This window comes from Acetobacter malorum (assembly GCF_002153605.1).
Classification (GTDB): domain Bacteria; phylum Pseudomonadota; class Alphaproteobacteria; order Acetobacterales; family Acetobacteraceae; genus Acetobacter; species Acetobacter malorum_A.
The window spans coordinates 1-115,343 of the sequence record NZ_JOPG01000005.1 but is presented as its reverse complement, the minus strand read 5'-3'; the positions used below and the strand labels follow the sequence as shown (position 1 = coordinate 115,343).

The following is a 115,343-nucleotide window of genomic DNA, read 5'->3' as shown; positions in this document are numbered from 1 at the left end:
ACGGCTCGCCAGATCCGGCAGAGACACACGCCAGCGCGCGGGGGAAGCCCGCCCCGCCATGAGCAACGCCATGCGCCGCTCCCGCACCAGATTGATCAGATGCAGAAGATCGGCTTCTTCCCGCACCTGATCGGCATTATCCAGCGCAAGCGCGCGGAACCCGCCTTCATGAAACAGATTGGCCACGTCCTGCTCATTCAGGCGGCGGCCTTCAATAACGGGCGCACCATGCCGCGCTGCCCAGACGGAGAGCAGATGCGTCTTGCCGGTGCCGCTTTCCCCCCACAGGGCCATACGGCCTTCGGGCCAGCGCCACATGGCTTCCGCATCCAGCACCCAGCCGCGTGCCGCCGCATTGGAGGGAGCCGCCACAAAGTCTGAGCGTCCGAATCGGGGGCGGTGAGCGAACGGCAGAGCAATCTGCCCGGTCACTCCCCCCTCCTTTCCGTCCGCCACAGGCTGCTGTGCGGCCTCTTTTGTTTCCGTAATCCGTTTCATGCCGCTTTGCGTGTTGCTTCACCTGCCGTAAAGACTGTCCTCAGGGATTCCTACCCTACCCGATCCGTTACATCGACCCCTTTCAGACCAAGAGCACCTGTCATGACGTCTTCTTCCAGTTCTCCCTCTTCCCGCCTCACCTACCGTGACTCTGGCGTGGACATTGAAGCCGGAGAAGCTTTGATTGACGCCATCAAACCCGCAGCCAAGGCAACAGACCGCCCAGGCACCATGGGGGGGCTGGGCGGATTCGGTGCTCTGTTCGACCTGAAAGCCGCCGGCTTTAAAGACCCGGTGCTGGTGTCCTGCACGGACGGGGTGGGCACCAAGCTCACGCTGGCCATTGAAACGGGTCTGCATGAAACCGTGGGGATTGATCTGGTCGCCATGTGCGTGAACGACCTGATTGTGCAGGGCGCGGAACCACTCTTCTTCCTTGATTATTTTGCAACGGGCCGCCTGTCTGTTGAAAGTGCCGCCAAGGTTGTGCGCGGCATTGCGCAGGGCTGTGAGCAGTCCGGCTGTGCGCTGGTAGGCGGTGAGACGGCAGAAATGCCCGGCATGTATGCCGATGGGCATTATGATCTGGCTGGCTTCTCCGTTGGGGCCGCAGAACGCTCCGCCCTGCTGCCAGCTGGTATTGCAGAGGGTGACGCACTGATCGCCCTGCCCTCCAGCGGCGTGCATTCCAACGGCTATTCTCTGGTGCGTCGCATTGTAGCCGATGCCCATCTGGCCTGGACGGACCCGGCAGCCTTCGCACCCGGCAAAAATCTGGGTGAGGCCCTGCTCACCCCCACCAAACTCTACGTCCGCACGGTGCTGGATCTGCACCGCGCTGGCCTGCTGCATGCCGCAGCACACATCACCGGCGGGGGGCTGCCGGGCAACCTGCCTCGCATTCTGCCCGACGGGCTGGACGCCGTGATTGACGCCGCATGGCCGGTGCCGCCCGTCTTCAACTGGCTGGCCCGCACTGGTGACGTGGCAAATGAAGAAATGCTGCGCGTGTTTAACTGTGGCGTAGGCATGGTGCTGATCACCCCGAAACCGGACGAAGTTCTCGCCCGACTGAAAGGACTGGGCGAGGAAGGCACGCTGATTGGCCATATCGCCAAAGCTGCTGACAGCGCCGCCAAGGCTGGCCTGAAGATGGTTGCATCCCCGGATTTTCACGCAGCATGAGTGAGACGCCTAAAACCCCGGTCGCCATTTTGCTCAGTGGCCGGGGCAGTAACGCCACGGCCCTGATTGAGGCCTGCAAACAGCCGGATTTTCCGGCCCGCATCTGCCTTGTGCTGAGCAACAAACCAGACGCGCCGGGGCTGGACATGGCCCGCGCCGCAGGGCTTGAGACCGTGGCGATCGACCACCGCCTGTATAAAAAAGACCGTGAGGCGCATGAACGCGCCGTAGATGCCGCCCTGCGGAAAGCCGGAGCGGAAGTGGTCTGTCTGGCGGGCTATATGCGCCTGCTGACCCCGTTCCTCACCACCCAGTGGGCGGGGAAAATGCTGAACATTCACCCCAGCCTGCTCCCTGTCTTCCCCGGCCTGCACACGCATGAGCGCGCGCTGGAAGCCGGCGTGCGCATCCACGGCTGCACCGTGCATCTTGTAACGGAAGGCATGGATGAAGGCCCTATTCTCGGGCAGGCAGCAGTCCCTGTTTTGCCGGGTGATACGGCTGACGCCCTTGCTGCACGGGTGCTGCGGCAGGAACACCAGCTCTACCCCGGCGTGCTGCGCCGGTATCTGGACAAGAGCCAAGCCCCCACATCAGCAGACGCCGCCCTGTTGGTGGCGTAATGCTCCGGCAGGTCTGGCCTGCCATTTTCCTCCGCCTTTATGGCCTGACCTGATTGCCTGAACAGATAGTGAGCTGATGACAGCAGAACCCCGCCGCCCCCGTAACCCCAGACGCAATGCAGCGCGCCGCAACAACGCCCCACAGCCTGCTGACCCCACGCGGGACGTTGCGTTTGATATCCTGTGCGGCGTGGTGGAACACCGGCGCATGCTGGAAACCACCCTGTCCCGCTCCGCCAACGAGCACGAGGCCCCGCCGCGTGACCGTGCAGCGGCTCACCGTCTGGCCGCCGCCACGCTGCGCCACATGGGCACGCTGCGCACGGTGCTGGAACCCTTCCTGCGCAAGGAACCGCCGGAGCCTGTGCGCGTGGCGCTGATGATGGGCTGCGCGCAGCTGCTGTTTCTGGAAACGCCGCCGCATGCTGCCGTCGGCACCACAGTTTCTCTGCTGCGCCGCCGTAAGCTGGCCCCGTTTGCAGGGCTGGCCAATGCTGTGCTGCGCAAGGTGGCCGATCAGGGACCGGCTCTGCTGGAGGGGCTCGATCAGGCGCGCCTGAATATTCCCTCATGGCTGTGGAGTTCCTGGAACACGCTGGGCAAAGGGGCCGCGCGCGCCATTGCTCAGGGGATTAGCCATGAAGCCCCGCTGGACATTACCCTCCGCCCCGGCGCAACCGCACCGGAAGGCGGCGAGGAACTACCCAACGGTTCCGTCCGCTTTCCCGCTGGCACCCGCGTAACGGAACTGCCGGGTTATGAGGAAGGCGCATTCTGGGTGCAGGATGCCGCCGCAACCCTCCCCGCGCGCCTGCTGGCGGCCAAACCGGGCGAACGGGTGGCCGATCTCTGCGCTGCTCCGGGCGGGAAAACCGCCCAGCTTGCCGCCACCGGCGCGGACGTGACGGCTGTGGAGCAGAACGCCACCCGTCTGCTGCGCTTGCAGGAGAACATGGCGCGGCTGGCCTACCCTGTGCAGATTGTGCAGGACGACGCCGCGACATGGAAACCCGATGCGCTGTTTGATGCCATTCTGCTGGATGCACCCTGCTCCGCCACAGGCACGGCGCGCCGCCACCCGGATGTGCTGTGGGTCAAACGTCCGCGTGATCTGAATGCGCTGACAGCCGGGCAGGACCGGCTTCTGGCTGCGGCCAAATCCATGCTCCGCCCCGGTGGGCGGCTGATTTACGCCGTGTGCTCCCTGCAGGATGAGGAAGGTCCGGCCCGTGCCCGTGCTGCTCAGGAGATGGGGCTGGTCCCCTCCCCCTTTACGCCGGAAGAACTTTCCTTTCTGCCGGAAGCCCTTACGCCGGAAGGCTGGCTGCGCACGCATCCGGGCCTATGGCTGGACAAAGGCAGCATGGACGGGTTTTTTGCAGCCCGCTTCATCATACCTGCGTAACAATCTTCCAAACGCGCTTTAACAGAGTTGCGTCGGGCGGCGGGATTGCGGATAACAAAAGTTATGCACTCCGTAACCCGCCCTCTTATTGCCCCCAGCATTCTTGCCGCCGACTTCGCCCGTCTGGGCGAGGAAGTGCAGGCCGTGGCCAATGCCGGGGCAGACTGGATTCATCTGGACGTGATGGACGGGCATTTTGTGCCCAACATCTCCTTCGGCCCGCAGGTCGTCAAAGCCCTGCGCCCGTACAGCACGCTGCCGTTTGACGTGCATCTGATGATCCAGCCTGCGGACCCGTATCTGGAAGCCTTCGCAAAAGCGGGTGCGGACCATATCCTCATCCACATTGAGGCCGGGCCGCATGCCCACCGCTCGCTCCAGCATATCCGCGCGCTTGGGGCCAAACCCGGCATTGTGCTGTGCCCGGCTACCCCGCCAGAAGCTGTGAGCGAAATTCTGGATCTGGTGGATGTTATTCTGGTGATGAGCGTCAACCCTGGGTTTGGCGGCCAGAAATTTCTGACCAGCCAGCTCCCCAAAATCCGCCGCCTGCGGGAGATGATCAAGGCCACAGGCCGGGACATCCGTCTGGCCGTAGATGGCGGAATTGACCCGAAAACCGCCCCGCTGGCGATAGAGGCCGGAGCGGATGTGCTGATTGCCGGAAGTGCCATTTACGCTCAGCCGGACTACGCCGCCGCCATAGACGCTTTGCGCTCTCACGTTACAGCATGATGCAGATCATTCCGCCCCTTTGCTCAGGGCTTTATCACGTCTGACAGACCCGCTGTCTTCCCTGCCCTCTCACTTCGGAGCACTCCCTGCCTGATGCCCCTGCGCCGCTGGACCCGTGATGCCCGTCTGACCTTTGCCATGCGGAACCCGCTGGGTGGTTTTAGTCGTGTGCCTGCCGCACCGGCCCTGACATTACGAGACCTCTGGCCGGGGGACCCTCTGGTGGGTGAGCGGCTGGTGCGGAACCAGAGCCTGTTTGAAGGCGTTGTGCGCAACCTCCAGCATTTGCAGTGGGACAACCCCAACTGGCCGGAAGCCTATCGCCGTTGGCTGCAAGGCTTTACCTGGCTGCGGGACCTGCGGGAACTGGGTGCGGAATCCGCCCGCATCAAGGCGCGCAGCATGGTCGCCACATGGATTGGCCAGCCTGCCTCTGAACGCCCGATTTCTGACCCGTCCGTAACCGGCGCGCGTCTGGCCGCATGGCTCTCCTATTACGAATTTTTCGCCGCCGCCGCGGATGATAATTTCCGGCAGAACCTGATGGCCGCGCTGATTATGGAAGCGCGCTCCATCATGGCGCTGATGCCGGAGGAAGCCCGTGGCTGGCGTGCACTGACAGCCCTGAAGGGCCTGCTGGCCGTTGCTGTTGCCATTCCTGACCATCCGGAATTTCTGTCCCGCTATCTCAAGCTGATCGATCAGGAAATTGATCAGCAGTTTCTTGCTGATGGCAGCCACATCACCCGCTGCCCGGAAGACCAGTTTCAGGCCGTGCGGGAACTGGCGGAAATGCTCAGCATTCTCCAGACCGCCCGCCTGCCTCTGCCGACCCGCCTGATGGAAGTAGCAGACCGTGCCGCGCCAGCCCTGCGCGCCATGCGGCATGGGGATGGCGGGCTGATGCTGTTTAACGGCAGCCGCGAGCGTGACCCGCAACTGATCGAGCAAGTGCTCAATCGCGCCTCCCGCGGGCGCGTCGTTGCCGCCAGCCAGCCGGAAAGCGGGTATATCCGCCTGACCAGTGGCCGCACCATGCTGTTTGCTGATGCCGCAGGCCCCGCCCCGGCGGGGTATGACAGCACGGCCCATGCTGGCATGCTCTCATTTGAATTCTCTTCTGGACGCCAGCGGATTATCGTCAATTGCGGGGCCAGCACACAGCGCGGCTGGGCTGAAGCATTGCGCGTCCCGGCAGCCCATTCCGTGCTGGAAATGGGCACGCTCTCCCCCATTACGCGCAACCAGAGCGGGGCTATTACCCGCAGACCAACCGTCACCCGGGCGCAGGCCTCGCAGGATGGGGCGCACTGGCTGCATATGACGCATGATGGCTATAAGCCACAGGGCGGCGGCGTGTACTCCCGCCAGCTTTATCTGGGCAAAGATGGCCAGACCCTGCGCGGAGCGGAAGCACTGGAAGGCACAGAGAGCCGGGATTTCTGTGTGCGGTTCCATCTGCACCCTGAAATTACCGTGGAAGAAATTGAACACGGCTTCCTGCTCTACACGCACGAGGAAAGCTGGCTGTTTCAGGCCAACGTCCCCGCCTATCTGGAAGACAGCGTTTATCTGGGCAGCGGTGAGCGCGTGGACTCCCTGCAAATTGTCCTCTGCCCGCCCGAAGCACCAGAACCTCCTGAAGAACGCGCTGCCGCAGAAGAAGAGGCTCTGGAAACCGAAGCGGACAACGCAGACCACGCCGAAGCGCCTACGCAGGACGAACCCCACCCGGAAGACGGTGGCGCATATCCTGGCGAGCATACCGGCACCTCGCCGGAGCAGGACGCTTTTTACGGGGAGACTCCCGCAGCACCAGAGCACGAGGCCTATCCGGCGGAAAACGAAGCCACGACCGGGCACGACACGGCACCTGACTATGCAGACCACGCTTACGGCCAGACAGACGAGCAAGGTTATACGCAAGACGGCCACCCCTACCCCGCCGCTCCACAGGATAGCGAAGAGGATGCCTTCAGCCCGCTCCTGCATGACGCCCCTCCCGCCGACAGCATGCCGTATCAGGCCGCCAGCACGAGCGGCCTGAGCCATACGGACACTTCCGAACCGGTCACGCAGGAAACACCGAGCATGGCCGAGACTCTGTTTGCCGAAAATGGTGCGGGTACTGACCCTGCACCACAGATGGAAAGTCTCACAGATCACGAGGCCTCTGCGCCCACATCCTCCAGCAAACCGGCTGACGCAGCCTCATCCACTCCGACCATGCGCCCGGTCCGCTGGGCACTCACGCTGATGACTGAGTAAGGCCGGGCGTGAAAATTCTTGAAATCACGAACGTCGATTTTTCCCTGAACCACTTTCTCCTCCCCCTCATGCAGGCTTTACGGGATGAGGGGCATGAGGTGGTGGGGGTTTGTGCGGATGGCCCGTTGGTGGCTCCGCCCCGGCAAGCCGGATTCCGGGTGGAAACGCTGCCCTTTGCCCGCTCTTTTTCTCCTCTGGCGCAGGCGCGGGCCTTCTGGGCGCTGGTGCGGCTGATCCGGCGAGAAAAGCCGGATATGGTGCATGCCCACATGCCCATCAGCGGTATTCTGGCCCGCGTGGCCGCCAAACTCTGTGGCGTGCCGCGCATTGCCTATACCTGCCACGGTTTTCTGTTCAATCAGCCGGGGTCTGTGCTGCGACGCGGACTGGCGCTGGTGCTGGAATTTTTCTGCGGGCGCATGACGGACGTCTATCTCACCGTCTCGCAGGAAGAAGCGGACGATGCCCGGCGGCTGCATATCGCCCGCAACCCCATCGCCATTGGTAACGGGCGGGACAGTGCGCGTTTTCGGCCAGACCCGGCAGCCCGCGCACACATCCGTCAGGAACTTGGTACGGCCGCCGAGACGCCGGTTATTGTCGTGGTCTCCCGTCTGGTGCGCCACAAGGGGTATCCGGAACTGCTGGAAGCCATGCGCAGCGTACCCGAAGCCGAACTCTGGGTGGTGGGCGAACGCCTGACGTCCGACCACGGTGCGGCACTGGACAGCTGTTTTGCCGAAGCACAGGCTGCCCTTGGTCCGCGCCTGAAATGTCTGGGATATCGGGCCGATACGGCTGCGGTTCTGGCCGCTGCGGATATTTTCACGCTGCCCAGTCATTTTGAAGGGCTGCCCATGTCCATTATCGAAGCGATGATGACGGGCCTGCCCGTAGTCAGCACCGATATCAGCGGCCCGCGTGAGCAGGTCGTCTCAGGGGAAACCGGCCTGCTGGTGCCCCCCGCTACAGTTGCGCCGCTCGCGGCGGCCCTGCGGAAGCTGGTGCAGGACGCCCCCCTGCGCACCCGCATGGGGCAGGCCGGACGCCAGCGCGCTCTGGCGCTGTTTGAAGAAAAGCAGATTATTCAGAAAACAGTGCAATTACTGACCAGCCGCTGAGCGACTGACAGAACGATGGGCGCAGGCGAGAGGCTTAAGGCCTCTTCATACCCCTGCGCCACATCTCATCCCAAAATTTATTTGGCAGCCGAATGGGCTTTTGCGCTACCGCTCTGCTCACCGGAGGACTGATCCGGCGTTTTCAGCATACGGATGGTCAGACGAGAAGGAGATGCCGCAATGCGTGCACCGCCGCGCGTGTAGTCCAGACGAATCCGCACGCCGTTGTCGTTTTCCATCAGCTGACCGCTGACGCCACGACCCACGGTCGCCTCACCGGAGAGGGCCCAGAATGTGCCGGCGAAATCTTCAATCCGCTGAAGATTATAGACCTTGCCTACACTATCACCGGACGAATAGCCGATTGCTGCGGCGGAAGCGCCCTTGACGGAGAACGGATAGGTCCGCCCGCCGTAAGTCAGAACCCCGTGGCCCCACGTATAACCCACGCCAAGATCGGCTGAGCTGGTGTGAAATGAGACTTCACCCGTTACAGGCCCAAGCGTCGTCTGGGCACAGGCGGTCAAAGACCATGTGCCACACAAGGCCAGGGCAGTCGCAATGTGAAGGGATGCAGAGCGCATCAACAGGCTCCTTGCTTCAGGATGGCGGCCGCCAAAGTCCGGGGGATCCAGATGCAGCGCCTTTTCGTATTGCCATGTTTTACGGAAAGAAGAAACACGGCAAGACCATAAAGACAGTAACCTTTTTAAAAAGATATCCTGCCTCTATTCAGCAGTCCACACAGGTTCCTTGAGTTCTTCCACAAAAGCGCGGTGCGCCGCCAGTTCTTCCGGTGTGGGCACAACCCGCACAACCCTGCGGTTCACCGGCCCTTCATACATCACGGCGGGACCGTGGCTGCCATCCGCCACCAGCCCCAGACCGTGCTGGCGGCCCCCCATCAGCTCCACATACACATCGGCCAGCAGTTTGCAGTCCAGCAGCGCGTTATGGGTGGTTCGGGCAGACAGATCGATGCCAAAGCGGCGGCACAGCGCATCCAGACTGTTGGGCATGCCGGGGAAGCGCTCACGCGCCATGTCCAGCGTATCCACCATCCGGCTCATATCCAGTGGCTTGCGTCCGGCCCGCTTTAGTTCCGCATTCAGAAAGCCAAAGTCAAAGCGGGCGTTGTGGGCAATCAGCTGGTCATCACCAATAAAACTGAGAAATTCGTCCACAACCTCGGCAAATTTCGGCTTCCCCTCAAGGTCCGCCGCCGTAAACCCATGCACGCGGGAGGCCTCTTCCGGCACGTCCCGCTCCGGGTCAATCAGCACGCGGAAGCTGCGGCCTGTGGGCAGGTCACTCACCAGTTCAAGGGCGGCAATTTCAATCACCCGGTCCCCGGTGGCCGGGTCCAGCCCTGTGGTTTCCGTATCGAACAGAATGGAGCGTTTCATGCCTTCAGTGCCTTAATCAGAGAGCGAACCTGCCGCTGCGTTGCGCCCAGAGAGACCCCGGTGTCTATCACCGTATCCGCCAGCCGTCTCTTTCTGGCATCTGGCATTTGGCGTGCCATTAGCCGCCGGGCCTCTGCTTTTGGTAAACCGCGCCGCCGTGCCACGCGCTCGGCCTGCAAACGTGGGGGCGCGGAAACCACCAGAACATGGTCACACACGCGCTGTCCGCCCGTTTCAAACAACAGCGGGATATCCAGCAGCACACAGCGCGCGCCCTGCCGTCGGTTGCGCGTAAGAAACGTCTGCCGGGCCGCCTGCACCATCGGGTGAATAATTTTCTCAAGCTGCCGTAACAGACCGGGCGTTTCCGCCACGGCGCGCCGGAGAACGGCTCTGTCCAGATGCCCCTCCACCACAGCCTGAGGCACAAGGGCCGCTATTGGCCCAAGGGCTGGCCCATGGTCAGCCTGAAGCTGGCGCACGGTGGCATCGGCATCAAACACCGGAACCCCTGCCTGCCGAAACATCGCGGCCACGGTGCTTTTGCCCATGCCCATCCCGCCTGTCAGCCCCACCACTTTCATGCCGCGTGTTTGCTCCTTGCGCCCAAGACCCTGCCCCTGCCGCCTGTTAAAAGCTGGCCATCACCGTCGCTTCTGTTTCCGCATCCACCACCGGGTCCTGCCCAAACCATTCACGGAAGCCGAGGCGCGCCTGATGCAGCAGCATGCCCAGTCCCCCCAGCGTTTTCAGACCGTGCCGTTCTGCCTCGGCCAGCAGCGGGGTCAGGCGCGGCACGTAAACAATGTCCGCCACAACCAGCTTATGAGACGCAGCTTTCAGAGACGGACGGAACATCGGGTCCGGTCCGCCTTCCATGCCCAGTGAAGTTGTGTTTACCAGCAGGTCAAACCCACCAAGATCCGCTTCCCACGTCTCCCACGGCACAACATCCAGCCCCGGCAAAACTGCGGCGAGGCTGTCAGCCCGTGCCTGCGTGCGGTTGGTGACAGACACATGCAGTCCCCGGTCCTGCAAAGCCGCCGCGACCGACCGCGCAGCGCCCCCGGCCCCCAGCAGCAACGCCCGGCCTGATGCCGGGAGGCTGATGCCACTGGCATCCATGCTGGCCACAAACCCTCCGCCATCGGTCGAAAGACCTCGAATCCGGCCATCCTCTTCAAACACCAGCGTATTGACCGCCCCGGCCCGCTGGGCGGACGGGTCCAGTTCATCCGCCAGCGCACACGCGGCTTCCTTATGCGGAATGGTAACATTCGCCCCCCGGAACCCGGCAGCCTGCAAACCCCGCACGGCAGCCTCAAACTGTTCCGGCTTTACGGGCAGCGGCACATACGCGCCATCAATCCCGTAGCGTCGCAGCCAGTAATTATGCAGCGCGGGAGAACGAGAGTGTGAAACCGGCCAGCCCAGCACCCCGGCCAGACGCGCCTTGCCTGTGATGATCTGAGGGTTAGCAGAAGCGGAATCGGGATTTTTAGTCATGCTGTTCTCGGGTGTTTCAGGCGGGAAAGACGGAGGCACTCCCCCTCCGCACACAGGGCGAAAGGACGCTCCTGTTTCAAGAGGTGGCTCAATCAAACACTAAGGGCAACAGGCGCGGAGGCAAAGGCCGCACGCCTCTCTGGCAGGTTATCGGCTGGCCTGACCTGCCTGCTTCACGGACGCCGGGGGCGCTTGCTGATTATCCTGCACGTTAAGTGTCTCTGCCGTCTGGCCAGGCCCATAGGTTTTGCAGAACTGCGCCCACGCTTCCGGCAGCAGGCGCGCCAGACGCTCGGCCCAGTCTTTCTGGCCAGCTTCATCGGCAATCAGATCCTGCCGGATTTCAATTTCCAGATGCGGCAGCTGCCGCTTTTCGCCATGCAGCGGAATGGTGTAGTCGGACGTATCGGTCAGCGCATAAGGCTCGTTGTCCCCCACCGTCAGCCCATCCTGCCGCAGCAGGTCAAGCATAATGTGAGCCAGACGCGAATCATGATTATGCAAAATCCCGGCATGCCAGGGGCGTTTGAAACCCCGCATTTCCGGCGTGAAGCTATGCAGCGCCACAACAGCCGTCGGGCGACCTGCTTTCAGGCGGGCATCGAGTTCCTGCGTAATACGAGAGTGGTAGGGATGCAGAATGGCCTCATGCCGGGCGGCAATCTGCTCTGGCGTCAGCCCCTCATTGGCAGGAACGGGCGTGCCGTCGCTCAGGGTGACAATGGAGGTCGGGTGGCCGGGTGCGCGGTTACAATCAATCACCAGCCGGGAATAAACCTGCTCAATCAGCACGGCAGGCAGCAAAGCGGCCAACTGACGGCCCACGCCATCAATCCCGATATCCCAGCCGATATGGCGCGCGCGTTCTTCCGCACTCACGCCCAGATCGCCGAGGGCGGGCGGCACGGCGCGACCGGCATGGTCGCTCACCAGCACAAACGGGCCGCCCTGATCGGTGCCATAGACGGCAAAACTTGAAGCTGTTTTTGCGTTACTGCCTGTCATCCTGCGTCCTTCCATCAAACAAAAAGGCCACCACGGGCTAAACCGGGCGGCCTCCTGCTCAGCTCTCCGGCGTTTTGCCAGAAGCCCTCATGCCTCAGCCTTTGGCGGAAGAGACAACCACGCCAGCTTCATCAGCCTGAGCGCGTACCAGACCGGCATCTTCACCCGTCAGGCCTTCATCATCCAGTTCCGCGTCCGTCAGGTCATAGACCAGATAGACCGGGTCGGACCCGTCCAGCGATTCTTCGCCGCCCAGATCATAGGAACGGGTTGCCACATACTCAGAGCCGCGCATTTTCTCTTCGATTTTCTTTACGGCTTCAATCGGGCTTGCAGACTTCGTGACTTCCAGCAGCACATTCGGGCCGGGATCAATCACAGCGTAGGTCGTAAGTTTGTTCGTTGCACTCATAGTCATGAACTCCTTGGAATCCTGTTCCTCTTGCCTGCGCAAGATAGGGATGATCCCGCGTTACGAAAACCCATGCCGCGTAGCAGGGCAGCCCCGCCCTCACAACAGGTGATAACGGCATCATGGCGTATCGTCATGGTTTGCGCCACGGCGCGCGCATCAGTAGGGTGCACGCTTTGCACGCTGCACCCACGGGGCACCACACCCGCCGGAGGCAGCACACAGACACTTTTAAGGATACGGGTTGGGGCATGACATGTCTCTGAGCAGCACGGACACCACCACGGCCTCCGGGGCCAAAGCAGACGCCAACATGCAGTGGGGCGGCCGGTTTGCCGGTGGCCCTTCCCAGATCATGCAGGCCATCAACGCCTCGATCGGGTTTGATAAAGCCATGTGGAAGCAGGATATTGCAGGGTCTCTGGCCCATGCGGCCATGCTGGCCCATACCGGCATTATCTCTGCCGAGGATGAAGCCGCCATCCGCGACGGCCTGACGGCCATCGGCAGGGATATTGAAGCCGGTCGCTTTGAATTTTCGGAAGCGCTGGAAGATATTCACATGAATATCGAAGCCCGCCTGTCCGAACGGATTGGCGAGCCGGGCAAACGCCTGCACACCGCCCGCTCCCGCAATGATCAGGTGGCGACAGACTTCCGCCTGTGGACGCGTGACGCGCTGGACGGACTGGACCAGCAGGTGGCCTCCCTGATGCGCGCCCTCGCCCGCCGTGCGGAAGAGCATGCGTCAGACCCCATGCCCGGTTTTACACACCTGCAAACCGCACAGCCCGTGACCTTCGGCCACCATCTGATGGCCTATGTGGAAATGCTGGCGCGGGACCGTGGCCGCCTGGCAGACACCCGTAAACGCCTGAACGAATGCCCGCTCGGCTCCGCAGCGCTGGCTGGCACGTCCTTCCCCATTGACCGGAAGATGACCGCCCGCACGCTGGGCTTTGACCGCCCGACCGCCAACTCGCTCGATTCCGTCTCGGACCGGGATTTTGCGCTGGAATATCTCTCGGCCCTGTCCATCATGGCCATGCATCTCTCCCGTCTGGCGGAAGAGATTGTCATCTGGTGTTCCTCACCGTTCTCCTTCATCCGGCTGTCCGATGCGTTCACCACCGGCTCCTCCATCATGCCGCAGAAACGCAACCCGGATGCTGCTGAGCTGGTCCGTGCGAAAACGGGCCGCATTACCGGCAGCCTTGTCAGCCTGCTGACAGTCATGAAAGGCCTGCCGCTGGCTTACGCCAAGGATATGCAGGAAGATAAAGAGCCGGTTTTTGCCGCAACGGATGCAGCCGCTCTCTCCCTCGCCGCCTGTGACGGCATGGTGCGGGACATGACGGCCAACACGGCCCAGATGCGGGCGCTGGCTGGCTCCGGCTTCTCTACTGCCACCGACATTGCCGACTGGCTGGTGCGGGTGCTGAAGGTGCCGTTCCGCACCGCGCATCATGTCACGGGGCGGCTGGTTGCCAAGGCTGAAGAAAAAGGCGTGGATCTGGCGGATCTGTCTCTGGCAGAAATGCAGGTGGAAGAACCCGGCATTACGGACGATATCTATTCCGTGCTGACGGTTGAGGCCTCCATCGCCTCCCGCACCAGTGAGGGCGGCACCGCAGGCAGCAATGTGCAGCGTGAAGCCCGCAAATGGCTGGCTGCGCTGGACGCTGAACCCGCAGCAGAGAACAAAGGGGCCTGAGCATGAAGATCCGTCTGATTGTCAGTTTTCTGGCGCTGGTCGTGCTGGCCCTGCCGCTGAGCGGCTGCGGCAAGAAAGGCTCCCCCCACGCGCCGGGGCCGCAGGATAAAATCACTTATCCGCAGAGCTATCCGCCGGCAGACTAAGCCTGCGCCACTGGCATGATGACTGGCAATCTGTCAGGCTGGCGGTATAACAGAACAAACACGCTCCGGGTCCGGCAGACGCCGCCCTGCCCCATGGGTGCCGGAGCATTTTATTTTCAAGGCTTACGCGCCCCATGGCCGATGATGTGACGTTTCATGACCCGGACCCAACCGTTGCGGAGCTGCTGGCCAGCCGTCCGTATCTGGACATGGACCCGCTCTGCGGCCTGATGCTGGATGGCGTGGCGCTTAACGCCATTGCGGATAAAGTCGGCACCCCCTGCTGGGTATTGAGCGGCGACACCCTGCGTGCGCGCATGCACCGTATGCGGCAGGCCATGCAGGATGCCGGGCTGAACGCCTCCATCCATTACGCCGTCAAAGCCAACGATCATCTGGCCGTCCTCTCCCTGCTGCGGGAAGAGGGCTTTGGCGCAGATATCGTCAGTGGTGGCGAACTGGCCCGTGCGCTCAAAGCCGGCATCCCGGCCAGCCACATCGTGTTTTCCGGGGTTGGTAAAAGTGATGCCGAACTGGAGCATGCCATCGGTCTGGGTATCGGGCAGATCAATGTGGAAAGTGCGGAAGAGCTGGACATTATTGCCGGCATTGCCAGCAAGCTGGGCAAAGACGCGACCATCACCCTGCGCGTGAACCCGGATGTGGATGCCAAAACCCACGCCAAAATCACCACAGGGCTAGCGGCCAATAAGTTCGGCATCCCGTATGATGACGCCGGAGCCCTTTACGCCCGCGCCGCCACCCTGCCGGGGATCCGTGCCGTCGGGTTTTCCACGCATATTGGCAGCCAGATCACCTCTGTCGCGCCCTATCGCGCTGCCTATGCCCGCATTGCCGAACTGGTGCAGACGGTGCGGGCGGCGGGCCAGACGGTTGAAGTCGTCGATTGCGGCGGCGGCCTTGGTATTTCCTATCGCAACGAGCCGGAAGGCCAGCCGGAAGCACTGGCCGGGGCTATCAAGGCGGAACTCGGCGGGCTGGGCGTGCGTCTGGCCATTGAGCCGGGCCGCTGGCCCGTTGGCCCCTCCGGCCTGCTGCTCAGCACCGTTATTCTGAACAAGGCGCGAGGTGATGAAGCCCCGTTTCTTGTGCTGGATGCTGCCATGAATGACCTGCTGCGCCCCAGCATGTATGATGCATGGCATGGCATTGTTCCCCTCAGCCCGCATGATGCTACCCTGCCCGCAGGGCCGGCCCATGTGGTCGGCCCGGTGTGTGAAAGTGGCGATACCTTCGCCCGGGACCGCGCCCTTCCCCCCATGCAGCGCGGCGCACGCGTGGCTATTCTGGACACCGGGGCCTACGGCGCTGTGATGAGCTCCACCTACAACAGCCGCCCTCTGGCGGCAGAAGTGCTGGTGGACAAAGGCTCGTGGCACGTCATTCGCCCCCGCCAGCCGCTTGAAGCCCTGTGGCAGGGTGAAAGCGTGCCCTCCCACCTTGCCGGAACCGCATGAAGACGGCGGATCTGAAACAGGATCTGGCCTCCTCCACTGCGGACGGAGGTTCTCTGGCGGCCCGGCTGGCGACCGTCCGCCAACACGCGGCCTTTGTGCTGCATACTGAACAACTCTGGCCCGCCCTCCAGCCCACACTGGCACTGCTTGGCGTTTATGGTGTGGCGGGGCTTTTACGCCTGCCACAACACCTGCCCGACGGACTGCGACTTGTGGCCGTTGCAGGATGGCTCAGCCTGTGCGGCTGGCGGCTGCATAATGACCTCTCTCGTCTGAAAGCCCCTACAGCGGACGCTATTGACCGCCAGATTGAACGCGCCTCCGGCCTGCGCCACCGCCCGCTCGCCACCCTGACAGATCAGCCCGCCGGTGCCCGCAAAGGCCTGCCGCAACCGTTGTGGCAGGCGCATCAGCAGCGCGTTCTGGCCTCTCTGGGCACCCTGCGCGCGGGGTGGCCGCGACTGCTGCCCGCCAGCCCGGCACGGCGCTGGATCGGGGCGGCTCTGCTGGCTGCTTTTGTTAGCACCGGGGTTATGGCCGGGTCGTCTGCGCCCGGTCGTCTTCTCGCGGCATTTATTCCCGGACGGGATGACCCGGACGTGCCGATGGCGCATGTCGAAGCGTGGATCACCCCTCCGGCTTACGCACCGGAAGCGCCGGTTTTCCTCAATCCCAACGCCCCGGCTCCCTCCGTGCCGGAAGGCGCGCGGCTGACCGTTATTGTCACAGGCCTCTCCTCCCACCCTGTTCTGCGCAGCGCAGGCGGGTTGGTCATGCAGGATGAAGCCCGCCAGACGCTGGACCGCCAGAGCTGGAAAATTGAGGTCACCCTGCGTCACAGTGGCCTTGTGCGTGTGGCCGGGCGAGGCCGCACGCTTGCCCGCTGGCCAGTCACTGTTCTGCCCGACGCAGCCCCCACCGCCGCATGGGGCCCCAACCCCGGCGCTGGCAAAACAGACTGGCGCACCCGCCTGCCGTATGAAGCTGCGCATGCCTACGGTCTGGCCTCGCTCTCTGTGCAACTGCATCTGGCCCATCCGGGACGCGGCCCATCCCGCACCCTCACAGTACCCCTGCCCCTCAGCGGTCATCCCAAATCCGCAAAGGGCGTCATCACGCCGGATCTTTCAGAAGATCCCTGGGCGGGCGAAGACGTGACTGGCAGCGTCGTCGCTACGGCCGTCAGCGGGCATGAAGGACAGAGCAAACCCGCCACCTTCAAACTCGGCGCGCGCGTCTTCCATTCCCCCGTGGCCCGTGCCGTGCTGGACCTGCGCAAACGCTTTGCTCTGGGGCGTGAAAGCCGGAGCGAAACCGCAACCGACCTCGCCGCCCTTGGCGAGACCCCCGGCCCGATTAATGACCACACGGGCATGTTCCTGACCCTGACCAGCCTTGTTGCCATGCTGGACGATAAGGAAGTTGATACGGAAACGGCCCGCACCAGCACCACAAACCTGCTGTGGGATCTGGCGCTGGATATTGAGGACCGCCGTAAAGGGGATGACGCCAGCGCTCAGGCCTCCATTGAGGTGCGCGCCGCTCAGGCTGCTGTGGCCCAGCAGTTGCAGCACATGCGGGAAGACGGGCAACAATCACCGCAGGCACGTGAGGAACTGGAAGCCCGTCTGAAAACCCTGAAAGACGCCATTGCCCGCAAGATGCAGGCTCTGGCCGCGCAGGCCATGCGGGAACATACGGCCATTCCTGATCTGCCCGGTTTCTCCAAAGCCGGAGACAAAGCGTTTTCCCGCCTGATGCAGCAGTTGCAGCGTGATGCCGCCAACGGCCATTCCGCCGATGCCCTGCAACGCCTGCAACAGATGGAAGACGCCACCGAGCGCATGCGCAACGCCACCCCGCAAGATATGGCGGCCATGGCGCAGCAGATGGTGGCGCAGCAGAAAGCACGTGAACAGGCAGCCGCCCTGCGTGACCTGACAGGCAAAGAGACCTCCCTGCTGGATCACGCTCAGTCCCGTCTGGATGAGACGCTCCGCGCCCAGTCCCGCCAGCAGAACGGCATGGATACGGACGAAGACGGGGATGAGGATTACGGCGCGATGTCCACCTCTGAACTCCTCCGCCGGCTGGGCCTCCCCGTGCCCCCGGGGACTGACCAGAATGCTCCCGCACCGCACGCAGCCCCTCAGCATCCGGACGCCTCTGCAGGCGATGCACCGCAACCTGCGCTGGACCCGGCCAAAGCTGAAGCGCAGGCTGCAGCCCGCCGCACGGAACGCGCCACCCAGCATGCGCTGGACCGTGCGCTGGATGAACTGAAAGACGAATCCAAGGAACTGACCGGCAAAACGCCACCCGCTTTCTCGGACGCACAGAAAAGCATGCACGACGCCCGCAAGGCTCTGGCTGACGGAGATGATGCTGCCGCCGCCACTGCGGAAGAAAAAGTGCTGGAAGCCCTGCGCAAAAGCCGCCAGCAGATGCAGGATAGCATGAAGGGCAACGGCCAGAACGCCACCCCCAGCTTCCTCCCTGCTTTTGGTGGCAATAGTGGTGGTCAGTCCGGCGGACAGGGGGACGGCGCGCAAGGTCAGGGTAGCGCGGACGAAGGCGATGGCGGTGCTTCGCCCTCTGATGACGCAGATGACAGCGACGGTCAGGAGAACGGCAAAGAGAAGCGCGATCCGCTGGGCCGCCGCATGGGTGAAGGCGGGGATCAGGCCCCGGATGACGGCACGCATATCCCCGATAACGTCGCCCGCCAGCGCGCGAGGGAGATTGAGCAGGAACTGCGCCGCCGGGATTCTGACCGCACCCGTCCCCAGCAGGAACTGGATTATCTGGACCGCCTGCTCAAACCGTTCTGAGGGCAGAAAACGCCTGCTCAGCCTTGCCTACGCCCCTCCAAAAGCCCTAGGGTCTCAGGCATCTTTTAATAGATATGAGTATCGATTTTTATGGCTCGTTTTCTGGTTACGGGTGGCGCTGGATATGTCGGCAGCCACGTTGTTCTGGCCCTTCTAGATGATGGGCATGACGTTGTGGTGTTCGACAGCCTGCGCACGGGCCATCGCTCTGCTGTGCCTGATGCGGCAACCTTCATCCATGGCGATCTGGCAGATCTGGACTGCCTGAACCGCGTTCTGGCCGATGGCCCGTGGGATGGTGTGCTGCATTTTGCCGCTCTCTCTCTGGTAGGTGAGAGTATGCAGGACCCCATGCTGTATATGTCCGCCAATGCAGGCATCGGCTTCGGGCTGATTGACGCCTGCGTGCGCCATGGCATCAAACGGTTTGTGTTCTCCTCCACCGCAGCGCTGTTCGGCTCTGCTGGCGATGAGCCGATCAGCGAAGACACACCTGTTGACCCTGGCTCCCCGTATGGTGAGAGCAAATATATGGTAGAACGCGCCCTGTACTGGGCCGACCGTATCCATGGGCTGAAAAGCGCCTGCCTGCGTTACTTCAATGCTGCGGGCGCTGACCCCGCTGGCCGGGCCGGGGAAGACCACCGCCCCGAAACGCATCTGATTCCGCTGGTGATTGATGCCGCCCTCAAGCGCCGCGGCGCTCTGACCCTGTTCGGGCAGGATTACCCCACGCCGGACGGCACCTGCATCCGTGACTATGTGCATGTGACGGATCTGGCCCGTGCACATCTGGCCGTTCTGCCCCTGCTGAACGAGAAGAGCGTGACGTTTAACGTCGGCACCGGTCGCGGCAATTCCAACCGCGAGATTATCGAAAGCGTTGCGCGCGTAACCGGGCTGGAAGTGCCATGGCAGGCCGGAGACCGTCGCCCCGGTGACCCGCCGTGTCTTGTCGCCAGCCCCAAGCGTCTGATGGCCGCCACCGGCTGGGCTCCGGAATTTACGGATATCGACCGTATTGTGGAAACAGCCTTTGCATGGCGCAAAGACCACCCGCAGGGTTATGTCGACTAAACCCCAAAATTTTATCTCTGCCCTGCGTGCTGTCTGCTTCCAGACGGCACGCACTTTAAAAGCAGAGCTTGGGGCATCCGTAACAGCCGGTGCCGCCCTAGCTCTGCTTTTACAAACTCTGCCTGCGCATGCAGAAGGGCCAGCCTACCGCACACATCTGGCCGGGGTCACACCCTTTGCGGACCCCAGACAGCGCGTGCCCACCACACAAGCGCCATGGTCTGCCATTGGCCGGGTGCAGACGGAACTTGGTTCCCGCTGCACCGGCTTTCTCATCAGCCCTGTGCTGGTAGAAACCGCAGCGCATTGCCTCTGGCTCACGCAGCCTCACCGTTTTGTTCAGCCCACCAGCGTGCATTTTCTGCGCGCCTATAGTGGGGACAAATTCACGGCCCATGCGCGTGTTGTCCGCTTTATTGTGCCTCCCGGTTACAAGCCCAATCAGGAAAGCGAGAGTGCCGGGTTTGACCACGCCACACTGGTGCTCGACCACCCAATTGCGCGCCCGGATGAAGTTTTTCATATCAGCACCACGCCCGACGACATCAAACCCGACATGCCCGTTGTTCTGGGGGGCTACGAGCAGAACATGCCAGACGTCATCACAGCGGATCTGCATTGCCATATGACGGGTCTGACGCGAGACAGAGGGGGCAATCTTCTGTTCTCGCATGACTGCGCGGGCACGCACGGCAGCAGTGGCGCGCCGCTGCTCTATCAAGACGCCTCAGGCTGGCATGTGCTTGGGGTGCAGGTTTTGGCAAGCAGCGCCCATGCTGGCGGTCAGGCTGTGCCACTCCTGAACAGTCGAAGTGGCACCTCAGAAGATCCGCAATAGTGTTTTTCTTCCCCGCGTGCGGCTGTCAGCCCTGCGCCGGTAGTCCCGCACTCTGCGCCGCAGCCTCCAGAATTGTTTTCAGCAAACCCGGAAAGCGTGCCTCCAGTTCAGCATCCCGCAAGCTGTTCATATGCGTCACTCCCACAACCAACGTCCGCACCACTCCGGCTTTTCGCAAAACGCTGAAATGGTGTGAGACGGAGGATTTCGGCCTGTCTCCCTGCAATGGGGCACAGGGTTGCGGCTGCAAAACCGAGAGTTTCTGCACAATGGACAGCCGATACGGGTCAGACAGCGCATGCAGAATGGCCGTTAACTGAAACGCCTCTGCGGGCGGATGCTCATACTGCTTCATACGTCTTTCCTGCCCCTGGCCCTTGCGCGCGCTGATAGTTCGATTATTGTCGAACTATGCACTCTCCCGCTTCCTTTTGAAAAAGGGCCTTCATCCATGCCAACTCTCTTTGACCCCTATACCTTAAAAGACGTCACCTTACGCAACCGTATTACCGTTGCCCCCATGTGCCAGTATATGGCGCAGGATGGTGTGCCGAATGACTGGCACCACGTGCATTACGCAGGCCTTGCGCGTGGCGGTTCTGGTCTGGTGGTAGTGGAAGCCACAGGCGTTTCCCCGGAAGGCCGCATTACCCCCGGCTGCCTCGGCTTGTGGAATGATGAACAGGCAGCGGCTTTTGCCCCGATTGTGGAGTCCATCCGCAAGGCTGGCGCTGTGCCGGGTATTCAGATTGCGCATGCGGGCCGCAAGGCAAGCGCCAACCTGCCGTGGGAAGGCGATGACCACATTCCTGAAGGTGACCCACGCGCCTGGCAGCCTATTGCCCCCTCTGCCATTCCGTTTGGGGCCAACCTGCCCCGCACACCCACCGAAATGACGCTGGACGATATTGCCCGCGTGAAAGCGGACTTTGTCAAAGCCTCAGAACGCGCACGGGATGCCGGCTTCCAGTGGCTGATGCTGCATTTTGCACACGGCTATCTGGCGCAAAGCTTCTTCTCCCCGGACGCCAACAAGCGCACCGACCAGTATGGTGGCTCTGCTGAAAACCGTGGGCGTTTTCTGGTGGAAACGCTGGAGGCCGTGCGGGAAGTCTGGCCGGAAAACCTGCCGCTTACCATTCGGTTTGGCGTGATTGAATTTGACGGCCACGACGACGAAAACCTTCGGGATTCCGTCGCACTCCTTAAAAAACTGAAAGAGTCCGGGCTGGATTTTCTGGATGTAAGCATCGGCTTTTCCACGCCGAACGGCCAGGTCCCATGGGGCGCGGCGTTCATGGCGCCGTATGCCCATCAGATCAAGCAGGAAACTGGCCTGCCCGTCTCCACCTCCTGGTATATCAGCGAAGGACGGCAGGCTGATGCGCTGATCCGCACCGCCGCACTGGACGCAGTAGCTCTGGGCCGCCCGCTTCTGGCAGACCCGCACTGGCCTTACGCTGCCGCCCGTGCCGTCCATAAAAAGGAGCCCGCTGGCGTTCTGCCGCAGCCCTATGGCTGGTGGCTGAACCGTTACCAGTAAAGCCTGCAAGCATTCTCTCTGCCCGTTCCCATCCCGACGGACAGAGAGGAGGTTTTGTAAACAGAATTGCTTTGTAAAAACCTGAGAGAGTGGAGGCAGACGCCCTACTCTCTCAGAGACATTCAGAGAACCAGAAGTTCTTTTAAAAGTCCTTCTACCCAGACTTAAAATACCTGAGCAATTCTCCTGTCTGAATTTTCAAAACAGCCGATGAAAGACACTCTTTAAAGTCTCTTAGTCCCGAACAGTTTTTCAGGAGTCCTTTTTCGGCATCCCGACGCACTGCTCCGGCCCCGGAAAGCTCCGGTTACGGACGGCTTCAGCATACTCTGCCACAGCTTTGTCCACCTGCTCGCCAATCGCAGCAAAGCGTTTGACAAAACGTGGGGTAAAATCAGAGAAAAGCCCAAGCATATCTTCGCCGACCAGAATCTGACCACCACAGGCCGGAGAAGCGCCAATCCCGATTGTCGGCACGGTGAGGGTTTCTGAAATCTCACGCGCCAGCGGCTCCATGGTGCTTTCAATCACAATGGAAAAAGCGCCGGCCGCTTCAATCGCTTTTGCGTCCTGCATCACCTGCTCAGCTTCACTCCCACGCCCCACGGTGCGGAACCCGCCATGCGTATGCACAGCCTGCGGCTTGAGACCAATATGGCCAATCACCGGAATACCCCGCTGGGTAAGGAAGTGGACGGTTTCAGCCATTTCCACGCCGCCCTCCAGCTTCACACAGCCAGCACCTGTTTTCGCCATGATCTCGGCCGAGACGGCAAAGGCCTGCTGCGGGCTTTGCTGATAGCTGCCAAACGGCAGATCAATCGCCACACAAGCGTACTGACTGCCGCGCACCACGGCCTGCCCGTGCGCAATCATCATTTCCGGCGTGACGGCCAGCGTGGAGTCCATGCCATAGACCACCATGCCCAGAGAATCCCCCACCAGCAGAAGATCACAATGCGGGTCCATCAGGCGGGCCATGGGGGTGGTATAGGCCGTCAGCGCGACAATGGGGGCGTCCAGCGCCGCGAGGGACCGCGGGGTGTGCCGTCTGGCTGTCACATGTTTGCTCAAGACTGTCTCTCCTGCTTAAAAAAGCTGCTGAGCGGCACCTTTCACGCCTGAGGGCACCCCTGTCCACCCATCGCCTGCAAAGTTTTTTCCTGAATACGGAAAGAGAATGAAAACAGAGTGTTGACAACAGGCCGCCTGACCTCTAATTCCTCCCTCAACAACCCCGGAGGAGTGCCCGAGTGGCTAAAGGGGGCGGACTGTAAATCCGCTGGCGTACGCCTACGTTGGTTCGAATCCAACCTCCTCCACCATTGTTGTTTCCGAAAAATTAAATGATGAACAATAAATTCTTAACCTAATTAAGATTTGTTGGCTTTGCGTGTTATCGCGTTCGTTTACGCTTTACCCGCTAGCGTAAAATCTGGCGTAACTCATCAACGGTAAGCCAGGGACGTTTAGCGTGGATCATGCGGTGACAGTTTGCACAAAGCAGAACTAGGTCACTTAAGCGCGTTTTTGTCTCTCCAGATAATTCAGCAAGCGGTTTAATATGGTGGCATTCTATAAAACCAGCTCCATGCTCTCCATATCGTTCTACAAAATCGAATCCACAAGCTTCACATATTAAACGGCCATTTTTTGCGAGTGTCTTGTCTTTCTTGTTCTTAGCTATTGTTGAAGAACGCTCTCGGCGGCGATGGATTAAGGTTAGCAATCGTCCTTCCGCCGCCTCAACCTCGTCTATATCGTCAATTTGTGGAGTTATAGTCTCTAAGGAAGATTCTCTACCGAGAGATGCAATTGAAGCGCGAATGGCTGTAGCTGTTTCAATTAAATAATCGGGACGTGCCCAGAAATCAGTCCAAACCTCTGCCTCCAACTTATTACCTGCTTTAAGCCCCGCCCCCTTCTCATACTTCGGGTCATGGGTTCGTAGGTTCATCAGCTTCATTTTGACGCCATTAGTGTTACGCAGTGTATCGCCTGCGTAACCTTGAACTTGCCAAAACTGATTTAGAGTTTGACTTAATTCACTGACTTTTTGGTCATTTTTTTTCGGCCAGCCGCCCTGCAACTGGCGATAGAGGTCCAGTGCGAGAATAATCTCGTCTCTACTCCATGCCGGATTTCTTTTGGATTTTTCTTCAGGTTTCACTGTCTCAGTAACGTTTTACCGTCCCATCTGCCCATCCAGATACTTCCGCAGCCCCTTGCGGCCTTTTTTGAGCAGGATTGGCAGGATCAGCCGCCAGACGCGGGGCATCATCAGCATAAGCTGAGCCAGAATACCGTCTGAGCTGGGGCAGAACACTTCCGCACGCGGGCGGCGCAGCAGGCCCATGACAATGGCGGCAATGCCATCTGCCGTAGCGGGCGCCGTGACGAAGTTCAGCGGTGAGCCACCGTTATCAATCTCGCGCTTAAGCATGGGCGTATCGACGGCGCCCGGAAAAACGGACGAGACATGGATGCCGCGTTTACGCACATCCTGCGCCAGAGAAAGCGCAAAGCCACGCAGCCCGAACTTGCTGGCCGTATAGATACTGCTGCCCTCCAGCGGCACGAGGGCGGCCATGGAGTTGATGAACACCACATGCCCGCCTGAGGGGATATGCGGCAGCATCTTCATGGTCAGCAGAATGGGGGCTTCAAGATTGACGGCCAGCTGGCAGGAGACAGAGGCCGTATCCCCGCCCCCCATGCGCTGCGGCACAATCACCCCGGCGCAATGCACCAGCACCTGCACGCGGCGGCCGAGTGCTGCAACCTGCGTGACAACCTGTTCAATCTGCTCAGGCTTTGTCAGGTCACACGGTATCGGCGTGACAAATGGCTGTTCCTCGCCCCCACTCCGGCTGAGCGCCAGAACATGGTAGCCCGCCGCCACCAGACGGCTGACAAGCGGCACACCAATGCCACCCGCGGCCCCGGTTACAAGGGCCAGCGGGCGGGTTGAAGAGCGAAGATGTTCAGAAGTCGTCACGAGAGCAAAGCCATCCATTCTTTTGGCTAGCATTCGCCCGTTTTGGTGAGACGTGCAAGAGAGGCTGCCTGGTTAGCAGCCTTACAGTACGCGCCCGGCTATGACTTTCAGCTTGCTGATAAGCGCAGGGTCCCGCGCTTCCGGGGCGGTAATCAGGGCATATTCCAGCGCTCTGTCACACCCGGCAGAACACAGGCCACGCGGCTGACCAAGGGCGGGAATCACCGCTTTCACCAGCGCCTTCGCTTTGGCGGAGTTGCCCTGCATGGTTTTCACCACACTTTCTACCGTCACGTTATCGTGGTCTTCGTGCCAGCAGTCATAATCCGTCACCATGGCGACGGTCGCGTAGCAAATCTCGGCTTCCCGCGCCAAAGTCGCTTCCGGCATGTTGGTCATGCCAATTACGGAGCAGCCCCATGAACGATACAGGTTGCTTTCCGCACGGGTGGAAAACTGCGGGCCTTCCATCACCAGATATGTGCCGCCACGGGTCGCTTCGATATTCAGCGCCTTGGTTTGGGCTTCCAGCACGTCGCCAATACGGGCGCAGAGCGGGTCTGCCATGGAGATATGGGCCACGCAGCCAGTGTCAAAAAAGCTTTTTTCCCGCCAGATGGTGCGGTCGATAAACTGATCGACAATCACAAAATGCCCCGGTGGAAGTTCTTCTTTCAAAGACCCGACGGCAGAGAGCGAGACAATATCGGTCACGCCGGACATCTTCATCGCGGCAATATTGGCGCGATAGTTCAGACGAGACGGCGGAATAGGATGCCCCCGGCCATGACGCGGCAGGAAGACGCAACGCACACCATCCAGTCTGCCAAACAGAAGCTGGTCAGACGGCAGACCCCACGGGGTTTCAACAGTGCGCCATTCCTTCTCTTCCAGCCCGTCAATATCATACAGGCCGGACCCGCCAATAAGACCGATGACGGGTTCCACAACTTCTTCATTTTGCGACATGTGACCAGATTCTCCGTTTCAGGATAACAAGCAAACAGGCGAGAAAACACAGATAGAGCCCAACCCCAACCCCCAGCCTGCGTTTGTCATCCGCATGCGGGTTGGAAATCCACGCGAGAAAGGTTGTGACATCCCGCGCTTCCTGCTGTGCAATGGGCTGGGTGCCATCGGCATACATCACGGCATGATCCCGCAAAGGCGGTGGCATGGCTGTGCGGTGGCCAATGGCGTAGGGGTTTGCAAAGCCTGCTTCGGGTTGAGCGGCTCCGGCTTCCGCCGTTGGTGGCTTTACCGGCGCATAGCCCGTCAGCAGCGCATACACACGGTCTGGGCCGCCGGGATAGACCTGCGTGATACGGGACAGATCAGGCGGCACCGCGCCACGGTTTGCAGCGCGTGCGGCATCCGGGTCGGCATAGGGCCGGGGCAGCGCATCATCCGGCGTGGCTTTGCGATGTTTAAGGTGTCCCTCTGCATCCCGACCTGCGGCAACCTGCCAGGAGGCGGCAAGGGCCGTTACCTGTTCCGGTGTCAGGCCCATATCGCCCAGGTCGGAAAAATGCACCTGCGTCAGGCTGTGGCAAGAGGCACAAACGCCGGCAAAAACAGCATAGCCACGCTGCACGGCCCCCAGATCAAAATGCCCTAATGGACCATTGAAAGACCAGTTCTGTGCGGGGGCATGCGCCGGGGCACCTGAGGGAGGCGCAGCCTGCGCAGAGGCCGTCAACGCTCCCTGCCCGGCCAGCACGAAGGAACACACCAGCACGCCCGCCACCACCTGCGGCAGCCAGCGCACGCTCCCCCTGCGGCCAGCAGCAAGAGACCGCACCGCGAAAGACATCCGCGCCTTCAAGACCGTGCCTCCTTGTGCGCCAGCCGACTGTAAAACGGCAAAAAACCGAGGAAATAGAGGTAATAGCCCAGCGTCGCCAATCGCCCGACCAGCAACCAGACGCCTTGCACATGATGCCGCCCCGCTAACCCGGCCAGCACGAAGGAACAGACCAGAACGGTCAGCGCCACACGCGGCAACCAGCACAAGCCTCCCCATCGGCCAGCCGCAAAAGTGGCGGAATTACCCCGGTCCAGCCAGGGGACAAACAGCAGGATGGCCACAGCACCACCGGACACCAGCAGCCCAAAAAATTTGGACGGCACAGCCTGCAACATGCCGTAAAATGGCAGGAAGTACCATTCCGGCTCAATGTCCGCAGGCGTGTGCAAAGGGTTGGCCGGGCGATAATTTTCCACCTCGGTCACCAGCCCCGGCCAGAAGCACATCACCAGCGTGAACAGAAGGGCCAGCAGCACCACACCCAGACCATCCTTGACGGTAAAATAGGGGTGGAACGGCAGCATCCGCGCCCGGTTCTGCCCGACGGCACCAGACGGGCTTGTGCTGCCTCTGGCATGCAAAACCGCCACATGCAGGATCACCATGCCGACAATGCTAAAGGCGAGCGTAAAGTGCAGCACGAACATCCGGTGCAGCGTGGCCGTCCCGGGCGCATCCCCCCCCAGAAAAACCCGCTCCAGCGCGTTCCCCACAAGCGGGATTGCGCCAACAGCCTTGCCTGCCACATCCGCGCCCCAGTAGGACATCTGGCCCCATGGCAGCACGTATCCCGCAAAGGCGGTGATCATCACCATCATCAGCAGAACCGTGCCCACGCCCCACAATCCCTGACGCGGCGCACGATAAGAGCCGTAACACAGCCCCCGAAACACATGCAGATACAGCGCCGCCATAAAGAACGTGGCCCCTGTCATATGCATGCTGCGCAAAAGCCAGCCAAAGGGCACGCGCCGTTCCAATGTTTCGACAGAGGTAAAAGCCAGTGAGGCATCGGGCGTGTAAGTCAGCGCCAGTGTGAGGCCGCTCAGCAGCATCAGGGCCAGAACGGCCACCAGCATGGCCCCGATGGTCCACAGCAGGTTGAGGTCTCGCGGCAGGAGGAACGCCATATAGTCCCGCACAAAAGCAGAGGCCGTATGCGTCCGGGTTGCACCACCGGCTGTAGAACCAGCCGACGCTTCCGGCGCAGTCTCCACCGAAACCGGCCCCGCTGGCGGCTGATAGGCCTGATCCTGACACGATGGTGTGCCTGCCATCCGTTCCCCCTCACCTCTGCCAGACACGGCATCCCGAACGCCGCACAGAACAGTGTTGTCGTGTTTAACGATGAACGGCATGATCTTGCAATGATCGTCAGGAAGGCGCACCTCTAGGGCCTTTAGCAGGCGCGGGTGAGCCTCCATCCGCGCGTGAGAGGAAAAAAGACCCGGCTATGACTCCCACCAAAGCGTATTCTGTGCCCGCCCATACAGCTCTGAAAGCGGAAGCTAAAGAGTGGTTTGAAACCCTGCGTGACAGGATCTGCGCTGCCTTTGAGCAGATAGAGCAGGACGCCGTGCAGCAGAACACGCCCATCCTGCCGGGCCATGAGACCGCAGGCCAGTTTGAACGCAAAAGCTGGAACCGCCAGAATCAGGACGGCACCCCGGGTGGCGGCGGTGTGATGAGCCTGATGCGGGGCCGCATTTTTGAAAAAGTGGGCGTGAATGTTTCCACCGTGGAAGGCACGTTCTCCCCGGAATTTGCCGCCACCATTCCCGGTGCATCGGAAGACCCGCGCTTCTTTGCAACCGGCATCAGCCTTGTGGCGCATATGTGCAGCCCGCTGGTGCCTGCTGCGCACTTCAACACCCGTATGATCATCACCACGCAAGGCTGGTTTGGCGGCGGCGGGGATATTACCCCCATGTTCCCCGAAAGTGCTGAGGCGATTGATGACGCCGCCCGCTTCCATGCCGGGTTTGAGCAGGCCTGCGCCCGTCATGACCCCGACTATTATCCGCGCTTCAAAGCCTGGTGTGACAAATATTTCTACCTGCCGCACCGCAACGAGCCGCGCGGTCTGGGCGGCATTTTCTATGACCGGCTGGATAGCGGAGACACTGCGCAGGACTTCGCCTTCACCAAAGATGTCGGCCTCGGATTTTTAGAAACCTATCCCGAAATTATCCGGGACCGGATGATGGAACCCTGGACGCCGGAACAACGCGACGCTCAGTTGATTCGCCGTGGTCGCTATGTGGAATTCAACCTGCTGCATGACCGGGGCACACTGTTTGGCCTGAAAACCGGCGGCCATACGGAAGCGATTCTGATGAGCATGCCGCCGGAAGTGAAATGGCCCTGAGAGACCGACCGTAATTTTGCCGCAGATCGCTGGTGCGGTCTGGCAGGGCTGGCAAGACTCCACTCCCTGAGTCTCTCGGCCCTGCCCCTTTAAGGGACGCTCAGACAGATACGACGACTGGGAGGTTTTTCACACGTGCCGCGCACTGATCAGCCAGATCATTCCTCTTCCACCAGACTGTTCTCTCGCCGCCTGTTACTGGGCGGCTTAGGGGGCGGCGCTGCCTTATGCCTGCTCCCCCACCGCTCTGCACGCTCTGCCACAGCGCTGAATACCCAGCCTTTACCCCCGCTGATTGTGGGCGGCACGTCCGAGAGTATCTGTGGCCAGTGGGCGGCCCTTCTGGCTCCGGTCCTTGCGGAAGAGATGCATTATGCTGACCCCTTCCCCCTCCGCCTGACCACCGGCTGGGATGGGGTAACCGGCGGCAATCTGTTTGATATCCAGCAGGAGCAACCCACGCCGCCCTCCGGTTTGGTTGTGCCCGGCTCCGGCCTGATTGCCGCTCTGACAGGCGACCCCCGGGTGCATTATGACGCCCAGCGCTGGCTCCCCGTTTTCATGAGCTGCCAGCCGACTGTGACGATCGGCAAGATCAGCCTGCACCGCACCTTTACCAGCTTCCTGCAAGGCCGCCCGCTGCGCGTGGCCATCTCGGCCCTCTCGGGGCCGGAACTGCCCACCCTTGTGGCTCTGGACCTTTTAGGCATGCACCCCTTGCCTGCTCCGGGGTATGGCACGCCAGACGCGGCCATTGCTGCGCTGAAGGCAGGCGCTGTGGACGTTATCCAGCTTCCGTTTGATGAAGAGTATGAAGAACGGATGGCCTCCCTGCAGGATGATGACCCGAACACGCAGCCGTTGTTCTCCAACGTCCTGCCTGCCTCAGCCTCCCCGCGCCTGCGTCTGCCGCCTGATTTCACGACCATTTTCCGGCAGGAAAGAAAACGCCTGCCCGCCGGCCGGCTCTATGATGTCTGGAAAACAGCGGCCACGGCCGCCAGCCTGAAAGCCGGGCTGATGCTGCCCAACCTTTCTCCGCCGGACCTTGTTGCCCGGTTCCGGCACGCAGCACAGGTTGCTGCGAGTGAACCCGCGCTGCGCACCCACGCCAGGGAGCAAAATCAGACACTTATTGCTGGCCTGCCCTGCTCTGCGCTCTATGCGGATATGATGCCGGATCTGGACCGCATTCTGGCCCTCCGGCGCTGGCTGTCCGTCAATATTCCGCGCTGGCGGGATGCCCCTGCGGGCAAACCCTTACCGGCGGCGACGACGCAGCAAAATACGGACTGACCCTTTATTCCCCGCATGGGGATAGGTCACGCCCAGAATCCGGTGGCGCATATCGGCCCGCGCCAGCCAGTGCGGCAGTTCGCGCCGCAGGATGCCGCCTTCCTGCCCGGTGCCAAGGCCTGTCACCACTTCCACGCAGCGCAGGCCGCACCGAAACGACACATCCATAAATTCCATCAGCCGACGGAACGCATCTTCCGCAACCATACCGTGCAGGTCGAGCCGCCGCTCCACCTTCATTTTGCCGTCGGTAAAAGTGCGCCAGCTATAATTATCAACACCCGGAGACCGCCGCCCAATCTCCTCGACTGGCTGCACCACCTGCTGCACCCGCACAGGCGGCACTGCGGCAGGCACGAACAGGGGGATATCAACCGTGGTCAAACGTCTTTTATGCCGGGGCTGCTTTTTCTGCGCGGCAAGAGCCAGACGTTTGCCTTTGGCTTCTTCTGCCGCAGTCGCCTGCTCCGCTTCAGTAGCATTTTCGGGGGATAGTCCCGAACGCGGCACATGCAAGGGCGCTACGTCCCGCACCACCATGGACCACAGCGCCTTTTCTTCTTCCCGGAGATGACGCCGCCTGACCACTGGTATTCCTTCCCACATAAAAACGGCCCCTCGGCAAGCTTATCACCTGCTGAGGGGCCGTCTTTCAAGGGACCAGCGCATTTATCTGGCTGATCCCTCGTTTTTTCTGCGCATTACTGGGCTGCGGCAGGCTGCCCCATGTCGGCCAGAGAGTGGCCTTCATACTTCCCGGTCAGGCTCTTGAGGAACGCCACAATGTCGCTCACGTCCTGATCAGAAATCGCAGCATCCGGCGTCTGATATTTCGCCATTTTCCGGACTGCCTCGTCCAGCGTCTTCACGCTGCCATCGTGGAAATACGGTGCAGACTGATCAATGTTCCGCAGGGTGGGAACCACAAAGCGGAAGTGGTCGGCGTCTTTGTGCGTCACATCATAGCGGCCTTCATCAGCAGCCGTCAGCTTGCCACCACGATCCTTAAAGTAATCGCCTTCCAGACCCATTGCTTCATAGGCACCGCCGCCAACACCGATGCCGCTATGGCAGCCAGAGCAGCCGATGCTCTTGAACTTTTCATAGCCGCGTTTGGCCTGTTCGCTCAGCGCACTGGTGTTGCCCTTCAGATAGTCATCAAAGGGGCTATCCGGCGTGATCAGCGTTTTTTCAAACTCGGCAATTGCGGAGGTGATGGTGTTCTGGTCCATCGCCGCATCCGTGCCAAAGGCGGACTGGAACATCGGCGCATATTCGGGGTTGGCTGCCAGCTTCTGCGCCACACCGGCCCAGTCATGCGAGCCCATTTCCACCGGGTTCATCACGGGGCCAGCAGCCTGTGCTGCCAGATCATCCGCACGACCGTTCCAGAACTGAGCAATTTTGAAGTATGCGTCATACACCGTCGGCACATTGATGGGGCCTTTCTGGCCGCCAATGCCCGTGGCCGTCACCAGATGGTCCACACCACCGTGGTTCAGGTCATGGCAGCTTGCGCAGTTCAGGGTGCCGTCACCAGACAGGTTTTTGTCAAAGAACAGCTTGCGACCAAGAGCCACCTTGGCGGCATCCACCGGCACGCTTTCCGGCACAGGGCGGATAGGCTCACCGGCAAACTGAGATGCAGCACCCGTGTTGGCGTAGTATTTGCGGCGGGTGTCTTCCACCCACTTCAGCACAGCCTGACGCTCACCGTCAGACAGGTGCGCATGCCAGTGCATGAGCAGATACATGCTGGGCGGCATGCGGTTCTGCGTAATGACTTCTTCAATACGGGACAGCTGCTCTTCCGTCGGCGGCTTGCCTTCCTTGAAGGCTTCCAGAACGGGCTCGATGCGGAAATGGCGCAGACCTTCATGCAGGTCTTTTTCCATCAGCTGGTTTGCAATCGGCAGCTTAAAATAAAACGGCAGATCACGGCCCGTTGCGTGGCAGTAGTCACATCGGGCTTCCCGCACAGCATTAAAGGCTGCAAGCGCCACTGGATCTTTTAACGTCGGGGAAGCAGCAGGTAATTCCGGGGCCGTCACATGGTCAAAATGAGTCAGGAAGGCAATTGTTCCGCCATAAGCCAGAACACCCACACCTACTAACGAGGCTATTAATCTGCGCAACACCACAACTCCTGAAATTTTAGAAACACTGCATAGCTTTTATTCGCTGTTGTCAGGGTTGTGTTTGATACATATCAAAATGTCAAAACGATTATTTTCATAAAAATCATTTAAACATTCGATTGTCAGTCTTCCGCAGCCTCCAGATCGTCTCTCAGACGCTGCCGCGCAATAGCGACATAATCAGGGTCAATTTCAATTCCCACCCCAAAACACCCAAGGCGTTGTGCGGCTAACAGCGTGGTCCCCGTGCCCATAAACGGGTCCAGCACCTGTGCTTCCTCCTGCCCGTGCAGCAGCAGGCATTGCTCAGGCAACGCCACGGGAAACGTGCCCGGATGGTCGAATTTCTGTTTGCGGTCCCGCACGGTTTCATACGGAATAAACCACGCATCGCCCCGGCAGCGCCGGTCCTGCTCGTGCCCGCGCCGGGCGATGTTGGATTTATCCTTATACGGCACCCCGGCACTCAGCCGGTCCAGCTTCACATCCCCGCTCAGGGTAAAATGGAACAGATGCTCGTGCCCGCGATGCAGGAAGCGCTGGCTGTTCATGGGTTTGAAATGGCCAAAACTGTCCTCACCAACAGAAATGGATTTCACCCACGAGATATGGTTTTGCAGCACGAACAGGTCGCGCAGCCGCACCGCCAGTTCAAACGGCAGCCAGGGCTGAGCGGAAGAGCCTGAAATATTCAGGAAAAACGAGCCATCAGCCCGCAGCACCCGGCGCAGGCCGTGTGCGACATCGAGCATCCAGTCCAGATACTCGTCCTCTTCCTTCCTGTCCGGATAGCTCCGGTAGGACAGGCCGATATTATAGGGAGGTGACGTGATGATCACGTCAACGGAGTCCGCCTCCATGCGCCGCAGCGCACGCAGGCAGTCTCCCCGGATAATCTGTTGCTGGCCAACCTTGTACCGCTGCGCTCGTGCAGGCGGTTTGGGTTTAGCCCCGGCCCGTGCTCTCACGCACTCCGCGCCGAAGCCAGACGCCAGCTGCTGCCGTTAACACCCAGAAGGCGTTCAAACGTCCACAGATCAGAAAATTCAGTCACGGCATCCGTCCCGGTAACGGGCTGACCCTGCGCATCCGTCACCAGACTGATCTGGTCGGACACAATCCGCACATCAATGGAGGCGCCGGTGCCCACGTCCAGCGTTACCAGACGCACATCCTCAATCGCCAGAGAGCGAATCGTTTTAATCTCACTGCGCTGTTTTTCACCAGCAGCTTCACGGGCATCCATGGCCGCCTCAAAAGACGCATAGACTGCCGGGGTCAGGCGGGTTTTCAGAGTTGCGCGATCTCCTTCCGCATAGGCTTTCACCACCTGCTGGAAAGAGGTCTGCACACCAGCAAGAAACTGCTGTGGCGTAAACGTGCTGTCCTGCCGCTGCACATCCATCAGGAGCTGGCCCACGCGTGTGCCCTGCCCGGGGATATCATAGGCCACAGCTTCAACCTGTTCCGCCTTGCCGTCTATCACCTTGCCTGCGGCATCCGGGCGCGGGGGCACAGGCATGGGGGCAGGCTGAATGCCCACGCGCTTGCCCAGCACACTACGCAGGCGCAGCGCCAGAAATGCCGCCACAAGAGCGAAAAGAATCAGATCGACCGGAAAATGGCCGAAAGAAAAATCCATCTGTCACACGTCCATGTTCGACCAGCCCGGGCTTCAGGCGCAGCCTTATTGTTCAGGAGACCTCGTCTTTTATACATAGACAAGCCCCCTGCCCGATACAATGCGTCCGCTTAAGTCTCTCTGCCCCTTGCGGAAGTCTGGTCGCTGTTCCTAAGTGCTGAAACCATGATTATTCTGCGGCACTGCGAAAGCGAATTCAACCGGCTGTACACTGCCACAGGGCGTGACCCCGGCCTGTCAGATCCTCCCTTGTCCGCTCAGGGCCGCGTGCATGCACAGCGCCTTGTGCAGGAACTGGCGGGGGAAGGCATTACGCGCATTCTCGTCTCCCCTTTCACCCGCGCACTGGAGACCGCTACTCCTCTGGCCCGCGCCCTGAACATCACGCCGGAAATCACCCCGCTGGTGCGTGAACGCGCCATGTATTCGTGCGATGAAGGCTCCTGCGCCTCCACCTTGTATGAAAACTGGCCGCATCTGAATTTTGATGCGCTGGAGGAAGTCTGGTGGACCGCCGCACCGGAAAGTGACGGCATGATGCAGAACCGCGTGCAGCGTTTCCGCACCTTTATGGCGCAGCAGCCCGATGCCGGAACCACGCTTGTGGTCTCCCACTGGTGGTTCCTGCTCGGCCTGTGTGGCGAGAGTCTGGAAAATGGGGACTGGCAGCATCTGCGTGCCTGACTCTGGCTTAGCGCCTGAAAATCCTTTTAATTTTTTCTGTCTCATTCTGACGGTTGGCGAAGCCAGACCAGCATGCTACCGCTAAAGACCTCAGTGTGACCTGATTAAGAAAGCGCATTTTTCCATGTCTGACTCTGAACAGTCTGCCCCGCCCGCCCTTCCGCTGGCCATTAACCTCCAGTACACGCGGGACCTGTCCTTTGAAGTGCCCGGTGGCGCAGAAATTTTTGCCACACTGCGCTCCCAGCCCAATATTGCCGTGAACATTGATGTTCAGGCCTCCAAACTTCAGGACGACCAGTCTGTTTATGAAGTAACGCTGGCCATCAAGACCGAAGCAAAAGAAGCCCCGGAAACGGAAGGCGGCGCTGCTGGCCGCACGGTATTTATTGCCGAGCTGGCTTATGCTGCTGTTGTCACGCTGACCAACCCGCCGCAGGAGCTGATTGAGCCGATGCTGCTGGTTGAAGTACCGCGTCTGATCTTCCCCTATGCCCGCAACATCATCAGCGATGTGACGCGTGACGGCGGCTTCCCGCCGATCGTGCTTCAGCCGATCGACTTTGTGGCACTGTGGCAGGCCAAGCGTGCGGAATTCCCGCAGACCGCTGGCAATGCCTGAGACTGACGGCCTGCGCCGGTAACACGCTGCGGGCCACGGTTTTAAACGGTTTCCTGAAAACCGGCTTTCGGACTTATCCGGAGGCCGGTTTTTTTGTGCCTCCGTTTTTATATCTGACGACTTTTAGGCCCGGTCCACTGTGCAGACACCCAATGCCGCCAGCATTGCCTGTGCATTGGGCTTGCGGGCGACAATAATATGCGTCCACCCTGCCTTTTCCAGCACGGCTGCTGCCGCCTGTGAGATAACAATTGCCGTTGTCCGGCACACAGCGCCCCGAGAAGCATCAGGGAGAGCGGCCATCCAGCTTGCGGCACTTTCTGATGAAAAAAACAGGGTGTGACTAATCTCGCCCACTTGCAGCGCACACAGCACGTCAGGGGCAATCTGACGGGCTGGCCGGGCTGTGTACGCCACACGCCGCACCACCCGAAAACCCGCCTGCCGCAACCGGCTTGCCAGTTCCATCCCCTGCCGCGCCCCGGAAAGCAGCAAAAGCGGCCCAGAGGCAGGTGTGCCTGTGCGGATAATCAGCGCAGCCAGAGCCTCAGCATCGCCTTGCGCACTTTGCACACCCACAAACCCGGCCAACTGCGCACGCTGCGCTGTGCGGTCTCCAACGGCATAAACTGGGCATGTGGAAGGAAGAGCCGCCTGTGCGGCCTGCACCGCCTGCCCGCTGGTCAGCACGCAAGCGGCAAATCGGGAGGGCAAAGCCCGCAGGCTATGCGGCGTAATGCACAATGCCGGAGAGGCATAAGGCACCCACCCGGCAGCAGAAACAGCCGCCAGCGTTTCAGACAACCCCGGCTCCGGCCGCGTGACCAGCACGCCGCGGCTGATGCCGGGGGGAGTCATAAGGCTGTCTTACTTGTCTTCAAAAATATCGGCGGGGCTATCGGCCCGCAGGCTTTCACCCAGTTCTTTACCCAGACGCGCCGCATCTTCCGGCGCACCGCTGATGGCGCGTTTGAGCAGGAAGGAACCGTCCTCCCGCGCCACGAGGCCAGTCAGGTGCAGTTTGGGGTCTTCCCCCGCCACAACGGGAATCAGCTGCGCATAACCGCCAATCGGTGTGCGGCAGGAGCCATCCAGTTCGGCCAGCAGGGCACGTTCTGCCGTGGCCACAGCGCGGGCTTCGTAGTCCTCAATGGCGGCCAGCAGTTCGCGCAGTTCAATATCGTCCTCACGCACCGTCACACCCACAATGCCCTGCCCTGCGGCAGGCACCATGACGGTGGGAGACAGCACCAGAGAGGCGCGCTCCGCCATACCCAGACGACGCAGGCCAGCCAGCGCCAGCAGCGTAGCGTCACACTGGCGGGCGGCCAGCTTATCGAGTCGGGTCTGCACGTTGCCGCGCAGCAGGCCGAATTTCAGGTCGGGCCGCACATGCAGCATCTGAGCCTGACGGCGCACAGAGGCACAGCCTACCAGCGCCCCTTCCGGCAGCGCGGAATACGGATCATCCGGGTCCGTCGGTGCAAGGTTGGGGCCAAGGATCAGCGCATCCCGCGCATCTTCACGCCGCAGCGTGCAGGCCAGCACAAGGCCGGGGGGGAGTGTGGTTTCAAGATCCTTGAGGCTGTGGACGGCAAAATCAATGCGTCCGTCAGACAGGGCCTCGTGAATTTCCTTGGCAAACAGCCCTTTACCGCCAATTTCGGCCAGTCGGCGGTTCTGCACCTGATCACCCGTGGTGTTAATCTGATGCTCCTGAAACGCGCCCATATCCCGCAGCACAGGGCAGAAGCGCGTGAGCATGGTCAGGAAGGCACGGGTCTGGACCAGCGCGAGGGGGGAGCCTCGCGTTCCGACACGGAGGGGCAGAAGACGACGGGACGCATGCCCGGAGGTCTTTTTCTGGCGAGCTGCCGCTTCCGCCGCAACTTTCTGCAGCGCGGGCGAAGGGGCGGGCGAGGAAGGGTAGGCTGAGTCCATAAGAGTGTCTATTACCGGGAATGGAGAGAGGACAAGAAGCCATGATACCCGAAAGGCCTGAAAAACTTGCGCCCCAGAGACGCACGGCACGCGCAGCAGACCGTTTCGCCCCCGGACAGCATACAGAATATCAGGGCTTGTTCCCCATCACATCACATGGAGCCACAAGGCGATGAGCCACCAGAACCTGCCGAAAAACAGCGCCCTTGCCGGACCTGTGCTGGCTATCGAATCGTCTTGTGATGAAACCGCCTGCGCCATCCTCTCGAGCGAGGGCGTATGCCTTGCACAACGGGTCGTCTCGCAGGACGGCCATGCAGATTTTGGGGGCGTGGTGCCGGAAATCGCAGCCCGCGCTCATCTGGCCCTGCTCCCCGGACTCGTGCAGGCCACGCTGAAAGACGCCGGCATGACTCCAGATGAGGTCGGTTTTATCGCCGCCAGCACCGGCCCGGGCCTGATTGGCGGGCTGATTGTGGGAGCCAGTTTTGCCAAAGGGCTGGCGCTCTCCCTCGGTAAGCCGTTTGTGGCCGTTAATCATGTGGAAGCTCATGCGCTGACCGCCCGCCTGCCCGGTCTGGTGCCGGGAGGGGCAGCCTTCCCCTACCTCCTGCTGCTGGTCTCTGGCGGCCACTGCCAGTGCATTGCTGTGGAAGGGGTTGGCCGTTACCGCAAGCTGGGCGGCACCATTGATGATGCGGCGGGCGAAGCGTTCGACAAGGTCGCCAAGATGCTCGGCCTTGGCTGGCCCGGCGGCCCCGCGCTGGAAAAGCTGGCGCAGTCCGGCAACCCGAAGGCCATCCCCCTGCCCCGCCCGCTGATGGGCCGTGAAGGATGTGACTTCTCCTTTTCCGGCCTGAAAACCGCGCTCTCGCAAAAGCTGGCCCCGTATGGGCTGGAACCCCTGCCCCACCAGTTTGCCGCAGACCTCGCGGCCTCCTTCCAGCAGGCTGTGGCGGATGTTGTGGCCGACCGGGTAACCAATGCCCTGAAAATGATGCCCGAAGCCGGGCTGCTGGTGGCCGCAGGCGGTGTGGCCGCTAACAGCGTGCTGCGCGCCCGGCTGGAAGAGGTGGCCGCCAGTGCGGGCCTGCGTTTTGCCGCCCCGCCGCTGCGCCTGTGCACGGATAACGCCGTGATGGTGGGCTGGGCGGCTCTTGAAACCTGTCAGGAAGCGGCCGATCTCGGCCTGCCCCAGCCGGATGACAGCACCGTCCGCCCCCGCCCGCGCTGGCCACTGGAAGACATGGCCGCCCGCTTCGCCCCCCAAGAGAGTGTTGTATGAACTACCGCCACATCTACCACGCCGGAAACTTTGCAGACTGCATGAAGCACGCGCTTCTGGTCTCGCTGCTCGGTCATTTTCTGCGCAAACCCAGCCCGTTCATGGTGCTGGATACCCATGCGGGCATTGGCCGATACGACCTGACCAGTGAAGAAGCCGAAAAGACGCAGGAATGGAAAGAGGGCATTGGCCTGCTGAGCGAGGAAGGGCCGGACAGTCCCCTCGCCCCCTGGCTGGAACTGGTGAAAAAAGCGGGCGGACCGCGCTATTACCCCGGCTCCCCGGTGCTGACATCCCTGATGCTGCGCCCGCAGGATGAGCTGATCTGCTGCGAGAAGCACCCGGATGATAAGCGCAAGCTCTACGGCCTGTTTACCCGCACCCCGAATGTGTTTGTGCATGAACGCGACGGGTACGAAGCCCTCCGCGCCCTGCTGCCACCCAAAATCGCCAAACGCGGTCTGGTGCTGATTGACCCGCCGTTTGAAGAACCCGGCGAGTTCGACCGGCTGCTTCAGGCAGTCCACACCATCCGGGCGCGCTTCCCGACGGGCATGATTGCCATCTGGTATCCTATCAAGCATCGCACACCCATTCGGACCTTTTATACGGCCTTGCAGGATGCCGGAGTGCCGGATGTTCTGGCCGCCGAACTGCTGATGCGCAAACCCGTGGACCCGGACCGGCTGAATGGCGCGGGGCTGATCGTCATCAAGCCGCCTTATGGCTTTGCGGAGCAGGCTACGGCCCAGCTTAACCGCCTGAAAACCCTGCTGCATGCGGAAGACGCCACCGTCACGCAGATTACGGCGGAATAAACGCCCCTCTTTAAAGGCACGTATCAAAAAAGGGCAGCGCAACACAGTGTGTCGCCTGCCCTCTCCAAACTTCCCGAGAAAGAACCTCAGCCAGCAGCTTTAATGTGCTGCCAGATATCCACCACAAAGCCCTGCACACCGGCGGCCAGAATCTGCACACCAATGCAGAGCAGCACGAGGGCGGCCATCCGGCTGACAATACGGGTGCCCGTCACACCCAGCATGGAAACCAGCTTTTCCGAACCGGAATAAGCCAGCCACACAATCAGCACGACGCAGACAGCCGCAATGGTAATGCCGCCTTCATACGCCAGAAAGGAAGACCCGGGCGGGCAGCCAGAACCCAGCGCAATGGCGACGGCAATCGTCCCCGGCCCCACCGTAAACGGCATGGCAAGCGGGAAGAACGCGGAATCAGACCAGTTGGGAGACATGACGGTCTTGCCGCCCTGCAGTGCCTGCTTTTCCTTCTGCGCTTCAATGCTTTCCGGGCTTTGCAGCAGGTCCCACGCGCGCACGGCCACCACAGTACCGCCTGCCACGCGCAGGGCGTTTACGGTCACGCCGAAAAACACCAGCACCTTACTGCCGCACCAGATGGACACCACCATCAGCACAAAGGAATAGAACGCCACCAGCCGGGCCAGCGCGAAGATTTCCTTCTGCGAGCGGCCAGCCGTCGCCTGCGCAAAAATCAGCGCAGCCCCGAGCGGGTTAACGATGGAAAACAGGGCGGGAAACGCCAGCAGGAAGGAGGTTGTCGCCACACGGGCGGCCCCTCCGCTAAACAACGAGGCAGTAAAATCAGCCGACATGCACGTATCCAGCAAAACCGGCCTCTTACGAAGCCCTGCATAAAATCTTATTGCCCGGCGGGTGCCGGAGAATCCTCTCTGCCGCCCTTATAGGTGGCAAAAAACTTGGATGCGAGAGCAATATCGCTCGCCGGATAGCAGAAATGCAGCCCCGTGCCATCGTCCATTGGCCAGACACTCAGGCCAATATCATCATAAATCCGCAAAAAAGGACTGCCGACCTGCCAGAACACGGGTTTCAATCCGTCCTGCAACGCCAGATCGCGCATGCGCCAGATGGCGGAAACGCAGTCTTCCTGCGCCCCGGCCGGGTCACCCAGCCCAACAAGAAAGGCCCCGCTCTGGCGGACCGGAATGATGGCCTCACCCCCCTCACCCGCCACAAAGCCTTCCGGCCTCAGGTCCTGTATGGTGGGCATGGCATGGTCGAGCGTGAGATAATGCGCGCAGGCGTCCTCATCCCATTCTTTAACCGTAATACGGCCGGGCCACATCAGGCGGCCAATCACCACCAGCGCCATCAGCACGGCCAGCGCAATAGTCCAGCGCGCCGCGCCCGAGGCCGGAAAGATGAAGACCATCTGCCACCAGCTTCCGGCTCCGTGCCGGTTGGCCAGCGCAATCACACACCCAAACAGCAGCAGCAGGCACAGCAGAGTAGAGGCGGACAGCGGCTCGCTCAGCAGTCGGGCGTGACGGTAATAGCAAGCCCGGAAGGGTGCCACCAGAAAGGCCGAAAGCCCCAGCATGACGGGCACCAGCACCGTATTGCCGCGCAGGAAGGTAAGGATTGCAGCCGTTACCAGCAGCACCAGCGTGCCGCGCCATGCGAGCGTCACGCGCTGCGAAAGGCCTATGCCCAGCCCAATCAGCGCCACCCCCATCAGAGAAAGCAGGTAGTTGCTGACAGACCCGGCTGCTGAGAAAAACAGCCCCTGCACCACCCCAAACTTAGGCACAGGGTCAAGCAGCACGAGGCAAATGAGCATCAGACCGCAGAGCGAGACCGTGCCCGTCGCCACCGCAACGGAGAAGTCCGCCTCACTTTCCCGTACCACCTGACTGGGGCGAATACGCACAGCCGCAGGGGTTTTCTGCTTCCGGCTTTTCTTCTTCGCCAGAGCATCGTCCCCACGCAGGAAGAGTTCATGCCCGGCGAACATGATACCGGCCATAAACAGCGGGATGATGTAGTAAAACAGCCGGAAAATCAGCACCACGCCGAGGATTTGCGGCGCGGGCATATACGGCCCAAGGGCCAGCAGCATGGCGCCATCAAACACGCCCAGGCCACCCGGCACGCTGGCGATCAGCCCGGCAGTGTAGGAAGCAATATAAATGGCCAGAAAAGACCCGTAATCCACACCAATGCCCGGCGGCAGCAGCACGTAGGCAATGGCTGCCGTGGCTGCCACATCTGCGGCGGCCACCACCGTCTGCATCACGGCCATGCGGGGAGACGGCAGATCCACCGTCCATTTACGGAAAGTAAAGGTGCGAACCTTGAAGGCCATGCCGATATAGGCCAGCACCCCGACCCACAGCAGAACACCCACCAGAGCCAGAACCCAGCTGGGGACATGGCTGCCCGCCATAGGGATAACCTGCGGCTCCCACACCAGCACGCCGCCAATCAGCACGGCGGCACCCAGCAGGTAGGTGGCGGAACAGAAGGCGATAATCTGGGCTATGGCAAAGGAGCTAACCCCCCAGTTGCGATACAGCCGATACCGCACAGCCGCTCCGGACACCGCCGAAAACCCGAGGTTGTGTGACAGGACATAGGAGCAGAAGGCCGCAAACGCCGTGCGGCGGAAGGATATCTGCTTGTAGCCGACCTGTATGACGGCCAGCCGGTCGTAAAACGACAGAATGAAGTAGGAAAAAAACGTACAGGCCACGCCCAGCCAGAGCTGACGGCCCGGAATAGCTATCATCGCCTGCTTGATGTCCGCAAGGCGCAGATGGCGCAGTTCATGCTGCACCACGCCAATCGCAGCCACCATCAGCAGCAGCCCGATCAGGTGGGGCAGATGCTTAAGCCACCGCTTCCACCCCGGCCCTTCCGGCTGGTGCTTGGGCATCTGTCCTTGTGGTGATGACGACATGTTCTTCACCATGGAGACAAGATCCCGCGCTTACGCCTGAGACTCTCGCAGCAGAGCGGCCTCAATCAGTGCGACGGTTTCCGCCACGCCGTACAGAGCCACAAAGCCACCAAAGCGCGGGCCTTCCTTCTGGCCCAGAAGCACCTCATACAAACAACCGAACCAGCTCCGCAGCGGTTCAAACGCATGGCGCTTGCCAATTTCGAACACCAGATTCTGTAAGGTGCCGGCGTCAGATGCCTCACCTTCATACCCGCGCAGAGATTCGGCCAGATCAACCAGAGCCGCACGTTCCTTGTCCGTCGGGGCGCGGAAGGTTTTGGCCGGACGCACAAAGTCCGCATAATAGGCAATGGCATGGCTGACGAGGTTGGCCAGCATCGGGTGGCTTTCCGGGGAAACGGACGGGTCATACCGGCGGATAAAGCCCCACAGCACTTCCGGCGTTTCCGCATTGGCCACACTGGCCAGATTCAGCAGCATGCCAAACGGCACCGGGCTGCCCGCATCCGTCGGAATATGGCCTTTATGAATAAACCAGGCCGGGTTGGCCTTCAGGTCCACGCTCTCACTATCGGCTGCCTGTAACGCTTTGGCTTTTTCCACATGCGTCAGATAGTCATCTGCCGTTTTGGGGATCACATCAAAGAACAGGCGTTTCGCGCGCTGCGGCTGATTGAACATGAACTGACCGAGGCTTTCTTGCGGCGCATAGCGCAGCCATTCCTCAACCGAGAGGCCGTTGCCCTTGGATTTGGAAATCTTCTGGCCGTTTTCATCCAGAAACAGCTCATAGGTCAGGCCAGCCGGAGCCGTGCCGCCCAGAATGCGGCAGATACGGCCAGACAGACGGACACTGTCAATCAGGTCCTTGCCGGACATTTCATAGTCCACGCCCAGAGCATACCAGCGCATGGCCCAGTCGGCCTTCCACTGCATCTTGGCGTGGCCACCCGTCACCGGGGTTTCAAACGTCTCGCCATCCGCATCGGTCCAGCGGACAGTGCCCGCTGCGGCGTCAATGGCGTCCATTTTCACCTGCATTACCTCACCCGTGCGCGGGTGCAGCGGCAGAACCGGAGAATAGGTCGCCCGACGGTCCGGCCCGAGCGTGGGCAGAATGACCGCCAGAATTTCATCATGCACTTCCAGCACGCGCTTCAGCGCGGCATCAAACCGGCCTGACGTGTAGTAGGTGGTGGAAGAGGCAAATTCATACTCAAAGCCGAAGCTATCGAGAAAGCTGCACAGGCGCGCGTTGTTATGTGCAGCAAACGACTCGTGCGTGCCAAACGGGTCCGGCACGCGGGAGAGCGGCTGGCCGATATATTTTTCCAGCAGTTCCCGGTTCGGCACATTGTCCGGCACCTTGCGCAGGGCATCCATATCATCCGAGAAGGCCAGCAGGCGCGTCGGGCGGCCTGTCAGCGCCGTATAGGCCTGACGCACCCAGGACGTACGCGCCACTTCCCCAAACGTGCCGATATGCGGCAGGCCGGACGGGCCGTAGCCGGTTTCCAGCAGCGCAGGGCTTGCCGCCGTGTCCGGTTTGGCAGCCGTGCGGGCATCCACATGCTCGGCAAGTTTTCGCGCTTCCTCAAAAGGCCAGACGCGGGGAAGAATGGGTTCGGGGTTTGAGCGGTTCTCGGACATGGTGCGGAAGCTATGAACTGCACCGCTCCCGGTCAATCCAAAAACACGCACGGCCTTGCTCTCTTACAGAGTTATGAGGCCATTGACCGCAGGCAAGCGGGGCCTCATTTTTCCAAAAGCCGCTTGCTCCCATCCAAGGGACCACGCTGAAAGGACCGGTTTTTCATGCGTCGCACCGCAGCCCTCATTCTGATTGGCAATGAGATTCTCTCCGGTCGCACCCGAGATGACAACATCCAGTTTCTGGCCACGCGGCTTGGTGAACTGGGTATTCCCCTGCGGGAAATCCGCGTTATTCCCGATATTCGGGAAACGATTGTGGAAACGGTGACGGAACTCCGCGCCAAATTTGATGAAGTTTTCACCACCGGCGGCATTGGCCCCACGCATGATGACATTACCGCACCGTGCATGGCCGAGGCATTTGGGGTGCCGTGGGAATTCCACCCGCCCACCTTCGCACTGCTGGAAGGTTTTTTTGGTGCGGAAAAATTCAATGCCGCCAGGCAGCGCATGGCGAAATTGCCGCGTGGGGCCACCCCCATCCCCAATTCCGTCTCCGTCGCACCCGGTTTTACCATCGGCAATGTGCATGTGATGGCCGGCGTACCCCGCATCATGCGGGCCATGTTTGAAGCCCTCGCCCCCTCCTTAAAGCAGGGCGCGCCGGTCTTCTCCCGCACCTGGTACACGCCATCTCTTTATGAGGGCGCACTGGCGGAAGGGCTGGAAGCTATTCAGGACAAGTTCCCGGATCTGGATCTCGGGTCCTACCCCTTCCATCGTGAGGATGGCCGTCGGGGTGTGGCCCTTGTCGCCAAAGGGCAGGACAAGGCCGAAGTCGAAAAGGCCGCTCAGGCCATTTATGATCTGCTCAAAGAAAAGGGCGGCGCTCCCGTTGAAGGGGAACCACCGCCCTGAAACCTGAAAGCGTTAAGGCCTGTCCGTTCAGGACAGGTTTTCACGCCCCATGGCGAGGAATTTCTCGCGCCGCAGTTCCTTCAACCGGGCCGGAGCCAGCGGCGTGAGCGCCTGCAATTCTTCCGCCAGCGCATCATGCACGGAGGCCAGAGCCGCCTTCGGGTCACGCTGGGCGCCCCCCACCGGCTCAGGGATAATCCGGTCAATCAGCCCGAGGCGGGACAGATCCTGCGCTGTCAGCCGCAGCGTTTCGGCTGCCGTGCTGGCCTGCTTGGGATCACGCCACAGGATGGAAGCACAGGCCTCCGGGGAAATGACGGAGTAGATGGCGTTTTCCAGCATCATCACCCGGTCACCCGCACCAAGTGCCACAGCCCCACCAGACCCGCCTTCACCAATCACGGTGGCAATCAGCGGCACCGGGGCTTCCAGACAGACTTCAATGGAGCGGGCAATGGCTTCGGCCTGACCGCGCTGCTCGGCATCAATACCGGGCCATGCGCCTGCGGTATCGATAAAGGTGAGAATCGGCAGGTTGAAGCGGCCAGCCAGCTTCATCAGCCGCTGAGCCTTCCGGTAACCTTCCGGGCGGGCCATGCCAAAATTGTGGGCCAGACGGGTTTCAAGGTCGGAACCACGTTCCGTGCCAATCACCACCACAGGCTGACCATCAAAGCGGCCCATGCCGCCAATAATGGCTTTATCATCCGCATACAGCCGATCCCCCGCCAGCGGCGTAAACTCGGTCAGCAAGGCGTTGATATAGTCCTGCGTGTGCGGGCGCTGCGCGTGGCGTGCCACCTGCACCTTCTGCCAGGGTGTGAGCTTGGCATAAATGGCACGAAGATGCTTCTCCGCCTTATCTGAAAGGCGGGCCGTTTCTTCGGCGATATTGACCCCGTCGGGGTCGGTCATTTGCCGCAGCTCGTCGATCTTGTTTTCAAGTTCGGCGACGGGCTTCTCGAAATCCAGGAACTGACGCATGCGCAAGCGGATAGCACAGCCACGCGTAAAACCAAGCCACTTCGTGCATGGCGCGTCGTTTAACCTGTTTTTTCGGCCTGCCCGGCGCGCTCTGAGGCCAGCGGATGGAAAGACTCCACGGCCTGTTTCAGCCGCTCCGTCTGCACATGCGTATAGATTTGTGTGGTAGCGATATCCGCGTGCCCCAGCAGCATTTGCAAGGCCCGCAGGTCCGCCCCATGCGCCAGCAAGTGCGTGGCGAAGGAGTGCCGCAGCACATGGGGGGAAAGCCGCGCCGGGTCCAGCCCGGCCTGAAGGCCGACTTCATAGAGAATCTTATCAAAAGCCTGCCGGGTCAGCGGTCTTTTCGGGTCCCGGCCCGGAAACAGATAGAGGCTGGCCTTGGGGGCATCCAGTGCCAGCAACGCCTGCGCGGCCTCTCGGGCACTGTCCGACAAGGGCACCAGCCGTTCCCGGCCGCCCTTCCCGCGCACCACCAGCATCTGCCGCTCTCCGGCCAGCGCTTCGCGCGGCAGAGACAGCAGTTCTGAAATACGCAGGCCAGACGCATAGAGCAGTTCCAGCGCTGCCCGCGCGACCAGCCCACGCCGTTGTTTGGCCTCCGAGGCGTCAGGCGAGACCGCGCAGGCGTCGATCAACGCGACGACTTCCGATTCGGAGAGAAAATGCGGCAACGAAGCCTCGGGCCGGGGGGCATCCAGATGCGCCGCCGGGTTATCCTCGCGCAGTCCTTCGCGCAGCAGAAACAGATAGAACTGTTTGATACAGGAGAGCCTGCGGGCCACGGTGCGGCGGGACTGCCCGCTGCGGCCCATATCGGCCATCCATTCCGCCAGTCCGGCAGCCGTGGCCTGAAGCAGGGTTTCCCCCTGTGCGGCCAGAGACTCTTCACAGCAGGTTAAATCCGCTGTGTACGCGGCCAGAGTGTTGGGTGCGGCGGCCCGTTCAGCCGCCAGCATTTCCAGAAACAGATCTGTGCCGCGTGCGTCCGTGCTCACGGGTGGGCGGGAGCAGCCGGAACAGGCACAGTGACCGGAGCCGCAGCCGCAGCAGACGCGGCAGCAGGAGCCTGCGCGGGAGCCACCGGGGATGTCACAACCGGACCGCTCGGCCCTGCGGGGACCAGAGCCGCCGCAGAAGGACCCTGTGCAGCAGGCGGCACAGCGCCCGGAGCAGCCGTGCCAGCGGGTGTGACTGTCGGACCTGCTGGCGGGACGGGCACCATAGCAGCGGCGGGTGCAGCGGCGGGCGGAGCAGCAAGCGGAATATCCCGGTGCACAGCCTGCGGCACAGGCGCATGCCCGGACAGGCCAAGGGCCGTAAGCCCCCCGACCAGAGCAACACAAATAACGGCAGCAACCAGAAGAACCGTGCGGTTCATATGTTTTGGCTCCATAACAACAGAATAAGTACGTTCTCTCTGCTCTATGGTAAGCTGCGTTTCATGTCATCACGTATCTCGTACCCACCCCCCGACGCTGCGGAAAGCCCACCGATTCCCCTTGATCTGGAAAGAGTGGGGCGCTGGCCTGCAACCAGCCTCATTCCATCCGGACGCAGCATTGTTCTTGTTGGTCTTATGGGCGCCGGCAAAACCACAATCGGCCGCCGTCTGGCCACGCGGCTTGGCCTGCCGTTTGTGGATGCTGACGTAGAAATAGAACGCGCCGCCGGCTGCTCCATTGCCGATGTGTTCCGCCTGTATGGCGAGGCCGCCTTCCGCGATGGCGAACGCCGCGTGATTCGCCGCCTGCTGGAAGGGCCGCCCATGGTGCTGGCCACCGGCGGCGGCGCATTCATGAACGCCAGCACCCGCGCGCTGGTCCGTGCACGCGCCATGTCTGTCTGGCTGCGCTGCCCGTTGCCGGTGCTGCTGCGCCGCGTGCAGGGCCGGACGCATCGCCCCTTATTAAATGAGGCCTCTCCGCGCGATGTGCTGGCGCGCCTTATGACGGTGCGTCACCCCATTTATGCCGAAGCCGATGTGATTGTTGATTGCGGAGACCACAACGTGGACCACAGCACGACCCGGGTGATTGAAAGCCTGGCCCTTTCCCGCAGGCCCGTCCGCCTGCCCGTCTCACTTGATCGTGCCGCCTATGATGTCGTGATCGGCACCAATCTGATCAGCCGGGCCGGAGCATTGCTCGCGCCGGTGCTGCCTCAGAAGAAGGTCATCATCATTACAGATGAGAACGTGGCCGCGCTGTATCTGCCAGCCCTGCAGGAGTCTTTAAAGGAAACCGGCATTGAGTTCCGCGCCCTGACCATTGCACCGGGCGAACACTCCAAGTGCCTGAAAACCTATGAGCGCCTGACCGATGCGATTCTGGAAGAAGGCGTGGAGCGCCGCACCACCATCATCGCCCTGGGCGGCGGGGTAGTGGGGGATCTGGCGGGCTTTGTGGCCGCCTCTACCTTGCGTGGCCTGCCATTTGTGCAGATTCCCACTACCCTGCTCTCACAGGTTGATTCGTCCGTGGGCGGGAAAACCGGCATCAACACCCGCTGGGGCAAGAATCTGCTGGGGGCCTTCCATCAGCCGCTGTGCGTTCTGGCCGATGTCTCAGCTCTCAGCACGCTCCCCCAGCGGGAACTGGTGGCCGGATACGCTGAGATTGTGAAATCCGGCCTGATTGGCGACCCGGAACTATTCCAGTGGTGCGAGAAAAACGGAGACTCCGTTCTGGCGGCAGAACCCGATGCCCTGACCGAAGCCGTGCGCCAGGCCTGCGCCTTCAAGGCCCGCGTCGTTGCCGCTGATGAGCGGGAGGCTCAGGCCAGCAATGGCCGTGCCCTGCTCAACCTTGGCCACACCTTTGGCCACGCGCTGGAAGCCGAACTGGGATATGATGGCCGCCTGCTGCATGGTGAGGGCGTTTCCATCGGGCTGAAGCTGGCCTTTGCCCTCTCGGTCAGGCTGGGCGTCTGCCCGCCGGAAGATCTGGCACGGGTGGAAGCCCATCTGCACGCCCTGAAGATGCCTGCAAGTATTACTGACCTGCCATACAGCTTCCGCGTAGCAGATCTTATGGCGCACATGCAGCGCGACAAGAAAATGCAGGATGGACGCTTGTCTTTTGTGCTTGTGAACGGAATCGGAAAAGCCTTTACCAGCCGTGATGTACCGGCAGAAATGGTACGGGACGTTCTGATTGCAGATGGCTGCAAAGCCTAGAAAACCGCCACTTTTGCGGTGGGTTGCCGCCAACTGTACCAACCCGCCGCAATTCCGCCTTATTCAGAAACGAGACAGGCGCGGCATTTGCAACCTGGCAATGTTGAACGCAAGCAGTCTTGAGCTGAATAGTTAACTATGCAGCAGCAGCATCTTGGGATACCGAAATGAACTGTTGCAAATAAAACACGGTTATGGCTTCTAATCACCAAGAGCACGAAGCTGCGGGTTTCTATTTGGGAACCGATCGTTTTATACGGCTTTAGGCATCTTGCTGGCACTGACCGCTAAATGGTTAGCGGCAGAGTCGAACAGATGAAAAATATTGAGGACGAAAAAATGCGTCTCCGCACGGCGTTACTCGCAACGACACTGATGGCAGCGGCTCCGGCGGCCGCATTCGCCACCACGATCACGGGCCCTTATGTTGATCTGGGCGGTGGTTACAACCTGGTGCAGAATCAGCACGCTCACACTTCCGGCTACGGCGGCGGTGCGAACAGCTCTGAGAACACCTCTTCTTCCCAGTTCCGTCACGGCACTGGCTTCACCGGTTTCGGTGCATTCGGCTGGGGCTTCGGCAACGGTCTGCGCGCTGAAGTTGAAGGTGTGTATAACTACTCCAACATCAACCACCAGGGTGGCACAGGTGTTCCGGGTCGTACCCGTGGCAGCGACCAGTCCTACGGCGGTTTCATCAACGTGCTGTATGACATCGACCTGAAGCAGTTCGGGATCGACGCTCCGGTCACCCCGTTTGTTGGTGTTGGTGCTGGCTACCTGTGGCAGCATTACAACCCGACCACCACAGCCTTTAACAACGGCAACACCAGCCGTCTGGGCGGCACGAACGGTGGCTTCGCTTACCAGGGCATCGTCGGTGCTGCATACGACACGGGCATCCCGGGCTTCCAGGTGACCACGGAATACCGCATGATCGGTCAGCCGGGTTCCTTCTCTGACGGTGCGTTCACCTCCACGGCGAACTACGCAAACGGCGGTCATGGTCGTGGCAACACGAACTTCGATCACCGCTTCAACCACCAGTTCATCCTGGGCCTGCGTTATGCGTTCGATACGGCTCCGCCGCCGCCGCCGCCGGCTCCGGTTGTAGCAGCTCCGGCTCCGCTGCCGGCTCGCTCCTACCTGGTGTTCTTCGACTGGGATAAGTCTGTCCTGACGTCTCGCGCTCGCCAGATCGTGGCAGAAGCTGCTCAGGCTTCCACCCACGTTCAGACGACCCGCATCGAAGTTAACGGCTACACCGATAACTCCGCTGCTCACCCGGGTCCGCGCGGTGAAAAGTACAACCTGGGCCTGTCCCTGCGTCGTGCTAACAGCGTGAAGGCAGAACTGATCCGTGACGGCGTGCCGGCTACCGCGATCGACATCCACGGTTATGGTGAATCCAAGCCGCTGGTGCCGACCGGCCCGAACACCCGTGAGCCTCAGAACCGTCGCGTGGAAATCATCCTCCACTAATCGACCGGTTCCTTGTGATCGGAAAAAGGGGTACCTTCGGGTGCCCCTTTTTTTTGCTCCGTTCTTCCCGCCCCGCCTGAGGAACTCTGCGTGACCCGTTCCCCATCCCCTGCTTCCTCCCAGCCTGACGCCCCTGCTCCGGCCTCTGGCTCTGCAACCCGCGCCAAACTGATTCGCCTGCTGAAATTCGGTACGGTTGGCGGGCTCGGCCTTGTGTGGGATTCGGGCACCGTTTACGCCCTGCGTCCGCTTATCGGACTGACGGCCGCAACTCTGGTGGCCTATTTTGTAGCCGCCACTCTCAACTGGATGCTCAACCGCCTCTGGACCTTTAAAGGCGCAGGCAGGCATGACCATCCGGTGCTGCAATGGCTCCGGTTCCTGCTGGCTAACAGCCTTGGGTTCCTACTGAACCGCGGCACGGTTTACACGCTGTTCTACACGGTGCCGCTGTGCGTGACCTATCCGGTTCTGGCGCTTGCAGCAGGCTCTCTTGCGGGCATGTTCGCCAATTTCAACCTCAGCCAGAAAATGGTTTTCCGGGAAAAACCACCTACCTCTCTGGAGGATCTGGCGGAAAGCGCCATCGCCTTTCCAACGTCACTCAAAAACCCCAGTGCAGAGCCATAACGCGCTCTTCACCCCGCCCCGCGCGCTAACCCCTTTCAGAGCCGCGCCGGGTGCGCTACATCTGGCAACGGGTTAAAGAAGCCTTTCCGCTTTTCGCCTGGCCGTGAGGACTTTTCCTGCGCCAGCCCCTTTTCGGAATTCTCCGCAGAAGGTCGCTGGCAAGGGAGATCACGCGCCCAACCAGTTTCAGGACCGTCTGCCTCACGCCATGCTCACAACAAACGATATTCGCACCACCTTTCTGGAGTATTTTGCCGGACAAGGGCATCAGATTGTGCCCTCATCGTCGCTGGTGCCGCGCAATGATCCCACCCTGCTGTTCACCAATGCGGGGATGGTGCAGTTCAAGAACGTCTTTACGGGGCAGGAAACCCGCCCCTACTCCCGCGCAACGACTGCGCAGAAGGTCGTTCGGGCAGGCGGCAAGCATAACGATCTGGATAACGTCGGTTATACAGCCCGCCATCACACCTTTTTTGAAATGATGGGCAACTTCTCCTTCGGCGATTATTTCAAGCCCGAAGCGATTGAACTGGCCTGGACCCTCATTACCCGCAACTTTGGCCTGCCCAAGGATAAGCTGCTCGTCACCGTGTATTCGGAAGATGAAGAAGCGGCTGGCCTGTGGCGCAAGATTGCCGGGCTGGATGACAGCCGCATTATCCGCATCCCCACGTCAGACAACTTCTGGCGGATGGGTGATACCGGCCCCTGCGGCCCCTGTTCTGAAATCTTCTTTGACCATGGCCCGGATGTCCCCGGTGGCCCGCCCGGTTCCCCGGATGAAGATGGCGACCGCTTTGTGGAGATCTGGAATCTGGTCTTCATGCAGTTCTTTGAAGATCCGCCGGGCGTGCGCTCCCCGCTGCCCCGCCCCTCCATTGATACCGGCATGGGGCTGGAACGCTTTGCCGCCATCATGCAGGGCAAGCGCGACAACTATGATACGGACACCTTTGTTGCCCTGATTCAGGCCTCTGCCGAAGTCACGCATCAGGCTGCCGATGGCCCGTTCAAATCCAGCCACCGCGTTGTGGCCGACCATCTGCGCTCCACCGCCTTCCTGATTGCCGATGGCGTTCTGCCGTCCAAGGATGGCCGCGGTTACGTGCTGCGCCGCATCATGCGCCGCGCCATGCGCCACCTGCACATGATGGGCACGAAGGAGCCGGTTTTCTACAAACTGCTCCCGGCCCTCATCCAGCAGATGGGTGGTGCGTATCCGGAACTGGTGCAGGGTGAAGCCCTCATCCGTGAAACCATGCGTAATGAGGAAGAACGCTTCAAAGCCATGCTGGACCGCGGTCTGGGCCTGCTGGAGGAAGAAACCTCCAAGCTGTCCAGCGGTGCTGCTCTGCCGGGTGATATTGCTTTCCGTCTGTATGACACGTTCGGCTTCCCGCTGGATCTCACGCAGGACGCCCTGCGCGGCAGCGGCCACGGCGTGGATGTAGACGGGTTTGATGCCGCCATGAACGAGCAGCGCCAGCGCGCCCGCGCCGCATGGGTTGGCTCGGGTGACACAGCCATGGAAACCGTGTGGTTTGAAGCACGGGATAAGTTCGGCGCGACTGAATTCCTCGGCTACAGCACCGAACAGGCTGATGGTGAGGTTCAGGCCGTTATCGCCAATAACGGCTTCCTGAAAGAAGCCGGTGTGGGCACGGAAGTTGCTGTGCTGCTCAACCAGACACCGTTCTATGGCGAAAGCGGTGGTCAGGCTGGCGATACCGGGTTCCTGACGGCCGCAGGCCTGCGCGTTGCCATTACGGATACGCAGAAAAAAGCGGGCGATCTGATTGTGCATTACGGCACCGTGACCGAAGGCACCCTGCGCCCCGGTCAGGCCGTGACCGCCACGGTGGATCATGATCGCCGTTCCGCTATCCGCGCCCACCATTCCGCCACCCACCTGCTGCATGAGGCCCTGCGCCGTCGCCTTGGTGACCATGTTGCCCAGAAGGGCAGCCTGAACACCCCGGACCGTCTGCGCTTTGACGTCAGCCAGCCGCGCCCCATCACGCCGGAAGAACTGGCGGAGATTGAGGCCGAGGTGAACCGCCGGGTGCGTGAAAACTCACAGGTCGTCACCCGCTCCATGACGCCGGAACAGGCTGTGGAAGAAGGCGCTATGGCCCTGTTTGGGGAAAAATACGGCGATGAAGTCCGTGTTGTCTCCATGGGTGGCCCGGATGAGAACAAAGCTGCATGGTCTCTGGAACTCTGCGGCGGCACGCATGTGGACCGCACCGGGGATATCGGCCACTTCCGCATTACGTCTGAAAGCGGTGTCTCCGCTGGCGTGCGGCGTATTGAGGCCGTGGCCGGCACCGCAGCGGAAGCCCTCTCCATTGCCAATGAACAGCGCCTGACGCAGATGGCCGCCATGATGAAAGTCAGCGTGGCCGATGCGCCGGAACGTCTGGCTCTGCTGCTGGAAGAACGCCGCACCATGGAACGGCAGATTTCCGCTCTTCAGCGCAAGCTGGCGGCGGGGTCTGTTGAATCTGCTGGTGTGGAACAGGTCGGTGCCGCCCGTCTTGCCACCCGCAATGTAGGTGAGACCGCTCCGCGTGAACTCAAGGGGCTGGCAGAAACCATCCTCAAGCAGGGCAATGCGGATGTGGTCGTGCTGATTTCCACCGCCGATGGCAAAGGCAGCGTTGTGGCTGCCGTTGCTCCGGCATTGACGGAAAAAGTCGATGCCGTTGCCCTCGTCCGCGCAGCCAGTGCTGCCATGGGCGGCAAAGGCGGCGGTGGCCGACGCGATATGGCGCAGGCTGGCGGCCCGGATGCCGGTGCAGCCGATGCCGCTTTTGCAGCCGTGCGGGAAACTCTGGCCGGTCTGGTCTGATCCTTCTCCGGCGCAGGGGAACGTCCGGCACGGTCCCCTGTTTTCTTCCCACACTCCGGCCTTTTGCATGAGGACCCCTCCATGTCCCTGATCGACTCTTTCAAACTTGTTCTGGCTCCGCCCCACCCGGAAGCGAAACCGTTCCTGCTTGCTTCTGGCGCGACCACGCTGGTCACCCGTTTTTTGGGCAAGAAGCTCTCCTGCCCGGTGCTGCGCCATGTTGGCACCGCCAGCGGCCTGTTCTTTGGCTTCTGCCTGTATTTCTTCCGTGACCCGGAACGGACCACGCCTGCCCGCAGCGACGTCGCTGTCGCGCCTGCCGATGGCCGCGTGGTGTCTGTTGAGAAAATCGCTCCCCCGGCAGAACTGGGCATGGGCACGGCTCCGGTCTGGCGCATTGCCACGTTCCTGTCCGTACTGGATGTGCATATCAACCGGATGCCTGCCGCTGGGACGGTGACGCGCATTGCCTACCACCCCGGCCAGTTCCTGAATGCCAGCCTTGATAAGGCGTCTGAACTGAACGAGCGCAACGCCCTCAGCCTGACCCTGCCGGATGGCCGGATGATGGCCGTGGTGCAGATTGCCGGTCTGATTGCCCGCCGTATTGTGTGCAGCGTGTCTGAAGGCATGAAGGTGGAAGCGGGTGAACGCTTCGGCCTGATCCGCTTTGGCTCCCGCACGGACCTGTACCTGCCGCCGGGTGTGGAACCGCTGGTTTCCGCAGGCCAGACCATGGTGGGTGGTGAAACCGTGATGGCGCGCCTCTGATCCCGTGACAGATCCGCAGACCCCAGCGCAGCTTCCCGCTGCTCCGCCTCCTCAGGCTTCGCTTTCCGCACGAGGGCTGCGCCGCAAACGGCTGCGCAAACGGGTGCGGACCAAAATTCGCGGCCCGTCCTTCAACCGGCTGATCCCCAACATTCTCACCATGCTGGGGCTCTGCTCGGGCCTGACGGGAATGCGCTTTGCTGTGGAAGGCCGCTTTCAGGCCGCCGGGATCGCCTTGCTGCTCTCCGCCTTTATTGACGGACTGGATGGGCGCATTGCACGCCTGCTGCGTGGCTCTACCCGGTTTGGGGCAGAGTTTGACAGCCTTTCAGACTTTGTCTGCTTTGGCGTCGCTCCGTCTTTCCTGCTGTTTTTCTGGGCGTTGCAGGATGGCGGGCGTTACGCCTTTCTGCCGTGCCTGATGTTTACGGTCTGCATGGCCCTGCGTCTGGCGCGCTTTAACGCCACGCTGGATGGCGAGGAAGAAAAGCCGAAATACGCCAGCAACTTCTTCACTGGTGTTCCGGCTCCGGCCGGGGCCGGTCTGGCGCTGTTTCCGGTCTTTCTGGGGCTGGAAGCGCAGAAGCTGGGGATCGACTGGCTTTATCGCCTGACGCGCCTGCCCTGGTTGCCTGCCTTTACGCTTATCAGCACGGCATTCCTGCTGGTGTCCACGTTGCGGGTCTGGTCTTTTAAAAACTTCAAGGTGCCGGCGCAGTATGTGCTACCCGTCATGCTTGGCACAGGTGCTTATACCGCCGTGCTGGTGGCAGACCCGTGGGGCGCTCTGGCTGCGGCTGGCGTGATTTATATGATCCTGCTGCCCCTCAGCCATTTCAGCTTTCTCAAGCTGAAAAAAGCGGCTGAAGATCTTCAGGAAGAGGTTGAGGACGAACCCTCAGCCTGACCCCCTCTGGCGGGCGGCACACGCTGCCCGAACAGAGAGCACAACCCATCCAGAACCTGCTGGGGAGATGGCGGACAACCAGGAATTTGCAGGTCAATCTTTGCCTTGCGGTCCAGCCCACCCAGAACGGAATAATTTTCCGGGAAATAGCCGCCATCCATGGCGCACCCCCCCACACAAATCACCCCTTTGGGTTTAGGCATGGCCTGCCACGCAGCTTCCAGCACGGGGGCCATAGTGCGGGTGAGCGTGCCGGTCACCAGCAGCACATCCGCAGACCGTGGGGACGGCACAAAGCCAAAACCGGCACCTTCCATGTCGTAGGGGCCAGTCGCCAGAGCTTCCAGTTCCATCCCACAGCCGCCGCAACCGCCGGTATCCACATGGAACAGCAGCAGCGGCCAGCGCGGCCCGACGGGTTTCAGGCGCGGGCCACCCTGCCGGAAAGCGGCATCAAACACTGCGCGGATCAGCCCCATGACTGCAAACCCTTCCTGTCCTGTTCTTTAGCCATCAAGTGCAGCCGCATTCACCCCGAGGGACTGCCGCACAAGCGCCAGATCCGCCACATCCTGCCCTGCCAGCGCGTCTTCAAAGACCATCAGTGCGGCAGGGGACGGGTCATGCACAAACACCTGCGCCACACGGCCAGCCTGTAGGCGCACCCAGTAAAGTACGGTACCCCACGGGCCTTCCGTCATCCCCAGCCCTTCTCCGTCTTCAAGAGTGAGGTCCACACGGCCACCGGCAGTCAGGCCCAGCCGGGGGCCAGCCTCGCCCAGCATGCGCAGGCTTTCGCCAATTTCATCCAGCAGGACTAGCGCGCGATCTTCCGCCGTGCCGCCCTGCCGCCCTGCGGTCAGCCGCCAGAGGTTCTGGTAAACGCGCTGGGTGCGTCGTCCGTCACAATCCTTCCCGCTGGCCCGCGCTACCGGACCATCCAGCCCCACGCGCTCCAGCAAGGCGGCATCCACTTTGCCCACCCCGCTCAGCCGGACAGAAAGCGCCGGGTAGGTGCGCCAGAGCGTCGCCAGCCCCGGATAAATATCGTCACCCAGCTTTGCGAGACTGATGCAGAGATCACCCAGACCGGTCGCCTCACGCAGACTGGTGCCGCCGGGCACGCAATGGTCCATGAGCAAACGCGACCCAATGACCGGCGCAGACTCTGCCAGCAGTTTCTCCCGGAACCACGCACAGCGAGACGCCACCACCAGAGCTCCGGCACCTCGCGCCAGCCCCGCCAGCGTGTGCAGATGCAGCAGAATACGTTCCAGTTCCAGCAGCACCACACGGATCAGCGACGTTTCCGGCCCCACAGCACTCCCACACGCGGCCTCTACGGCCTGACAGAAGGCCGCCTGGTGCGCCACAGAGCACCCGGCCGCCACACGACCGCTCAGACGGCAGGCATCCTCCAGTCGGCTATTGCGCCAGCGGGCCGCAAGCCCCCGATGCGCGTAGCCGGAGACTGTTTCCGCCTGCGTGATGGTCTCGCCCGCCACGACCATTGCCACATGCAACGGCGTTTCCATGCCGCCTGTAGCTGGCCCCACACCGGCATTCACGCCTCCCGCGGCCAGCAGGGCATCGGACGGCTGAAAGCTGATCTGCCCTTTATGATCTCCAGCGGGGCCGGGTGTTGCGGCCAGCGGCGCAGTGGCGGACCAGACATCATGGTCCACCAGCGGGCGCACATCGACGGCCCACATCGCCTCTGCGCCATACAGGTCATACGCTCTCCGCTCATAGAGGCTGGAGACCGGACGAACGGGAGAAAGAGCCGGATACCGTCCATCGTCCAGCGCGAGCGTGGCCGCCAGCGGCTGTGTTGGGGAGAGCCTGAACAGGGCATGCACATCCGTGCCGTCACACCACAACCCGACAAACGGCAGTGTATCCTTTTCAAGCGCTGCGACCATATCGCGCCAAGCCAGCTCATCCAGCCGGAAACGCCAGGGGGTCTCCGTCTCCTGCCCGGCGCGGATCAGACTTACTGCATCCATCAGAACGCTCCCAGCATCATGGCCAGTGGCACCAGAAATCCGGTCAGCACCAGCACGGAACAGGCCACCCGGCCCGCGGCATCCTCAGGCCACAAATCCTGCGTGAACCCTTCCACCGGCACCGAGCGCACCACAGCGCACAAAATCCCGGCCACGGTCAGCACTGTGATGCTCCAGGACCAGTCGCTCAGCATGGAGAGCAACAGCAGGCAACCCACAAAGGGCGCACCCGGCGGGAAACAGGCCAGCGCCCGTGCTGCCCAGGAGCGACCAGAGCGGTTCCCCCCGGCCAGACACCAGCCACACAGGAACAGCAGCGCCGCCACATCGGCTCCGGCACCAACAGCAATCAGGGCGAGAGCGGACGGAAAGGTGCGGAACAGCCGCAACCCCTCATCGGACCGACCGGCGCAGGCTGTCAGCCAGACCGAGGCCAGACCTGCCGCGACCAGAGCCGTCTCAAACGCCTCGCCGCCGTGCGCCCGCAACCGCATGGAGAGCAGCAGCGCGGCCCCGGCAAATGGCAGAAACAGGTAGGTGTCATTTTCCTCACGCCATGACTGACCAAACGGCGTCAGCCCCGCGAGCATGACCAGACCACAGGCCATCATCAGCCCCGCAGGCGCAGAGCCTGAGGGCAGCAAAAGGCCGGACAGCACCAGAAAAATCCCCACAGACCCGGTGCGCACCAGCGCCCACCCCGCCCGCGCCTGCCCGGCGGGACGGCTGAACACAAACACACCGTAAGCCAATGCGGCTTCCAGAATCCCAAGCCCGACAATCGGGTCGGGCGCAACGCAGGCCAGCCCCGTCAGCGCGGTGGAAATATGAGGCAAACCGCGCAACAGACGGTCCTGCAAAGTACTGTTTTCCATCACCGTCAGCAGCAGGCCAAATGCCAGCATCACCCGGCCAGCGCGCTGGACCGGGTCATCATCCCAGCCCTCCGCTGCGGCACTTGTGGCGGGGAACAGGAACACGGCCACAGCCAGCGCACAACCTGCCCCGGCCATCCAGATGGCAATCTCGCGGCTGCGCGGCGTGGGCGCGGCCATGACAATGGCGGCCCCCAGCAAAGGCCATGCAAAGGCCAGAGCAGCCAGAAAAACCGGAACGGTCATGCGTCCCTCCCGCGCTCGGTCAGGTAGCCCCTCAACCAGACATCCCGCGCAATCATTTCCGGCGTGCGCGGCACAGGCTCCGCCTCTTCCGGATCAACGGGAGCAGGCTGATCTGTAGAACCGGAAGCCTCCTTATCCGGTGTGTGTTCAGGCGCTTTATCAGGAGCTTCGGCCGCAGGAACCGCCCGCCCCACTCCCGGCTTATGATCTTCAGTTTTGGCTTCAGATGGGTCTGTTTTCAGCAAGCCGGTCTCGGTGCTTTCTGTTTCTGTCGGTTCAGCGGGGTCGGCTTTGGCGTCCGGGGCGTCCTGCGGTTCTGCCGTTTCAGCGTCGTCCTCATCGGAGGATCCCGTCTCTGCGTCCGGAGCAGCTTTGTCCTTGTGCTCCTCTGCGGTTGGCGAAGTCAGATCGGTCTCCGGCTTTGTGTCCGCATTGGGAGAGGCTGCCTTCTGGTCCGCCTTGCCCGGTCGCGGAAGAGGCTCTTCGTCCTCAGCCGCTGCTTCGGCTTCTGTCCAGATCCGCGGAGCGACTACAGCTTCCGGCCCCAGTCCGCGCGGTTCCGGACCTGCTGGCTCCACATCGCCCAGTTCAAACCCACCAGACCGAGCAGACGGGCGCTCAGCCCCGGCTCCACCTTGAGCGGGAGCGACCGCAACCCGCAGCATAACGCGATGCACACACATGCCGCCCAGCAGAGCCACCACGCAGCCCGCCAGCGCTGTAACGCCCACCACCATGACCTGATTTTCAATCACGCCGGAGAGCATGACCCCATCCACACACGCCAGCAGCCCGGCCCATTGCCAGACCATGGCCTGACGGCATGTAACGGCGACCAGCCCGGCAAGGGCTACACACAGCCCGGCAGGCAGATAGGCGGCCCCGGCATGGCCCGGAGCTTCCCCCATGGCCGCAGGCGTGCCCGTGGCAAGTTGCAGAATAACCATGAGTCCCAGCGCCAGAAACGGGACCATCGGGCCGGTGCGCTCCCGTGCGCCATCATCCTGATAGCGGCTCACAAACCAGACCGGCAGCACAGAAAACAGCACCACACAGACCGCGCCAAATTCCTGCAGGGGTTCCCACGCATCCACCAGCATGGCCACTGCCGTCACCACACCCAGCGCAGGCAGAAAGCCAATACCCCGCGCCACAACACACAGCGCCAGCAGCGGCGCCAGAATGACAGCAAGCGTCATGGTGTTGCGTTCCCTTCATCACTCCATGCAGAGTCCTGTTCATCCTGCGCGGAGGCCGTTTTGTCCTGCCCCACAGCAGCGGACTGGCCCGAATACGCGACCTGCCAGGCCAGCAGCCCCAGCAGAAACACCGCAGCCAGACGCACACGCGCCCGACGCGGGAAGGTCAGCACCATCAGTTGCGTGCCCGCCAGCAAAAGGGCTGCAATCGCCAGCTTAGCAATCCAGAACGCGCCACCTGCAAGGCATTGCGCGAGCCAGGGCTCAACGCCGCTTTCACCCGGCAGCGCAAGGCTACTGGCCCATGCGACATCCCCGGCCAGTGTAATCCAGACCAGTTGCACGCAATCCGTAGCCAGCATCCACACGGCACGATCTGCCCCGGAAAGCTGACAGGGCAAGTCCGCCCCCGCCTGCCGCCCTTTCCAGGCGGTGACCAGAAAGAGCGCAACACCCATCAGCACAAACGGTGCACCATCCCCGACCGGCGAAAGCTGACGCAAATGCGCAAGAAAGGCGGAAAAATCCTGACCACCCGCCATGACGAGCACGGGAACCAGTGCAGGCAAAAGCAGGCTATCCGCCAGCAGCGCCGCATACCCTGCCAGAGTTGTTGTGCCGCCCTGCACCACCAGCGGCAGGCCTAACAGAAGTGATGCGCAGACCTGGGCGGAACACAGCAGGAAAAAGCCCGGTGCGGGAAAGCCTGACGGAACCAGTGTGAAAACGGGTGTCATGCACGCCGCAAACACGGCAAGAACAAGCGCACCCCGGCAGGCCAGACTGCTCAGCCCGTCCCCGCGCTGACGCAAGCCCGGCCTGCGAAACTGATGATGAATATCCTGCCAGCGTCCGCCTACCAGAAAACGATGCCCGCCCGTAAGGCGGCCCGCCAGACGATTGACCCAGCCACTAAACCACGGGGCGGCGAGAACCATCAGAACAGTTTGGAGAGCCAGAGCCAGCAGGGCGGCAAAAGACCAGCCCCATGTGAGTTCATGCGTCATTTTGCAGCAAACAGCCCCAGCAGCAGCCCCGCCCCCAGAAAGAGCAGAATGAGAACCATGCCCTGAGCCTCACACCATGCCACGGTTCTGAACAGCACAGCCTGAAGATAACGCGCGCCGGCTCCGGTCTTTTCCACCACCGGCCAGTCGGACGGCTTCTGCCCCACAGCGCCCAGCAGCATACCAAAGGCCGTCCAGACCACCGGCATGGAGACCTCAGCCGCCGGAGCAGGTGGCACCGCGTCATCCTGCTGGACAACAGGAGCCCCTTCCCGCCATGCCGCGGCACCGGGCACCGCCGGACGCAGCGGGAACACGCCAAACGCCTTACCCAGCAATCCCGCACCCACCACACAGACCGTGAGCGCAAGCACCGAGAGCACAGGGGTCAGTGTGATATCAGACCCGGCAAACTGCACACGGGCCAGCGTCTTCCATGCAAAATCACGCGGCGTGTCTCCGGCAAACAGATGGTCCACCAGCGCCAGCCAGCCTCCGGGCAGCAGGGTCATCAGCGCGGCACCGCCTGCGCAGATCCACGCGGGCAGCAGAAGCACGCTGCTGAGAGAGGGAGCATCGTTTCCGGCCCGGACACCTTGTGGCATGGGGCCGCCAAAAGCCGGCGCTTGCTGCACAAAAGCAGCAAACCCCACACGCAGCAGACCAATCGTGCCCAGCGCCATGACGCAGGCAGCCCCAACCAGAACCAGCAAAAGGCACAGAGCCTGCGCCGGGTGCGTGTGAGCAGCGGCCACTTCACCCGCGTTCAGCAGGCACCAGAACACAGAAAAGCCTCCCAGCGGAGGGACAGCGGAAAGCAGCAGAAGGCTGCCCCCTAGCGCAAGCCGATTACCGCGCGCCTGCGCAACGGCGCTATTGGGCGTAAACAACCCACCGTCCTGCCGGGAGAGCCAGAGGGCTGCCAGCAACGCCAGAAAAGGCGCGCCCGTTGCCAGAAGCGTTGCGGTGCGAAAGAACTCTCCACCTTTTACAGGGGCTGCCAGAGCCAGCGTCAGCATAACCACTAATCCGCCATAGCCAGCGCTGGCCACACCAGCAAGAATGCCGCAGGCGGCAGGGCTTCGCACGGCCTGCACCGCGCCCCAGAGCGCCACGGCTCCTCCGCTCACAATCAGCAATCCCTGTTGCACCGGCGGCAGAACACCCACCTCCGCCAGCAAGCGCCCCAGCAGAAACAGGCCAATCCCCGCAGGCAACACAGCCTCTGGCCCTTTTTGGGAAGAAACCGCCCAGCCCAGCAACAGCACCATCAGGCACAGTGCTGGCGGAGAGAGCGGGCTATCTGCGGGAATACACGCGGGAATGACAGCAAAAGGCAGACACACGCCCTGCCGCCCCCGGTCCGCCAGCAGCACCAGCGCGGTGCCTGCCAGAAGCCCAAAAACCAAAGGAGATAATGCTAAAAACGCCAGCCCCGTAAGCGCGCAGGCCAGACCACGCTGCCCTACGCCCATCAGGCCGCCGGTAAAAGCCAGCAGCACCAGCATGGGCAAAGCCGGTCCATCCATACCGAACACCGGGAACCAACTCACCCCGCCTTCCAGCCTGCACACCGCCCCAACCAGCGCCAGCAGGCCAAGGCAGCCCCAGACCCCGGCCAGAATTTCAGAGCGCCAGGGGGCGCACCGTCGCAGCAGACGCTCTGGCAGCACAGCCAGAACCCCTGCCACCACAAACAGCACAAACAAACTGCAAAGAACAAAAGAGGTTAAAATGGAACTCTGGCTCCAGACGGGATGTAAAGACGGGCGGATAACACCATGAGCGCGGTTCTGTGGCAACGCTCACGCCGGATGGCAAGGCCACACGCAGGGAATTTGCCTTTATGTCTCCGGCATGCGCGCCGCACTCTCCGGTGGGCTGCCATTGTTTTGCGTTGCCGTCTCCTGCGCGGGGCAGAGCATCTTTTTAAACCATGTCCGGGGTGAACGCACAGGCAGCGGCGTGGCGGAAAATACATCCTTCACGGCTTCCACCAGCATCAGGCTCCCCAACCCCGGCGAGAGAACTTTTCCAGCAATGTCGGACCGGCGGCCCCGGCGCATACTGGTGCAGGCCTGCCGGGCGGGCAGAAACAAAGCCTCATCCCGCCGCTCCGGCAGCAGCATGGCATGGCCCAGCACGGCACGCAGTCCCGTGCGGGAGCAGGCGACATCCTGCGCAAAAGGCGTATTTTTCTGCCGCAGCCGTCCACCCAGCTTGCTGGGCAGGATCATCAGCAGTCGTCCGTCATCTTTCAGAACCCGGCCTGCCGCCCGCAACAGAGGCACCATCTGGTCCTCCTCCGCGCAGGCATGCACCAGCACGATGCGGTCAAAGGCGTCTTCATCAAACGGCAGCGCATAGGGGTCCACCACGCACTCCCGGTCAGAGGCCAAGAACGGCATGGAATTTTGCGCGTTGGCACTCTCTGGGCGGTGGTCCGGCGTGCGGGCGGAAATACACAGTGCCCCGCGCCCGCGCCATGCCCCCAGATAAGCCCCGGCATAGCCCAGCCCCAGCACGCGCTGGCCGCGCAGATCAGGCCAGAACCATTGCAGCCGCTCACGTAGCAAAGCTGCGCAGGTCTGGCCCTCATGGGTCTGATAAAAGGCGTCTGCCGAGGGAGGAATGGCCTTATGCATAGCAGATGTGTACCATGATATCTGCTCCCGGCGCCATGACCGTGCACGCGTCCCCTCAAAGTTTCCACTCAGGAGAATTGCTCATGTCTCTTCAAACCCGCGCCATCCCGGTTTTGTCAGACAATTACAGCTGGCTTCTGCGAGACACGGAAACCGGCTGCACCGCCATTGTGGACCCCGGAGAAGCTGCCCCCATTCAGGCCGTTCTGGATGAAACCGGCGGACGGCTGGATCTGATCCTGCTCACCCACCACCATGCTGACCATGTTGGCGGCACCGATGCCCTACGCACACGCTACAACGCCCGCGTGGCTGGCCCTGCGTCCGAAGCCGCGCGCATGCCTGCGCTGGATATTGCCTTGCGGGACAATGAGACAATTGCCGTTGGCCAGTCTGAGGGCCGGGTGATTGCCGTGCCGGGGCACACACGCGGCCATATCAGCTATTATTTTGCAGACCCGCCAACCCTGTTTTGTGGGGACACCCTGTTCAGTCTGGGCTGCGGACGCCTGTTTGAAGGCACAGCGGAACAGCTTTTTGAAAGCCTGAAACGCTTTACCGATCTGCCAGATGAAACGCTTGTCTGCTGCGGGCATGAATATACCGAGGGCAACACGGCTTTCGCCCTCCACGCCGAACCGGACAACGCCGCCCTGAAAGCCCGCGTAGCAGACGTCAAACACCTCCGCGCCGAAGGCCGGGCAACCGTGCCCTCCACACTTGGCGAAGAACGCGCGACCAACCCGTTCCTGCGCGCCCCTGATGTAACGACCCTCGCCAGATTACGGCGTGAGAAGGATACGTTTTAAGGGGGGGGATGACAAACGCAACGAGCACTACCTTGACATGGTAGGGGTCTCAGCGTGCACAACCATACGCTAAATCAGGGCGCTCCCGCACCCGATAGCGAAACACCGTGCAGCGTTGCCAGCACAGACAGAAGCGGCACACCCGCAAGTTGCACGGCCCCGTCCCGCACCTGCAACGGCACGCTTAAAGGCCCTTCTGTACCGCCGGTGTGCTGCTCAAGCTGATCTGTCAGTCTGGTGAGAAGAACTGTTTGCGCAGGACTAAGCGTTTTGTCCTGCTGCAAACGCGTCAGAAAAGGCCGCCAGTTGCTCAGGGTCAGCCATGTTTCCCCCAGCGGCGCGCCTCCGGGGGCCATAACCAGCCGACCCGACCACGAAATCCCCAGACCGCGCCAGCGTCCGCCCACATGCTGCATTAGAATGTCCGCGTAGCCGGGTGACACGCCGGACGGCGAAGGGAATGAAACCGAGGAAGACCGGGTATCCCCCGCTCCCTGATCAGGCGCTCCAGCCGGTTCCTGATGCACCGAACCCGTCGCAGGGTCTGTGCCCTCTATCCCGCCAAGAGCTCCAGCATCCGAAGCCGATGACTTAGTGGAAGCGCTGTTATCCTGCGACCACAGCGCTGCAAGCCTCGCGGTTGGGCCGGGGATGGACACCGCGCCCTGCACATCGTCCACGCCATCCGCCCACGGAGCCACCACAGCGCGTTGCGCAGCAAAAGACAGAGCCAGAGCACTGGCCTGCGCATCGGCGTGACTATTCCACACCAGCTTCCCGCTTACGCCCCGTGCCGTAACCGGATGTGCTTCAGCCGCACCACGCTGCGGCACCAGATGCAAAAAATCTGTGCGGAACTGAACAGTGCCAGCCTCCGCTACACGCAAAGGCAGTGAAACTTGCACGGGCGCGCCATCTGTTTTGAGCAGCAGATACCCCGGCATCTTGCCGCCCTGAGCATCTTGTTCGGCCTGCACAGCCAGCGCCTGCCCACCGTCCAGCGTGCCCTGCACCGTCAGCGGATGCCAAGGGGCCAGATCCAGCACGGCATGATGCACAGCATAAGACAGACCAGTGTGCCCAGCAGATGCTCCGCACGTTATCTGCACACCCTCCAGCGACACCTGCGCCCGAAATGGCCAGCCACCCCGTTCTTTGTGCTGAAACGCCACCGGACAGCCGGTGGACTGCGCCACGCCGCCATTGGCACTGGCACCGCCGCCTGCACTGGCAAGTCGATGCTCCAGAAACTGAACGCCACCCCACCACAGCAGACTATCCAGCACGAGCGCACCCGCTCCGGCGCAGGCCAGCAGTCCTAAAGATTTACGCACTAAACATCCCCATCCAGACAAAAAGACCTGAACAGGCAAATAACGACCGGAACAAGCGCACTCAGAAACGCCCCAGTTTGGTATAACCCAGCTTCTGCACCAGTCTTTGCAGAATGCGACGGGGGCGGGTTGCCGGGTGTTTGCGCAAGACGATGTCGCAATACATGTATTCCTGAAGCGCAAAAACGACCATTTCCCACCCGTGACGCAGCATGAACTCATGGGCGGCCTGAATCACGCCATAAGGGCCGCCGCCATCCGCCATGATGTAATCATTAAGGATCAGCAGGCCGGTATGGGGTTTCAGCTTGCGTTCACACAATTCCAGATCCCGCACGACGGCCTGATAGTTATGGTCGGCGTCCAGATAAATCACGTCCACACCATGGTCGGGCAACCGGTCGAGCATCACGCCGCTATCGCCCGCCAGAACCTTGACCCGCCCCTGCGCAATTTCTTCAGCAAAGCGAGATTCATAGAACGCCTGCTGGGTTTTGTTAGCGAACATTTCAGAAGACGGGCGGCCCCAGACTTCAGGCAGTTCATGCACATTGAAAATATCCAGCGCATAGAACAGCCGGGGCTTGCAGATATCGAGGATTTTCTGAGAGAAATCGCCCGTCATCACCCCCACTTCCGCAATCACCGCATTTTTTGGCAGAAGCGGTAAAATATCATCCCGGTTTGGCAGCATGCGCGCATTGCGCAGTAAAAATGCTGGAAGGGGTGCTGCGGGCATCATCTGAGGCATGAAAAACTCTGGCTGAGCGAAGAACAGGATTAGCTTACCAGACTTTCATGTCCGCTCAAACGCAGGCACAGGCGTGTTGAATTTCGCTTGCGGACACGCCTGGACCAAACTGATTTTTGGAAAAAACTGTATTTCGTCCACATTCTCCCTTCATCCTGCCGAGCCACGGGGCATTTGAAATGTGTTCCAAAAATGACAGTTTTCAGACAGTCCTTCATAAAACTTTAAAGTTTGAAAAACCCTTATATTTTAAGGATTTCCTCCATTTTCAACAAAAAACATTTTCGTTTCTCTGCCAGTATTCACTGAGGGCTTTACTGGAATCCCACAGGAAAAACGATCTTTTACCTGAGCCCCTCCTAGACACCGCCTCTGGCATCCACAAAGTTATCCACAGGATAGTCTGACTTATCCCCGCCTCAAACGACCCTGCCGTCTACAATCCGGTCTTCCGCGGCAAAGTCCTGCTCCAGCCCGCGCCAGCTTTTCTCAATCTCGCCCAGCAACAACTTCCGGTTCATCGGCGCGAGAGGAGCACCAATAGCGACATGCAGCACGCCGGAACGCTTGAGGAAAGCGTTGCGCCCCCAGAACAGGCCGGAATTGGTTGCCACCGGCACAACCGGAAGCCCGGCATGCGCTGCCATGGCGGCAATGCCGGGTTTGAGCGCCACATGCTCACCGGGGGCCGTGCGGGTGCCTTCAGGGAAAATGACAATCTGCTTGCCCGCCTTAACGGCCTTTTCCGTCTCCCGCAGCAGAACCCGCATGGCTTTCGCCCCGGCAGCACGTTCAATTGGCATCATGCCCGCCAGAATCAACATCGGCCCCAGCAACGGAATACGGCGCAACTCGCCTTTCATCACATAGGACGGATACGGCACCAGCAACATCCAGATCAGCGTATCAAAGGCGGACTGATGCTGGGAGGCAATCAGCATGGGGCCGTTACCAGCTGCGGCCAGATTCTCAAGGCCGGTAATCCGCACTTCCACCCCGCAGATATCGCGGAACAGCATCAGCACCAGCCGGGTCCATAGCTTGGCGTACGGCAACGCCAGCCGCTTGGCGAACCAGCGAATGGGAAACGCACCAACCCCCATGATCAGGGTCAGCACAAAGGCCATAACATTGAACAGGATGGAGCGAAGCAAAGCCATAAGCGAGCCAGACCAGCGAAATTCAGAGGAATAATCTGCTCTGTGGAGACCAGAAAACAGGCCGTCTTGCAAGCTATGCCACAGGTTTACGCATCAAGGATGCGGGTTACGGCTGGTCTGCCTGCCTCCCACCCTGTATAGAAACCCTCGATTTTGATCAGGAAGCAGGACAATCATGACCGATTACAAGGTTAAGGACCTCTCGCTCGCAGAGTGGGGCCGTAAGGAAATTTCCATCGCAGAAGGCGAAATGCCGGGCCTGATGGCGCTCCGCGAGGAATACGGCGCCAGCCAGCCGCTGAAGGGCGCACGCATTGCGGGCTGCCTGCACATGACCATCCAGACCGCCGTTCTGATTGAAACGCTGGTTGCTCTGGGTGCCACGGTGCGCTGGTCCTCCTGCAACATTTTCTCCACGCAGGATCAGGCTGCTGCGGCTATTGCTGCTGCCGGTATCCCCGTGTTCGCCTGGAAAGGCCTGACGGAAGACGAATTTAACTGGTGCATTGAGCAGACCATTCAGGGCCCCGATGGCTGGACCCCGAACATGATTCTGGATGATGGCGGTGACCTCACCGTTATGATGCACGACAAGTTCCCGGAACTGCTGAAGAACGTGAAGGGCCTTTCTGAAGAAACCACAACGGGTGTGCATCGCCTGTGGGAAATGCAGAAAAAAGGCACGCTGAAGGTTCCGGCCATCAACGTGAATGACAGCGTTACCAAGTCCAAGTTCGACAACCTGTATGGCTGCCGTGAGAGCCTTGTTGACGCCATCCGCCGTGGTACGGACGTGATGATGGCCGGTAAGGTTGCCGTTGTTGCTGGTTATGGTGACGTGGGCAAAGGCTCTGCTGCCTCCCTGCGCAACGCCGGTTGCCGCGTGCTGGTAACGGAAGTTGACCCGATCTGCGCTCTGCAGGCCGCCATGGAAGGCTATGAAGTTGTGACCATGGAAGAAGCCGCCCCCCGTGGCGACATCTTCGTGACCGCAACCGGCAACGTGGACGTCATTACCCTGGACCACATGCGCGCCATGAAGCACCGCGCCATTGTGTGCAACATCGGCCACTTCGATTCTGAAATTCAGATCGGTGCCCTGCGCAACTTCACGTGGGACAACATCAAGCCGCAGGTGGACGAAGTTGTGTTCCCCGATGGCAAGCGCCTGATCATCCTGTCCGAAGGCCGTCTGGTGAACCTGGGCAACGCCACGGGCCACCCGTCCTTCGTGATGTCTGCGTCCTTCACCAACCAGACGCTGGCGCAGATCGAACTGTGGACAGCACCGGAAGGCAAGTACGAAGCCAAAGTCTACACCCTGCCCAAAAAGCTGGATGAGAAAGTGGCCTTCCTGCACCTTGCCAAGGTTGGCGCGCAGCTGAGCAAAATGTCTCAGAAGCAGGCTGACTATATTGACGTGCCGGTCAACGGCCCGTTCAAGCACGAAGAATACCGCTACTAAGACGACCCCGGAGCAGAGTAGCCGCCCCTGCCCTTCCGGCTGGCGGCTGCCTCCCTCCCCCGCATTACCCTGCTCTGCCCATCTGGCAGGCAGGGAATGCTTCCCAGATATGCAAATCGTTCATCACACTTCTTTGCAACCATTCCTATTGGTGTATGGTTTGTAAGAAGATGATTCAGCATGCGAACACGCCTTCGTGTTAGCAGCTGAGCGTTATCTGCTGCGAAAGGACTTTTAGAATGAGCATTTTCGGCACCATTCTCTCCACCATTTTCCACCACGCCAACGCTGCCACGCCGTCTGCCGCTCCGGCTGACGCACCGGCCACGCAGGCTGCTGCACCGTCTGCTTCCCCGGAAGCTGCTGCTGCCGCTGCCCCGGCTGCTCCGGTGGACATTGATGCCGTTCTGACCGGTCTGGCTGCCCAGAACGGACAGAACCTTAACTGGAAAGAGTCCATTGTTGACCTGCTGAAGCTGCTGGGTCTGGACAGCTCTCTGGATGCCCGCAAGAAGCTGGCGGCAGAACTGGGCTACACGGGTGACACCAATGATTCCGCCAGCATGAACGTGTGGCTGATCAAAGAAGTCCGCGCCAAACTGGCTGCCAACGGCGGCAAGGTTCCTGCTGGTCTGTAAATCTTACAGTCAGACGGACACAAAAAAGGCGTGCGGGGGAAACCTCGCACGCCTTTTTCTATGAGGCCGGACAGGCCCTGTAGCCTACCGCTCTTAACTATGCGTTTGCGTCGTGTGATGCGTGGCGGCGGTCTTGTTCTCGCTGATATTCACATGCGCCAGATCTGGCCGGTTGGCGCTATCCACCACAATCACGGCAGAACCTGCCAGCGGGGACGCAACACGGTCTGGCCGTAACAGGGCGCGGAAGCGATCATCAATAACCGCCATCTGCTCATCCTCCACATCAATCAGCCCGTGCTTGTCGATAAACACGTTCAGCGATGACGGGATACGGATACAGCCTTCGGACGCCACATGGCCCAGACGGCTTTCCAGATAGACCGGGTCTGTTGCGTGCATTTCCAGCCGGATCTGCCCTTTTTCACGCGGCACAGGCAGCCAGCCTTTTTCGGCCCATTGCCAGCCGAAATCCCACACCCGCATCCCCTTGGTGCCGTTCCCCATAATGCCGTTCTCGTTCTTGGTGCCCAGAGCCCGGTAGCCGAGAATATCCGCCGTATTGTTAAACACGCCGGTGGGGGTGATGTAGTAGAATTTCCGCCCGGTTGTGCCAGTGGAGACCTTGGTGCTGCCAATCACCTGCCAGTCTGACTGACCCGGCAGAGCGAGCATCAGGCACATGCGCTGCACGGCGGGGTTCCGGTCCACCACCAGCACCACCTGTGGGCGGTCCAGCGGGAAAGACGCCTGCTGGATCTGTTCCTGCGCCAGCATAATCCATGCGACTTTTTGTGCGGAAGAGACTTTGAGCGCCACAGGCACTTCATGCCGGAACGCGCTGGTCAGCCGCGTGGCTTCTGCCCGCGCGTCTTCTTCATTCAGAACCGGAATCTCCGGCAGCGGCGGTGCTTCCTTCAGCACTGGCTCTGCCGGAGTGAGTGTAGGGGATGGTGCCCCTTCCTGATCAGCCTGTGCGGGCTGACCGCTTGTCTGCCCAGGCGACGCAGCGGGATCGGAAGAACCCGTTCCCGCTGCGTACGCCAGTCCCGGCACAAGGAGCAAACTGCCGGCTATTAAAAGAAGTGTCGGACACCTTGCTCCTGACATACCACGTCTCTCCTGCCTCAATATCAAAAGAGATTATGGCATTCCTTCCCGCAGGAAGGAAATCGTCAAATATTGATGGAGCGATTATCTGCCCCCAGAGCTGCTTCTTTTACGGCTTCACTCAGAGTGGGGTGAGCATGGCAAACACGACCAATATCCTCAGCGGATGCGCCAAACTCAATGGCCATGGTGGCTTCTGCAATCAGTTCACCCGCACACGGGCCGATGATATGCACGCCCAGAACACGATCCGTTTTCTCGCAGGCCAGCACTTTGACGAATCCGTCCGTCATCCCCAGCGCCCGCGCACGGCCATTGGCCATGAAGGGGAACTTGCCGATTTTATAGGCGGTGCCCTTTCCCTTGAGCTGTTCTTCCGTAAAGCCAACGGACGCCACTTCCGGCCAGGTGTAAATCACGCCCGGAATGGCATCGTAATTCACATGGCCAGCCTGCCCGGCCAGAATTTCGGCCAGCGCCACACCTTCTTCCTCAGCCTTGTGCGCCAGCATCGGTCCGGCAATCACGTCACCAATGGCGTAAATGCCCGGCACGTTGGTGGCAAAGTGGGCGTCCGTTACCACGCGACCGCGCTTGTCCAGCTCAATCCCGGCTTCTTCCAGCCCCATGCCTTTGCTGGCAGCGGTGCGGCCTACAGCCAGCAGGACAATATCGGCTTCCAGTGTTTCAGCAGCGCCACCGGCAGCAGGCTCAACCGTCAGCACAACGCCTTTTTTGGTTTTTTCAGCTTTGGTCACCTTATGGCCCAGCTTGAGCTTGAAGCCCTGCTTGACCAGCAGCTTCTGGAACTGCGAGGCAACCTCGTTATCCGTGCCCGGCACCAGACGGTTCAGATATTCAATAACCGTGACTTCAGCACCCAGACGCTGCCAGACGCTGCCCAGTTCCAGACCAATCACGCCGCCGCCAATAACCACCAGACGTTTCGGCACTTCGGAGAGTTCCAGCGCACCGGTTGAGGTAACGATGGTTTTTTCATCCACTTCAATACCCGGCAGATTGGCGCTGTCACTGCCGCTGGCGATGATGATGTGCTTGGCCGTAACCGGCTTGCCATCCACCGTCACGCGGCCTGTGCCTTCAACCTTGCCGTGGCCTTTCAGCCAGGTGATGCCGTTTTTCTTGAAGAGGTATTCAACACCCTTCACGTTCGCACCAACAATATCAGCCTTGCGGGCCTGCATGCGAGCCAGATCCAGCTTCACGCTGTCAATCACCACACCATGCGCTGCAAAATCATGGCCTGCTGCATGGTAGTTTTCAGAAGACTGCAACAGCGCCTTGGAGGGGATACAGCCTACATTCAGACACGTGCCGCCCAGTGTGGCGCGTTTTTCCACGCAGGCCACTTTAAACCCAAGCTGCGCAGCGCGAATGGCGCACACATAGCCACCGGGGCCAGCACCAATCACCAGTACATCGTAATCTGTCTCGGCAGGAGCTTCTGCCTGCGCCGCAGCGGGTTTGGCTGCTGCTGCGGGCTGCGCGGCAGGCTTGTCCGCTTTTGCTGCCGCCGGAGCTGCCTTGGCAGGGGCAGACGCACCGGCAGCCCCCTGCTCCAGTGTTGCCAGCACGGCGCCCACGGCGACTTCATCCCCTTCTGCAACCGCATGGGCAGCCAGCCGACCATCCGCCGGAGCGGGGACTTCCACGCTCACCTTGTCCGTTTCCAGCTCCACAACCGGTTCATCCGTTTTCACAGCATCACCCGGCTGCTTCAGCCATTTCCCCACGGTGGCGGTGGTAACACTTTCTCCAAGGGACGGAACTTTGATTTCAATCGGCATGGCTTTGCTCTCGTTCGCATTCAGGGGTCAGAAAAAGAAAAAGGCTGACCGACTATGGTTCGGCCAGCCCTGAGCAGTCTCAGACGTCAATCAGAAGACGACGCGGGTCTTCCACATTCTGCTTGATGCGGACGAGGAAGCTGACCGCCTCCTTCCCGTCCACAATGCGATGATCATAAGACAGCGCGATGTACATCATCGGGCGGATCACCACCTGGCCGTTCACTGCCACCGGACGTTCCTGAATGGAGTGCATGCCCAGAATACCGGACTGCGGTGCATTCAGAATGGGGGTGGACAGCAGAGAACCATAGATCCCGCCATTGGTGATGGAGAAGGTGCCACCAGCCAGATCATCAATCTTCAGCGTGCCTTCACGCGCAGCTTTCCCAAACCCGGCAATGGTTTTTTCAATTTCGGCATAGCCCATCTTGTCGGCGTTTTTAATGACCGGCACCACCAGCCCGTTCGGGCCACCCACGGCAATACCGAGATTGACGAAGTCACGATAAATCACGTCATCGCCGTCAATTTCAGCGTTAATGGCCGGGAATTCTTTCAGGGCTGCAATCACAGCGCGGGAGAAGATGGACATAAAGCCCAGCTTCACACCATGCTTTTTCACAAACGTGTCCTGATATTCCTTCCGCATCGCCATAGCTTCGGAGAGGTCAACCTCGTTAAAGGTGGTCAGAATAGCAGCAGTGTTCTGCGCATCTTTCAGGCGGCGGGCAATGGTGCGGCGCAGGCGCGTCATCTTCACGCGTTCTTCACGCGGGTCATCATTGCGGGCCGGTTTGGGAGTTGCAGGCGCCTGAGCTACCGGCGGCTGGGAGAGGAAACCCAGAACATCGCCTTTGGTAATCCGTCCATCCTTGCCGGTGCCGGAACCAAGCTGATCTGCACTCAGGCCGTTTTCTGCCATCATCTTGCGGGCAGCAGGCAGAGCCGCAGCAGCATCCACTGCGGGGGCAGAAGCCGGGGCCGCTTTGGGTGCAGGTGCGGGTGCTGCCGGAGCGGAGGCAGGCGGGGCGGCCTTCTTTTCAGCCGGCGCAGCTTTGGCTGCGGGCTTCGCTGCGCCAGCGGCACCGGGTTCCAGCGTGGTCAGCAAAGCGCCGACTTCCACTTCATCCCCCACCTTGGCCACTTCCGAGCCCAGCACACCAGCCTGCGGTGCCGGAACTTCCACGCTCACCTTGTCGGTTTCAAGCTCAACAATTGGCTCATCAGCCGCCACGGTATCGCCTGCTTTTTTCAGCCATTTGGCCACCGTAGCCGTTGTTACGCTTTCACCCAGTGTCGGCACCTTGATTTCGACTGACATCCTATGTCCCCATTTCCTTCAAACACTCCCCGGCAAATTTCTCTTTTTTCAAATCTGCCGGGCTGTCATGCCTGCCGTTATGGCGGCAGGCGGTCTTTTCAGATGGTCTGCTTTCAGTCCGCTTTTTTCAAACCCAAGGCCCTTTCCACAAGGTTCGCCTGCTCTGCCGCATGGATACGCGCCAGACCTGTGGCCGGGCTGGCCGCTGCGGCACGGCCCACATAACGCGGACGACCCGCCTTATGCTGCGCAGCCTGCAAGGCGCCCTCAACCCGACGATCCACAAAGTGCCAGGCCCCGCCATTTTCCGTTTCTTCCTGACACCAGATGACTTCGGCTTCAGGATAACGCTTCAGCTCGGCAGCGAGGGCTGCTTCCGGGAACGGGTAGAGTTGTTCCAGACGCAGGATAGCCACATCCTTCAGCTTGTTCTCACGTCGGGCTGCCAGCAGGTCATAATAGACCTTACCAGAGCAGATCACGACGCGTTTGATGCTGGCGTCCGGTACCATGCCATCCAGTTCCACATCATTCACATCTGCCAGCACCGGCTGGAAGCGCGTGCCCGGCCCGAAATCGGACAGAGCAGAGACCGCCAGCTTGTGACGCAGCAGAGATTTCGGCTCCATCAGGATCAGCGGCTTGCGATAATCCAGCTTCAACTGGCGGCGCAGTGCATGGAAGTAGTTGGCCGGGGTCGTGATGTTGCACACGAACATATTGTCTTCAGCGCAAAGCTGGAGATACCGCTCAAGCCGTGCGGAAGAATGTTCCGGCCCCTGCCCTTCGTAACCATGCGGCAACAGCATCACCAGGCCAGACATCCGCAGCCACTTGGTTTCCCCCGAGGCGATGAACTGGTCAATAATCACCTGTGCACAATTGGCAAAATCACCAAACTGCGCTTCCCACAGCACCAGCGTTTTCGGGTTACGCAGAGAGTAGCCATACTCAAAGCCCAGCACGCCATATTCCGAGAGATGGGAATTCCAGATCTCGATTTTGGCCTGATCGTCTTCAATATGGTTCAGCGGTGTAAACGGTGTCTGGTTTGTCTGGTCAATCAGCACCGCATGACGCTGGCTGAAGGTGCCACGCTGGCAGTCTTCACCCGAGAGACGCACACGGTGGTTTTCCACCAGCAGAGACCCAAAGCCCAGAGCCTCACCGGTTGCCCAGTCAAACCCTTCCCCGGAGGAGAACATCCCCGCTTTTGCTTTAAGCTGGCGGGCAATTTTGGAATTGAGGTCAAAATCGTCCGGCACTTTGGTAATGGCCGCCCCAATTTTCTGGAGCGTTTCAACCGCCACACCTGTTTCCGGGTAAGCCGCGTCTACTTTGCCGGATGTCGGGGCGATCAGCCCGGACCAGCCCCCTTCCAGCCAGTCAGCCTTGTTCACCTTGTAGGACTGCGCGGCCTTGTAGTCTTCATCCAGTTTCTGGAAGAAGGCATCCCACTGGGCCTTCACCTCGTCTTCTGTCACAACACCAGCGGCAACAAGGCGTTTTGAATAAAGCGTGTGCGGGGTTTCATGGTCCGCAATAGCTTTATACATCACCGGCTGCGTGAAAGCAGGCTCATCGGTTTCATTGTGCCCGTGACGACGGTAGCAGACGATATCCAGAACAATGTCACTGGCAAAAGCCTGCCGGTAATCTTCTGCCAGACGGGAGACGTAAATCACCGCCTCGGCATCATCGCCGTTGACATGCAGCACCGGGGCTTCAATAGATTTAGCAACGTCGGTGCCATAAATGCCGGAATGGCCGTTTTTCGGGTCAGTGGTAAAGCCGACCTGATTGTTTACCACCATATGGATGGTGCCACCCGTGCGGTAACCCGGAAGCTGGGACATGGAGAGGGTTTCATACACCAGCCCCTGCCCCGCAAACGCGGCGTCACCATGGATAATCACACCCATATGGCCGGTGCGGGTTTCCGTATCGCCCGCATCATCCTGAATGGCACGCACTTTACCGCACACTACAGGGTCAACCGCTTCCAGATGGGAGGGGTTGGGTTGCAGCGCGATATGGACGGACTTGCCGCTGACTTCCACATCCGTGGAGGAGCCAAGGTGATATTTCACATCGCCCGAGCCAGCCACATCATCCGGTTTGAAAGACCCGCCGGCAAATTCATTGAAGATGGCCACGTAGGGTTTACGCACCACGTTGACCAGCGTGTTCAGGCGCCCGCGATGCGCCATGCCGATGGTCACGGAGGTCACGCCCTGTGCAGCGGCCTGATCGATAATGGCATGCAGGGAGGGAATGGAAATTTCCCCACCTTCCAGACCAAAGCGCTTCGCGCCGACATAGCGTTTCTGGCAGAAGCTTTCAAAACCTTCAGCTTCCGTCAGGTTTTTTAGGATAGCTTTCTGCTCATCCACCGTCACCTGCGTGCGCCACTGGTCACCCTCCAGCCGGGTACGGAGCCAGTCACGTTGCTCGGCGTTGCGGGCATACATGTATTCCGCGCCGATGGTGTCACAATAGACCGCCCGCAGCGCGTCCACGACTTCGCTCACCTTGGCGGTAGTCCGGCCTTTCAGCAGGGGAGCCATCAGGGATCCGATAAAGACCTCGCGGCCCAGATCTTTCTGCGCAAAGCCATACGTGGCCGGGTCCAGTTCCGGGGTTGCATGCGGTTCATGCAGGCCCAGCGGGTCCAGCCGGGCTTCCTGATGCCCGTAAACGCGGAAAGCGCGGATCAGCCGGGCAATGGCCAGACTGTCCGTGGCGGCCAAGCCGCCTGCGGGGCTGCCTGCAACACCTTTGGCCGGAGCCACAGGCTCTTCCCCCGTGATGATAGACGGGCGCGGTGCCCAGGAGGCCCCCACGGCGTCTTTCAGCACAGCGGCTTCATCATCATCCAGAGAGCCGAAAAGCGTATCGAATGAGGGATCAACGCTTTTGGGGTCCTGCGCCCAACGGGCATACAGGTCCGCCAGATACGCGATATTCGCCCCGTTAAGCGCGGTTGTCAGCACGTCTGAAGCTGCCATGATCAGAGTCCTCCCTGCTGCCGGGCAAGCCCGTTCTGGCAGCCAGCGGTTGTGTTAGTCCCGAACGTAAGCCGGTTCATTTTTTCTCTCACCCTGCGGCGTCGCAGGATGCCCTGCCCGCATAGTCTGAATTCCGTGAGGCTGAAGACCTTACCGCCCTCAGCCGCTCTGATGATTTTGCTAGACCGCGCCAGAAGCGGGGACAAGAGAGCCAGCTGTCACGGTGTGGAGAGGCGATGCGCGGCCTGTGCCGCCGCCGCCCCACGCGCCAGCCAGCTTTCACTTCCCATCTCTGCGAGGCGTGATGCGGTACGGGCAAACGCGTCAGATCCCTCACCCGTGGTAAAAAGCTGGTCAGGTGCCGCCTCTGCCGAGGCAAAAAGCAGGTTTCCGTTATCGTATAGCGCATCTACGAGGGTAATAAACCGCCGGGCGAGATTGGCCTCGTCCTGCCCCATGCTGGGAATTCCGTCGATAATCAGCACGGGGAAGCGTCTGGCCAGCGCCAGATAATCGTTCGGCCCGCGCGGCGTGCCACACAAAGAGTTGAAATCGAACCGGGCCACGGAACCCGCTGCCTGATCCACCTCAAACGTGCGCCCGCTGAATTCCAGCGTGACCGGGGCCGCTTTTTCACCCTCCGCATAGCGGGTGAAAATTGCGTCCAGCCGGGCATGGGCCTGTGCATCTGCGGGAACCAGCCATGTCTCCCGGTCCTGCTGGCGCCCACGCCGGTAGTCCCGCTGGGAGTCCAGTTCCACCGTATCCAGCTCCCGCCGGATGATGGCAATAAACGGTTTGAAAGCATCCGCACCGGGGCGGTTCTGGAACAGTTCACCCGGCTCGGTGTTGGATGTGGCGACAATCACCACACCCTGCGCAAACAGGGCCTCAAACAGCCGGCCGAGAATCATGGCGTCGGCAATGTCATTGACCTGAAATTCATCAAAGCACAGCAACCGGGCGCGGGCAGCAATGGCCGCGGCCAGCGGTGGAATAGGGTCCGTCATGCCGGGGTTGGCGGCTTTCAGGTCATGCAGTTTCTGATGCACATCCTGCATGAAGCGCAGAAAATGGATGCGCTCCTTTTGCCTGACGGGCGCGCAGCCGAAGAACAGGTCCATCACCATGGTTTTGCCACGGCCGACCCGCCCCACAATATACAGCCCGCGCGGGCGTGGCGGCGGAGCCTGCGGCTTCAGCCTGCGCGCAAGGCCTGCCAGCAGCCCGCCCTTAGCGGGTGGGGCCGGTGGCGGCATGGTGGCCAGCTCATGCCAGAGCTGGTCCAGCCGTTCCACCACACGGGCCTGATCCGGATCATTCTTCAGGTCTCCGGAAGCAATACGCTCCCGATAGACAGCAAGAGGCCCGCGCCCGGTAAAAGACGAGGCCTCGTCCTTGTTGATATACGTCATAACTATAGGCGGATAGCTGGGACATATGCCCTTCCGCAAGGGTCAGAGGCTCTCGTAACTGTGTCGTGACAGACTCCACCCCTCCGGCGGCACTCTTGGGACGCCTTTTCCCAAGCAGGAGCACGACTTATGGACTGGAACGCCTACCGCACTCATCTGGGTGCCAACACCAAGGTTTTCGCGCAGCTTTCCCCCAACACGATGAAGGGATTGCAGACGCTGGAAACCGTCCCCGCCGAGCACAAACATCTGGACGCCAAAACGCGGGAGCTGATCTCTCTGGCTGTCGCCGTCACCACCCGCTGCGATGGCTGCATTTGTGTCCACACAGTCGCTGCTAAAAAAGCCGGTGCGACAAAGGAAGAAATTGCAGAGGCCCTTGGCGTAGCCGTAGCACTAAACGCGGGGGCCGCCGTGGTCTATTCCAGCCGCGTGCTGGATGCGTTTGAAAACCAGCCCGCTTAACCTATTCCTCCGGGGCCAGCGGCAGCGTGGGCATGCCGTGGCCTCCGGGCTTCATCACCCACAGACGAGCACCCCGCACGTCACGATCTGACACCACCCGCACAGCATCCGGACGCAGGTAAATTGCCTGAGCGCCCTCCCGCCATGCCGTAAACCGATCCAGCTTGCGCACACCGGGGCATGACTGGCGCAAAGGCGCAGCGCTGATAACCAGATCCATCCCCGCACAGAGCGAGTCGGGCAGCAGAGCCTCCCCATCGGACCGATCCCGCACTCTGAGCAGCACGGAACGCCCTTTCAGACTGAGAAGGCATACATCCGGCACACCATCCTGCCCGCATGCCAAAGCGCCATCAGGTGTTTCTCCGCCCTCCGCAGGGAACGGCTGCGGCGGCAACGCCAAAGCCTGCTGCCAGGCTGCGCGCACGAGAAACGCATCGCGCGATTGCCCACCCACCAGCAGCGCACGCCCATCGCGCACCGCCATCAGGCCTCCATCGGGGCTGATCAGCAGGTCTGGCTGAGTGACCAGAAACGGGGACAGCACCCCCACCAGAATGGGCACCACACCCGCCAGCCGCCACACGGGCCGCCATAAACACAGCCAGCACAGCCCAAGCAACACCGTCGCCAGTCCCCAGCACGGCATATGGGGCACCATCATGCGGGCGGCGGGCCAGTGCGCAATGCTATGGGCGAGATGCAGCACACCCTGAATGCCCCAGCCCATCAAATGAAGTGGCACGGCATCCAGATGCAGCGGCATCAGCCCCAATGCCAGCAGGCCTAACGGCATGATCCACACGGCCATGAGAGGGACTGCAATCAGATTAGCCAGAATGAAAAACGGCTGTATTTCACCAAAATGCGCCATGACAACAGGGAGGGTCGCAAGCCCTGCCAGCAAGCTGGTCAACGTCAATGTCACCAGATGCAAAGTCAGCCAGCGCCTGACACCGCGCCCTTTCTCCCGGAACCGGGTCAGATGCGGACGCGCCACTTCATAGCCCGCAATCAGCGCCATGACGGCAGCAAAGGACATCTGGAAGGCCACACCCAGCACTTCCTGCGGCATGACCAGCAGCAAAACCGTTGCCGCCAGCGCCAGCCCGCGCATGGAAACCGCACGACGCCCGGCCACCAGCCCCAGCACAACAACCGCTGCCATCATCAGGCTGCGGGTGGCGGGTAAATGCAGGCCGGTCAGCGCCACATAGGCCGCACCGCCCAATAACGCCAGCAGGGCGGACAGTTCCTTGCAGGGCCAGCGCAACGCCGCCCACATCCATGCGGAAAAGCCGATCCGGAACGTCGCCATCAGCACACCCAGCACAATGCCCAGATGCAGACCCGCCACCGCCAGCAGATGCGCCAGACCGGATGCGGCAAACTCTTCCCGCACATCACGCGGCACGGATGCCCCCTCGCCCGTCAACACAGTTGAGGCCACCGTTCCCGCAGCACCGGGCAAGATCTGCCGGATGCGCGCATCAATCCGCTCCCGCAGCGGCTCCAGTGCAGCAAAGGAAAACCATGAGCGCGGGCCGTCCGAATGCGCCACAGGCTGCACCATCCCCAACGCGCGACCAGAGCCAGCACTTCCGGCAAACCACGCCTCACGCTGAAAATCCCGCCCACCGGGAAAAGCCGGAAACGGCGGAGGGCGCAGCAAGGCCCGCACCTGCACCACCGTGCCCGGAACCAGAATCGCCGGATCATCCGCACGCAGCGTGAGGCTCAACGTGCGGCGCAAAGGCAGCATGTCGTGGTCAAGCGGGGTTGCGAATCTGGCTCCGGCCAGCACAACCCGGCGCGTTCCGGTAGCATCGTCTGCCCCGCGTGGGGGTAGGACCATGACGGACTGCACCGTGCCTGACACCACAACCGCACGACGCGGCAACTCCGGCATGGGCGTCTGGCGATGCGCTACACTCCACGCAGACACAAACCCCAAAGCCATCGCCACGCAGGCCCCGCCTGCAAGACGCGCCCAGAGGGAGAGCCAGCCTGCAACCAGAACGCCAAGGCCCAGCGCCAGCCCCGCCGCAGGCAACCCCACGCCCCACAAAGCCCCCGGCTCCTGCAGCAGCAGAAAATAGACCAGCACGCCCAGCGCCATGCCGACCGGCACCCACAGCACCAGCCGCCGTTGCTCAGCAAGAAGAGCAGCCGTCAGCAACGGCATATGGCTCCCCGCGTGTGTGCGTGATAAGGATGCGCCCCATGACGACGATCCGCACACGCTTTGCCCCGAGTCCGACCGGCCTGCTGCATATCGGCAACGCCCGCGCGGCCCTGTTCAACTTTCTTTTTGCCCGTCATCACGGCGGCGAATTCCTCCTGCGTATTGAGGATACCGACCGTGAACGGTCCACCCAACAGGCTGTCGATGTTATTTTCGACGGGCTGGCCTGGATGGGCATTACGGCAGATGAAAAACCTGTCTTCCAGTCCACCCGGCAGGACCGCCACACGGAAGTAGCGCTGGAACTGCTGGAAAAAGGTCTGGCCTACAAGTGCTATTGCACGCCTGAAGAACTCAAGCAGATGCGTGAAGACGCAATGGCTAACGGCAAGCCGCCCCGTTACAACGGGATGTGGCGCGACCGTGACCCGTCCGAAGCACCTGCCGGTGCCCCCTACGCCGTGCGCATTAAAGCCCCGCGTGAGGGCGAAACTGTTATTGAAGATCTGGTTCAGGGCGAAGTCCGCGTTGCCAATGCTGAACTGGATGACATGATTATCCTGCGCTCCGACGGCACCCCCACCTACCAGCACGCCGTTGTGGTGGATGACCACGATATGGAGATCACCCACGTTATTCGTGGTGATGACCATCTGACCAACACCTTCCGTCAGGCCATGATCTACCGCGCCATGGGCTGGGATCTGCCGCGCTTTGCACATCTGCCGCTCATCCACGGGCCGGATGGCGCCAAGCTGTCCAAACGTCACGGCGCACAGTCCGTGGTGGAATTCCGGGATGAAGGCTACCTGCCGGAAGCCCTGTGCAACTATCTGCTGCGTCTGGGCTGGGGTCACGGCGATGCGGAAATCCTGTCTCGTGAAGAACAGATCAAGCTGTTCGATCTGGACGGCGTGGGCCGCTCCCCCTCCCGCATGGATTACGCCAAGCTGCTGCACATCAATGCCGTCTGGATGCGTCAGGCTGATGACGAACGTCTGACCAATGATGTGATGGACCGCCTGAAAGCCGTTGAAGGTGTGAGCACGGATGACACCGTCCGTGCCCGCGTTCTGGCGCTGATGCCCGGCCTGAAGGAGCGTGCCCGCACGCTGGTGGAACTGGCTGACAGCGCCGCCTTCCTTGGTCGCCACGTGCCGCTGAGCTTCAACGCCAAGGCAGAAAAAATCCTGACGCCGGAAGCCCGCACCATTCTGGATGGTCTGGCGCGTGAACTGGCGGCGGTGGAAGATTTCACGCCGGAAAACATTGATGCCGCCCTGCGCCGCTTTGCGGAAGCTGGCGAGCACAAGCTCGGGCAGGTTGCCCAGCCGGTGCGCGCTGCGGTGACAGGCTCCAACACCTCACCGGGGATTGACGCCACGCTGGCCGCCCTGGGTAAGGATGAAACGCTCGCACGCATCGGAGCTGTTCTGCATGGCTAGCTTCCCCGGCCGGCACTCCCGGCATCTGCTCGGTCTGCAAGGCATGACGCCAGACCAGATTGAGCCGCTGCTTGATCTGGCCGAAAGCTATGCCCTGCTCAACCGCTCCCGGAAGGTGCCAAGAGACGTGCTGCGGGGCCGGACGCTGATTAACCTCTTTTTTGAGGACAGCACCCGGACCCGCACCTCTTTTGAGCTGGCAGGCAAGCGTCTGGGCGCGGATGTGATCAACATGTCCGTGGCGCAGTCTTCCGTAAACAAGGGGGAAACCCTGCTGGATACGGCTGCCACACTCAACGCCATGCAGGCCGACCTGCTGGTGGTCCGGCACTCCCAGTCCGGTGCGCCTGCCCTGCTGGCGCAGAAGGTGGAAGCCTGTGTGGTCAATGCGGGCGATGGCACGCATGAACACCCCACGCAGGCCCTGCTGGACGCCCTGACCATCCGCCGCCATTGCGGCGGGTTCGGGGGGCTGACGGTCGCCATTTGCGGAGATGTCGCGCATTCCCGCGTGGCGCGGTCTGACATCCATCTGCTCACCACCATGGGCTGCAAGGTGCGCGTTGTTGGCCCACCTACGCTCGTGCCCGGCGGCTTCAAGAGCCTTGGTGTTGAGGTCTTCCACACCATGGAAGAAGGTCTGCGCGGTGCGGATGTGGTGATGATGCTGCGCCTGCAACGTGAGCGCATGTCCTCCGGGCAGATCCCCAGTGCGCGGGAATATTTCCGCTTTTACGGGCTGGACCAGCGGCGTCTGGCTCTGGCGAACAAGGACGCATTGGTCATGCACCCCGGCCCGATGAACCGGGGCGTCGAAATTGACAGTCTGGTGGCCGATTCCGACCAGAGCGTGATTCAGGAACAGGTTGAAATGGGCGTGGCCGTGCGTATGGCCGTGCTTGATCGGCTGACCCGCAGCAGGCATTCCGCATGAGCACTCTTCTTTTTGATAATGTCCGCCTGATAGACCCTGCCTCCGGGCTGGATCAGCCGGGCCGCCTGCTGGTGCGCAATGGCGAAATTGCCGGCACGGACAAAGCCGGCGCCGAGGGTGCGCCGGAGAATGCCGAGGTGATTGACGGTCAGGGCGCTGTTCTGTGCCCCGGCCTTGTCGATATGCGTGTGGAAATTGGTGAGCCGGGCCACGAATATCGTGAGACCATCGCCTCTGCCGCCCGCGCAGCCTCTGCCGGGGGCATCACCACCATTGCCGTGCTCCCCACCTGTGAACCGGCGATTGATAACCCCGCGCTGGTCCGCCTGCTGCGTGGCCGCGGGGAAGAAACCGGGGCCATTACCATTCTCCCCTACGGCGCACTGACCAAAGGCTGCAAAGGGCAGGAACTGGCAGAAATCGGCCTGCTGCATGAAGCGGGTGCCGTCGCCTTTACCGATGGTGCCCGCGCCATTGACCCCGCCCGCCTGATGCGTCTGGCGCTATCCTACGCTGGGGGCTTTGGGGCTATGGTTGTCCAGCACCCGGAAGAGCCCTCTCTGGCTGGCTCCGGCTGCGCCACGGCAGGTGAACTGGCAACCCGTATGGGCCTGCCGGGCATTCCGCCGGTGGCAGAATCCATCATGATTGCGCGGGATATTCGTCTGGCCGAACTCACCGGAGGCCGCCTGCACTTTGGGCATGTCTCCACGGGGGAAGGTGTGGAGCTGATCCGTCAGGCGAAGGCCCGCGGAGTGCGTGTAACGTGTGACACCGCACCGCATTATTTCGACCTGAACGAAAACGCGATTGGCGACTTCCGCACCTACGCCAAGTTCTCCCCGCCGCTGCGCTCTGAAGAAGACCGTCTGGCGATCTGTGCCGCACTGGCCGATGGCACAATCGACGCCATTGCCTCCGACCACCTGCCGCGTGACGCCGATGATAAACGCCTGCCGTTTGCGCAGGCAGCGACCGGCGGCACAGGCATGGTCACGCTGCTGGGTGTCACACTGGCGCGGGTGCATGACGGTACGCTCACGCTGCCACAGGCTCTTGCCCTGCTGACGCATAAACCCTCCGCTCTGCTGGGTGCCGCCTGCGGCACGCTGGCAACGGGTGCTGCGGCAGACCTCTGCCTGTTTGCGCCGGACCAGAGCTGGCTGGTGCAGGCTGGCAAACTGCCGGGCCGCGCGCAAAACACCCCCTTTGACGGCCGACCGCTGGAAGGCCGTGTGCTGGGCACATGGAAAGGCGGACGCCGCGTTTACGGAGCCCCGGCAGCATGATGTCCTCCCTCCCCTCCTATGCGCTGTGGCTGCTCGCCGCCATGGCGTTCATGGGATACGTGCTGGGCAGCGTGCCGTTCGGCCTGATCCTGACCAATGTGGCCGGCGTAGGCGACCTCCGCAAAATCGGCTCCGGCAATATCGGGGCCACCAATGTGCTGCGCACAGGCCGGAAAGATCTGGCCGCCGCCACACTGGGGCTGGATGCCGCCAAAGGCGCGCTGGCCGTCATGATTGCATGGATCATGACGCCGCCAGACTTTTCTGACCGGATTCTCGCCGTCACCGCACTAGCCGTGGTGGTCGGGCATTGCTACCCGATCTTCCTTGGCTTTAAAGGCGGCAAGGGTGTGGCCACCGGGCTGGGCGCACTGCTGGCGCTTTCCCCTATTACGGGGCTGATTGGTTGCGCGGCATGGCTGGGTGTGGCCAAACTGACCCGCATTTCTTCCGCCGGGGCGCTGGCGGCTTTCATCATCATGCCGTTTGTCACGCTGGCCCTGTATGGGTTCAGTTTTCAGGCGTCCGGCAAGCCTATGGCCGTGCTGCTTATCAGCCTGCTGGTGCTCATGCGGCATAGCGCGAACATTGGCCGCATTCTGAACGGCACCGAACCCCGGGTTCCTCCCAAACAAAAATGAACACGCTGGTCGCCTGCCTGCGTCTGGCCCGCACCGAGTCTGTGGGGCCGCGCACATGGCGGCGGCTGCTCAGCCAGTATCACACAGCCGAGGCCGCGCTTGAGGCCCTGCCACGGCTGCCCCAGCGCGGGCGGGTGCCGCTGGTTATTCCCTCGCAGGACAGTATTCTGCGGGAAATTGAGGCCACTACGCGCATGGGTGGCCGCATCCTCACCCTGCTGGATGCCGACTACCCCTTTCTCTTGAAAGAAATCCCCGACGCCCCGCCGGTTCTGAGCGTGCTGGGAGATGTTGCGGCCCTGAGCAAACCCGGCATTGGCCTGATTGGCGCGCGCAACGCGTCTTCCTCCGGCCTGCGGCTGACAGAAAGTCTGGCAACAGAACTGGTGGAGGCTGGCTTGTCCGTCGTCTCCGGTCTGGCTCGGGGGATTGATACCGCTGCCCATAAAGGCGCGCTGCACCGGCAAGGCCTGACGGTGGCCGCCGTTGCTGGCGGGCTGGACAAACCCTACCCACTCCAGAACGCCCACCTGCAAGCTGAAATCGCGGAAAAAGGTGCTGTCGTGACGGAAGCACCGCTCGGCACGGCCCCACTCAACCGCCATTTCCCACGCCGCAACCGGCTGATTGCCGGGCTGACTCTAGGCTGTGTGGTTGTGGAAGCCGCCCCCAAATCCGGCACGCTGATTACCGCCCGGCTGGTGGGTGAGTATGGGCGGGAACTCTTCGCCGTACCCGGCTCCCCACTGGACCCGCGCTGCCGGGGCAGTAATGACCTGCTCCGTAATGGCGCGGTGCTGACGGAGAGTGTCGCCGACATTCTGCCGCACCTGCCACCGGTGTTCCCGGAGCCTTCGGTCAGCCCCTCATTCCCTTCCTCTTTTGCACCGGCGCCTTATTTGCAGACCGTTCCAGACGGCCCGCAGACTCCACAGCACTCTTTTTCACTCAGCATCTCAGACAAACCTGAAACAGCACGAAAAGCGAACGCCGAGAGAGCCACCCAGCCGACATCCGGCACGAGCCCGCAGGACACGCCAAATGGCGTTTTACCGCCCTCGCAGCGTCATTCCCGGCCTGCAGCCCCGCCCTTCACCAGCTCCGCTTCTGTCACAACAAAACCATCCCCACCCCTCGCAGAAACGTGTGAGACCGTGCGGGAAAAAGTGCTTGATCTGCTCTCCTTTACGCCCATAGCGGTTGACGATCTGGTTAGGCGCTGCCAGTTCTCAGCTTCCGCCGTCTTGACCGTGCTCACGGAACTTGAGCTTTCTGGCTGTCTGGACTCACTCCCCGGTGGGCGTGTTGTTCGTGCCGCCAGTCATGGCAAAAACGGCTGATCTTAGGTGCTGCTTCCGGCAGGTCGGAGAGAGTATGACTGACGTTGTGGTGGTCGAATCGCCCGCAAAGGCGAAAACGATCAACAAATATCTGGGCGATAACTATACGGTGCTGGCCTCCTTTGGGCATGTGCGGGACCTCCCGCCCAAGGATGGCTCCGTGCGCCCGGACGAAGATTTTGCCATGTCCTGGCAGGCCGATGAGCGGGGCAACAAGCAGGTTGCCGCCATTATCAAGGCTCTGAAAGGCGCCAAAACGCTCTATCTCGCCACTGACCCGGATCGTGAAGGGGAAGCAATTTCCTGGCACGTCCGCGCCATGCTGGAAGAGAAAAAGGCGCTGAAGGGTGTGGACGTCCAGCGCGTCACCTTCAACGAGATCACCAAAAGCGCCATTAAAACCGCCATGGCCCACCCGCGTGACCTCGATATGCCGCTAATTGAGGCGTATCTGGCCCGTCGTGCGCTGGACTATCTGGTGGGGTTCACCCTCTCCCCGGTTCTGTGGCGCAAGCTGCCCGGATCCCGCAGTGCGGGCCGCGTGCAGTCCGTCGCCCTGCGGCTGATCTGTGAGCGGGAAGCCGAGATTGAGGTCTTCAAACCGCGTGAATACTGGACCGTGCAGGCGGCCCTCGCCACGCCGGCTGGCGCGCCGTTTACTGCCCGCCTCACGCATCTGAATGGCAAAAAGCTCGACCAGTTCGATCTGAGCAACGAGGAACAGGCCGCCGCTGCCAAAAAGGCAGTGGAAGCGGAAAACCTGTCCGTTCAGTCGGTCGAGCGCCGCAAGGTTCGCCGTAACCCGCAGCCTCCTTTCACCACGTCCACCTTGCAGCAGGAAGCCTCTCGCAAGCTGGGCATGGGCGCGCAGGTCACCATGCGGACCGCGCAGCAGCTTTATGAAGGCATTGATCTGGGCGGCGAGACTGTCGGTCTGATCACCTATATGCGAACGGACGGCGTGCAGATGGCCAAGGAGGCCATGTTCGCCATCCGCAGCCATATCGGCAAACATATTGGCGAGGAGTATGTGCCCTCCCAGCCGCGTTTCTACAGCTCCAAAGCCAAGAACGCGCAGGAAGCGCATGAAGCCATCCGCCCGACGGATGTGTTCCGCACGCCCTCTTCCGTGGCCTCACACCTCACCCCGGAACAGCGCCGCCTGTATGAGCTGATCTGGAAACGCGCCGTCGCCAGCCAGATGGAATCCGCAGCGCTGGATCAGGTTGCCGTCGATATTGCCGGACCTTCCGGCAAGACGGTGCTGCGCGCCAACGGCTCCATCATCACCTTTGATGGCTTCCTGCGCCTCTATACAGAAGGCCGGGATGATAGCGACAAGCCTGCGGATGATGACTCCCGCATGCTGCCGCCCATGAAGGAAAAAGACCCGCTGAAGCGCGAAAGTGTGGCAGCGGACCAGCACTTCACCCAGCCGCCGCCGCGTTTTTCGGAAGCGTCTCTGGTCAAAAAAATGGAAGAAATCGGCATTGGCCGCCCTTCCACGTACGCCTCCATCCTGACCGTGCTGCGGGACCGTAATTACGTCACGCTGGAAAACCGCCGCTTCATCCCCGAAGCGCGCGGGCGTCTGGTCACGGCATTCCTCGTCTCGTTCTTTGAGCGGTATGTGGACACCACCTTCACCGCCAGCCTTGAAGAACTGCTGGACGATATTTCCGACGGCCGGGCTGAGTGGAAACACGTTTTGGCCAACTTCTGGGATGCGTTCTCCAAAGCAGTGGCCGACACCAAAGATCTGACCATTACCGACGTGCTGAATGCACTCGATAAGGATCTTGGGCCGTTCTTCTTCCCGCCGCGTGAGGACGGGTCTGACCCGCGCCACTGCACCGCCTGTGGCACGGGGCGTCTCGGCCTCAAGCTGGGCCGTTACGGGGCGTTTATCGGCTGCTCCAATTATCCGGAATGCTCCTTCACCCGCCGCCTGTCCTCCGACAGCGCGGAAGATGGTGATGGCGCGGCCCTGAAGGACGGCATGCGCGTGCTGGGCCAGCATCCTGATACGGGTGAGGACATCACCGTACGTCAGGGTCCGTATGGGCTGTATGTGCAGCAGGGCGAACCGGATCCGGCGGACAAAAAAGCCAAACCCAAACGTGCCTCCCTCCCCAAAGGCATGGATGGGGAAGCCATCACGCTGGATCAGGCCGTGGGCCTGCTCTCCCTGCCGCGCCTTGTCGGCCTGCACCCGGAAAGTGGTGAGCCGATTGAAGCCGGTCTGGGGCGTTTTGGTCCTTACGTAAAAATGGGCGCGATCTACGGGTCTCTCGATAAGGACGATGACGTCCTGACCATCGGGCTGAACCGCGCTGTGGATGCGCTGGCCAAAAAGCTGGCCTCCATCCGCAATATGGGCGTGCATCCCAAGGATGGTGAACCGGTTATGATCCGCAAGGGCCGCTTTGGTCCCTATGCGCAGCATGGCAACATGGTCGCCACCCTGCCGCGCGGCACGGATATGAACGAGGTCACGCTGGATGAGGCCGTGGCGCTGCTGGCTGAAAAGGGCAAACCCCTGAAAGCCAAGGCCGGGGCCAAAAAGAAAACCACGACCAAGACCGCCGCTAAAAAGACCGCAACCAAGGCCGAGCCGAAAACAGCCACCAAAAAGGCTGCAAGCAAGACCACCACGGCTGCGAAAAAAACGACCACCCGTAAAACGGCGGCCAAAAAAAGCACGACAGAGGACGGGGCTGAGGCTCCGGCCAAAAAGCCCGCTACGCGGAAGAAAAAGGCGGACTGACCCGTGCAGAAAAGATCGGGGGCCGCAGCTCTGCCTGACCCTGCGGCCCTCCGGACTTTTCTGGAAGCAGACCGCACCCCTGTCTCTCCACCGGATATCCTGCGGGCCTTTGGCCTGCCCGCGCACCTGAAAGCCGCCCTGCGGACGCACCTGCACGCCATGGCGGTTGCGGGGGATCTCGCTTTACTGCCTCCCGGCAGACTGAAGGGCGTGACCGGTCTGCCGGAAACGGCCCGCGCCCTCATCACCCGCATGGGGCGCGATGGCCTGCCGCTGGCCCATCTCCCGGATGACCCGCGTGGCAGCACGGTCGCCCTCGTCACACCGCATCTGGACGGCAACCTGCTTATCCCCGGGGATGAGCTGATCCTCCGCCTGCGCCCCGCCACAGGCCGCACCCGGCGCGAAGGCCGCCCGATTCGTCTGCTCTCTACAGCCTCTCGTCAGATTGTCGCGGTCTTTCAGCCGGCTAATGCTACGAGTGAGGAGAGTGGCCCCTCTCAAAGCAAACCTGACCAGTTAATCCCCTGTGACCGCAGGCTCACCCGGCCTCTGGATGTCGTGCCGGATGCGGCCTCCCCTCGTCCGGCCTCCGGTGATGTCGTGCTGGCGGACCTCCTCCCCGCGCAGGACGGCCAGACTCCGCAAGCCCGCATTCACTCCATTCTGGGCCCGGCCACCGCACCCGGCATGCCCGCCAGACTGAGCCTGCTCACCCACAGCGTCCCGACGGAATTTCCCGCAGAGGTGGAAGAAGAAGCGCGGCGTGTTGCTCAGGCACCTGTACTGCCAGAAGCCGCTGATACCGCCTCCCCAGACCCAGCAAAAAGACGCACCGACCTGCGCTCCCTCCCGCTCGTCACCATTGATGACGCCACGGCGGAAGATTTTGACGATGCCATCTGGGCGGAACGGACGGCTGATGGGTTCCGGCTGGTTATCGCCATTGCCGATGTTGCGCATTATGTCGCGCCGGGTTCCGCGCTGGATGCCGAGGCCAGAAAACGAGGCAACTCGGTCTATCTGCCGGGCTGCGTGGTGCCCATGCTGCCGCCAGCCCTCTCCGCCGGGGTGTGCTCCCTCAAACCGGGGGAAGACCGACTGTGCCTGTTTATCGAGCTTGAGATCACGCCCACCGGGCAGATCCGCTCCGGCAAGCTGGGCCGGGGAATTATGCGCAGTGCAGCACGCCTGACGTATCAGGAGGTGCAGCAAGCACTTGATGCATCCATCCCCACACCAGAACAGGCGACAAGCCAGACCTGCCCCCCAGGTCCTGCTCACCCCTCCAGCCTCTCGACTTTGCCGCCTGATCTGATCCCGACCCTACAGGCCGCAGCGTTAGCGTTGCAGGCGGATGCCACAGCCCGTGGCGTTCTGACCCAGCCGGAAGAAGAGTATCGCGTTACGCTGGACGAAGAGGGGCAGCCCGTAGACTTCACTCTGCGGGAACGTCAGCCCGCGCATGATCTGGTGGCGGCGTTCATGATTGCCGCCAACCGTTTTGCAGCGGAAAACTTGATGCGCCACAACGCAGCGGGGCTGTTCCGCGTGCATCCCGCACCCCCGGCCCTCTCGGGGGAACGCACGGGCGGCCCGCGCCTGCCAGCCCGCATGCAGGCACGCTATGCGGCGTCACCGGGGCGGCACTCTGGGCTGGCGCTGGAGCACTACGCGCACTTCACCAGCCCCATCCGCCGCTATGCGGACCTTGTGACACATCGCGCCCTGCTGGCCACCCTTGAGCGTGACGCACGCATTGCAGCGTCCCTCCAGCCGGACAGATCAGACCTGCCCGCACTGGCCGAACATCTGCAAATGACGGAACGCCGGGCTGCCTCTGCCGTTCAGACCTGTCAGGACAGGCTTGCTGCCATTTTTCTGACCCCGTTTATCGGGCACACTCTTCAGGCGCATGTCACAGCAACAACACGGTCTGGCCTTGCCGTGACATTGACGAAAACAGGAACTCCGTCTTTCCTTTCTTTCCTTGCCTTGCCGGATGACTCAGGGATGCATGACGACTCGCTACCGATGCGCTCAGACCTCAGTTCAGGAACCCGTTTCCTGAACAGCGGCCTGCTGCCTGTCGTCCTGACAGCAACCCAGCCGGCACAAGGGACACTCACGCTGGCACCCGCCCCCATGCGCCATGCCAGCTAGTACGGCCCGCCGCCTGTTCCCCATGCCGTTGCGTCGAGCACTGCCCTGCATTCTCATCGCAACCCTGCTGGTTTATCAGCCTACCCCCTTGCGCGCGCAGGGCAGTTCTCCGGCACCCGGGCCGGACAACCTGCCATCCGCCCAGCCAGATGCCGCCCGGACCGCACCGGCTCAGGCCGCCGTGCCACCGCAGGCCGACGCTGCTCCTGTCGGCACGCCTGACGCGCCGGAGGCTGTGGAGCCGGACAAACCGAGCGTCGATATGGGACTGGTCCATTCCGTCATTGCCACAGCGCTGGAATTTCTGGCGCCGCGCACGCTGGAAGCCCACACCAGCCGGGACTTTACCCTTTGGGGGCTGGGCTGCCTGACGGCGCTGGACCCGATGCTCACGCTGGACACAAGAGGCGCAGATATTCGCCTGCTGGCCGGGCAGACCAGCCTGCTCTCTCAGCCTGCCCCGGCCGCTGGCAATGCGGAAGACTGGGCCAAACTGGCTGTGGATTTCATCTCCGCAGCCCGTGCGCACTCCGAGTCTGTCGCGGATGCCAGCCGGGAAGATCTGGTTCAGGCGTTTTTTGATGAGCTGTTCAACCATCTCGACCCGTATTCCCGCTATATCGGCCCGTCCTCCGCCACCACGGACCGTCAGGCCCGTGTGGGGGGTGAGGCAGATGCCGGGCTCAGCCTGACGCGCAAAGGGCGAGACATTGTTATCTCCGCCGTCAATGCCAACGGCCCTGCATGGACCGCCACGGTCGATCCGGGCGACAAGCTGCTGGCCGTAAACAACAGGCTAACAGCCGGGCAATCGGTTGAAACGGTGACCGGCTGGCTGCGGGGCGAGGAAGACTCTCGCGTGACGCTACGCCTGCTCTCTCCGGGGCAGCGGCGAGGCCACACCGTGGTGCTGCACCGCGCCAAAGTGCCGCCGGAAACCGTTTTTGCTTTTGCCAGCGGCCCGCTGGTGGTGCTGCGCGTCACCTCTTTTTCTTCCGATACGGCGGAAGAGATGAGCCAGTATCTGGATCAGGCCACGCAGGACCCTAACCTGAAAGGGCTGATTATTGACCTGCGCGGCAACCGGGGCGGCGTGCTGCAACAGGCCGTAACCGCTGCGGCCCTGCTGCTGGACCGGGGTGTTGCTGCCGTCACCGATGGGCGGGACCAGCAGGCTAACCATATCTGGGCCGTGCAGGGTGGCGACATGACCAACGGCCTGCCCATTGCCATTCTGGTAGATGGACGCACAGCCAGTGCGGCGGAAATTCTGGCCGCAGCGCTGGCAGACCATCGCCGCGCCGTGGTGATTGGCAGTTCCACTCTGGGCAAGGGGCTGGTGCAGACCGTCGCGCAGTTGCCGGATGAAGGCGAATTGTTTGTGACATGGAGCCGCGTGATTGCCCCCCTCCACTGGCCATTACAGGGTCTGGGCGTTATGCCGCAGCTTTGCACCAGCCTTGGCGAGACGGAGATGACCCGCCAGATGCATGACCTCGCTGCGGGCACGCTGGATAATCAGCCTGCGGTCGAGGCCTCCCGCCTTGCACGCTTCCCGCTGCCGGTCTCCCGCATTCTGGCCATCCGCAAGGCCTGCCCGGCCGCTCTGGGGAGTGACAGGGATCTGGAGGTGGCCCGCGCCGTGCTGGAAAACCCCAAATGGTATAAGACCGCCATTGCCGCCATGCCGGAAGATTCTGCCTCCGCCTCAGTCGCGGTCACGCATTAATGACCACCCCGCGCCTGCGTTCCGACATTGTGGCCCGTGCCCTGCTCCGCCAGTCCGGACAGGATGGACGATCTGCCATGATGCTCCGGCGGGGTGATGCCGATGCCGGAGGGATTCTGGTTGTTCTGCTGGGGCGTGACGGCACAACGATGGTCCTGAGCCAGACCCGCACAGCCGAGGACGAGGCTGCATGGCTGAAAAGCTCGGGCGAAACCCCGCTCTCCCCCGAAGACACACAGACCTATATTGACCGGCAGTTGCGCTACGACCCCGATTTATGGGTTCTGGAAGTGGAAGCCCCGGACTTCAGACCTCCGTTTGAAGCAACGCTGATCTGACAATACTTAACAGTGTGTGACTTATGTCACACGCCTGACACACTGATTCCCCTTAAAACAGGGGTGTTTTTGAAAACAGTTTCCACAAGCTGTTGCACACAACGCCAGTTTACAGCAAAGAAGGCAGGCATATGTGCCACGTGCACCAAGACCACAATGCCCGGCCACTGCGGAAACAGTGCCACAGCAGGGAGAAGAACATGACGCTGCGCCAAGGCCTCCTCGCGCAATCACTGCTTTCTGCACCGTTGGTGGCAGGTTTCCTGCTGTGTGCCGCGCCTGCCATGGCTCAGCCTGTTCAGGGCCTGTATATTGCAGGCGAAGGTGGTGCGACCTTCAACCAGGACCAGCGCGTCCGTACGTCCAACATGTTCCCGGACGGTCGTGACCGCTGGCGGACCGGGGCGACCGGAATCGGCTCGATCGGCTATGGTCTGGGCAACGGGTTCCGCGTGGAAGTGGAAGGCGACTACCGCAACCAGACATATCAGCGGTTTGTCACCAACTCCCTCAGCAGCCGGGCCGATGGCCGCCGCCAGACCTATGGCGTGATGGCGAACGCCCTGTTTGACATGGATGTCGGCAACCCGTTCATCTTCCCGTATTTTGGCGCAGGTGTCGGCTATGGCTGGACGGCGCTGAACACCTCCATCACGGCGCCGGGGAATCAGCTCTCCCAGCATGTAGGCGGCACGTTCGGTAATTTTGCCTATCAGGGCATTTTTGGCGTCGCCTTCCCCACGCCGTGGGTCGTAGGGCTGTCCTTCACGGCAGAATATCGCTTCTGGACCATGCTTGGCCCGCAGTCTCACGGCTCTTCTGCGTGGGGCACCATTGGCGGGGCCAACCAGTCGAAGTCTTATAGCTTTGCCACTGGCAACCGTGACACCAAGACAGACTTCAACCACTCCCTGATGCTGGGCCTGCGGTATGAGTTTAATCCCGCTCCCCCGCCGCCGCCGAAAATCCCCGAGCCCTCAGCCGCTCCTGCTCCGCAGCCGGCCCGCAGCTATCTGGTGTTTTTTGACTGGGACAAGTCTGACCTGACAGACCGCGCCCGCTCCATTGTGGCTGTGGCGGCTCAGGCAACGGCTCACACCAGCCTCACGCGGATTCTGGTCTCTGGCTATACGGATAACTCCTCCGCCTTCCCCGGCCAGAAACGTGGTGAAGCGTATAACGTGAAGCTGTCCATCCGCCGTGCGGAAATGGTGAAGGCCGAACTGGTGCGTGATGGCGTGCCGGGCGCCACCATCGACATTCATGGCTATGGTGAAGAAAATCCGCTGGTCAAAACCGGCCCTAACACCAAGGAAGCCCAGAACCGCCGCGTGGAAATTCTCTTCCGCTAAGCAATCTGTCAGGCGTCCTTACCGCCCAATAAAAAACGCTGCCCCGGCCTGAAGCTGGAGCAGCGTTTTTTTATTGGCGCATATCGCGTCGCGTCTGCCGTATCCGAGGCTGACCCACCCGAAAGCAGGCCAGCAAAACCCAGCAGCATTTCCCCAGTCTTTAGAGCCCGGAGAACAGAGACGTGGACAGATACCGCTCCGCAAAGGACGGGGCGATGGCCACAATCGTCTTGCCTTCAGACTCCGGCTTTTTTGCCACCTGAAGTGCTGCATGCAGGGCCGCGCCGGAAGAAATCCCAACCGGAATGCCGTCCAGACGCGCGCAACGACGTGCCGCAGCAATGGCTTCACGCTCAGAGACCGGAATGACCCCGTCCAGTAGTTTGGTGTTCAGCGTGGCCGGGCAAAAGCCAGGGCCGATGCCCTGAATGCCGTGGGGGCCGGGCTCATCCCCATTCAGAATGGCGCTTTCGGTCGGCTCAACCCCAAACACCTGCAAGCCTTTGCGGCGGGGCTTCAGCGCCTCGGCAATGCCTGTGGCCGTGCCGCCTGTGCCAACACCGGCAACTACAGCATCAATCTGCCCGTCTGTATCCACCCAGATTTCTTCTGCCGTGGTAGCGGCATGCACAGCGGGGTTGGCGGGGTTATCAAACTGGTCCGGCATCCACGCATCAGGCGTTTCCTGCAGAATCTCACCTGCGCGGGCAATGGCCCCAGCCATGCCAAGCCGCGCCGGGGTCAGTTCCACCTGCGCATCCATCAGCCGCAGCATGCGCCGCCGCTCGATGGACGCCCCCTCCGGCATGGTCACAATCAGCCGGTAGCCGCGTGCTGCGGCAACAAACGCCAGAGAGATGCCTGTATTGCCGGATGTCGGCTCCACCAGCACCGTGCGGCCGGGTGTAATACGCCCTTCCCGCTCGGCTTCCAGCACCATGGCAGCCCCGATGCGGTCCTTGACGGACCCCAGCGGATTAAAAAATTCCAGTTTGAGCAAAAGGCGGCATTTCAGCTCTTCATCCCGTGAAAGATGCGGGAGAGCCACCAGAGGCGTTCCGCCAACCACGCCAAGAACCGAGTCGTATACCTTGCCGCGTGGTGCGGCAAAGCCGTAGCCACCCCCGGATTTATCCGAACCTGTCATGAACCTGCCTTTTCTATGTGTTTTCTCTCGTGGCTCTTTTATAATACGAATTATCAGCGTAGATAAACAGGAGAACGCCTGCTATATCTCGATGTCATTCATGTTTAACGCCAGATTTGCCTTTTTCTGAGGTGAAAGGAACCAGACCCATGATCCTGCGTCGGGACAGAGCCATGACAGCCGTTCTCATCATGCTGGACGTCGCTTTTCATGCAGGGCGCTCCGGCACGGTCAGCGCTGCGGATATTGCCGAACGCTCCGCTCTGGCGCGACGTGGGATTGAGCCGCTGCTACAGGCCCTTTCACGCACCGGGCTTCTGGAAAGCATCCGCGGGCCGCGTGGTGGCTACCGTCTGGGCCGCCCCCGGCGGGATATTTCTCTGGTGGATATCATCAATGCCGTCACACAGGATGACAGCAACGGGGATGATGGCCCGCAAGGCCCGCTGTTCAGCAAAGTAATCGAACCGTGCTGGAAGCAGTTCGACAAAGAGCTGACCGCCCAGATGAAAAAAACCACACTGGATGATCTGGTTAAAAAAACCGAGAGCTGTGGCCTCAAACGCCCCCTGAGCGAGCCAATCACTTTCTCAATCTGATCTCTGCCGGCACACCACCGGCCCATAAAAAAACGCGCTGCCCCGAAAATCCGGGGAACAGCGCGTTTTTTATGAAAAGCATCTCAAAAAGAACAGCGCCCCCGTAAACCCGGAGACGCTGCACAAATCAGAGACTTATTTCTTGTGGCTCACCACACGACGACGGGTCGTGGTGGCCTTTTTAGCGGTCGTTTTTGTTGCTTCAGCTTTGGGTTCCGCTGGAACAACAGGCCGGGGCAGAACAACACCCGTGGCGTCAACCTGAGCTGTCACCGTCAGACGGGTGCGTTTTTCACCCGGACCCGGCACCAGAATAGCCGTGAACGTATCCTGACCGGCGTAAGCCATGGTCGGGGTGTAGGTCACATGCGTGTCGTTATCCAGGCTGTACAGGAACGCCTTACCGTGTTCCGGAGCGGGAGAAACACCAAAGGAGGCATAGGCCTTCCCGTTATCCTGAGAAACCTTCAGGTCACACAGGCCATCGTCCGAACGCACCGTCATGGTGGTGCTCAGGCTGCCATCAGCGGCCTTTTTCAGCGGCGTGGTCTGGCAGACCGCAGATTTCTTCATATACCCAAACGGGTTGGGAGACCCGGAGTTAACTGGCCCACCTGTAGTCGCACAGCCGGCAAGCATACCACCAGTTAGCGCCAAAACGGCAATTCCTCGCAAGCGCACTCGACAGCTCCGCTTCACTATTTATTAAGTACACATGAACCTTCTGCGCACTCTATTGCGGGCAAATAGGGCAAACTTATGCCCACTTCCCGCTGTGCCGCATGATTCGTCTTTGCGTTTAGAACATACTGCGGAAGGAAGAAAGGGGGATAAAGAGCATCTCCCCGCAGGGCTGCCTCACTTTTGAAAAAGCGACATCATTTTGCCCGAAATTAAGAGTTTGGAAGACCACACTGTGTCACCCGTGTGTTCCGGCCTGCCTGAATGTGATGAGACTTCCAGCGTGCTGTAATGCTGAGACACGGTATGAAAAAATACTTCTATCTTTCTCTGCTGAATACGCTATTTCGTTCATCAAACCTTGTCGAAAACCGTTTCATACGCTGAGCCTGCCGGGGAGACCTTGATGTGAAGAGGCACGCCCGCTCCAGCTTGTATCGGAGGACCCGCATGTCTTTTTCCCGTTTTCTTGCCGCTGGTGCCGTTGCTTTTGGTGTGCTGCACAGCACCGTAACGCTTGCTGCCACCCCGTGCGGCCACTCCCCGGCGCATGAAGCGTTCGATATTCAGGCTCTGAAAAGTGAGCTGATGGTCACGGCTCTCTCCTGCAACGCGCAGGACCGTTACAATGCGTTTGTCGGCAAGTTCCGCACCACGCTGCTGAATGAAGAGCAGAAGCTCAATACTTATTTCCGCAGCACCTATGGCAGCAGCGCCCAGCGTGAACATGATGATTACATCACGCAGCTGGCCAACATTCAGTCCGAAAAAGGCCTTCAGTCCGGCACCATCTTCTGCATGCAGCGCATTGCAATGTTTGACGAAGTGAATGCTCTGGAAAGCTCTGAAGATCTGGCCAACTACACGGAAGCCAAAGACGTCACCCAGCCGGCTTCTTTTGAAACCTGTGCAGCTCCCGCCGCCTCTCATTCAGCTCGTCCGGCACGCCGCGCAACAAAAGCCAAAGCAAAAACCACACGTCGCGCCTGAGGCACTCTGCCTGGCGACGGATGGTATGACATTTCAGGCCCGACCATCCGTCGCCTCTCCCGATCAGGCCTGCTTGACGAATCAGCGACAAAGCGGGACAGACCATATCCATGAGCGACCTGTTTTCTGCGCCCCCGCCTTCCCGCAAACCTTCGGGAAAAACTGCGACCAAAGCTGAGACCAGCCCCCAGGCTTATGACGCCAGCGCCATTGAGGTTCTGGAAGGGCTTGAGCCAGTCCGCCGCCGCCCCGGTATGTATATCGGCGGTACGGATGAGGCCGCCCTGCATCACCTTGCCGCCGAGGTTCTGGACAACGCGATGGATGAAGCCGTGGCTGGCCATGCCTCGGCCATTGATGTGCGGTTGGACCCGGAAAATCGTCTGACCATTCGCGATAACGGACGCGGTATTCCTGTTGATGCGCATCCGCGCTTTCCGGACCGCTCCGCGCTGGAAGTTATCCTCACCACCCTGCATGCAGGCGGTAAGTTCTCCGGCAAGGCCTACGCGACGTCCGGCGGCCTGCACGGAGTCGGGTCTTCCGTCGTGAACGCCCTCTCCTCCCGCATGGATGTGGAAATTGCCCGCGACCGCGCCATCTGGCGGCAGGCCTATGAACGCGGAAAACCCGTCACGGCGCTGGAAAAGGTCGGCCCCACGCAAAACCGGCGTGGCACCCAGATTACATTCCAGCCAGATACGCTCATTTTCGGTTCGCACGTTTTTGTGCCGTCCCGACTCTACAAGCTGTGCCGCTCCAAGGCGTTCCTGTTCCGCGGCGTGACCATTCGCTGGTCGTGTGATCCGTCTCTCATCAAAGCGGGGGATGAAACCCCGACGGAAGCCACGCTGCACTTCCCCGGCGGTCTGGCCGACAGCCTGACGGATGAACTCGGTGCTTCCGCTCCGCTGCTCACCCCGCTCTGGGCTGGTGACGCCAGCCTGCCCCCTGCTTCCGACGGCACAGATAATGGCCGCGTGGAATGGGCTGTGGCGTTTCTGGAAAGCGGCACCGCTGCGCTGGCCTCCTACTGTAACACCATCCCCACCCCGCAGGGTGGCACGCATGAGACGGGCTTCCGTAACGCGCTGGTCAAAGGCCTGCGCGCCTGGGGAGACCAGCGGTCTAACAAGAAAGCGGCCTCCATCACGGCGGAAGATGTGCTGGGTATGATTGCCGCCAAGCTGTCCGTCTTTATTCGGGACCCGCAGTTTCAGGGCCAGACCAAGGAAAAGCTGACTTCGTCCGAAGCCAGCAAGCTGGTGGAAACCGCCCTGCGCGACCGGTTCGACCACTGGCTGGCCCAGAACCCGCCGCAGGCCGATGCCCTGCTCGGCTTTGTGATTGAGCGCGCCGAAGAACGCCTGCGCCGCCGTGAGCAGAAAGATACACCGCGTAAAAGTGCGACACGCCGCCTGCGCCTGCCGGGCAAGCTGACGGACTGCACGCGGGAACGCGCCGAGGAAACCGAAATTTTTCTGGTGGAGGGCGACTCCGCTGGTGGCTCCGCCAAGCAGGCCCGTAACCGGGAAACACAGGCGGTCCTACCTCTGCGCGGCAAAATTCTGAACGTGGCCAGCGCCACCACGGAAAAACTCCGCGCCAATCAGGAACTCCGCGATCTGATCGAAGCCCTCGGCTGTGGCTCAGGGGACCGGTTTGAGCTGAGCAAGCTGCGCTACGGGCGCGTCATCATCATGACCGATGCTGACGTGGACGGTGCGCATATTGCCTCACTGCTCATGACGTTCTTCTACCGGGAGCTGCCGGATCTGATCCGCAACGGGCGGCTCTATCTGGCCCAGCCCCCGCTCTATCGGCTGACGCAGGGGGCACACACCGTCTATGCGATGGATGATGCCGACCGCGAGCGCAAAATGAAGACGGCCTTTAAGTCAAAAGGCAAAATTGATGTCTCCCGCTTTAAAGGTTTGGGCGAAATGCCTCCGGGTGACCTGAAAGAAACCACTATGGACCCCAAACGCCGCACGCTGCTGCGGGTAGTGGCCCTGCCGGAAGACCGGCTGGCTACGCGGGAAAGGGTGGAAAGCCTGATGGGCCGCAAGCCGGAGCTGCGCTTTGCCTTCATTCAGGAACATGCTCAGTCTGTTGGTGAACTGCTGGATGTATGATCCAGCCCCCCTTTTCTAACGTCATGTTCGGCATGCTCCGGACTTCTGGACAGGTCTGAGCATGCCCGCTTCTTTTGCCACCAGCCCCGTCAAGGAACGCCTGCTGGCCCTGACCCAGCTGGTGGGCAGCATGGTCTGCCTTCAGTTTGGCTCGTCTCTGGCCAAGTCGCTGTTCCCGCTTTTTGGCGCGGCGGGCATGGTTGGTCTGCGCACGACCTTTGCGGCTACCGCGCTGGTTGTGTTTTTCCGCAGCTGGCACGCCATCTCACGCCGCACTCTCCGGCTTGTCCTGCCTTACGGCATTGCCATTGCCGGGATGAACCTGTGCTTCTATCTGGCGCTGGAACGCATCCCGCTGGGCATGACTGTCGCCATTGAATTTACCGGCCCGTTATTTCTGGCCTTTATTGGCTCCCGCAGGCTGGCTGATCTTGGCTGGATTGTGCTGACAGTGCTGGGCCTGTGCCTGCTACTGCGCCCGGATACAGCCGCCCTGCCTGATATGCTGGGCGTTGTGTATGCCGTGGGAGCCGCCATCTGCTGGGCGCTCTATATCATTTTTGGCAAACGCATGACGGGCAAGCTTGCCCCCGGCCACGCCTGCGCGCTGGGCCTGCTGTGCAGCGCGGTGATCCTCTTCCTGCCCTGCTTTACCCCGGCATTCGTCATCGGCCTGCATCACCCGCTCTTGCTGGGTATGGCCGTGCTGGTGGCCCTGAGCTCCTCCGCCCTGCCTTATGCGCTGGAGATGCAGGCTATGCACCGGCTCTCCGCGCGGGATCTGGGCGTGCTGTATAGTCTGGAACCTGTGTGTGCAGCCTGTGCCGGGATTCTGCTGCTGCACGAAACCCTTTCCCCTCTGCGCATGGGCGGCATTCTGTGCATCGTGCTGGCGTCTGCCGGCACAGTGCTGACCCCGGGTAAAAAAGGCCCGCCGAACGAACAGCCTGAGTTACCGCAGTAAAACAGCCCCCACACCAACGCCGGACAGAGCAGAACTATAAAGCGCGGTTTTATCGGGCTGCCAGATGCACCGTGGCGTCCGGCAAAGAGGCCGTCGTTGCGAGGGGGCCATGATGCATGGCCTGCATCACCACCGGGTCAAACAGGCGTGTAAAGCTGCCCGGATGAATGCCCATCCAGAGCGTGACAAGCGCCAGCGGCGCCAGCACCGCAATTTCCCCCACACTCAGGTCACGCAGCAGATGCACCGTGCCCTGCAAGCCGCCAAACAGCACCCGACGATACAGGGAGAGCATATACACCGCCCCCATGATCATGGTGCCCCCAGCCAGCAGCGCCACCCAGAACGAGACATGAATTGCCCCCATCAGCACCAACACTTCCCCCACAAAGGAACCCGTGCCGGGCAGGCCGATATTGGCCATGGTGAACAGCATGGTCAGCAGTGCCAGCACCGGCATTTGCCGAGCCACTCCGCCCAGAGCGGAAATCTGCTGCGTGTCCGAGCGGAGGGCGACCGCGGAAACACAGAAGAACAGTGCCGCAATCACCACCCCGTGCGAGAGCATCTGAAAAATAGCCCCGTCGATCCCTTCCGCCGTCAGCGTGAACAGCCCCACAGCAATCATGCCCATGTGGGAAAAGGAAGAATAGGCGATCACGCGCTTCATATCCGTCTGCGCAAAGGCGACAAAAGCAGCATAGAGAATCGCCACCACGCCCAGCGCCAGCACATAGGGTGCGAACAGATGCGCGGCATCCGGGAACATCAGCACCCCAAAGCGCAGCAGCCCATATGCCCCGGTTTTGGACAGCACGCCGGAGAGCATGGCGGAGGCCGGTGCCGGTGCCTCGGAATACGCATCCGGCAGCCAGGCATGCAGCGGGAACAACGGCAGCTTCACGCCAAAGGCCAGCAGGAAGGCCAGTAGCAGCCAGCCTTGCAGGGAATGGGAAAACCCTGCCTGCATCAGCGCCGGGATATCCGTAGTGCCGGCCTGCTGCCACATCACGATCAGCGCGATGAGCATGAACAGCGAGCCGCCAAACGTGAACAGGAAGAACTGCAACGAGGCCCATGCCCGTTTGGGGCCGCCCCAGATGCCGATCATCAGACTCGCGGGGATCAGTGTTGCTTCGTAAAACACATAGAACAGCAGCAGGTCCTGCGCGGAAAACAAGCCAAAAAGTGCCGTTTCCAGCAGCAGCATGGCCGCGACAAACTCCCGCGCCTGCGTGCGGATGCTGCGCGCCCCCGCCGCCATAGCCAGTGGTGTGAGAAACGCCGTGAGCAGGATAAACACCAGCGAGATGCCATCTACCCCGGTATGATAGGAGATCCCTGCATCTGCGACCCAGCCCAGCTGGGTTTCAAACTGTAAGCCCGGTGTTGCCGGGTTAAAGCCGCACCAAAGTGCTACGCTCAACGCCAGAACGGCCAGACTGGTGCCCAGCCCGATCCGCCGGGCCAGAAGGTTCTGCGCCTCCCCTCCCCGACAAAAAAGCCAGACCACCAGCGCACCAGCCAGTGGGATATAAGTTATCAGAGACAGCAGAGCGTGGGGCACGGCGTTTTTACCATCCAGATTGCATCACTTCACTCTGACCCTGCGCTCTTTTAGAAAGAGAAACCAGAGAAGTGCTGTTCACGTTCCGCAGAGCACACGCCAATACTCTGTGAGAACCTGCGGCATCTCACCGCCGCCCGAACAATTTTTCCAGATCGTTTTTTGTCATTTTCAGCCAGGTTGGCCGCCCGTGGGAACAGGTGCCAGCGCGCGGCGTGGCTTCCATCTGCCGCAAGAGGGCATCCATCTCTTCCCGGCTCAGGCGCCGCCCGGCGCGAATACTGCCGTGGCAGGCCATGCGGGCAATCACTGCGTCCAGCCGTCCGTCCAGCGAGGGCATTTCATCCGGCGCGCCTGCATCATCTGCTTCCAGCTCTTCGGCCAGATCCCGCAGCAAGCCAATGGCATCCGTGGTGTTCAGCATGGCAGGAAGCGCGCGCACCAGCACGGCAGTGCCCCCAAAGGCTTCCAGTTCAATGCCGAGTTTAGCCAGCATCTCCTGCCGGCTGACCAACACATCCACCTGTCCGCGTGGCAGTTCCACCACATCCGGCACCAGCAGGCGCTGGCCGCGTATACTCCCGCTGAGGAACTGCTCCCGCAGCCGCTCATGCGTCAGCCGTTCGTGCGCGGCATGCTGGTCTACCAGCACAAGGCTACCGTCCGCTGCCACCGCAATAATGTAGGTATCCAGCACCTGCGCCACCGCCGCCCCCAAGGGGTGCGCGGCGGCCTGCGGGGCAGATCCGGCAGGATACGACTCCGGTGATGCGCCCGGCACCATGCCGCCTGCATCCCACCCAGCACCGCCCTGAGCATAACCGGGAGGCACCCGCCCGTCTTGTGTCTGCCCATCCGGTGAAAAGGCCGTGTTGGAAGCCTCATCAAAGTTATCTGCACCGGGCAGAACACCGTCTGCGTCAGGCCCGTGTCCGTGCCTATACGGGTCTGCCTCCTCGACCGCAGGTAACGGCGGCAGCATGCGGGCAGACGGGGTATCGCCCAGCCCGAGGCGCGGCTCGGCAAAGCTCCCCTGCGTGGCATAGGGCACAGGCCGCGGGCCCGGTGCGGGAGGCGCTGGCTGTTGCGGTGGATTTTCCGGCGGATACCAGATGCGGCCCGGTCTGACGGCGGAGAACGAAGGCCGGACGCCAACGCTCCCTGCTCCAGCTTCCAGAGCGCGCCCCAATGTGCCGATCACCAGAGAGCGGACAGAAGCCTCATCCGCAAAGCGCAATTCTGTTTTGGCGGGGTGAACGTTCACGTCCACGCGGTCGGGTGGGATGGTGAGCATTAGCGCCACCACAGGATGCCGCCCGTGCTCAATGACCCGCCGATACGCCACGCGCACGGCGGTTTTCAAAACCGGGTCGACCACCGGGCGGCCATTGACCAGCATGAACTGCCCTGCCGCCGTTGCACGATGCACGGACGGCCCACAGGCAAAGCCCGAGAGCGTCATGCCATCCCGCTCGCCGTGAATTTTCAGGAAACCATCAGCCTCATTCGCCCCCAGCAGGGCCGCAGCCCGCGCCGCCATATCCTGCGCTGGCAGGTCAAACACCACGCGGTCATCCATGCTGAAGCGGAACGCCGTGTCCGGCACCGCCAGCGCCAGACGCCGGATGACGCTTTCAGCATGGCGGCCTTCAACGCGGGCGCTTTTGAGAAACTTGCGGCGGGCCGGGGTGGCAAAAAACAGGTCTTCCACCACCACACTGGTACCCGGTGCGCCAGCACTGGGTTCGGGCGGGAAAATCTTGCCGCCTTCGACGCGGATTTTCCACGCGCCACTCTCGCCACGCGGGCGGGAGGTTATGCTCAGCCGCGCCGCAGCGCCGATGGAGGGCAGCGCCTCCCCCCGGAAACCAAGGGTGCGAATATGAACGAGGGATTCGTCCTGCAATTTGGACGTACAATGGCGTTCAACCGCCAGCGTGAGTTCCTCCGGGAACATGCCGTTCCCGTCATCCGTCACAATAATCTGGTCAATCCCGCCATTTTGCAGGCTGACATCCAGCCGCTTTGCCCCGGCATCAATGGCGTTTTCCACCAGTTCCTTAAGGGCAGCCGCAGGGCGTTCAATCACCTCACCCGCAGCAATGCGGTTTACCAGAACTTCCGGCAGCCGCCGCAGCGTGGGCCGCAGCGGCAAGGTGCCGGAAATTTCAGATGAGGAAGAAAGCCGGTCCGACATGGTCAGACCTCAGCCTTAGAACAGGCCGGATTTTTTGGGGTGCACTGTGGGGGTTACGCCTTTTGTCGGCTTGTTCCCCAGAGCCGCATTGGCTTTCAGGCGGCGGTTTTCCGCATCCGCATCCACAGCGGACCCGGCATTACCACCTTTCCAGAACATCAGCTGGCTCACAAAGCCGGACCCAGCAGCCCCGAGCTCGCCTTCATCCGGCGCATCGGAAGCGTCTGCCGCTTCATTCACCAGAATGGTCTGGGCGCCGCTGGTGTCCCCGTTGGTGCCGCGCAGCGCCACATCGGGGGAGAGCGTTTCCAGAGCCTGCAGGCGTTCACTCTCATCCTGCGGGCGGTCTGCGCCGCTCACCGGCTTGGCCAGCGCATCCATGGGCGGCATGGACAGCGGCGCACGAGTGGTGACGGTGTATTCATCCGGCATACTGCGTTCCAGCCCGAACGCACGGGCGGCTTCCGTCCCGGAACACCCGGTCAGCATTACGCAGCCACCCAGAAGAAGCAGCGGAGAAATCAGTGTCGAGACACGGCACGCCATCTTCTGTCTTATATCCTTCCTGCCCAGCCTGCCGGTACGACAGGTTGCTTTATAAATCACGATGCCTGCTGCTGCCTGTCAGAGAAGACGCTCTGCAACACCAGAACACAGACTGCACATACAATAGCAGAGTCAGCCACATTAAACACATACCATGACCAACCAAAAGCATGTGCATGAATAAAATCGACCACCGCGCCATAACGCACGCGGTCAATAACGTTGCCAATGGCCCCGCCAGTAATGGCCCCCACGCAGGCGGCGGTCAGTTTACTGGGGGTTCTGGCCATCCACACCAGCAGACCACCGGCCACGCTGAGCGCGATAACAGAGAACAGAATCCGCCCGGCATTGCCTAAGCCACCAAACATCCCGAACGTCACAGCATGGTTCCAGACCATGGTAAAGTTCAGCCCCGGCATGACCTTGACGGACACGCGGTCCGGCAGATCCAGCCCATACAAAATCCAGTATTTGCTGAGCTGATCGGCCGAGAGAGCCAGCATCAGCACCAGAAAACCGATGCCGAAGGGCCGGCGCATAAGCGGTGTGCTCACGCGCCCTCCTGCACAGCCGTCACCACCTGCTGTTCCCGCTCCGCCACTACATCGGCACAGCGCAGGCACAGGCCCGGCGCATCCGCACGTGTGCCGGTTTCCGGCAGCACTTTCCAGCAGCGGGCGCATTTCTCACCCTCTGCCGGACGCACAACCGGGGCACCATGCAGTTCACCACCTTCGTCACCCTCAACGTAAACCGAACCGCTCTGCGGGGCGATCAGCACATCCACGTGCGAGACAATGGCCAGCTCGCTCCAGTTCACCCCGGCAAACTCTCCGGCTTCCTCTTCAGAAAGGGTGAGTTCCACCTGCGCCTGCAACGAGGAGCCCACGATGCCATCACGCCGGGCACCTTCAATTTCCGTGGTGATGATACGCCGCACACCGCGCAGGCGCGTCCAGCGTTCATCCAGTTCCGGGTTGCTCCATTCAGCCGGCAGATCCGGAAAGGCCTGCAAATGCACGCTTTCACCGTCTCCAAAGCGGGCCGTCCACGCTTCTTCCGCCGTAAAGACCAGCACGGGTGCCAGCCACGTCGTCAGGCAGCGATGCAGATGGTCCAGAACCGTGCGCGCCGCGCGGCGCGTCAGGCTGGACGGTGCATCGCAATAAAGCGTGTCCTTGCGGATATCGAAGTAGAAAGCAGACAAATCCGTGGTGCAGAAGCCATGCAGAGCCGGATAAACCCCAACCCATTCATGCGTTTCCACAGCGCGAGCCATCAGGCCGCCCAGATCGGTCAGGCGGTGCAGCACCCAGCGTTCCAGTTCCGGAAGCTGGTCATACGGCAGCGCTTCTTCTTCCGTAAAGCCATCCAGAGCCCCCAGCAGCCAGCGCAGCGTATTACGCAGGCGGCGATAGAGTTCGCCCTGCTGCTTGAGGATTTCCTTACCGATGCGCAGATCTTCATTGGTATCGGAATTCATGACCCACAGGCGCAGGATATCTGCGCCCAGATTATCATTCACTTCCTGCGGCGCAATTACGTTGCCCAGAGATTTGGACATTTTGCGCCCATGCTCATCCAGCACAAAACCGTTGGTCACAACGGCCTTGAACGGTGAGATGCCACGTGTGCCAACGCTTTCCAGCAGCGAGGACTGGAACCAGCCGCGATGCTGGTCAGACCCTTCCAGATACAGATCCGCCGGGAAGGACAGACCCGGCTGGCCGAGCACGAAGGAATGGGTGGAGCCACTCTCGAACCAGACATCGACAATGTCGAACACCTGCTCGTAGTCGTCCGCGTTGCGCCCTTCCCCAAGGAAGCGAGAGGCCGGAGAGCTGTACCATGCGTCGGCCCCTTCCTCACGGAAGATGTCCACAACGCGCTGCATCACGTCCGCATCCCGCAGGACTTCGCCGGTGCGTTTTTCAACAAACACGGCAATCGGCACGCCCCATGCGCGCTGGCGGCTGATGCACCAGTCGGGGCGATTTTCGATCATGGACGTCAGGCGATTGCGGGCCTGTGCGGGCACAAACGTCACATCATCCAGCGCATCCAGCGCCTTCTGACGGAGTGCGGATTCGCCATCCATGCGGATGAACCATTGCGGCGTGGCGCGATAGATGACCGGAGCGCGGGACCGCCAGGAATGCGGATAGGAGTGAACCAGTTCACCACGCGCCACCAGACCGGCGGGGGCTGTGCCTGCGGCGTTGGCCTGCTCCATCACGGCGGTCAGCGTCGCACAGACCGGGTCTGCGGCCTTGAACACATGCACACCGGCAAAGCCCGGAACCCACGGCGCATACGTGCCATCATCCTGCACGGTTTCCGGCACTTCCACGCCGTATTCCTTGCACAGGCGGAAGTCGTCCTCACCATGGGCCGGGGCCATGTGCACAAGGCCCGTGCCTGCTTCCGTCGTGACAAAATCACCCGGCAGCATCGGCACATCATAGTCATAGCCGGAGCCACGCAGCGGATGCGCGCAGACGGCCCCCTTCAGCGCCTCGCCCGGCAGGGTGTAGAGAATGTGGTGCGCGGAAACGTGGGCTTCATTACAGAAGCTGTCCACCAGTGCTTCAGCCACCAGAACCTTGGCACCCGGCTCCAGCAGAGCCCCCTCACGCGTTTCATCCACACGCAGCACCACGTAGGTGATCTCCGGCCCATACGCCAGCGCGCGGTTGCCGGGGATGGTCCACGGAGTGGTGGTCCAGATCACCACGGACACATCCTTCAGCGCATGCGCCGGGGTGGGGTCTTTCACAATGGGGAAAGCCACCAGAATGGTTGTGGATTTGTGGTCGTGATATTCAATTTCGGCTTCGGCCAGCGCGGTCTTTTCAACCGGGCTCCACATCACCGGACGCAGGCCACGATACAGCCCGCCATTCAGCAGAAAACGCCCGATTTCCCCGACAATGGCGGATTCGGAAGAGAAATCCATGGTCGCGTAGCGGTTGGCCCATTCGGCCTGCACGCCCAGACGCTTGAACTCTTCCATCTGCACGCCCAGCCATTTGGCGGCATAGGCCCGGCATTCCGCACGGAATTCCAGCGTCGGCACGGAATCCTTATCCCGTTTGGCCTTGCGGTATTCTTCTTCCACCTTCCACTCGATGGGCAGACCATGGCAGTCCCAGCCGGGCACATACCGCACGGCATAGCCGGACATACGGTGGGCGCGGTTGATGACGTCCTTGTTGATCTTGTTCATCGCGTGGCCGATGTGCAGATGGCCGTTGGCATACGGAGGGCCATCATGCAGCGTGAACGGCTGACGCCCTTCCGCCTGCTGCTTTATCTGCTCATCCAGCCCAATCTCAGCCCACCGGGCAAGCCAGTCCGGCTCCCGCTTTGGCAGGTTGCCACGCATAGGGAAGGACGTGCGGGGCAGAAAGACGGTATCGCGATACAGATCGGCGTTAGCGCTTTTCTCTGAATCACTGCTGCTGGATTTAGACATGGAACGGCAGGTGTCACTCTGGTTCGGGTTCGGCACAACAACAGGCCCGCCAGACTGGCAGACCTGCACGTTTATCCGTTATCCAAGCGCAAGCCCAAAGGGTCAAGCTGCAAGGGGCATTATCAGGGTTAATTCCCGCGCAGTTCTTCTTCCAGAACGCCACGAGCCTGCACGGCATCCTGCCTGATCTGGTCTTTCAGCGCGTCCAGCCCCTCAAAGCGTTTTTCCGCCCGCAACATGCGGTGCAACGCTACCGAGAGGGTCTGGCCATACAGGTCCCCGTCAAAGTCAAACAGATTGACTTCCAGCCGGCTTTCCTGCCCGTCATTAATGGTCGGGCGGCGGCCGATATTGGCCACACCGGGCCGGGTCTGGCCGTTGGGCAGCCGCACCGTGACGGCATACACGCCGCGTGCAGGCTCCAGATGCCGCCCGAGCGGAATATTGGCCGTCGGGAAACCCAGCAAGCGGCCACGCTTGTCGCCATGCTGCACCTCACCCCGGATAAACCACGGGCGCCCCAGTTCTTCCGCCGCCCGTTCCGGGTAGCCATCCTGCAACAGTCGCCGGATGCGGGAGGAAGAATACGGTCCAGCTCCGTCGGAGAGGGCCTGCACGGGCGTAAAGCCCATGCCCAGTTCTGCCGAGCGTTCAGACAGGAACGTCACATCGCCGCCGCGCCGATGGCCAAAAGCAAAATCCGGCCCGCAGGCCACATGCTTCAGGCCCAGCGCATCATACAGCACATCCTCCACAAACCGCTCGGCAGACATCTGGGAGAAGGCTTCATCAAACTTAATCTGGAAAACATGCCGCACGCCTAGCGCCTCAAGCGCTGCCAGCTTTTCAGCTGACAGAGTGAGGCGGAACGGCGGGTCCTGCGGGCGGAACAGTTCCCGCGGGTGCGGGTCAAACGTCACCACAGCCAGAGGTAGGTCAGGCCGGGCGGAATGGAGGGTGTGCACCAGATGAGCGTGCCCAAGATGCACCCCATCAAAATTCCCCAGAGCAGCAGCGCAGCCACGAGCTTCATCGGGGATGGCCTTCCAGTTCTCGTGCAGCTGCGCCCTGATCACGCCTGCGGCTCCGCACCGGGCAGACCGAACAGGCGCGCAGCCTCCGGCAGAGTAGCCGCCACCGGGTGGCGCTTGCCCGCCACCGTGCCATCATCCGGGCGGACAATCTGGCAAACCTGCAAACCCGCATCCGCTGCGGCATCCAGCTCAGCCGTTACGTCAGACAGAAACAGCACATCCTCAGGCTCCCAGCCGGTTTCCAGCAGGATGTTGCGATAGCTCTTCTCGTCTTTCTTGCCACCCACGCGCAGGTCAAAAAACCGGCTGAACAGCGGTGTGACGTCACCCTGCTGCGTATGCCCGTAAATCAGCTTCTGCGCAGGTTCGGACCCGGAGGAATACACCGCCAGCGTCAGCCCGGCTTTGGACCAGGCTTCCAGCGCAGGCACCACATCCGGGTAGAGACTGGCAATCAGTTCCCCCCGCTGATAGCCCTGCCCCCACACAATGCCCTGAAGCGCCTTGAGCGGGCCGACCTTAGCGTCCTCATCCATCCAGCGCGTCAGCTGTTCCATAGGCGGCACGCCGGGGGCCAGACGGGCAATTTCTTCCAGCTGCTCATGCACCACCGGGTCATGCGCCTGCTCGGCCACCAGCTTGGGCAGATGGGTGCGGGCATAAGGGAACAGCACCTGATGCACGAAGGAGACCGGGGCCGTTGTGCCCTCAATATCCAGCAGGACGACGCGCGGCGTGTGAGACACTGAACTCATTGATCGTAAGCCATAAAACGGTTTGCAAGGTCGGTGCCGGTATAGTCCGCAACCCAGCCTTCCTTGTGGGTGAAAATCCGCAGAGCCACCACATCCGGCGCAGGCCCGGCATCAAACCAGTGCTTCGTGCCTTCGGGCACGGAAATCAGGTCTGTCTGGGTGCATTCCACATCGTAGATCTTGTCCGCTACGTGCAGGATGAAATGGCCGGAGCCATGCACAAAAAAGCGCACTTCATCTTCGCTGTGCGTATGTTCGGACAAGAATTTGGCCCGCAGCGCAGGAAGGTTAGGCGTGTTGGGGTCCACGCGCATGACGTCAGCCGAGCCAGCCCCCGTCTCGCCCATCAGCTTGTCCAGAAACGGGCGATAAGTGGCCAGCACCGTTTCCGCATCGGCTGAGCGTGGCGGAATTTCCGGGCCTTCCCACCGCTCAAACCGCACACCCAGCGGGCGCAGCTGGCTGGCGATTTCCACCGGGTCCTGCGTCTGCAAAACCGGGGTTTCAGGGACGGTATCCTGATAGATGGTCAGCGTGCTCACAGGCCCAGCTTCCTTCTTTCCAGCAGGCACGCCAGCAGGAATTCCAGTCCTTCCAGCCGTGCCAGTGCGGTTGGCATATCCTTACCCCACACATACACACCGTGGCCGCGAATAATGTACCCCGCCGCCATACTACCGAAAGATGGGGCAACCACCTGCGCCAGACGGGCAATGTCCTGATCGTTCTCAAACAGAGGCACCGGCACAGACGTTTCGTGCGTGGTCTGGCCTTCAAACACTTTCAGCACTTCATAGTCTGCAAGGTGAAGGGCCGGGCCTTTCTCGACCATAGAAAGCACGGTCGCGGCTACGGAATGCCCGTGCAGCACTGCGCCTGCCGTGGGGTCCTGCTGATAGATCTGGCAATGCAGAAGCGTTTCCGCACTCGGCTTATCGCCGTTGCGGTGCGGCTTTCCGGCGTCATCAACCGTGATGACATCCGCCGCCTGCAGGAAGCCCTTATGGCAACCGGAGCGCGTAATGGCGATGCGCCCATCCGGCAGGCGGCGGCTGATATTCCCGGCCGTAGCGGGCACCCAGCCACGCGCATCCATCCGCTGCCCAGCCACCAGAATGTCCTGCGTGGCGCGTGCAAAATCCGTCATGGTTTCGCTCATGCTTTAAATCCGGCTTTGTCTTCAGCCTGCGGACCGCCCGAAGGCGGCCTGCGTCCTGCCGTGCCGTGCGGCAGGCCTCAGGGCTGGTGTGTTTTTTCAGGCTGCACAGCAGCGGGGTCTGCCGGGCTGGCGGCAGGCGGGGGCGAAATATGGCCACCGGCACGGGGAGCCGGTTCATCCATCGGTTCATCATCCGCCATGTGTTTCTTGAAGGATTTAATCCCCTTCGCGAAATCACCCATCATGGAGCTGATCTTGCCGCCACCGCCAAAAACCACCAGCACAACCGCAAGCACAATCAGCCAGTGCCAGATGCTTAAGCTACCCATTCAACAGCCCTCTGTTTATAAGGCCGGCGCACTGCGAACGGCCAAAATTCCCTGTTTCTGTTCTGACCACATGGCGGCGCTTCCCCCATCATGCAAGCCCGATCTCTCTGCCGGGCCTGAAAAACGGGGCAAAATGCCCTGCGGACTGATCACCCGACGGACGCCAGCATCAGGAGCTGCCGCCCTCCAGCACAGGTTCTATAAATCCATACGCAGGGTAGACGGTTTTCCCCATGGCGTGAATAGGCGACCACCAGACACGCACTTGTGTCCAGTTATTGCCCGGTGAGACATCCTCCACCGGCGCACGGCGCGTCACCCGCCCCGGCTCCCAGTTAGCGTGGTCCACCAGCACAAGGCGTGAATTTTTCACCACCCGCACCACAGAGACATGCCCGGACGGCAAACGCCGGGTAGAGCGGAACACCAGCACCTCGCCCGGCTCCGGTGCGGAGGTGCGGGTATAACGCCCTCCGGCCTGCCGCCACCAGCTGGCCGCTGCCCCGCGCAACTGAACGCCGGAATGCTCCCGCGCATAGGGGGCGCACTGCACAGACCCACCCCATCCGCCGTGCCCGGCACAGGCTGCCAGCAACAGCGGCAGTAACAGAACACTCCAACGCTTCACGACTCGGCCCTCAAACGCTCCATCCACTCCTGCGCTTCCGCAGGGTCCATCTCCAGCACCCGCTGTGCCACGTCCCGCCCAAACCCCGCGCGGGCCAGAATGCCCATGGCGCGACGTTCCTCAGCCTCTTCCGGGCTCAGCCTGCGGCCGCCCTCTTCTTCCTTCGCAGCAGAGGCACGCGGTGGGCGGAGCGATGGCAGCCCGGCAAACGGCCCCAGCCGCCGCTTGCGCGCCAGCACAAGAGCGGAAGACAACTCAACTTCCGCAGGAGAAAACCCTTCGACCACCTCCTGCAAGGCGGCCTCACGCACATCAGCTTCCACCCCACGGGCGGCCAGATGCGCCTGCACAGCCCGGCCAGAGCGCCCGGAGCGCACCAGCCTGCGGGCGCGGGCCTGCGCAAAAGCGGCGTCATCCACGGCGCCCAGCCGGATCATATCCTCCGCAACACTTTCCACCACCGGGCGCAGAGCGGCGGCTGTAGCGCGTACATCTTCCTGCTCTGCTCCGGCCTTCAGGGCGCTGCGCTCCCAGCGGGCAATGCGGCGCAGCAACACCTGCTCCAGCCCCTGCCTCGTGGTGGAAAAGCGCGCCAGATGCGCCAGAGCCGCTTCTCTCAACACCTTCCGGTCAGGCGGCGGAACATCGGAAGGGGGTGCGGTGTCAGATCCCATGCCTGACCTTATGCCTCACTTTGCTGCAAAAAGACCATTCCTGACCCATTTACCCGTCCCCTGCGCAAGAAATGTGACAGTTTCATGCGAGATTTTCGTTTTAGACGTTTGACTCTGCCCGCAGGACACCGTCATCATGCCGGGTGCAAACGGGTCGCCCGCTCCAAATCAGGCAGCGGGCCTTTTCTGTTTTGCACTCTTTTCCTTTTTTGATGACCACCTCACACGCAACACAAAGAATTATTCCATGATTCCAGCCCTGACACCGACCTACAACCGTGCCCCCCTCGCTTTTGAGCGTGGCGAAGGCGCCTGGCTGTACACGACGGACGGGCGACGATTCCTGGACTTTGCCGCGGGCATTGCCACCTGCTCCATCGGGCATGCGCACCCGCATATGGTCAAAGAACTCACCGAGCAGGTGGGGCGTGTGATGCACGTGTCCAACCTGTTCCAGATCCCGCAGGCCACACGGCTGGCGGAACGGCTGGTGGCCAACAGCTTTGCGGACAGCGTGTTCTTCTGCAATTCCGGCGCGGAAGCCAATGAAGGCATGGTGAAGTTCGCCCGCCGGGCGCAGGCCATGTCCGGCCACCCGGAACGGACGGACATTATCTGCATGGATGGCGCATTCCATGGCCGGACGCTGGCCATGCTCTCCGCCACCGGCAACCCGAAATATCTGGAAGGCTTCGGCACGCCTGTTCCGGGGTTTGTCCATGTGCCGTTTAATGACATCGCGGCCCTGAAAGCCGCCATTACTCCGCAGACCGCCGCCATCATGCTGGAACCCATTCAGGGGGAAAGCGGCATCAAGGTCGCCAGCCCTGAGTATCTGAAAGCCGTCCGCGCGCTGTGTGATGAAACCGGCGTGCTGCTGGCACTGGATGAAGTGCAGTGCGGCGTGGGCCGGACTGGCAAGCTGTTTGCGCATGAATGGGCCGGGATTACGCCGGATGTGATGTCCGCCGCCAAAGGTCTGGGCGGGGGCTTCCCCATCGGAGCCGTTCTGGCGACGGAAGCCGTGGCTAAAAACATGACGGCAGGCACACACGGCACAACCTTTGGTGGTAACCCGCTGGCCTGCACAGCCGGCAATGCGGTGCTGGATGTTCTGCTGGCCCCCGGCTTTCTGGATCAGGTCTGCGCCCGCGCGACCTTGCTTGACGGCTTGCTGGATGAGCTGGTGCAAAGCGCACCGTCCATTTTTGCAGAACGGCGCGGCCTCGGCCTGCTGATTGGCCTGCGTTGCGTGCCGCCGGTTGGCACGGTGCAGGCTGCCGCACAGGAGGCTGACCTGCTGTGCGTAACGGCGGGGG

At 61.3% G+C, this 115,343-nt stretch carries 101 protein-coding genes and 1 tRNA gene (1 of these 102 running past the window's edge); 46 read left to right on the top strand and 56 right to left on the bottom strand.

Annotation, left to right across the window (positions count from 1 at the left end; translation table 11 throughout):
• Positions 1 to 498, bottom strand: partial view of a P-loop NTPase family protein gene (locus tag HK23_RS02315; RefSeq protein ID WP_231888451.1) — the 5' portion only. 270 nt of this gene lie to the left of the window's left edge; 498 of the gene's 768 nt are visible here — the first part of the coding sequence; the start codon lies at positions 496 to 498; its stop codon lies beyond the left edge, outside the window.
• A gap of 102 nt (positions 499 to 600) precedes the next feature.
• Here HK23_RS02315 and purM point away from each other — a divergent pair, with 102 nt between their 5' ends.
• From purM to HK23_RS02285, 6 genes are all read left to right on the top strand, one after another.
• Positions 601 to 1,683, top strand: coding sequence for a phosphoribosylformylglycinamidine cyclo-ligase (purM, locus tag HK23_RS02310; RefSeq protein ID WP_086652728.1), 1,083 nt, complete (start codon positions 601 to 603; stop codon positions 1,681 to 1,683).
• Positions 1,680 to 2,306 carry a phosphoribosylglycinamide formyltransferase gene (gene purN, locus HK23_RS02305; RefSeq protein ID WP_086652727.1) on the top strand — a complete coding sequence of 209 codons (627 nt, stop codon included), beginning with the start codon at positions 1,680 to 1,682 and terminating at the stop codon, positions 2,304 to 2,306. The genes purM and purN overlap by 4 nt, the downstream gene beginning before the upstream one ends.
• A gap of 76 nt (positions 2,307 to 2,382) precedes the next feature.
• Positions 2,383 to 3,711, top strand: a complete 1,329-nt coding sequence (locus tag HK23_RS02300; protein ID WP_086652726.1) for an RsmB/NOP family class I SAM-dependent RNA methyltransferase — start codon at positions 2,383 to 2,385, stop codon at positions 3,709 to 3,711.
• Between the two features lie 63 nt (positions 3,712 to 3,774).
• Positions 3,775 to 4,446, top strand: coding sequence for a ribulose-phosphate 3-epimerase (rpe, locus tag HK23_RS02295; protein WP_086652725.1), 672 nt, complete (start codon positions 3,775 to 3,777; stop codon positions 4,444 to 4,446).
• Positions 4,447 to 4,539: 93 nt separating this feature from the next.
• A complete protein-coding gene (locus HK23_RS02290) occupies positions 4,540 to 6,714 on the top strand; it encodes a heparinase II/III domain-containing protein (protein ID WP_086652724.1) in 2,175 nt (724 codons plus the stop codon).
• Positions 6,715 to 6,722: 8 nt separating this feature from the next.
• Positions 6,723 to 7,835, top strand: coding sequence for a glycosyltransferase family 4 protein (locus HK23_RS02285; RefSeq protein ID WP_086652723.1), 1,113 nt, complete (start codon positions 6,723 to 6,725; stop codon positions 7,833 to 7,835).
• Positions 7,836 to 7,912: 77 nt separating this feature from the next.
• On the opposite strand, the gene HK23_RS02280 is transcribed toward HK23_RS02285, so the two are convergent.
• From HK23_RS02280 to HK23_RS02255, 6 genes are all read right to left on the bottom strand, one after another.
• Positions 7,913 to 8,419 carry a hypothetical protein gene (locus HK23_RS02280; RefSeq protein WP_256940020.1) on the bottom strand — a complete coding sequence of 169 codons (507 nt, stop codon included), beginning with the start codon at positions 8,417 to 8,419 and terminating at the stop codon, positions 7,913 to 7,915.
• 144 nt (positions 8,420 to 8,563) lie between these two features.
• Positions 8,564 to 9,241: a DNA polymerase III subunit epsilon gene (dnaQ, locus tag HK23_RS02275; protein WP_063908040.1), complete on the bottom strand. Its 678-nt coding sequence runs from the start codon at positions 9,239 to 9,241 to the stop codon at positions 8,564 to 8,566.
• Positions 9,238 to 9,825, bottom strand: coding sequence for a dephospho-CoA kinase (gene coaE, locus HK23_RS02270; protein ID WP_086652722.1), 588 nt, complete (start codon positions 9,823 to 9,825; stop codon positions 9,238 to 9,240). The genes dnaQ and coaE overlap by 4 nt, the downstream gene beginning before the upstream one ends.
• A 46-nt stretch (positions 9,826 to 9,871) precedes the next feature.
• Positions 9,872 to 10,747: a shikimate dehydrogenase gene (locus HK23_RS02265; protein WP_086652825.1), complete on the bottom strand. Its 876-nt coding sequence runs from the start codon at positions 10,745 to 10,747 to the stop codon at positions 9,872 to 9,874.
• 147 nt (positions 10,748 to 10,894) lie between these two features.
• Positions 10,895 to 11,752, bottom strand: coding sequence for an N-formylglutamate amidohydrolase (locus HK23_RS02260; RefSeq protein WP_086652721.1), 858 nt, complete (start codon positions 11,750 to 11,752; stop codon positions 10,895 to 10,897).
• Between the two features lie 94 nt (positions 11,753 to 11,846).
• Entirely contained in the window at positions 11,847 to 12,164 is a 318-nt protein-coding gene (locus HK23_RS02255) for a hypothetical protein (protein ID WP_231888449.1), read from the bottom strand.
• Positions 12,165 to 12,420: 256 nt separating this feature from the next.
• Between HK23_RS02255 and argH the strand changes: the two genes are divergently transcribed.
• The 6 genes from argH to HK23_RS02230 all read left to right on the top strand — a co-directional run bounded on the left by argH (position 12,421) and on the right by HK23_RS02230 (position 20,248).
• A complete protein-coding gene (gene argH, locus HK23_RS02250) occupies positions 12,421 to 13,878 on the top strand; it encodes an argininosuccinate lyase (protein ID WP_086652720.1) in 1,458 nt (485 codons plus the stop codon).
• 2 nt (positions 13,879 to 13,880) lie between these two features.
• Positions 13,881 to 14,024: a hypothetical protein gene (locus HK23_RS14480; RefSeq protein ID WP_167347365.1), complete on the top strand. Its 144-nt coding sequence runs from the start codon at positions 13,881 to 13,883 to the stop codon at positions 14,022 to 14,024.
• Positions 14,025 to 14,158: 134 nt separating this feature from the next.
• The gene (gene lysA, locus HK23_RS02245; protein ID WP_086652719.1) at positions 14,159 to 15,502 is read left to right on the top strand and encodes a diaminopimelate decarboxylase; all 1,344 of its coding nucleotides are present in this window, start codon (positions 14,159 to 14,161) and stop codon (positions 15,500 to 15,502) included.
• Positions 15,499 to 18,333, top strand: a complete 2,835-nt coding sequence (locus HK23_RS02240) for a DUF4175 domain-containing protein (protein WP_086652718.1) — start codon at positions 15,499 to 15,501, stop codon at positions 18,331 to 18,333. The genes lysA and HK23_RS02240 overlap by 4 nt, the downstream gene beginning before the upstream one ends.
• Before the next feature lie 90 nt (positions 18,334 to 18,423).
• Positions 18,424 to 19,410, top strand: a complete 987-nt coding sequence (gene galE / locus HK23_RS02235; protein ID WP_063908036.1) for a UDP-glucose 4-epimerase GalE — start codon at positions 18,424 to 18,426, stop codon at positions 19,408 to 19,410.
• On the top strand, positions 19,400 to 20,248 hold the full coding sequence (locus HK23_RS02230) for a trypsin-like serine peptidase (RefSeq protein ID WP_086652717.1): 849 nt from the start codon (positions 19,400 to 19,402) through the stop codon (positions 20,246 to 20,248). Before galE ends, HK23_RS02230 begins: the two co-directional genes overlap by 11 nt.
• Before the next feature lie 25 nt (positions 20,249 to 20,273).
• Here HK23_RS02230 and HK23_RS02225 read toward each other — a convergent pair whose 3' ends face one another.
• Positions 20,274 to 20,603, bottom strand: a complete 330-nt coding sequence (locus HK23_RS02225) for an ArsR/SmtB family transcription factor (RefSeq protein ID WP_086652716.1) — start codon at positions 20,601 to 20,603, stop codon at positions 20,274 to 20,276.
• Positions 20,604 to 20,699: 96 nt separating this feature from the next.
• Here HK23_RS02225 and HK23_RS02220 point away from each other — a divergent pair, with 96 nt between their 5' ends.
• Positions 20,700 to 21,791, top strand: a complete 1,092-nt coding sequence (locus HK23_RS02220) for an NADH:flavin oxidoreductase/NADH oxidase (RefSeq protein WP_086652824.1) — start codon at positions 20,700 to 20,702, stop codon at positions 21,789 to 21,791.
• A gap of 252 nt (positions 21,792 to 22,043) precedes the next feature.
• Here HK23_RS02220 and panB read toward each other — a convergent pair whose 3' ends face one another.
• Positions 22,044 to 22,865 carry a 3-methyl-2-oxobutanoate hydroxymethyltransferase gene (panB, locus tag HK23_RS02215; RefSeq protein WP_086652715.1) on the bottom strand — a complete coding sequence of 274 codons (822 nt, stop codon included), beginning with the start codon at positions 22,863 to 22,865 and terminating at the stop codon, positions 22,044 to 22,046.
• 165 nt (positions 22,866 to 23,030) lie between these two features.
• On the opposite strand from panB, the gene HK23_RS02210 reads away from it, so the two are divergent.
• Positions 23,031 to 23,116 (top strand) — tRNA-Tyr (locus HK23_RS02210).
• A 98-nt stretch (positions 23,117 to 23,214) separates the two neighbouring features.
• Here the strand turns inward: HK23_RS02210 and HK23_RS02205 are convergent.
• The 5 genes from HK23_RS02205 to HK23_RS02185 all read right to left on the bottom strand — a co-directional run bounded on the left by HK23_RS02205 (position 23,215) and on the right by HK23_RS02185 (position 27,984).
• The gene (locus HK23_RS02205) at positions 23,215 to 23,961 is read right to left on the bottom strand and encodes an HNH endonuclease (RefSeq protein WP_086652714.1); all 747 of its coding nucleotides are present in this window, start codon (positions 23,959 to 23,961) and stop codon (positions 23,215 to 23,217) included.
• A gap of 15 nt (positions 23,962 to 23,976) precedes the next feature.
• Positions 23,977 to 24,789 carry an SDR family NAD(P)-dependent oxidoreductase gene (locus tag HK23_RS02200; protein WP_256940019.1) on the bottom strand — a complete coding sequence of 271 codons (813 nt, stop codon included), beginning with the start codon at positions 24,787 to 24,789 and terminating at the stop codon, positions 23,977 to 23,979.
• 81 nt (positions 24,790 to 24,870) lie between these two features.
• Positions 24,871 to 25,758, bottom strand: a complete 888-nt coding sequence (locus tag HK23_RS02195) for an S-methyl-5'-thioadenosine phosphorylase (protein ID WP_086652712.1) — start codon at positions 25,756 to 25,758, stop codon at positions 24,871 to 24,873.
• On the bottom strand, positions 25,745 to 26,614 hold the full coding sequence (locus HK23_RS02190) for a cytochrome c1 (RefSeq protein ID WP_256940018.1): 870 nt from the start codon (positions 26,612 to 26,614) through the stop codon (positions 25,745 to 25,747). The genes HK23_RS02195 and HK23_RS02190 overlap by 14 nt, the downstream gene beginning before the upstream one ends.
• Positions 26,611 to 27,984 carry a cytochrome b gene (locus HK23_RS02185; RefSeq protein WP_256940017.1) on the bottom strand — a complete coding sequence of 458 codons (1,374 nt, stop codon included), beginning with the start codon at positions 27,982 to 27,984 and terminating at the stop codon, positions 26,611 to 26,613. Before HK23_RS02185 ends, HK23_RS02190 begins: the two co-directional genes overlap by 4 nt.
• Positions 27,985 to 28,049: 65 nt before the next feature.
• Here HK23_RS02185 and hemF point away from each other — a divergent pair, with 65 nt between their 5' ends.
• Together hemF and HK23_RS02175 are read left to right on the top strand one after the other, a co-directional pair.
• Positions 28,050 to 28,964: an oxygen-dependent coproporphyrinogen oxidase gene (hemF, locus tag HK23_RS02180; protein ID WP_086652710.1), complete on the top strand. Its 915-nt coding sequence runs from the start codon at positions 28,050 to 28,052 to the stop codon at positions 28,962 to 28,964.
• 135 nt (positions 28,965 to 29,099) lie between these two features.
• Entirely contained in the window at positions 29,100 to 30,260 is a 1,161-nt protein-coding gene (locus HK23_RS02175) for a hypothetical protein (protein WP_086652709.1), read from the top strand.
• On the opposite strand, the gene HK23_RS02170 is transcribed toward HK23_RS02175, so the two are convergent.
• From HK23_RS02170 to HK23_RS02155, 4 genes are all read right to left on the bottom strand, one after another.
• Complete coding sequence (locus tag HK23_RS02170) at positions 30,225 to 30,800, bottom strand: Smr/MutS family protein (protein WP_063908367.1); 576 nt, start codon at positions 30,798 to 30,800, stop codon at positions 30,225 to 30,227. The two genes, HK23_RS02175 and HK23_RS02170, sit on opposite strands and share 36 nt — an antisense overlap.
• A 161-nt stretch (positions 30,801 to 30,961) precedes the next feature.
• On the bottom strand, positions 30,962 to 32,395 hold the full coding sequence (locus tag HK23_RS02165; protein WP_086652707.1) for a cytochrome-c peroxidase: 1,434 nt from the start codon (positions 32,393 to 32,395) through the stop codon (positions 30,962 to 30,964).
• Between the two features lie 125 nt (positions 32,396 to 32,520).
• Positions 32,521 to 33,366, bottom strand: a complete 846-nt coding sequence (locus HK23_RS02160) for a DNA-methyltransferase (RefSeq protein ID WP_086652706.1) — start codon at positions 33,364 to 33,366, stop codon at positions 32,521 to 32,523.
• On the bottom strand, positions 33,363 to 34,040 hold the full coding sequence (locus HK23_RS02155; protein WP_063908026.1) for a Tim44/TimA family putative adaptor protein: 678 nt from the start codon (positions 34,038 to 34,040) through the stop codon (positions 33,363 to 33,365). The genes HK23_RS02160 and HK23_RS02155 overlap by 4 nt, the downstream gene beginning before the upstream one ends.
• A 165-nt stretch (positions 34,041 to 34,205) precedes the next feature.
• Between HK23_RS02155 and HK23_RS02150 the strand changes: the two genes are divergently transcribed.
• Positions 34,206 to 34,724 carry a histidine phosphatase family protein gene (locus tag HK23_RS02150; protein ID WP_086652705.1) on the top strand — a complete coding sequence of 173 codons (519 nt, stop codon included), beginning with the start codon at positions 34,206 to 34,208 and terminating at the stop codon, positions 34,722 to 34,724.
• Positions 34,725 to 34,848: 124 nt separating this feature from the next.
• Entirely contained in the window at positions 34,849 to 35,346 is a 498-nt protein-coding gene (secB, locus tag HK23_RS02145; protein WP_062250651.1) for a protein-export chaperone SecB, read from the top strand.
• Between the two features lie 123 nt (positions 35,347 to 35,469).
• On the opposite strand, the gene HK23_RS02140 is transcribed toward secB, so the two are convergent.
• Both HK23_RS02140 and hemC read right to left on the bottom strand, forming a co-directional pair.
• Positions 35,470 to 36,204: a uroporphyrinogen-III synthase gene (locus tag HK23_RS02140; RefSeq protein WP_086652704.1), complete on the bottom strand. Its 735-nt coding sequence runs from the start codon at positions 36,202 to 36,204 to the stop codon at positions 35,470 to 35,472.
• Positions 36,205 to 36,213: 9 nt separating this feature from the next.
• Entirely contained in the window at positions 36,214 to 37,287 is a 1,074-nt protein-coding gene (gene hemC, locus HK23_RS02135) for a hydroxymethylbilane synthase (protein ID WP_086652703.1), read from the bottom strand.
• A 172-nt stretch (positions 37,288 to 37,459) separates the two neighbouring features.
• Here hemC and tsaD point away from each other — a divergent pair, with 172 nt between their 5' ends.
• Both tsaD and HK23_RS02125 read left to right on the top strand, forming a co-directional pair.
• Positions 37,460 to 38,572, top strand: coding sequence for a tRNA (adenosine(37)-N6)-threonylcarbamoyltransferase complex transferase subunit TsaD (tsaD, locus tag HK23_RS02130; protein WP_086652702.1), 1,113 nt, complete (start codon positions 37,460 to 37,462; stop codon positions 38,570 to 38,572).
• Positions 38,569 to 39,390 carry a 23S rRNA (adenine(2030)-N(6))-methyltransferase RlmJ gene (locus HK23_RS02125; protein ID WP_086652701.1) on the top strand — a complete coding sequence of 274 codons (822 nt, stop codon included), beginning with the start codon at positions 38,569 to 38,571 and terminating at the stop codon, positions 39,388 to 39,390. Before tsaD ends, HK23_RS02125 begins: the two co-directional genes overlap by 4 nt.
• 86 nt (positions 39,391 to 39,476) lie before the next feature.
• On the opposite strand, the gene HK23_RS02120 is transcribed toward HK23_RS02125, so the two are convergent.
• The 3 genes from HK23_RS02120 to HK23_RS02110 are packed head-to-tail and all read right to left on the bottom strand — an operon-like array spanning position 39,477 to position 43,966.
• Entirely contained in the window at positions 39,477 to 40,205 is a 729-nt protein-coding gene (locus HK23_RS02120; RefSeq protein WP_062140769.1) for a MarC family protein, read from the bottom strand.
• 47 nt (positions 40,206 to 40,252) lie between these two features.
• The gene (locus HK23_RS02115; RefSeq protein ID WP_256940016.1) at positions 40,253 to 42,313 is read right to left on the bottom strand and encodes a lysylphosphatidylglycerol synthase domain-containing protein; all 2,061 of its coding nucleotides are present in this window, start codon (positions 42,311 to 42,313) and stop codon (positions 40,253 to 40,255) included.
• A 30-nt stretch (positions 42,314 to 42,343) separates the two neighbouring features.
• Entirely contained in the window at positions 42,344 to 43,966 is a 1,623-nt protein-coding gene (locus HK23_RS02110) for a lysine--tRNA ligase (RefSeq protein WP_086652822.1), read from the bottom strand.
• A 165-nt stretch (positions 43,967 to 44,131) separates the two neighbouring features.
• Between HK23_RS02110 and HK23_RS02105 the strand changes: the two genes are divergently transcribed.
• Positions 44,132 to 44,887 (top strand): competence/damage-inducible protein A, encoded by a 756-nt coding sequence (locus HK23_RS02105; protein ID WP_086652699.1) that lies wholly within the window; start codon positions 44,132 to 44,134, stop codon positions 44,885 to 44,887.
• Between the two features lie 27 nt (positions 44,888 to 44,914).
• Here the strand turns inward: HK23_RS02105 and HK23_RS02100 are convergent, their stop codons facing one another.
• From HK23_RS02100 to HK23_RS02090, 3 genes are read right to left on the bottom strand one after another with little or no spacing between them, the layout of a single operon-like run.
• Positions 44,915 to 45,871, bottom strand: a complete 957-nt coding sequence (locus HK23_RS02100) for an acetyl-CoA carboxylase carboxyltransferase subunit alpha (RefSeq protein WP_063908019.1) — start codon at positions 45,869 to 45,871, stop codon at positions 44,915 to 44,917.
• A 59-nt stretch (positions 45,872 to 45,930) separates the two neighbouring features.
• A complete protein-coding gene (locus tag HK23_RS02095; protein WP_256940015.1) occupies positions 45,931 to 46,869 on the bottom strand; it encodes a tyrosine recombinase in 939 nt (312 codons plus the stop codon).
• Positions 46,866 to 47,252, bottom strand: coding sequence for a hypothetical protein (locus HK23_RS02090; protein ID WP_086652698.1), 387 nt, complete (start codon positions 47,250 to 47,252; stop codon positions 46,866 to 46,868). Before HK23_RS02090 ends, HK23_RS02095 begins: the two co-directional genes overlap by 4 nt.
• Positions 47,253 to 47,315: 63 nt before the next feature.
• Between HK23_RS02090 and aroB the strand changes: the two genes are divergently transcribed.
• The 6 genes from aroB to HK23_RS02060 all read left to right on the top strand — a co-directional run bounded on the left by aroB (position 47,316) and on the right by HK23_RS02060 (position 55,693).
• The gene (gene aroB, locus HK23_RS02085) at positions 47,316 to 49,049 is read left to right on the top strand and encodes a 3-dehydroquinate synthase (protein ID WP_086652820.1); all 1,734 of its coding nucleotides are present in this window, start codon (positions 47,316 to 47,318) and stop codon (positions 49,047 to 49,049) included.
• A gap of 339 nt (positions 49,050 to 49,388) precedes the next feature.
• Positions 49,389 to 50,531 carry an OmpA family protein gene (locus HK23_RS02080; RefSeq protein ID WP_063908362.1) on the top strand — a complete coding sequence of 381 codons (1,143 nt, stop codon included), beginning with the start codon at positions 49,389 to 49,391 and terminating at the stop codon, positions 50,529 to 50,531.
• A gap of 90 nt (positions 50,532 to 50,621) precedes the next feature.
• Complete coding sequence (locus HK23_RS02075; protein WP_086652697.1) at positions 50,622 to 51,161, top strand: GtrA family protein; 540 nt, start codon at positions 50,622 to 50,624, stop codon at positions 51,159 to 51,161.
• Positions 51,162 to 51,369: 208 nt separating this feature from the next.
• Positions 51,370 to 54,015: an alanine--tRNA ligase gene (gene alaS / locus HK23_RS02070; RefSeq protein ID WP_086652696.1), complete on the top strand. Its 2,646-nt coding sequence runs from the start codon at positions 51,370 to 51,372 to the stop codon at positions 54,013 to 54,015.
• 81 nt (positions 54,016 to 54,096) lie between these two features.
• Positions 54,097 to 54,786, top strand: coding sequence for a phosphatidylserine decarboxylase (locus tag HK23_RS02065; RefSeq protein WP_062140758.1), 690 nt, complete (start codon positions 54,097 to 54,099; stop codon positions 54,784 to 54,786).
• 4 nt (positions 54,787 to 54,790) lie between these two features.
• Positions 54,791 to 55,693 carry a CDP-alcohol phosphatidyltransferase family protein gene (locus HK23_RS02060; protein WP_063908014.1) on the top strand — a complete coding sequence of 301 codons (903 nt, stop codon included), beginning with the start codon at positions 54,791 to 54,793 and terminating at the stop codon, positions 55,691 to 55,693.
• Here the strand turns inward: HK23_RS02060 and HK23_RS02055 are convergent.
• Genes HK23_RS02055 through HK23_RS02025 form a run of 7 tightly spaced genes read right to left on the bottom strand, consistent with a single transcriptional unit; the run spans position 55,660 to position 63,671 of the window.
• Positions 55,660 to 56,172 (bottom strand): NADH-quinone oxidoreductase subunit B family protein, encoded by a 513-nt coding sequence (locus HK23_RS02055; protein WP_086652695.1) that lies wholly within the window; start codon positions 56,170 to 56,172, stop codon positions 55,660 to 55,662. The genes HK23_RS02060 and HK23_RS02055 overlap by 34 nt on opposite strands.
• A 27-nt stretch (positions 56,173 to 56,199) precedes the next feature.
• A complete protein-coding gene (locus HK23_RS02050) occupies positions 56,200 to 57,699 on the bottom strand; it encodes a hydrogenase large subunit (RefSeq protein ID WP_086652694.1) in 1,500 nt (499 codons plus the stop codon).
• Positions 57,699 to 58,820, bottom strand: coding sequence for a hypothetical protein (locus tag HK23_RS02045; RefSeq protein WP_086652693.1), 1,122 nt, complete (start codon positions 58,818 to 58,820; stop codon positions 57,699 to 57,701). The genes HK23_RS02050 and HK23_RS02045 overlap by 1 nt, the downstream gene beginning before the upstream one ends.
• Positions 58,817 to 60,019 carry an ICP22 family protein gene (locus HK23_RS02040; RefSeq protein ID WP_179193765.1) on the bottom strand — a complete coding sequence of 401 codons (1,203 nt, stop codon included), beginning with the start codon at positions 60,017 to 60,019 and terminating at the stop codon, positions 58,817 to 58,819. Before HK23_RS02040 ends, HK23_RS02045 begins: the two co-directional genes overlap by 4 nt.
• A complete protein-coding gene (locus HK23_RS02035) occupies positions 60,016 to 61,026 on the bottom strand; it encodes a hypothetical protein (RefSeq protein ID WP_086652692.1) in 1,011 nt (336 codons plus the stop codon). The genes HK23_RS02040 and HK23_RS02035 overlap by 4 nt, the downstream gene beginning before the upstream one ends.
• Entirely contained in the window at positions 61,023 to 62,828 is a 1,806-nt protein-coding gene (locus HK23_RS02030) for a hypothetical protein (protein WP_256940014.1), read from the bottom strand. Before HK23_RS02030 ends, HK23_RS02035 begins: the two co-directional genes overlap by 4 nt.
• A 42-nt stretch (positions 62,829 to 62,870) precedes the next feature.
• Positions 62,871 to 63,671, bottom strand: a complete 801-nt coding sequence (locus HK23_RS02025; protein WP_086652691.1) for a methyltransferase domain-containing protein — start codon at positions 63,669 to 63,671, stop codon at positions 62,871 to 62,873.
• Positions 63,672 to 63,754: 83 nt separating this feature from the next.
• Here HK23_RS02025 and gloB point away from each other — a divergent pair, with 83 nt between their 5' ends.
• Positions 63,755 to 64,480: a hydroxyacylglutathione hydrolase gene (gene gloB, locus HK23_RS02020; protein WP_086652690.1), complete on the top strand. Its 726-nt coding sequence runs from the start codon at positions 63,755 to 63,757 to the stop codon at positions 64,478 to 64,480.
• Between the two features lie 74 nt (positions 64,481 to 64,554).
• On the opposite strand, the gene HK23_RS02015 is transcribed toward gloB, so the two are convergent.
• From HK23_RS02015 to HK23_RS02005, 3 genes are all read right to left on the bottom strand, one after another.
• Positions 64,555 to 65,814 carry a DUF2125 domain-containing protein gene (locus tag HK23_RS02015; protein ID WP_179193764.1) on the bottom strand — a complete coding sequence of 420 codons (1,260 nt, stop codon included), beginning with the start codon at positions 65,812 to 65,814 and terminating at the stop codon, positions 64,555 to 64,557.
• Between the two features lie 61 nt (positions 65,815 to 65,875).
• Positions 65,876 to 66,565 (bottom strand): class I SAM-dependent methyltransferase, encoded by a 690-nt coding sequence (locus HK23_RS02010; RefSeq protein ID WP_086652688.1) that lies wholly within the window; start codon positions 66,563 to 66,565, stop codon positions 65,876 to 65,878.
• Between the two features lie 419 nt (positions 66,566 to 66,984).
• On the bottom strand, positions 66,985 to 67,725 hold the full coding sequence (locus HK23_RS02005) for a lysophospholipid acyltransferase family protein (protein WP_086652687.1): 741 nt from the start codon (positions 67,723 to 67,725) through the stop codon (positions 66,985 to 66,987).
• Between the two features lie 175 nt (positions 67,726 to 67,900).
• Here HK23_RS02005 and ahcY point away from each other — a divergent pair, with 175 nt between their 5' ends.
• Both ahcY and HK23_RS01995 read left to right on the top strand, forming a co-directional pair.
• A complete protein-coding gene (gene ahcY / locus HK23_RS02000) occupies positions 67,901 to 69,190 on the top strand; it encodes an adenosylhomocysteinase (RefSeq protein ID WP_062270927.1) in 1,290 nt (429 codons plus the stop codon).
• A gap of 239 nt (positions 69,191 to 69,429) precedes the next feature.
• Positions 69,430 to 69,828 carry a DUF3597 domain-containing protein gene (locus HK23_RS01995; RefSeq protein WP_062140736.1) on the top strand — a complete coding sequence of 133 codons (399 nt, stop codon included), beginning with the start codon at positions 69,430 to 69,432 and terminating at the stop codon, positions 69,826 to 69,828.
• Positions 69,829 to 69,921: 93 nt separating this feature from the next.
• Here HK23_RS01995 and HK23_RS01990 read toward each other — a convergent pair whose 3' ends face one another.
• The 5 genes from HK23_RS01990 to zapE form a co-directional block, all read right to left on the bottom strand.
• Positions 69,922 to 70,938, bottom strand: a complete 1,017-nt coding sequence (locus tag HK23_RS01990) for a L,D-transpeptidase (protein ID WP_086652686.1) — start codon at positions 70,936 to 70,938, stop codon at positions 69,922 to 69,924.
• A gap of 65 nt (positions 70,939 to 71,003) precedes the next feature.
• Entirely contained in the window at positions 71,004 to 72,746 is a 1,743-nt protein-coding gene (gene lpdA, locus HK23_RS01985) for a dihydrolipoyl dehydrogenase (protein WP_086652685.1), read from the bottom strand.
• Positions 72,747 to 72,825: 79 nt separating this feature from the next.
• Positions 72,826 to 74,070 (bottom strand): 2-oxoglutarate dehydrogenase complex dihydrolipoyllysine-residue succinyltransferase, encoded by a 1,245-nt coding sequence (gene odhB, locus HK23_RS01980; protein WP_086652684.1) that lies wholly within the window; start codon positions 74,068 to 74,070, stop codon positions 72,826 to 72,828.
• Positions 74,071 to 74,183: 113 nt separating this feature from the next.
• Positions 74,184 to 77,078 carry a 2-oxoglutarate dehydrogenase E1 component gene (locus tag HK23_RS01975; protein ID WP_086652683.1) on the bottom strand — a complete coding sequence of 965 codons (2,895 nt, stop codon included), beginning with the start codon at positions 77,076 to 77,078 and terminating at the stop codon, positions 74,184 to 74,186.
• A gap of 218 nt (positions 77,079 to 77,296) precedes the next feature.
• Entirely contained in the window at positions 77,297 to 78,493 is a 1,197-nt protein-coding gene (zapE, locus tag HK23_RS01970) for a cell division protein ZapE (RefSeq protein WP_086652682.1), read from the bottom strand.
• 129 nt (positions 78,494 to 78,622) lie between these two features.
• Between zapE and HK23_RS01965 the strand changes: the two genes are divergently transcribed.
• On the top strand, positions 78,623 to 78,958 hold the full coding sequence (locus HK23_RS01965; protein WP_086652681.1) for a carboxymuconolactone decarboxylase family protein: 336 nt from the start codon (positions 78,623 to 78,625) through the stop codon (positions 78,956 to 78,958).
• A 1-nt stretch (position 78,959) separates the two neighbouring features.
• Here HK23_RS01965 and HK23_RS01960 read toward each other — a convergent pair whose 3' ends face one another.
• Positions 78,960 to 81,143 carry a ComEC/Rec2 family competence protein gene (locus tag HK23_RS01960; protein ID WP_086652680.1) on the bottom strand — a complete coding sequence of 728 codons (2,184 nt, stop codon included), beginning with the start codon at positions 81,141 to 81,143 and terminating at the stop codon, positions 78,960 to 78,962.
• Positions 81,144 to 81,181: 38 nt separating this feature from the next.
• Here HK23_RS01960 and gltX point away from each other — a divergent pair, with 38 nt between their 5' ends.
• The 10 genes from gltX to HK23_RS01905 all read left to right on the top strand — a co-directional run bounded on the left by gltX (position 81,182) and on the right by HK23_RS01905 (position 95,141).
• Positions 81,182 to 82,588: a glutamate--tRNA ligase gene (gene gltX, locus HK23_RS01955; RefSeq protein WP_063907992.1), complete on the top strand. Its 1,407-nt coding sequence runs from the start codon at positions 81,182 to 81,184 to the stop codon at positions 82,586 to 82,588.
• Positions 82,581 to 83,522: an aspartate carbamoyltransferase catalytic subunit gene (locus HK23_RS01950; RefSeq protein WP_043552084.1), complete on the top strand. Its 942-nt coding sequence runs from the start codon at positions 82,581 to 82,583 to the stop codon at positions 83,520 to 83,522. Before gltX ends, HK23_RS01950 begins: the two co-directional genes overlap by 8 nt.
• Positions 83,519 to 84,811, top strand: coding sequence for a dihydroorotase (locus HK23_RS01945; protein WP_086652679.1), 1,293 nt, complete (start codon positions 83,519 to 83,521; stop codon positions 84,809 to 84,811). The genes HK23_RS01950 and HK23_RS01945 overlap by 4 nt, the downstream gene beginning before the upstream one ends.
• A complete protein-coding gene (gene plsY, locus HK23_RS01940; protein WP_063908361.1) occupies positions 84,811 to 85,452 on the top strand; it encodes a glycerol-3-phosphate 1-O-acyltransferase PlsY in 642 nt (213 codons plus the stop codon). The genes HK23_RS01945 and plsY overlap by 1 nt, the downstream gene beginning before the upstream one ends.
• Positions 85,449 to 86,792 (top strand): DNA-processing protein DprA, encoded by a 1,344-nt coding sequence (gene dprA / locus HK23_RS01935; RefSeq protein WP_086652678.1) that lies wholly within the window; start codon positions 85,449 to 85,451, stop codon positions 86,790 to 86,792. Before plsY ends, dprA begins: the two co-directional genes overlap by 4 nt.
• Positions 86,793 to 86,826: 34 nt before the next feature.
• The gene (topA, locus tag HK23_RS01930) at positions 86,827 to 89,559 is read left to right on the top strand and encodes a type I DNA topoisomerase (protein WP_086652677.1); all 2,733 of its coding nucleotides are present in this window, start codon (positions 86,827 to 86,829) and stop codon (positions 89,557 to 89,559) included.
• 3 nt (positions 89,560 to 89,562) lie between these two features.
• Positions 89,563 to 91,722, top strand: a complete 2,160-nt coding sequence (locus tag HK23_RS01925; RefSeq protein ID WP_086652676.1) for a ribonuclease R family protein — start codon at positions 89,563 to 89,565, stop codon at positions 91,720 to 91,722.
• Positions 91,712 to 93,451 (top strand): S41 family peptidase, encoded by a 1,740-nt coding sequence (locus tag HK23_RS01920; RefSeq protein ID WP_086652675.1) that lies wholly within the window; start codon positions 91,712 to 91,714, stop codon positions 93,449 to 93,451. Before HK23_RS01925 ends, HK23_RS01920 begins: the two co-directional genes overlap by 11 nt.
• A complete protein-coding gene (locus HK23_RS01915; protein ID WP_086652674.1) occupies positions 93,451 to 93,789 on the top strand; it encodes a DUF1491 family protein in 339 nt (112 codons plus the stop codon). Before HK23_RS01920 ends, HK23_RS01915 begins: the two co-directional genes overlap by 1 nt.
• A 200-nt stretch (positions 93,790 to 93,989) precedes the next feature.
• Positions 93,990 to 95,141, top strand: coding sequence for an OmpA family protein (locus HK23_RS01905; RefSeq protein WP_063907986.1), 1,152 nt, complete (start codon positions 93,990 to 93,992; stop codon positions 95,139 to 95,141).
• A 160-nt stretch (positions 95,142 to 95,301) separates the two neighbouring features.
• On the opposite strand, the gene cysK is transcribed toward HK23_RS01905, so the two are convergent.
• A complete protein-coding gene (gene cysK / locus HK23_RS01900; RefSeq protein WP_063907985.1) occupies positions 95,302 to 96,288 on the bottom strand; it encodes a cysteine synthase A in 987 nt (328 codons plus the stop codon).
• A 149-nt stretch (positions 96,289 to 96,437) separates the two neighbouring features.
• Between cysK and HK23_RS01895 the strand changes: the two genes are divergently transcribed.
• The gene (locus HK23_RS01895; RefSeq protein WP_063907984.1) at positions 96,438 to 96,887 is read left to right on the top strand and encodes an RrF2 family transcriptional regulator; all 450 of its coding nucleotides are present in this window, start codon (positions 96,438 to 96,440) and stop codon (positions 96,885 to 96,887) included.
• Between the two features lie 135 nt (positions 96,888 to 97,022).
• Here HK23_RS01895 and HK23_RS01890 read toward each other — a convergent pair whose 3' ends face one another.
• Positions 97,023 to 97,568 carry a hypothetical protein gene (locus tag HK23_RS01890; RefSeq protein ID WP_063907983.1) on the bottom strand — a complete coding sequence of 182 codons (546 nt, stop codon included), beginning with the start codon at positions 97,566 to 97,568 and terminating at the stop codon, positions 97,023 to 97,025.
• A 450-nt stretch (positions 97,569 to 98,018) separates the two neighbouring features.
• Here HK23_RS01890 and HK23_RS01885 point away from each other — a divergent pair, with 450 nt between their 5' ends.
• From HK23_RS01885 to HK23_RS01875, 3 genes are all read left to right on the top strand, one after another.
• Positions 98,019 to 98,558 (top strand): hypothetical protein, encoded by a 540-nt coding sequence (locus HK23_RS01885; RefSeq protein ID WP_063907982.1) that lies wholly within the window; start codon positions 98,019 to 98,021, stop codon positions 98,556 to 98,558.
• A 110-nt stretch (positions 98,559 to 98,668) separates the two neighbouring features.
• Positions 98,669 to 100,693, top strand: coding sequence for a DNA topoisomerase IV subunit B (gene parE, locus HK23_RS01880; protein ID WP_063907981.1), 2,025 nt, complete (start codon positions 98,669 to 98,671; stop codon positions 100,691 to 100,693).
• 61 nt (positions 100,694 to 100,754) lie between these two features.
• Complete coding sequence (locus tag HK23_RS01875; RefSeq protein ID WP_086652673.1) at positions 100,755 to 101,657, top strand: EamA family transporter; 903 nt, start codon at positions 100,755 to 100,757, stop codon at positions 101,655 to 101,657.
• A 49-nt stretch (positions 101,658 to 101,706) separates the two neighbouring features.
• On the opposite strand, the gene HK23_RS01870 is transcribed toward HK23_RS01875, so the two are convergent.
• From HK23_RS01870 to HK23_RS01815, 12 genes are all read right to left on the bottom strand, one after another.
• Entirely contained in the window at positions 101,707 to 103,224 is a 1,518-nt protein-coding gene (locus tag HK23_RS01870; protein WP_086652672.1) for a complex I subunit 4 family protein, read from the bottom strand.
• 127 nt (positions 103,225 to 103,351) lie between these two features.
• A complete protein-coding gene (gene mutL, locus HK23_RS01865) occupies positions 103,352 to 105,421 on the bottom strand; it encodes a DNA mismatch repair endonuclease MutL (RefSeq protein WP_086652671.1) in 2,070 nt (689 codons plus the stop codon).
• Positions 105,422 to 105,436: 15 nt separating this feature from the next.
• Entirely contained in the window at positions 105,437 to 105,967 is a 531-nt protein-coding gene (locus HK23_RS01860; RefSeq protein ID WP_063907980.1) for a DUF3035 domain-containing protein, read from the bottom strand.
• Positions 105,968 to 106,023: 56 nt separating this feature from the next.
• The gene (lspA, locus tag HK23_RS01855) at positions 106,024 to 106,509 is read right to left on the bottom strand and encodes a signal peptidase II (protein WP_063908360.1); all 486 of its coding nucleotides are present in this window, start codon (positions 106,507 to 106,509) and stop codon (positions 106,024 to 106,026) included.
• A gap of 11 nt (positions 106,510 to 106,520) precedes the next feature.
• Positions 106,521 to 109,445: an isoleucine--tRNA ligase gene (ileS, locus tag HK23_RS01850; protein WP_086652818.1), complete on the bottom strand. Its 2,925-nt coding sequence runs from the start codon at positions 109,443 to 109,445 to the stop codon at positions 106,521 to 106,523.
• Between the two features lie 128 nt (positions 109,446 to 109,573).
• The gene (locus HK23_RS01845; RefSeq protein ID WP_179193763.1) at positions 109,574 to 110,521 is read right to left on the bottom strand and encodes a bifunctional riboflavin kinase/FAD synthetase; all 948 of its coding nucleotides are present in this window, start codon (positions 110,519 to 110,521) and stop codon (positions 109,574 to 109,576) included.
• Positions 110,518 to 111,234, bottom strand: coding sequence for an acireductone synthase (mtnC, locus tag HK23_RS01840; RefSeq protein WP_086652670.1), 717 nt, complete (start codon positions 111,232 to 111,234; stop codon positions 110,518 to 110,520). The genes HK23_RS01845 and mtnC overlap by 4 nt, the downstream gene beginning before the upstream one ends.
• Positions 111,231 to 111,776 carry a 1,2-dihydroxy-3-keto-5-methylthiopentene dioxygenase gene (locus HK23_RS01835; RefSeq protein WP_063907979.1) on the bottom strand — a complete coding sequence of 182 codons (546 nt, stop codon included), beginning with the start codon at positions 111,774 to 111,776 and terminating at the stop codon, positions 111,231 to 111,233. The genes mtnC and HK23_RS01835 overlap by 4 nt, the downstream gene beginning before the upstream one ends.
• Entirely contained in the window at positions 111,773 to 112,393 is a 621-nt protein-coding gene (locus tag HK23_RS01830; RefSeq protein WP_086652669.1) for a methylthioribulose 1-phosphate dehydratase, read from the bottom strand. The genes HK23_RS01835 and HK23_RS01830 overlap by 4 nt, the downstream gene beginning before the upstream one ends.
• 77 nt (positions 112,394 to 112,470) lie before the next feature.
• On the bottom strand, positions 112,471 to 112,722 hold the full coding sequence (locus tag HK23_RS01825; RefSeq protein ID WP_086652668.1) for a twin-arginine translocase TatA/TatE family subunit: 252 nt from the start codon (positions 112,720 to 112,722) through the stop codon (positions 112,471 to 112,473).
• Positions 112,723 to 112,891: 169 nt separating this feature from the next.
• Positions 112,892 to 113,350: a CHAP domain-containing protein gene (locus HK23_RS01820; RefSeq protein WP_086652667.1), complete on the bottom strand. Its 459-nt coding sequence runs from the start codon at positions 113,348 to 113,350 to the stop codon at positions 112,892 to 112,894.
• On the bottom strand, positions 113,347 to 114,024 hold the full coding sequence (locus HK23_RS01815) for a RecX family transcriptional regulator (protein WP_086652666.1): 678 nt from the start codon (positions 114,022 to 114,024) through the stop codon (positions 113,347 to 113,349). Before HK23_RS01815 ends, HK23_RS01820 begins: the two co-directional genes overlap by 4 nt.
• 247 nt (positions 114,025 to 114,271) lie before the next feature.
• On the opposite strand from HK23_RS01815, the gene HK23_RS01810 reads away from it, so the two are divergent.
• On the top strand, positions 114,272 to 115,343 hold a 1,072-nt coding region (locus HK23_RS01810), incomplete at its 3' end, for an aspartate aminotransferase family protein (RefSeq protein WP_086652817.1).

What these genes read in the sequence shown, in the direction of transcription:
- ahcY (WP_062270927.1), top strand. Translation starts at nt 67,901, where the DNA reads ATGACCGATTACAAGGTTAAGGACCTCTCGCTCGCAGAGTGGGGCCGT.
- lysA (WP_086652719.1), top strand. Translation starts at nt 14,159, where the DNA reads ATGGCCGATGATGTGACGTTTCATGACCCGGACCCAACCGTTGCGGAG.
- rpe (WP_086652725.1), top strand. Translation starts at nt 3,775, where the DNA reads ATGCACTCCGTAACCCGCCCTCTTATTGCCCCCAGCATTCTTGCCGCC.
- HK23_RS01830 (WP_086652669.1), bottom strand. Translation starts at nt 112,393, where the DNA reads ATGAGCGAAACCATGACGGATTTTGCACGCGCCACGCAGGACATTCTG.
- HK23_RS02055 (WP_086652695.1), bottom strand. Translation starts at nt 56,172, where the DNA reads ATGGGGCTGATCCGCGCAGTGTTTGATGCCGCTTTCCGGCAGGGTGGC.
- lspA (WP_063908360.1), bottom strand. Translation starts at nt 106,509, where the DNA reads ATGCGCCGGCCCTTCGGCATCGGTTTTCTGGTGCTGATGCTGGCTCTC.
- HK23_RS02045 (WP_086652693.1), bottom strand. Translation starts at nt 58,820, where the DNA reads ATGACCGTTCCGGTTTTTCTGGCTGCTCTGGCCTTTGCATGGCCTTTG.
- HK23_RS02100 (WP_063908019.1), bottom strand. Translation starts at nt 45,871, where the DNA reads ATGCGTCAGTTCCTGGATTTCGAGAAGCCCGTCGCCGAACTTGAAAAC.
- HK23_RS02125 (WP_086652701.1), top strand. Translation starts at nt 38,569, where the DNA reads ATGAACTACCGCCACATCTACCACGCCGGAAACTTTGCAGACTGCATG.
- HK23_RS01875 (WP_086652673.1), top strand. Translation starts at nt 100,755, where the DNA reads ATGCCCGCTTCTTTTGCCACCAGCCCCGTCAAGGAACGCCTGCTGGCC.
- hemF (WP_086652710.1), top strand. Translation starts at nt 28,050, where the DNA reads ATGACTCCCACCAAAGCGTATTCTGTGCCCGCCCATACAGCTCTGAAA.
- purN (WP_086652727.1), top strand. Translation starts at nt 1,680, where the DNA reads ATGAGTGAGACGCCTAAAACCCCGGTCGCCATTTTGCTCAGTGGCCGG.
- HK23_RS01825 (WP_086652668.1), bottom strand. Translation starts at nt 112,722, where the DNA reads ATGGGTAGCTTAAGCATCTGGCACTGGCTGATTGTGCTTGCGGTTGTG.
- aroB (WP_086652820.1), top strand. Translation starts at nt 47,316, where the DNA reads ATGTCATCACGTATCTCGTACCCACCCCCCGACGCTGCGGAAAGCCCA.
- HK23_RS02150 (WP_086652705.1), top strand. Translation starts at nt 34,206, where the DNA reads ATGATTATTCTGCGGCACTGCGAAAGCGAATTCAACCGGCTGTACACT.
- HK23_RS02265 (WP_086652825.1), bottom strand. Translation starts at nt 10,747, where the DNA reads ATGACTAAAAATCCCGATTCCGCTTCTGCTAACCCTCAGATCATCACA.
- HK23_RS02040 (WP_179193765.1), bottom strand. Translation starts at nt 60,019, where the DNA reads ATGACGCTTGCTGTCATTCTGGCGCCGCTGCTGGCGCTGTGTGTTGTG.
- plsY (WP_063908361.1), top strand. Translation starts at nt 84,811, where the DNA reads ATGTCCTCCCTCCCCTCCTATGCGCTGTGGCTGCTCGCCGCCATGGCG.
- argH (WP_086652720.1), top strand. Translation starts at nt 12,421, where the DNA reads ATGTCTCTGAGCAGCACGGACACCACCACGGCCTCCGGGGCCAAAGCA.
- mtnC (WP_086652670.1), bottom strand. Translation starts at nt 111,234, where the DNA reads ATGAGTTCAGTGTCTCACACGCCGCGCGTCGTCCTGCTGGATATTGAG.
- odhB (WP_086652684.1), bottom strand. Translation starts at nt 74,070, where the DNA reads ATGTCAGTCGAAATCAAGGTGCCGACACTGGGTGAAAGCGTAACAACG.
- HK23_RS02115 (WP_256940016.1), bottom strand. Translation starts at nt 42,313, where the DNA reads ATGTCGTCATCACCACAAGGACAGATGCCCAAGCACCAGCCGGAAGGG.
- HK23_RS01950 (WP_043552084.1), top strand. Translation starts at nt 82,581, where the DNA reads ATGGCTAGCTTCCCCGGCCGGCACTCCCGGCATCTGCTCGGTCTGCAA.
- HK23_RS02090 (WP_086652698.1), bottom strand. Translation starts at nt 47,252, where the DNA reads ATGAACCGCACGGTTCTTCTGGTTGCTGCCGTTATTTGTGTTGCTCTG.
- HK23_RS02105 (WP_086652699.1), top strand. Translation starts at nt 44,132, where the DNA reads ATGCGTCGCACCGCAGCCCTCATTCTGATTGGCAATGAGATTCTCTCC.
- HK23_RS02300 (WP_086652726.1), top strand. Translation starts at nt 2,383, where the DNA reads ATGACAGCAGAACCCCGCCGCCCCCGTAACCCCAGACGCAATGCAGCG.
- HK23_RS02280 (WP_256940020.1), bottom strand. Translation starts at nt 8,419, where the DNA reads ATGCGCTCTGCATCCCTTCACATTGCGACTGCCCTGGCCTTGTGTGGC.
- HK23_RS02290 (WP_086652724.1), top strand. Translation starts at nt 4,540, where the DNA reads ATGCCCCTGCGCCGCTGGACCCGTGATGCCCGTCTGACCTTTGCCATG.
- cysK (WP_063907985.1), bottom strand. Translation starts at nt 96,288, where the DNA reads ATGACAGGTTCGGATAAATCCGGGGGTGGCTACGGCTTTGCCGCACCA.
- HK23_RS01945 (WP_086652679.1), top strand. Translation starts at nt 83,519, where the DNA reads ATGAGCACTCTTCTTTTTGATAATGTCCGCCTGATAGACCCTGCCTCC.
- HK23_RS01905 (WP_063907986.1), top strand. Translation starts at nt 93,990, where the DNA reads ATGACGCTGCGCCAAGGCCTCCTCGCGCAATCACTGCTTTCTGCACCG.
- HK23_RS14480 (WP_167347365.1), top strand. Translation starts at nt 13,881, where the DNA reads ATGAAGATCCGTCTGATTGTCAGTTTTCTGGCGCTGGTCGTGCTGGCC.
- galE (WP_063908036.1), top strand. Translation starts at nt 18,424, where the DNA reads ATGGCTCGTTTTCTGGTTACGGGTGGCGCTGGATATGTCGGCAGCCAC.
- HK23_RS01915 (WP_086652674.1), top strand. Translation starts at nt 93,451, where the DNA reads ATGACCACCCCGCGCCTGCGTTCCGACATTGTGGCCCGTGCCCTGCTC.
- HK23_RS02010 (WP_086652688.1), bottom strand. Translation starts at nt 66,565, where the DNA reads ATGCCTCAGATGATGCCCGCAGCACCCCTTCCAGCATTTTTACTGCGC.
- parE (WP_063907981.1), top strand. Translation starts at nt 98,669, where the DNA reads ATGAGCGACCTGTTTTCTGCGCCCCCGCCTTCCCGCAAACCTTCGGGA.
- gloB (WP_086652690.1), top strand. Translation starts at nt 63,755, where the DNA reads ATGTCTCTTCAAACCCGCGCCATCCCGGTTTTGTCAGACAATTACAGC.
- tsaD (WP_086652702.1), top strand. Translation starts at nt 37,460, where the DNA reads ATGAGCCACCAGAACCTGCCGAAAAACAGCGCCCTTGCCGGACCTGTG.
- mutL (WP_086652671.1), bottom strand. Translation starts at nt 105,421, where the DNA reads ATGTCGGACCGGCTTTCTTCCTCATCTGAAATTTCCGGCACCTTGCCG.
- HK23_RS02120 (WP_062140769.1), bottom strand. Translation starts at nt 40,205, where the DNA reads ATGTCGGCTGATTTTACTGCCTCGTTGTTTAGCGGAGGGGCCGCCCGT.
- HK23_RS02155 (WP_063908026.1), bottom strand. Translation starts at nt 34,040, where the DNA reads ATGGATTTTTCTTTCGGCCATTTTCCGGTCGATCTGATTCTTTTCGCT.
- HK23_RS02230 (WP_086652717.1), top strand. Translation starts at nt 19,400, where the DNA reads ATGTCGACTAAACCCCAAAATTTTATCTCTGCCCTGCGTGCTGTCTGC.
- HK23_RS01990 (WP_086652686.1), bottom strand. Translation starts at nt 70,938, where the DNA reads ATGTCAGGAGCAAGGTGTCCGACACTTCTTTTAATAGCCGGCAGTTTG.
- lpdA (WP_086652685.1), bottom strand. Translation starts at nt 72,746, where the DNA reads ATGCCGATTGAAATCAAAGTTCCGTCCCTTGGAGAAAGTGTTACCACC.
- HK23_RS02005 (WP_086652687.1), bottom strand. Translation starts at nt 67,725, where the DNA reads ATGGCTTTGCTTCGCTCCATCCTGTTCAATGTTATGGCCTTTGTGCTG.
- HK23_RS02170 (WP_063908367.1), bottom strand. Translation starts at nt 30,800, where the DNA reads ATGGTGGTGCGGGACGTAGCGCCCTTGCATGTGCCGCGTTCGGGACTA.
- gltX (WP_063907992.1), top strand. Translation starts at nt 81,182, where the DNA reads ATGACGACGATCCGCACACGCTTTGCCCCGAGTCCGACCGGCCTGCTG.
- HK23_RS01965 (WP_086652681.1), top strand. Translation starts at nt 78,623, where the DNA reads ATGGACTGGAACGCCTACCGCACTCATCTGGGTGCCAACACCAAGGTT.
- HK23_RS02110 (WP_086652822.1), bottom strand. Translation starts at nt 43,966, where the DNA reads ATGTCCGAGAACCGCTCAAACCCCGAACCCATTCTTCCCCGCGTCTGG.
- secB (WP_062250651.1), top strand. Translation starts at nt 34,849, where the DNA reads ATGTCTGACTCTGAACAGTCTGCCCCGCCCGCCCTTCCGCTGGCCATT.
- coaE (WP_086652722.1), bottom strand. Translation starts at nt 9,825, where the DNA reads ATGAAAGTGGTGGGGCTGACAGGCGGGATGGGCATGGGCAAAAGCACC.
- purM (WP_086652728.1), top strand. Translation starts at nt 601, where the DNA reads ATGACGTCTTCTTCCAGTTCTCCCTCTTCCCGCCTCACCTACCGTGAC.
- HK23_RS02220 (WP_086652824.1), top strand. Translation starts at nt 20,700, where the DNA reads ATGCCAACTCTCTTTGACCCCTATACCTTAAAAGACGTCACCTTACGC.
- HK23_RS01920 (WP_086652675.1), top strand. Translation starts at nt 91,712, where the DNA reads ATGCCAGCTAGTACGGCCCGCCGCCTGTTCCCCATGCCGTTGCGTCGA.
- HK23_RS01860 (WP_063907980.1), bottom strand. Translation starts at nt 105,967, where the DNA reads ATGGCGTGCCGTGTCTCGACACTGATTTCTCCGCTGCTTCTTCTGGGT.
- HK23_RS02195 (WP_086652712.1), bottom strand. Translation starts at nt 25,758, where the DNA reads ATGTCGCAAAATGAAGAAGTTGTGGAACCCGTCATCGGTCTTATTGGC.
- HK23_RS01885 (WP_063907982.1), top strand. Translation starts at nt 98,019, where the DNA reads ATGTCTTTTTCCCGTTTTCTTGCCGCTGGTGCCGTTGCTTTTGGTGTG.
- HK23_RS02065 (WP_062140758.1), top strand. Translation starts at nt 54,097, where the DNA reads ATGTCCCTGATCGACTCTTTCAAACTTGTTCTGGCTCCGCCCCACCCG.
- HK23_RS02260 (WP_086652721.1), bottom strand. Translation starts at nt 11,752, where the DNA reads ATGACAGGCAGTAACGCAAAAACAGCTTCAAGTTTTGCCGTCTATGGC.
- dprA (WP_086652678.1), top strand. Translation starts at nt 85,449, where the DNA reads ATGAACACGCTGGTCGCCTGCCTGCGTCTGGCCCGCACCGAGTCTGTG.
- hemC (WP_086652703.1), bottom strand. Translation starts at nt 37,287, where the DNA reads ATGGACTCAGCCTACCCTTCCTCGCCCGCCCCTTCGCCCGCGCTGCAG.
- HK23_RS01995 (WP_062140736.1), top strand. Translation starts at nt 69,430, where the DNA reads ATGAGCATTTTCGGCACCATTCTCTCCACCATTTTCCACCACGCCAAC.
- HK23_RS02035 (WP_086652692.1), bottom strand. Translation starts at nt 61,026, where the DNA reads ATGACGCATGAACTCACATGGGGCTGGTCTTTTGCCGCCCTGCTGGCT.
- HK23_RS02050 (WP_086652694.1), bottom strand. Translation starts at nt 57,699, where the DNA reads ATGGATGCAGTAAGTCTGATCCGCGCCGGGCAGGAGACGGAGACCCCC.
- HK23_RS01895 (WP_063907984.1), top strand. Translation starts at nt 96,438, where the DNA reads ATGATCCTGCGTCGGGACAGAGCCATGACAGCCGTTCTCATCATGCTG.
- topA (WP_086652677.1), top strand. Translation starts at nt 86,827, where the DNA reads ATGACTGACGTTGTGGTGGTCGAATCGCCCGCAAAGGCGAAAACGATC.
- HK23_RS02140 (WP_086652704.1), bottom strand. Translation starts at nt 36,204, where the DNA reads ATGACTCCCCCCGGCATCAGCCGCGGCGTGCTGGTCACGCGGCCGGAG.
- HK23_RS01960 (WP_086652680.1), bottom strand. Translation starts at nt 81,143, where the DNA reads ATGCCGTTGCTGACGGCTGCTCTTCTTGCTGAGCAACGGCGGCTGGTG.
- HK23_RS01975 (WP_086652683.1), bottom strand. Translation starts at nt 77,078, where the DNA reads ATGGCAGCTTCAGACGTGCTGACAACCGCGCTTAACGGGGCGAATATC.
- dnaQ (WP_063908040.1), bottom strand. Translation starts at nt 9,241, where the DNA reads ATGAAACGCTCCATTCTGTTCGATACGGAAACCACAGGGCTGGACCCG.
- alaS (WP_086652696.1), top strand. Translation starts at nt 51,370, where the DNA reads ATGCTCACAACAAACGATATTCGCACCACCTTTCTGGAGTATTTTGCC.
- ileS (WP_086652818.1), bottom strand. Translation starts at nt 109,445, where the DNA reads ATGTCTAAATCCAGCAGCAGTGATTCAGAGAAAAGCGCTAACGCCGAT.
- HK23_RS02240 (WP_086652718.1), top strand. Translation starts at nt 15,499, where the DNA reads ATGAAGACGGCGGATCTGAAACAGGATCTGGCCTCCTCCACTGCGGAC.
- HK23_RS02225 (WP_086652716.1), bottom strand. Translation starts at nt 20,603, where the DNA reads ATGAAGCAGTATGAGCATCCGCCCGCAGAGGCGTTTCAGTTAACGGCC.
- HK23_RS02025 (WP_086652691.1), bottom strand. Translation starts at nt 63,671, where the DNA reads ATGCATAAGGCCATTCCTCCCTCGGCAGACGCCTTTTATCAGACCCAT.
- HK23_RS01815 (WP_086652666.1), bottom strand. Translation starts at nt 114,024, where the DNA reads ATGGGATCTGACACCGCACCCCCTTCCGATGTTCCGCCGCCTGACCGG.
- zapE (WP_086652682.1), bottom strand. Translation starts at nt 78,493, where the DNA reads ATGACGTATATCAACAAGGACGAGGCCTCGTCTTTTACCGGGCGCGGG.
- HK23_RS02080 (WP_063908362.1), top strand. Translation starts at nt 49,389, where the DNA reads ATGCGTCTCCGCACGGCGTTACTCGCAACGACACTGATGGCAGCGGCT.
- HK23_RS02255 (WP_231888449.1), bottom strand. Translation starts at nt 12,164, where the DNA reads ATGAGTGCAACGAACAAACTTACGACCTACGCTGTGATTGATCCCGGC.